Source organism: Streptomyces sp. NPDC043996, assembly GCF_056435225.1.
The window spans coordinates 223,873-337,541 of sequence record NZ_JBWKEY010000007.1 but is presented as its reverse complement, the minus strand read 5'-3'; the positions used below and the strand labels follow the sequence as shown (position 1 = coordinate 337,541).

99 protein-coding genes, 1 tRNA gene and 2 pseudogenes (2 of these 102 only partly in view) are annotated in these 113,669 nt (G+C 72.5%); 52 read left to right on the top strand and 50 right to left on the bottom strand.

What is annotated here, in order from left to right:
* Positions 1-2,014, bottom strand: partial view of a penicillin acylase family protein gene (locus AC07A4_RS20790; protein WP_478600659.1) — the 5' portion only. Its footprint begins 836 nt before the window's first position; only the first 2,014 of its 2,850 coding nucleotides appear in the window; its start codon is at positions 2,012-2,014; its stop codon lies beyond the left edge, outside the window.
* Between the two features lie 256 nt (positions 2,015-2,270).
* Here AC07A4_RS20790 and AC07A4_RS20785 point away from each other — a divergent pair, with 256 nt between their 5' ends.
* From AC07A4_RS20785 to mscL, 6 genes are all read left to right on the top strand, one after another.
* Positions 2,271-3,743, top strand: a complete 1,473-nt coding sequence (locus AC07A4_RS20785) for a potassium/proton antiporter (protein ID WP_478601059.1) — start codon at positions 2,271-2,273, stop codon at positions 3,741-3,743.
* Between the two features lie 690 nt (positions 3,744-4,433).
* Complete coding sequence (locus AC07A4_RS20780; protein ID WP_478600656.1) at positions 4,434-5,699, top strand: MFS transporter; 1,266 nt, start codon at positions 4,434-4,436, stop codon at positions 5,697-5,699.
* A 67-nt stretch (positions 5,700-5,766) separates the two neighbouring features.
* Positions 5,767-6,129, top strand: coding sequence for an FmdB family zinc ribbon protein (locus AC07A4_RS20775; RefSeq protein ID WP_478600654.1), 363 nt, complete (start codon positions 5,767-5,769; stop codon positions 6,127-6,129).
* Between the two features lie 217 nt (positions 6,130-6,346).
* Positions 6,347-7,198, top strand: a complete 852-nt coding sequence (locus AC07A4_RS20770; RefSeq protein ID WP_478600652.1) for an S-methyl-5'-thioadenosine phosphorylase — start codon at positions 6,347-6,349, stop codon at positions 7,196-7,198.
* Between the two features lie 164 nt (positions 7,199-7,362).
* Positions 7,363-8,013: a hypothetical protein gene (locus AC07A4_RS20765; protein WP_478600649.1), complete on the top strand. Its 651-nt coding sequence runs from the start codon at positions 7,363-7,365 to the stop codon at positions 8,011-8,013.
* A 135-nt stretch (positions 8,014-8,148) separates the two neighbouring features.
* Entirely contained in the window at positions 8,149-8,679 is a 531-nt protein-coding gene (gene mscL, locus AC07A4_RS20760) for a large conductance mechanosensitive channel protein MscL (protein ID WP_478600647.1), read from the top strand.
* 49 nt (positions 8,680-8,728) lie between these two features.
* Here mscL and AC07A4_RS20755 read toward each other — a convergent pair whose 3' ends face one another.
* A complete protein-coding gene (locus tag AC07A4_RS20755; RefSeq protein ID WP_478600645.1) occupies positions 8,729-8,944 on the bottom strand; it encodes a hypothetical protein in 216 nt (71 codons plus the stop codon).
* Positions 8,945-8,993: 49 nt separating this feature from the next.
* Entirely contained in the window at positions 8,994-9,140 is a 147-nt protein-coding gene (locus AC07A4_RS20750) for a hypothetical protein (RefSeq protein ID WP_478600642.1), read from the bottom strand.
* Between the two features lie 76 nt (positions 9,141-9,216).
* Between AC07A4_RS20750 and AC07A4_RS20745 the strand changes: the two genes are divergently transcribed.
* The 4 genes from AC07A4_RS20745 (at position 9,217) to AC07A4_RS20730 (ending at position 14,182) form a co-directional block, all read left to right on the top strand.
* A complete protein-coding gene (locus AC07A4_RS20745; protein ID WP_478601057.1) occupies positions 9,217-10,425 on the top strand; it encodes a low temperature requirement protein A in 1,209 nt (402 codons plus the stop codon).
* A gap of 50 nt (positions 10,426-10,475) precedes the next feature.
* Positions 10,476-11,543, top strand: a complete 1,068-nt coding sequence (locus tag AC07A4_RS20740; protein WP_478600640.1) for a P1 family peptidase — start codon at positions 10,476-10,478, stop codon at positions 11,541-11,543.
* Between the two features lie 441 nt (positions 11,544-11,984).
* The gene (locus AC07A4_RS20735; protein WP_478600637.1) at positions 11,985-13,217 is read left to right on the top strand and encodes a L,D-transpeptidase; all 1,233 of its coding nucleotides are present in this window, start codon (positions 11,985-11,987) and stop codon (positions 13,215-13,217) included.
* 191 nt (positions 13,218-13,408) lie between these two features.
* The gene (locus AC07A4_RS20730; RefSeq protein WP_478600635.1) at positions 13,409-14,182 is read left to right on the top strand and encodes a DUF6227 family protein; all 774 of its coding nucleotides are present in this window, start codon (positions 13,409-13,411) and stop codon (positions 14,180-14,182) included.
* 66 nt (positions 14,183-14,248) lie between these two features.
* On the opposite strand, the gene AC07A4_RS20725 is transcribed toward AC07A4_RS20730, so the two are convergent.
* The 6 genes from AC07A4_RS20725 to AC07A4_RS20700 form a co-directional block, all read right to left on the bottom strand.
* On the bottom strand, positions 14,249-14,497 hold the full coding sequence (locus tag AC07A4_RS20725) for a hypothetical protein (protein WP_478600632.1): 249 nt from the start codon (positions 14,495-14,497) through the stop codon (positions 14,249-14,251).
* Positions 14,498-14,637: 140 nt separating this feature from the next.
* Positions 14,638-15,264 (bottom strand): hypothetical protein, encoded by a 627-nt coding sequence (locus AC07A4_RS20720; RefSeq protein ID WP_478600630.1) that lies wholly within the window; start codon positions 15,262-15,264, stop codon positions 14,638-14,640.
* Between the two features lie 90 nt (positions 15,265-15,354).
* Positions 15,355-17,376: a PTS fructose transporter subunit IIABC gene (locus AC07A4_RS20715; RefSeq protein WP_478600628.1), complete on the bottom strand. Its 2,022-nt coding sequence runs from the start codon at positions 17,374-17,376 to the stop codon at positions 15,355-15,357.
* Positions 17,377-17,400: 24 nt separating this feature from the next.
* A complete protein-coding gene (gene pfkB, locus AC07A4_RS20710; RefSeq protein ID WP_478600625.1) occupies positions 17,401-18,351 on the bottom strand; it encodes a 1-phosphofructokinase in 951 nt (316 codons plus the stop codon).
* A complete protein-coding gene (locus AC07A4_RS20705; protein WP_478600623.1) occupies positions 18,348-19,109 on the bottom strand; it encodes a DeoR/GlpR family DNA-binding transcription regulator in 762 nt (253 codons plus the stop codon). Before AC07A4_RS20705 ends, pfkB begins: the two co-directional genes overlap by 4 nt.
* Positions 19,110-19,365: 256 nt before the next feature.
* Positions 19,366-20,925 (bottom strand): MFS transporter, encoded by a 1,560-nt coding sequence (locus AC07A4_RS20700; RefSeq protein WP_478600620.1) that lies wholly within the window; start codon positions 20,923-20,925, stop codon positions 19,366-19,368.
* Between the two features lie 106 nt (positions 20,926-21,031).
* Between AC07A4_RS20700 and AC07A4_RS20695 the strand changes: the two genes are divergently transcribed.
* Entirely contained in the window at positions 21,032-22,009 is a 978-nt protein-coding gene (locus AC07A4_RS20695) for a helix-turn-helix transcriptional regulator (protein ID WP_478600617.1), read from the top strand.
* A 383-nt stretch (positions 22,010-22,392) separates the two neighbouring features.
* Here the strand turns inward: AC07A4_RS20695 and AC07A4_RS20690 are convergent, their stop codons facing one another.
* On the bottom strand, positions 22,393-23,400 hold the full coding sequence (locus AC07A4_RS20690; RefSeq protein WP_478600614.1) for a sigma-70 family RNA polymerase sigma factor: 1,008 nt from the start codon (positions 23,398-23,400) through the stop codon (positions 22,393-22,395).
* Between the two features lie 551 nt (positions 23,401-23,951).
* Here AC07A4_RS20690 and AC07A4_RS20685 point away from each other — a divergent pair.
* Both AC07A4_RS20685 and AC07A4_RS20680 read left to right on the top strand, forming a co-directional pair.
* Positions 23,952-25,067 (top strand): questin oxidase family protein, encoded by a 1,116-nt coding sequence (locus tag AC07A4_RS20685; protein WP_478600612.1) that lies wholly within the window; start codon positions 23,952-23,954, stop codon positions 25,065-25,067.
* Positions 25,068-25,108: 41 nt separating this feature from the next.
* Complete coding sequence (locus tag AC07A4_RS20680) at positions 25,109-25,630, top strand: MarR family winged helix-turn-helix transcriptional regulator (RefSeq protein ID WP_478600610.1); 522 nt, start codon at positions 25,109-25,111, stop codon at positions 25,628-25,630.
* Positions 25,631-25,679: 49 nt separating this feature from the next.
* Here the strand turns inward: AC07A4_RS20680 and AC07A4_RS20675 are convergent, their stop codons facing one another.
* Both AC07A4_RS20675 and AC07A4_RS20670 read right to left on the bottom strand, forming a co-directional pair.
* Positions 25,680-27,218 (bottom strand): MFS transporter, encoded by a 1,539-nt coding sequence (locus AC07A4_RS20675; protein WP_478600608.1) that lies wholly within the window; start codon positions 27,216-27,218, stop codon positions 25,680-25,682.
* 216 nt (positions 27,219-27,434) lie between these two features.
* Positions 27,435-28,103 (bottom strand): TetR/AcrR family transcriptional regulator, encoded by a 669-nt coding sequence (locus tag AC07A4_RS20670; RefSeq protein ID WP_478600605.1) that lies wholly within the window; start codon positions 28,101-28,103, stop codon positions 27,435-27,437.
* Between the two features lie 411 nt (positions 28,104-28,514).
* Between AC07A4_RS20670 and AC07A4_RS20665 the strand changes: the two genes are divergently transcribed.
* A complete protein-coding gene (locus AC07A4_RS20665; protein WP_478600603.1) occupies positions 28,515-29,855 on the top strand; it encodes a M6 family metalloprotease domain-containing protein in 1,341 nt (446 codons plus the stop codon).
* A 225-nt stretch (positions 29,856-30,080) separates the two neighbouring features.
* Here AC07A4_RS20665 and rho read toward each other — a convergent pair whose 3' ends face one another.
* Entirely contained in the window at positions 30,081-31,172 is a 1,092-nt protein-coding gene (gene rho, locus AC07A4_RS20660) for a transcription termination factor Rho (RefSeq protein WP_478600600.1), read from the bottom strand.
* Between the two features lie 435 nt (positions 31,173-31,607).
* On the opposite strand from rho, the gene AC07A4_RS20655 reads away from it, so the two are divergent.
* The 3 genes from AC07A4_RS20655 to AC07A4_RS20645 all read left to right on the top strand — a co-directional run bounded on the left by AC07A4_RS20655 (position 31,608) and on the right by AC07A4_RS20645 (position 33,435).
* On the top strand, positions 31,608-31,898 hold the full coding sequence (locus tag AC07A4_RS20655) for a hypothetical protein (protein ID WP_478600597.1): 291 nt from the start codon (positions 31,608-31,610) through the stop codon (positions 31,896-31,898).
* 122 nt (positions 31,899-32,020) lie between these two features.
* Positions 32,021-32,836, top strand: a complete 816-nt coding sequence (locus AC07A4_RS20650; RefSeq protein ID WP_478600595.1) for an SDR family NAD(P)-dependent oxidoreductase — start codon at positions 32,021-32,023, stop codon at positions 32,834-32,836.
* An 89-nt stretch (positions 32,837-32,925) separates the two neighbouring features.
* Positions 32,926-33,435, top strand: a complete 510-nt coding sequence (locus tag AC07A4_RS20645; protein WP_478600592.1) for a GNAT family N-acetyltransferase — start codon at positions 32,926-32,928, stop codon at positions 33,433-33,435.
* Positions 33,436-33,447: 12 nt separating this feature from the next.
* On the opposite strand, the gene amaB is transcribed toward AC07A4_RS20645, so the two are convergent.
* The 3 genes from amaB to AC07A4_RS20630 form a co-directional block, all read right to left on the bottom strand.
* Positions 33,448-34,983: an L-piperidine-6-carboxylate dehydrogenase gene (gene amaB / locus AC07A4_RS20640; protein ID WP_478600589.1), complete on the bottom strand. Its 1,536-nt coding sequence runs from the start codon at positions 34,981-34,983 to the stop codon at positions 33,448-33,450.
* Positions 34,984-35,084: 101 nt separating this feature from the next.
* Positions 35,085-36,506 (bottom strand): 2-oxoadipate dioxygenase/decarboxylase, encoded by a 1,422-nt coding sequence (gene hglS, locus AC07A4_RS20635; protein ID WP_478600586.1) that lies wholly within the window; start codon positions 36,504-36,506, stop codon positions 35,085-35,087.
* Between the two features lie 43 nt (positions 36,507-36,549).
* The gene (locus AC07A4_RS20630) at positions 36,550-37,707 is read right to left on the bottom strand and encodes an NAD(P)/FAD-dependent oxidoreductase (protein ID WP_478600584.1); all 1,158 of its coding nucleotides are present in this window, start codon (positions 37,705-37,707) and stop codon (positions 36,550-36,552) included.
* 123 nt (positions 37,708-37,830) lie between these two features.
* Here AC07A4_RS20630 and AC07A4_RS20625 point away from each other — a divergent pair, with 123 nt between their 5' ends.
* Together AC07A4_RS20625 and AC07A4_RS20620 are read left to right on the top strand one after the other, a co-directional pair.
* Positions 37,831-38,925 carry a LysR family transcriptional regulator gene (locus AC07A4_RS20625; protein WP_478600581.1) on the top strand — a complete coding sequence of 365 codons (1,095 nt, stop codon included), beginning with the start codon at positions 37,831-37,833 and terminating at the stop codon, positions 38,923-38,925.
* Positions 38,926-38,936: 11 nt separating this feature from the next.
* A tRNA-Arg gene (locus AC07A4_RS20620) sits at positions 38,937-39,009 on the top strand.
* A gap of 137 nt (positions 39,010-39,146) precedes the next feature.
* On the opposite strand, the gene AC07A4_RS20615 is transcribed toward AC07A4_RS20620, so the two are convergent.
* The 4 genes and pseudogenes from AC07A4_RS20615 to AC07A4_RS20600 form a co-directional block, all read right to left on the bottom strand.
* Complete coding sequence (locus tag AC07A4_RS20615; protein ID WP_478600579.1) at positions 39,147-39,713, bottom strand: flavoprotein; 567 nt, start codon at positions 39,711-39,713, stop codon at positions 39,147-39,149.
* Positions 39,710-40,066: pseudogene (locus tag AC07A4_RS20610) on the bottom strand (helix-turn-helix domain-containing protein); the annotation flags it as partial. The pseudogene AC07A4_RS20610 and the gene AC07A4_RS20615, both read right to left, overlap by 4 nt.
* Before the next feature lie 672 nt (positions 40,067-40,738).
* On the bottom strand, positions 40,739-41,458 hold the full coding sequence (locus AC07A4_RS20605; RefSeq protein WP_478600577.1) for a hypothetical protein: 720 nt from the start codon (positions 41,456-41,458) through the stop codon (positions 40,739-40,741).
* 403 nt (positions 41,459-41,861) lie between these two features.
* Positions 41,862-45,386, bottom strand: a complete 3,525-nt coding sequence (locus AC07A4_RS20600; RefSeq protein WP_478600574.1) for an AfsR/SARP family transcriptional regulator — start codon at positions 45,384-45,386, stop codon at positions 41,862-41,864.
* 313 nt (positions 45,387-45,699) lie between these two features.
* On the opposite strand from AC07A4_RS20600, the gene AC07A4_RS20595 reads away from it, so the two are divergent.
* Positions 45,700-46,461 (top strand): SDR family oxidoreductase, encoded by a 762-nt coding sequence (locus AC07A4_RS20595; protein ID WP_478600571.1) that lies wholly within the window; start codon positions 45,700-45,702, stop codon positions 46,459-46,461.
* Positions 46,462-46,500: 39 nt separating this feature from the next.
* Here AC07A4_RS20595 and AC07A4_RS20590 read toward each other — a convergent pair whose 3' ends face one another.
* Entirely contained in the window at positions 46,501-47,121 is a 621-nt protein-coding gene (locus AC07A4_RS20590; RefSeq protein ID WP_478600568.1) for a FadR/GntR family transcriptional regulator, read from the bottom strand.
* Positions 47,122-47,240: 119 nt separating this feature from the next.
* Between AC07A4_RS20590 and AC07A4_RS20585 the strand changes: the two genes are divergently transcribed.
* Both AC07A4_RS20585 and AC07A4_RS20580 read left to right on the top strand, forming a co-directional pair.
* On the top strand, positions 47,241-47,696 hold the full coding sequence (locus AC07A4_RS20585; RefSeq protein WP_478600565.1) for a flavin reductase family protein: 456 nt from the start codon (positions 47,241-47,243) through the stop codon (positions 47,694-47,696).
* 43 nt (positions 47,697-47,739) lie between these two features.
* Complete coding sequence (locus AC07A4_RS20580) at positions 47,740-48,942, top strand: acyl-CoA dehydrogenase family protein (RefSeq protein WP_478600562.1); 1,203 nt, start codon at positions 47,740-47,742, stop codon at positions 48,940-48,942.
* 57 nt (positions 48,943-48,999) lie between these two features.
* Here AC07A4_RS20580 and rox read toward each other — a convergent pair whose 3' ends face one another.
* From rox to AC07A4_RS20560, 4 genes are all read right to left on the bottom strand, one after another.
* The gene (gene rox, locus AC07A4_RS20575) at positions 49,000-50,427 is read right to left on the bottom strand and encodes a rifampin monooxygenase (protein ID WP_478600559.1); all 1,428 of its coding nucleotides are present in this window, start codon (positions 50,425-50,427) and stop codon (positions 49,000-49,002) included.
* 115 nt (positions 50,428-50,542) lie between these two features.
* The gene (locus AC07A4_RS20570; RefSeq protein WP_478600556.1) at positions 50,543-51,433 is read right to left on the bottom strand and encodes a GNAT family N-acetyltransferase; all 891 of its coding nucleotides are present in this window, start codon (positions 51,431-51,433) and stop codon (positions 50,543-50,545) included.
* Positions 51,434-51,492: 59 nt separating this feature from the next.
* Positions 51,493-52,251 (bottom strand): VOC family protein, encoded by a 759-nt coding sequence (locus tag AC07A4_RS20565; protein WP_478601055.1) that lies wholly within the window; start codon positions 52,249-52,251, stop codon positions 51,493-51,495.
* 77 nt (positions 52,252-52,328) lie between these two features.
* Positions 52,329-52,949, bottom strand: coding sequence for a dihydrofolate reductase family protein (locus AC07A4_RS20560; protein ID WP_478600553.1), 621 nt, complete (start codon positions 52,947-52,949; stop codon positions 52,329-52,331).
* Between the two features lie 112 nt (positions 52,950-53,061).
* Between AC07A4_RS20560 and AC07A4_RS20555 the strand changes: the two genes are divergently transcribed.
* Complete coding sequence (locus tag AC07A4_RS20555) at positions 53,062-53,700, top strand: TetR/AcrR family transcriptional regulator (protein WP_478601053.1); 639 nt, start codon at positions 53,062-53,064, stop codon at positions 53,698-53,700.
* Between the two features lie 51 nt (positions 53,701-53,751).
* Positions 53,752-54,459 (top strand): DUF6585 family protein, encoded by a 708-nt coding sequence (locus AC07A4_RS20550; RefSeq protein WP_478600550.1) that lies wholly within the window; start codon positions 53,752-53,754, stop codon positions 54,457-54,459.
* On the opposite strand, the gene AC07A4_RS20545 is transcribed toward AC07A4_RS20550, so the two are convergent.
* The 4 genes from AC07A4_RS20545 to AC07A4_RS20530 form a co-directional block, all read right to left on the bottom strand.
* Positions 54,447-54,920 (bottom strand): carboxymuconolactone decarboxylase family protein, encoded by a 474-nt coding sequence (locus AC07A4_RS20545; protein WP_478600547.1) that lies wholly within the window; start codon positions 54,918-54,920, stop codon positions 54,447-54,449. The genes AC07A4_RS20550 and AC07A4_RS20545 overlap by 13 nt on opposite strands.
* 152 nt (positions 54,921-55,072) lie before the next feature.
* Entirely contained in the window at positions 55,073-55,363 is a 291-nt protein-coding gene (locus AC07A4_RS20540) for a hypothetical protein (protein WP_478600544.1), read from the bottom strand.
* Positions 55,364-55,472: 109 nt separating this feature from the next.
* The gene (locus AC07A4_RS20535) at positions 55,473-56,747 is read right to left on the bottom strand and encodes a DegT/DnrJ/EryC1/StrS family aminotransferase (protein WP_478600541.1); all 1,275 of its coding nucleotides are present in this window, start codon (positions 56,745-56,747) and stop codon (positions 55,473-55,475) included.
* 77 nt (positions 56,748-56,824) lie between these two features.
* Positions 56,825-57,940 carry a GNAT family N-acetyltransferase gene (locus tag AC07A4_RS20530; protein WP_478600538.1) on the bottom strand — a complete coding sequence of 372 codons (1,116 nt, stop codon included), beginning with the start codon at positions 57,938-57,940 and terminating at the stop codon, positions 56,825-56,827.
* A 387-nt stretch (positions 57,941-58,327) separates the two neighbouring features.
* On the opposite strand from AC07A4_RS20530, the gene AC07A4_RS20525 reads away from it, so the two are divergent.
* Positions 58,328-58,645: a hypothetical protein gene (locus tag AC07A4_RS20525; protein ID WP_478600535.1), complete on the top strand. Its 318-nt coding sequence runs from the start codon at positions 58,328-58,330 to the stop codon at positions 58,643-58,645.
* A gap of 56 nt (positions 58,646-58,701) precedes the next feature.
* On the opposite strand, the gene AC07A4_RS20520 is transcribed toward AC07A4_RS20525, so the two are convergent.
* Complete coding sequence (locus AC07A4_RS20520) at positions 58,702-59,670, bottom strand: DUF1648 domain-containing protein (protein ID WP_478600532.1); 969 nt, start codon at positions 59,668-59,670, stop codon at positions 58,702-58,704.
* Positions 59,667-60,014 (bottom strand): GntR family transcriptional regulator, encoded by a 348-nt coding sequence (locus tag AC07A4_RS20515; protein WP_478600530.1) that lies wholly within the window; start codon positions 60,012-60,014, stop codon positions 59,667-59,669. Before AC07A4_RS20515 ends, AC07A4_RS20520 begins: the two co-directional genes overlap by 4 nt.
* Before the next feature lie 185 nt (positions 60,015-60,199).
* Between AC07A4_RS20515 and AC07A4_RS20510 the strand changes: the two genes are divergently transcribed.
* The 3 genes from AC07A4_RS20510 (at position 60,200) to AC07A4_RS20500 (ending at position 65,067) form a co-directional block, all read left to right on the top strand.
* Positions 60,200-62,134, top strand: coding sequence for a transglycosylase domain-containing protein (locus tag AC07A4_RS20510; protein ID WP_478600527.1), 1,935 nt, complete (start codon positions 60,200-60,202; stop codon positions 62,132-62,134).
* A gap of 115 nt (positions 62,135-62,249) precedes the next feature.
* Positions 62,250-63,083 carry a MerR family transcriptional regulator gene (locus tag AC07A4_RS20505; protein ID WP_478601051.1) on the top strand — a complete coding sequence of 278 codons (834 nt, stop codon included), beginning with the start codon at positions 62,250-62,252 and terminating at the stop codon, positions 63,081-63,083.
* Positions 63,084-63,429: 346 nt separating this feature from the next.
* A complete protein-coding gene (locus AC07A4_RS20500) occupies positions 63,430-65,067 on the top strand; it encodes a hypothetical protein (protein WP_478600524.1) in 1,638 nt (545 codons plus the stop codon).
* A gap of 92 nt (positions 65,068-65,159) precedes the next feature.
* Here AC07A4_RS20500 and AC07A4_RS20495 read toward each other — a convergent pair whose 3' ends face one another.
* Entirely contained in the window at positions 65,160-67,568 is a 2,409-nt protein-coding gene (locus AC07A4_RS20495; RefSeq protein ID WP_478600521.1) for a D-alanyl-D-alanine carboxypeptidase, read from the bottom strand.
* Between the two features lie 240 nt (positions 67,569-67,808).
* Between AC07A4_RS20495 and AC07A4_RS20490 the strand changes: the two genes are divergently transcribed.
* The 3 genes from AC07A4_RS20490 (at position 67,809) to AC07A4_RS20480 (ending at position 70,318) form a co-directional block, all read left to right on the top strand.
* The gene (locus tag AC07A4_RS20490; protein WP_478600518.1) at positions 67,809-68,582 is read left to right on the top strand and encodes a GOLPH3/VPS74 family protein; all 774 of its coding nucleotides are present in this window, start codon (positions 67,809-67,811) and stop codon (positions 68,580-68,582) included.
* A gap of 416 nt (positions 68,583-68,998) precedes the next feature.
* The gene (locus AC07A4_RS20485; protein ID WP_478600516.1) at positions 68,999-69,856 is read left to right on the top strand and encodes a helix-turn-helix domain-containing protein; all 858 of its coding nucleotides are present in this window, start codon (positions 68,999-69,001) and stop codon (positions 69,854-69,856) included.
* Between the two features lie 252 nt (positions 69,857-70,108).
* Positions 70,109-70,318, top strand: coding sequence for a DUF397 domain-containing protein (locus AC07A4_RS20480; protein WP_478600514.1), 210 nt, complete (start codon positions 70,109-70,111; stop codon positions 70,316-70,318).
* A gap of 161 nt (positions 70,319-70,479) precedes the next feature.
* On the opposite strand, the gene AC07A4_RS20475 is transcribed toward AC07A4_RS20480, so the two are convergent.
* A complete protein-coding gene (locus AC07A4_RS20475; RefSeq protein WP_478600511.1) occupies positions 70,480-71,343 on the bottom strand; it encodes a hypothetical protein in 864 nt (287 codons plus the stop codon).
* 74 nt (positions 71,344-71,417) lie between these two features.
* Here AC07A4_RS20475 and AC07A4_RS20470 point away from each other — a divergent pair, with 74 nt between their 5' ends.
* The 3 genes from AC07A4_RS20470 to AC07A4_RS20460 all read left to right on the top strand — a co-directional run bounded on the left by AC07A4_RS20470 (position 71,418) and on the right by AC07A4_RS20460 (position 74,316).
* Positions 71,418-72,203 (top strand): SDR family oxidoreductase, encoded by a 786-nt coding sequence (locus tag AC07A4_RS20470; RefSeq protein WP_478600508.1) that lies wholly within the window; start codon positions 71,418-71,420, stop codon positions 72,201-72,203.
* 252 nt (positions 72,204-72,455) lie between these two features.
* A complete protein-coding gene (locus AC07A4_RS20465) occupies positions 72,456-74,021 on the top strand; it encodes a sodium:solute symporter family protein (RefSeq protein ID WP_478600505.1) in 1,566 nt (521 codons plus the stop codon).
* 10 nt (positions 74,022-74,031) lie between these two features.
* A complete protein-coding gene (locus AC07A4_RS20460; RefSeq protein WP_478600502.1) occupies positions 74,032-74,316 on the top strand; it encodes a hypothetical protein in 285 nt (94 codons plus the stop codon).
* 10 nt (positions 74,317-74,326) lie between these two features.
* Here the strand turns inward: AC07A4_RS20460 and AC07A4_RS20455 are convergent, their stop codons facing one another.
* Both AC07A4_RS20455 and AC07A4_RS20450 read right to left on the bottom strand, forming a co-directional pair.
* On the bottom strand, positions 74,327-75,445 hold the full coding sequence (locus AC07A4_RS20455; RefSeq protein ID WP_478600500.1) for an ADP-ribosylglycohydrolase family protein: 1,119 nt from the start codon (positions 75,443-75,445) through the stop codon (positions 74,327-74,329).
* A gap of 104 nt (positions 75,446-75,549) precedes the next feature.
* Complete coding sequence (locus tag AC07A4_RS20450; RefSeq protein WP_478600497.1) at positions 75,550-75,984, bottom strand: hypothetical protein; 435 nt, start codon at positions 75,982-75,984, stop codon at positions 75,550-75,552.
* 69 nt (positions 75,985-76,053) lie between these two features.
* On the opposite strand from AC07A4_RS20450, the gene AC07A4_RS20445 reads away from it, so the two are divergent.
* On the top strand, positions 76,054-76,845 hold the full coding sequence (locus AC07A4_RS20445; protein WP_478600494.1) for a helix-turn-helix domain-containing protein: 792 nt from the start codon (positions 76,054-76,056) through the stop codon (positions 76,843-76,845).
* On the opposite strand, the gene AC07A4_RS20440 is transcribed toward AC07A4_RS20445, so the two are convergent.
* Positions 76,793-80,182, bottom strand: coding sequence for a tetratricopeptide repeat protein (locus tag AC07A4_RS20440; RefSeq protein WP_478600491.1), 3,390 nt, complete (start codon positions 80,180-80,182; stop codon positions 76,793-76,795). The two genes, AC07A4_RS20445 and AC07A4_RS20440, sit on opposite strands and share 53 nt — an antisense overlap.
* 170 nt (positions 80,183-80,352) lie before the next feature.
* Between AC07A4_RS20440 and AC07A4_RS20435 the strand changes: the two genes are divergently transcribed.
* Entirely contained in the window at positions 80,353-81,792 is a 1,440-nt protein-coding gene (locus tag AC07A4_RS20435; RefSeq protein WP_478600488.1) for an FG-GAP-like repeat-containing protein, read from the top strand.
* Here AC07A4_RS20435 and AC07A4_RS20430 read toward each other — a convergent pair.
* Entirely contained in the window at positions 81,789-82,427 is a 639-nt protein-coding gene (locus AC07A4_RS20430; protein ID WP_478600485.1) for a helix-turn-helix domain-containing protein, read from the bottom strand. The two genes, AC07A4_RS20435 and AC07A4_RS20430, sit on opposite strands and share 4 nt — an antisense overlap.
* A gap of 423 nt (positions 82,428-82,850) precedes the next feature.
* On the opposite strand from AC07A4_RS20430, the gene AC07A4_RS20425 reads away from it, so the two are divergent.
* The 7 genes and pseudogenes from AC07A4_RS20425 to AC07A4_RS20395 all read left to right on the top strand — a co-directional run bounded on the left by AC07A4_RS20425 (position 82,851) and on the right by AC07A4_RS20395 (position 88,897).
* On the top strand, positions 82,851-83,663 hold the full coding sequence (locus AC07A4_RS20425; RefSeq protein WP_478600482.1) for a helix-turn-helix domain-containing protein: 813 nt from the start codon (positions 82,851-82,853) through the stop codon (positions 83,661-83,663).
* Positions 83,660-83,977, top strand: coding sequence for a DUF397 domain-containing protein (locus tag AC07A4_RS20420; protein WP_478600479.1), 318 nt, complete (start codon positions 83,660-83,662; stop codon positions 83,975-83,977). The genes AC07A4_RS20425 and AC07A4_RS20420 overlap by 4 nt, the downstream gene beginning before the upstream one ends.
* Positions 83,978-83,981: 4 nt before the next feature.
* Positions 83,982-84,602: a DUF1707 SHOCT-like domain-containing protein gene (locus AC07A4_RS20415; protein WP_478600476.1), complete on the top strand. Its 621-nt coding sequence runs from the start codon at positions 83,982-83,984 to the stop codon at positions 84,600-84,602.
* A 100-nt stretch (positions 84,603-84,702) separates the two neighbouring features.
* Positions 84,703-85,163 (top strand): annotated as a pseudogene (locus AC07A4_RS20410) (DUF6879 family protein).
* Positions 85,164-85,193: 30 nt separating this feature from the next.
* Positions 85,194-85,724: a DUF6879 family protein gene (locus tag AC07A4_RS20405; protein ID WP_478600474.1), complete on the top strand. Its 531-nt coding sequence runs from the start codon at positions 85,194-85,196 to the stop codon at positions 85,722-85,724.
* Positions 85,725-85,883: 159 nt separating this feature from the next.
* Positions 85,884-87,350, top strand: coding sequence for an FG-GAP-like repeat-containing protein (locus tag AC07A4_RS20400; protein ID WP_478600471.1), 1,467 nt, complete (start codon positions 85,884-85,886; stop codon positions 87,348-87,350).
* An 86-nt stretch (positions 87,351-87,436) separates the two neighbouring features.
* Positions 87,437-88,897, top strand: coding sequence for an FG-GAP-like repeat-containing protein (locus AC07A4_RS20395; protein WP_478600469.1), 1,461 nt, complete (start codon positions 87,437-87,439; stop codon positions 88,895-88,897).
* A 27-nt stretch (positions 88,898-88,924) separates the two neighbouring features.
* Here AC07A4_RS20395 and AC07A4_RS20390 read toward each other — a convergent pair whose 3' ends face one another.
* Positions 88,925-89,602 carry a TetR/AcrR family transcriptional regulator gene (locus tag AC07A4_RS20390; protein ID WP_478600467.1) on the bottom strand — a complete coding sequence of 226 codons (678 nt, stop codon included), beginning with the start codon at positions 89,600-89,602 and terminating at the stop codon, positions 88,925-88,927.
* Between the two features lie 97 nt (positions 89,603-89,699).
* Between AC07A4_RS20390 and AC07A4_RS20385 the strand changes: the two genes are divergently transcribed.
* Positions 89,700-90,545 (top strand): NAD(P)H-binding protein, encoded by an 846-nt coding sequence (locus tag AC07A4_RS20385; RefSeq protein WP_478600465.1) that lies wholly within the window; start codon positions 89,700-89,702, stop codon positions 90,543-90,545.
* A 13-nt stretch (positions 90,546-90,558) separates the two neighbouring features.
* Here AC07A4_RS20385 and AC07A4_RS20380 read toward each other — a convergent pair whose 3' ends face one another.
* Both AC07A4_RS20380 and AC07A4_RS20375 read right to left on the bottom strand, forming a co-directional pair.
* Complete coding sequence (locus tag AC07A4_RS20380) at positions 90,559-90,957, bottom strand: VOC family protein (protein WP_478600463.1); 399 nt, start codon at positions 90,955-90,957, stop codon at positions 90,559-90,561.
* Positions 90,954-91,496 carry a cupin domain-containing protein gene (locus AC07A4_RS20375; protein ID WP_478600462.1) on the bottom strand — a complete coding sequence of 181 codons (543 nt, stop codon included), beginning with the start codon at positions 91,494-91,496 and terminating at the stop codon, positions 90,954-90,956. The genes AC07A4_RS20380 and AC07A4_RS20375 overlap by 4 nt, the downstream gene beginning before the upstream one ends.
* A gap of 166 nt (positions 91,497-91,662) precedes the next feature.
* On the opposite strand from AC07A4_RS20375, the gene AC07A4_RS20370 reads away from it, so the two are divergent.
* Positions 91,663-93,078, top strand: coding sequence for an FG-GAP-like repeat-containing protein (locus AC07A4_RS20370; RefSeq protein WP_478600461.1), 1,416 nt, complete (start codon positions 91,663-91,665; stop codon positions 93,076-93,078).
* A 208-nt stretch (positions 93,079-93,286) separates the two neighbouring features.
* Here the strand turns inward: AC07A4_RS20370 and AC07A4_RS20365 are convergent, their stop codons facing one another.
* Positions 93,287-95,881 (bottom strand): bifunctional FO biosynthesis protein CofGH, encoded by a 2,595-nt coding sequence (locus AC07A4_RS20365; protein WP_478600458.1) that lies wholly within the window; start codon positions 95,879-95,881, stop codon positions 93,287-93,289.
* A gap of 217 nt (positions 95,882-96,098) precedes the next feature.
* On the opposite strand from AC07A4_RS20365, the gene AC07A4_RS20360 reads away from it, so the two are divergent.
* A complete protein-coding gene (locus tag AC07A4_RS20360; protein ID WP_478600456.1) occupies positions 96,099-97,634 on the top strand; it encodes a CehA/McbA family metallohydrolase in 1,536 nt (511 codons plus the stop codon).
* A 196-nt stretch (positions 97,635-97,830) separates the two neighbouring features.
* On the opposite strand, the gene AC07A4_RS20355 is transcribed toward AC07A4_RS20360, so the two are convergent.
* From AC07A4_RS20355 to AC07A4_RS20330, 6 genes are all read right to left on the bottom strand, one after another.
* Positions 97,831-99,300, bottom strand: coding sequence for an aldehyde dehydrogenase family protein (locus AC07A4_RS20355; RefSeq protein WP_478600454.1), 1,470 nt, complete (start codon positions 99,298-99,300; stop codon positions 97,831-97,833).
* Entirely contained in the window at positions 99,297-101,030 is a 1,734-nt protein-coding gene (locus tag AC07A4_RS20350) for an N-acyl-D-amino-acid deacylase family protein (protein WP_478600451.1), read from the bottom strand. The genes AC07A4_RS20355 and AC07A4_RS20350 overlap by 4 nt, the downstream gene beginning before the upstream one ends.
* A 218-nt stretch (positions 101,031-101,248) precedes the next feature.
* Entirely contained in the window at positions 101,249-102,364 is a 1,116-nt protein-coding gene (locus AC07A4_RS20345; protein ID WP_478600449.1) for an LLM class flavin-dependent oxidoreductase, read from the bottom strand.
* Positions 102,365-102,494: 130 nt separating this feature from the next.
* Positions 102,495-103,280: an SDR family NAD(P)-dependent oxidoreductase gene (locus tag AC07A4_RS20340; protein WP_478600446.1), complete on the bottom strand. Its 786-nt coding sequence runs from the start codon at positions 103,278-103,280 to the stop codon at positions 102,495-102,497.
* 59 nt (positions 103,281-103,339) lie between these two features.
* Positions 103,340-104,293 carry a TIGR03619 family F420-dependent LLM class oxidoreductase gene (locus tag AC07A4_RS20335; protein WP_478600443.1) on the bottom strand — a complete coding sequence of 318 codons (954 nt, stop codon included), beginning with the start codon at positions 104,291-104,293 and terminating at the stop codon, positions 103,340-103,342.
* Between the two features lie 150 nt (positions 104,294-104,443).
* Positions 104,444-105,085 carry a pentapeptide repeat-containing protein gene (locus AC07A4_RS20330; RefSeq protein ID WP_478600441.1) on the bottom strand — a complete coding sequence of 214 codons (642 nt, stop codon included), beginning with the start codon at positions 105,083-105,085 and terminating at the stop codon, positions 104,444-104,446.
* Positions 105,086-105,196: 111 nt separating this feature from the next.
* On the opposite strand from AC07A4_RS20330, the gene AC07A4_RS20325 reads away from it, so the two are divergent.
* Positions 105,197-105,739, top strand: coding sequence for a Uma2 family endonuclease (locus tag AC07A4_RS20325; protein ID WP_478600438.1), 543 nt, complete (start codon positions 105,197-105,199; stop codon positions 105,737-105,739).
* An 8-nt stretch (positions 105,740-105,747) separates the two neighbouring features.
* Here the strand turns inward: AC07A4_RS20325 and AC07A4_RS20320 are convergent, their stop codons facing one another.
* Positions 105,748-107,025, bottom strand: coding sequence for an amidohydrolase family protein (locus tag AC07A4_RS20320; RefSeq protein ID WP_478600436.1), 1,278 nt, complete (start codon positions 107,023-107,025; stop codon positions 105,748-105,750).
* Positions 107,026-107,863: 838 nt separating this feature from the next.
* Here AC07A4_RS20320 and afsR point away from each other — a divergent pair.
* From afsR to AC07A4_RS20300, 4 genes are all read left to right on the top strand, one after another.
* Entirely contained in the window at positions 107,864-110,833 is a 2,970-nt protein-coding gene (gene afsR / locus AC07A4_RS20315) for an SARP-family global regulator AfsR (protein ID WP_478601049.1), read from the top strand.
* Positions 110,834-111,039: 206 nt separating this feature from the next.
* Positions 111,040-111,219 carry a sigma-like protein gene (locus tag AC07A4_RS20310; RefSeq protein WP_478600433.1) on the top strand — a complete coding sequence of 60 codons (180 nt, stop codon included), beginning with the start codon at positions 111,040-111,042 and terminating at the stop codon, positions 111,217-111,219.
* Between the two features lie 185 nt (positions 111,220-111,404).
* The gene (locus AC07A4_RS20305) at positions 111,405-111,632 is read left to right on the top strand and encodes a hypothetical protein (protein WP_478600430.1); all 228 of its coding nucleotides are present in this window, start codon (positions 111,405-111,407) and stop codon (positions 111,630-111,632) included.
* Positions 111,633-111,782: 150 nt separating this feature from the next.
* Positions 111,783-111,986 carry a hypothetical protein gene (locus AC07A4_RS20300; protein ID WP_478600428.1) on the top strand — a complete coding sequence of 68 codons (204 nt, stop codon included), beginning with the start codon at positions 111,783-111,785 and terminating at the stop codon, positions 111,984-111,986.
* Between the two features lie 82 nt (positions 111,987-112,068).
* On the opposite strand, the gene AC07A4_RS20295 is transcribed toward AC07A4_RS20300, so the two are convergent.
* Positions 112,069-112,896 carry a hypothetical protein gene (locus AC07A4_RS20295; protein ID WP_478600426.1) on the bottom strand — a complete coding sequence of 276 codons (828 nt, stop codon included), beginning with the start codon at positions 112,894-112,896 and terminating at the stop codon, positions 112,069-112,071.
* A gap of 73 nt (positions 112,897-112,969) precedes the next feature.
* A complete protein-coding gene (locus tag AC07A4_RS20290) occupies positions 112,970-113,473 on the bottom strand; it encodes a hypothetical protein (RefSeq protein WP_478600424.1) in 504 nt (167 codons plus the stop codon).
* A gap of 193 nt (positions 113,474-113,666) precedes the next feature.
* On the opposite strand from AC07A4_RS20290, the gene AC07A4_RS20285 reads away from it, so the two are divergent.
* Positions 113,667-113,669 carry the beginning of a VOC family protein gene (locus tag AC07A4_RS20285; protein WP_478600422.1) on the top strand. It continues 384 nt past the right edge of the window, so the window shows 3 of its 387 coding nt (coding positions 1-3); the start codon lies at positions 113,667-113,669; its stop codon lies off the right edge, out of view.

The following is a 113,669-nucleotide window of genomic DNA, read 5'->3' as shown; positions in this document are numbered from 1 at the left end:
TGGGCACGAGCAGGCGTGCGATCTCGCTGCTGTTGTCGGTCTGCATCAGCCGCATGTCCTCGGTGGAGATCTTGCCGCCGTTCTTGGTCTTGGCCTTGATCAGGTCCTCGATGCGCTGGCTGCGCGCGCCGTAGCCCCAGTCCTCGGTGAGCTTGTACGGGTACTTCTCGCCGATCACGGCCTGGTTGGCGGTGACGATGTAGCCCCGCTTGGGGTTGTACTCGTACGGCAGCTCGTCCTGCGGGATGTAGCCGTTCCAGCGGTAGCGCGGGTCCCAGCCGGGCGCGGGCAGGGAGCCGTCACCCTTCCCGCGCGTGGGGATCTTGCCGGGCGCCTGGTAGCCGATGTTGCCCTCGGTGTCGGCGTAGATCAGGTTCTGCGAAGGCACCTCGAAGGAGGCGGCCGCCTCGCGGAAGTCCTTGAAGTCCTTGGCCTGGTTGAGCGCGAAGACGGCGTCCATGGACTTGCCGGGCGTGAGGGCGGTCCAGCGCAGCGCGATGCCGTAGCCCTCGCCGCGGTCCGGGGCCGCCGAGTCGACCTGGGCCTTCTTGCCGACCTTGACCAGCTCGTCGTCGCGGTCGGAGATCAGCGGGCCGTTGTTGGTCTCCCGGACGGTGATCGTCTTGGACTTGCCGCCCGCGACCTCGATCTTCTCCTCGCGGGTGGTGAAGGGCTTCACCTTGCCGTCGAACTGGTACCCGTCGGCGGTGAACTTCTCCAGGTAGAGGTCGGTGACGTCGGCACCGAGGTTCGTCATGCCCCAGGCGATGTCCTGGTTGTGGCCGATGACCACGCCCGGCATCCCGGAGAACGTGTAGCCGCTGACGTCGAAGGAGCACTTCGCGGACACCGAGCGGCAGTGCAGGCCCATCTGGTACCAGACGGAGGGCAGCTGCGGCGCCAGGTGCGGGTCGTTGGCCAGCAGCGGCTTGCCGGTGATGGTGTGGGCCCCGGAGACGACCCAGGAGTTCGAGCCGATGCCGTTGCCGTTCGAGCCGAGGCCCGCGTTCGGCACCTTGTCCAGGATGTCGGACAGGCCGGTGAGCTGCGACTGGAGGCCGCTGGGGGGCTGGCCGCCGCCCGCGATGCCGGTGCCCGTGGCGCCGGTCCCCGTACCCGTACCCGTGCCGGTACCCGTACCCGTACCCGTGCCGGTACCCGTACCCGTACCCGTACCCGTGCCGGTACCCGTACCCGTACCCGTGCCGGTACCCGTCTGGGATCCGACCGAGTCGTCGCCGCGGAACTTCTTGTTGATCTCGTCGTACGTACCCTCTTGGACGATCGGCTTGTTCCGGTCGTAGGGATAGTCCGGATACAGGTCCTTGATCTGGGACGGGCCGAGGCGGCTCGTCATCAAGGAGCGGTCGATCTCGTCCTGCATGTTGCCGCGCAGGTCCCAGGCCATGGCCTTGAGCCAGGCCACGGAGTCGACGGGCGTCCACTTCTCGGGCTTGTAGTCGTTCTCGAACTCGAGAGCGGCGTACTCGACGGAGAGCTCCTTGCCCGCCTTGCCGTCGAGGTAGGCGTTGACTCCCTTGGCGTACGCCTGGAGGTACTTCTTGGTCTCCGGCGAGAGCTTGGAGTCGTACTCCTTCTTCGCCACCCGGTGCCAGCCGAGCGTGCGCAGGAATTCATCGGTCTTGACCTGGCTCTTGCCGAACATCTCGGAGAGCCGCCCGGAGGTCACATGGCGACGGACGTCCATCTCCCAGAAACGGTCCTGTGCCTGCACGAAGCCCTGTGCCATGAACAGGTCTTCGGAGGTCTCGGCGTAGATCTGCGGGATGCCGTTGCCGTCCCGCTTCACGTCGACCGGGCCCGACAGGCCCTTGATGTCGATCGTGCCCTTGGTCTGCGGGAAGGAGGCACGGACGGTGCTGATGCTCCAGTACGCGCCGAAGCCGATGCCTCCAACGACGGCGAGGACCAGGACGATCACGATCAGTCGGGCTCGGCGCCCCTTCTTCCTGCCGGACTTACGGCCAGAAGAGGCGGTGGTGTTGGAGGGCATCGCTGTCCTTGCTGTCCTTCGCGAGCGGCAGGGCGGGGCTTGTGCGGGTCCTGGAGTGCTGGAGCAACCATAGGCGCAGGGCGATACGGCCCCGGACGCGGAGTCGGAAACCGACATCGAACGAAGGTTCGACAATGCTAGACGGGGCGCAGGGGCGCGCGTCAAGAGCGCGTTAAAGCTTAGGTAAGGTAACGAAGCATCATGGTCCGCACGACGGAAGGAACGGCCCCTGTCTGTCCACGACCTCAACCAGCTCCTGCTCATCAGTTCGCTCGTCCTGCTCGTCGCGGTGGTCGCCGTGCGCATCTCCTCGCGCAGCGGTCTGCCCAGCCTGTTGCTCTACCTCGGCATCGGGGTGGCCATGGGCCAGGACGGCATAGGCAACGTCACCTTCAACAACGCGCAACTCACTCAGGTGATCGGCTACGCGGCACTCGTCGTGATCCTGGCCGAGGGCGGCCTCGGCACCAAGTGGAGTGAGATCAAACCCGCCCTTCCAGCCGCGGCGTCCCTGGCGCTCGTGGGCGTCGCGGTGAGCGTCGGCGTGACCGCCGCCGCCGCGCACTACCTGGTCGGGCTCGAATGGCGGCAGGCGCTGATCATCGGCGCCGTGGTGTCCTCGACGGACGCCGCCGCGGTGTTCTCGGTACTGCGGAAGGTTCCGCTCCCTTCCCGGGTCACCGGTGTCCTGGAGGCGGAGTCCGGGTTCAACGACGCCCCCGTGGTGATCCTGGTCGTGGCGTTCTCCACGGCGGGCCCCGTGGAGCACTGGTACGTCCTGCTCGGCGAGATCACCCTGGAGCTGGCCATCGGCGCGGCCATCGGCCTCTCCGTGGGCTGGCTCGGCTCCTACGGCCTTCGGCACGTGGCGCTGCCCGCGTCCGGCCTCTACCCGATCGCGGTGATGGCCATCGCGGTCTCCGCGTACGCGGCCGGGGCCATCGCCCACGGCAGCGGCTTCCTCGCGGTGTACCTCGCCTCGATGGTCCTCGGCAACGCGAAGCTGCCGCACTGGCCCGCGACGCGGGGCTTCGCCGAGGGGGTCGGCTGGATCGCGCAGATCGGCATGTTCGTCCTGCTCGGTCTGCTCGTCACGCCGCACAAGCTGATCGACGACGTCTGGCCCGCGGTGGTCATCGGCCTCGTCCTGACGGTGGTCGCCAGACCCGTCGAGGTCTTCGTGAGCCTGCTGCCCTTCAAGATGCCCTGGCAGGAGAAGGCGCTGATGTCGTGGGCGGGCCTACGCGGCGCCGTGCCCATCATCCTCGCCACCATCCCCATGGTGAACGGAGTCGACAACAGCGAGGAGATCTTCAACATCGTCTTCGTCCTGGTCGTCGTCTACACCCTGGTGCAGGGCCCCACGCTGCCGGGTCTCGCCCGGCTGCTCGGCCTCGCCAAGGGCGGGGAGGCATCCGACCTCGGCATCGAATCCGCTCCCCTGGAGCGGCTGCGCGGCCATCTCCTCTCGGTACCCGTACCGGAGGGCTCGCGGCTGCACGGTGTCGAGATCAACGAGCTGCGCCTGCCCGCGGGCTCGGCCGTCACGCTCGTCGTACGGGACGGCGCCTCGTTCGTGCCGCTCCCGACCACCGTGCTGCGGCACGGCGACGAGCTCCTGGTGGTGGCGACCGAACCGGCGCGCGACGCCGCCGAGCAGCGGCTGCGCGCGGTCGCGCAAGGCGGCAAGCTCGTCGGCTGGCTGGGGGTGTCAGGCGCCCCGCGGTAGCCGCTCCGCGATGATCGACAAGCACGGATTCGGCGCGCGGGGGCGCGCGGGGACCGTGCGGGGGTTCCGCGGGGACGAGTGAAGTTCCGCCGGCGGCGATGGGGAGCCGGGCCGTGCGGGTTCAGGGGAACAGAAGGCTTCGAAGGAACTTCGAAGGATTCGAAGGGCTCGAAGGGCTCGAAGGGCTCGAAGGGCTCGAAGGGCTCGAAGGGCTCGAAGGGCTCGAAGGGCTCGAAGGGCTCGAAGGAACGGGGATACCGGGATCAGGGGATACCGGTATCCGGCATGACGGAAGACGTGGTGGGGTGCGGGGATTCAGGCCCCCGCATCCCACCGGGCACGGAGCTCACCCAGGGGCACAAGGCCCTCGTGGGCGGAGCGAGGCTCCGCAGGCGGGGCAATCAGAGGTGGCGCGGGTCTCACTTCTCGTAATCACAGGTTTCACTTGCTTCGCACCTGTACGATGAAGGCTGGCTCGGGGCCTATCGAGATCGCGCCCCGGGATCCACGCACCGACACAGACTGACACTGATCGAACCAACTCTGTCTGACGCAGAGCTGGCGCGACCGTATGGCGGCCGCGGCGCCCTCGCAGTGGGCACGCCCGGTATCTACCGCAGTTCTGCGCTAGAGGACAGCTCTCGGCGCCCCCGCACGGGCGCGCTACCAGGCAGCAGAAAGGCATGGGCCGTGGCATCCACGGTCACCGACTCCCGCCCGGGCTACGGGCAGTTGCTGCGCACCCCCCGCGCCTGGACGTTCCTGCTCCCCGGCTTCGCCGCGCGGCAGCCGTTCGCGATGCTCACCATCTCCATCGTGCTGCTCGTGCAGCACACCACCGGGTCGTACGGGGCCGCGGGCGCCGTCTCGGCCGCCACCGGCGTCTCCATGGCGCTGTTCGCCCCCTTCAGCGGCAAGCTCGCCGACCGGTTCGGGCAGCGCGCCGTGCTCGTGCCCGGCGTCCTGGTGCACACGGCGTCCGGCATCACCCTCACCGTGCTCGCACTGTCCGACGCCCCCCTGTGGGCCCTTTTCGTCGCGGCGGTCCCCACGGGCGCCTCGACACCGCAGATCGGCCCCATGGTGCGGGCCCGCTGGGGCGTCACGCTCCAGGGGTCGCCGCTCGCGCAGACCGCGGCCGCCTTCGAGTCCGTCACGGACGAGCTGACGTTCGTACTGGGCCCGCTGTTCGCGACCGCCCTGTGCACGGGCGTCGACCCGGCCGCCGGACTCCTCACGGAGGCGGGCCTGACCCTCGTCGGCGGCCTGCTCTTCGCCGCCCAGAAGAGCACCCAGCCGAAGCCCGCCGACAGCGGGCACGCGCGCGTGAAGCACGATTCGGCACTCCGGGTCCCCGGAGTGCGCGTCCTGATCGTCACGTTCCTCGGCATCGGCACGGTCTTCGGCGGCATGCAGGTCTCGCTGGCCGCCTTCACGGAGTCCATCGGCGAGCCCGGCCTGAACGGCGTCCTGTACGGCACGTTCGCCGCGGGCAACATGCTCTCCGGAATCGTCTGCGGCGCCCTCGCCTGGAAGGTCTCCCCGCAGCGGCGGCTCGTCGTCGGGTACGCGGCGCTGACCCTGATGGCCTCGGGCCTGTGGGCCGCGCAGTCGGTGCTCCTGCTCGCCGGGCTCGGCCTGCTCGTCGGCGTCTGCATCGCCCCCGCCCTGATCACCGGCTACACCCTGGTCGACAGCCTCGTCGCGCCGACCGCGCGCACGGAGGCCTTCACCTGGCTCACCGGCGCGGTCGCGCTCGGCCAGGCGGCCGCCGTCACGGTCGCCGGACAGCTGGAGGACCGCTTCTGGGACGGCGCCGGATTCCTGGTTCCGCTCGGCGGCACCGTGCTCGCCCTGGCCGTACTGCTGACCCTGCGCTCACGGCTCACCCCCAAGTCGCAGGGCCGGACCGTCGCACGTGGCGTGGGTCACCGCGAACCGGTGGCGGTGGACTGAACCCGCGGAATACGTCACTATGGACCGTCGTTAGCACTCATCGAGTGAGAGTGCCAGGAGGAAGCAAGTGCCGACGTACCAGTACCAGTGCACCGAGTGCGGCGAAGGCCTCGAGGCGGTGCAGAAGTTCACCGATGACGCCCTGACCGTGTGCCCGAACTGCGACGGACGCCTCAAGAAGGTGTTCTCGGCGGTCGGCATCGTCTTCAAGGGCTCCGGCTTCTACCGCAACGACAGCCGCGGTTCGTCGTCCAGCAGCTCGCCGGCGTCGTCCTCGACGTCCTCCTCGTCGGGCTCGTCGAGCTCCGCGTCGTCCTCGGCTTCCTCGTCGTCCTCGTCGTCCGGCTCGGGTTCGTCCTCCGCTTCGTCGTCGTCCTCGGGCTCCAAGGCGTCCAGCGGCACCGCGTCCTCGGGCTCCTCGGCCGCCTGAGTCCCGGGCAGCGGCGCGCAGCCGCCCGCCCGCGCTCTCCAGAAGTTCCCGGAAGGCCCCGCCGTCACGTGACGGCGGGGCCTTCCGCATGTCTGGCCGGGCCTGGCGGAGCCTTCCGCGAACCCGGCGGAGCCCTTTCCTCAGGCCCTGCGGAGTCCGCCCGCGCCGTGCCGTGGTGCCCTCCCCGCCGTGTTTTCGCCCGGCTAGGGTGCGGGCCATGGTGAACACGGCGAACGCGTCCCGGGCCGAGATCGGCGTCATCGGCGGATCGGGCTTCTACTCCTTCCTCGACGACGTGACCGAGGTCCACGTAGACACCCCCTACGGCTCCCCCAGCGACTCCCTCTTCCTCGGCGACATAGCGGGGCGGCGCGTGGCCTTCCTGCCCCGCCACGGCCGCGGCCACCACCTGCCGCCGCACCGCATCAACTACCGCGCCAACCTGTGGGCCCTGCGCTCCCTGGGCGTGCGCCAGGTGCTCGGCCCGTGCGCCGTCGGCGGACTCCGGCCCGAGTACGGGCCCGGCACGCTGCTCGTCCCTGACCAGTTCGTGGACCGCACGCAGAGCCGTCAGCAGACGTACTTCGACGGCCTGCCGCTGCCCGACGGCACCGTGCCGAACGTCGTCCACGTGTCGCTCGCCGACCCGTACTGCCCCGCCGGGCGGGCCGCCGCCCTGAAGGCCGCGCGCGGGCGGGACTGGGAGCCGGTGGACGGCGGGACGCTCGTCGTGATCGAAGGGCCGCGGTTCTCGACCCGGTCCGAGTCGCGCTGGTACGCCGGGCAGGGCTGGTCCGTGATCGGCATGACCGGCCACCCCGAAGCCGCGCTCGCCCGGGAACTGGAGCTCTGCTACACGTCGTTGACGCTGGTCACCGACCTGGACGCGGGTGCCGAGTCCGGCGAGGGGGTCTCCCACGACGAGGTGCTTCGGGTGTTCTCCGCGAACGTGGACCGGCTGCGGACGGTGCTGTTCGACGCGGTCGCGGGGCTCCCGGCCGCCGAGAAGCGGGACTGCTCGTGCGCGGGGGCGCTGGGCGGGATGGACGCGGGGATTCGGCTGCCGTGACGACAGCCGCGCCCGAGGGGCGGAACTTCCCCTTCGGGTGAGGGAGTTATCCACAACCGGCGGGTAGCGCACGGGGCTCAGCGGGACCGGCGGCGGACCCCGCATCGTGGGATCGGAATCCGAACCGAACTCGATCCGACTCCTCACGACGGGCGGTGGCCGCCATGACGCGGGACCCTTCGCACACTCCCTCCTCTCCTGCTCCGTCACACACTCCCTCTCCGTCACACACTCCCTCCGCACGTCATCCGTCACGGCCGGAGCCCGGCGAAGGCGGCGGGGGCGGCGGCACCCCGCCGCCCCCGTGCCAGGTCCCGCACTTCTCACCGCTGCACGTGCGCGGCGGTCGGCAGCGGCTGCGGCGGCTCGCGCGGCACCGCAGGCGGGCGATGGCCGCGGGGCTCGCGATGACCGCCGCCGCGCTCGCGGCCTCCGGCCCTCAGGGCGCCGAGCGCGCACGCCCCCAGGACTCCCCGACGTCCGTCGCCGCCAAGGGCACGGGCGGCGGCGGAGAGCGCGTGCGGCGGCCTCCGCGCCGGGTGACGGCGCCGGTCCGGATCGCCGACGCGGCGATGGCCCGGCTCCTGCGCCCCGGCGACCGCGTGGACGTCGTCGCGGCGGAGGACCCCGCCATGGGCGCGGGCGGGGCGCCGCGCGTGGTGGCCTCCGGAGCCCGGGTCTCCGAAGTGCCGGAGGCCACGGAGGGGGCGTCCGCCGAGGGCGGGGCGCTGATCGTCCTCTCCGTGCCGAGCGGGACGGCGACGCGCCTCGCCGGTGCGAGCGCCACGGCCCGCCTGGCGGTGACACTGCGATGAGCGGCGAACCGAAGCGGAATACTGAAACGCCGTCAAGTCCCTCGTTCGCGTTACGGAAGTGGACAGGGCGGCCACGCACTGACTTAGGTTGCGACGCGGTTTGCCGCACAACCCGCAGTTGCAACGAAAGGCCCAGTGGTGAGCGAGAAGAAGAAACCGAGCGTCTGGCAGGGCTTCAAGGCCTTCCTGACGCGCGGGAACGTCGTCGACCTGGCGGTCGCCGTCGTCATCGGAGCCGCGTTCACGAACATCGTGAACTCCGTGGTGAAGGGCGTCATCAACCCCTTGGTCGGCGCCCTGGGGACGAAGGACCTCGACCAGTACAGCTCGTGCCTGAAGGCTCCGTGCGTGGTGAAGAACGGCGAGGCCGTGCGCGGCATCCCGATCATGTGGGGCACGGTCCTCAGCGCCACGCTCACCTTCGTGATCACCGCGGCCGTCGTCTACTTCCTGATGGTCCTGCCGATGTCGAAGTACCTCGCCAAGCAGGCCGCACGGCAGGCGGCGAAGGAAGGCACGCAGGAGGTCATCGAGGTGACGGAACTGGAGGTGCTCAAGGAGATCCGCGACGCGCTGGTCGCGCAGCGCACCGCGGGCCAGAGCGGCGCGGACCAGGGCGGGCGGCCCGGTCCGGACACCGGGCAACCGGGGGGCGACACGCGCTAGCGGGGCCAGCGGCCCTCACCACCCTCCTCGGGCGGGGGGCCGCGCGGGCTCAGAGGTGGTGGGGCGGCTTCTCGTCCAGGAAGCGGGCGAGGTCGGCGGCGCTGTCGCCGCCCGTCGGCCGCTCGCCCCACCCGCGATCCGTATCGTCCGAGGACTGCTGCGCCAGGGGGTCGTCGAAGATCAGGGCGCTGGCCGGCTTCTTCGCGGCCTGCCGGGGCTTCGCGGCCTTCGGATCGCGCGGTTCGGGGGCGGGGGCGGTGCTCATGTCTCCAGCGTACGTCCGTCCCGCACCCCCGGGGGCGGGAGGCGGCCGGTCAGACGGCCAGGGGGCAGCGCCTGGGGAAGGTGAAGCGGCGGGTGCCGGGCCCGAAGCGGGTGCCGGGCCCGTCGACACCGGTGGACGCGTCCCAGGAGTGCCCGGCCCCGGCTCCGGTGGCGGGCCTGCGGGTGGCGGCGGCCACCCAGGCGGGTGCTCCCGTCCCGACACGGCCTGGACCGGGCCGCCGGACCGCCCGGCTCTGCTGTTCTTGCCCCATGATGTCCGCGATTCCCGATTCGAGCCCGGCCCCCGTCTCCCCTCCCCCGCCGCTGCGGCCCATGGTCGCCCGCGGGCGGGAGGAGGAGCACCGCGCGGCGACACCGCTGGAGCTCTTCTTCGACCTCTGTTTCGTGGTGGCGGTCGCCCAGGCCGGTGTCGAGCTGGTGCACGCCGTCGCCGAGGGACACCCGGGCGAAGGGGTCCTCAACTACGCGATGGTCTTCTTCGCGATGTGGTGGGCCTGGATGAACTTCACCTGGTTCGCCTCGGCGTACGACAACGACGACACGCTCTACCGCGTCGTGACGCTCGTCCAGATCGCCGGTGTCCTGGTGCTCGCGGCAGGGGTGTCGAAGGCCTTCCAGGACCACCAGTTCCTCGTCGTCTGGCTCGGCTACCTGATCATGCGGCTCGCGCTGGTCGCACAGTGGCTGCGGGCGGCGGCGTCCACGACGGGCGAGGAGCGGCGCACGGCCCTGCGGTACGCGGGCGGGGTGGCGCTGTGCCAGGTGGGCTGGCTGGGGCTGCTGTTCCTGCCGGAGGGGGCACGGGCGTGGACGTTCCTGGTGATGGCGATCGCCGAGATGGCGGTGCCGGTGTTCGCGGAGCGGATGTGGACGACGCCCTGGCATCCGCACCACATCTCCGAGCGGTACGGGCTGTTCACGATCATCGTGCTCGGCGAGACGATCGCCGCGGCGACGGTCGCGGTGAAGTCGGGCATCGACGAGAACGACGCGCTCGGCGAGCTGCTGCCCATCGCGATCGGCGGCCTCCTGCTGGTGTTCGCCGCCTGGTGGATCTACTTCGTGGTGCCGATCCACGGGCATCTGCGCTCCAACAGCCAGGCGTTCCTGTGGGGTTACGGACACTATGTGATCTTCGGTTCGGCGGCGGCGATCGGCGCGGGCATCGAGGTCGCGGTGGAGCAGGCCGTGGGCAAGGCGCACATCTCGGAGACGGCGGCGTCGGCGGCGGTGACGATTCCGGCGGCGGTGTATCTGTTCGCGGTGTGGGCGCTGCACTCGCGGCACTTCAAGGTGGGGCTCGCGCAGCAGCTGGTGCTTCCGGTGACGGCGCTCGCGATCCTGGCGTGCACGTTCGCGGGCCGGTGGGCGGTGCTCGCGGCGGGGATCGTGGCGGCGCTCGCGGTGGTGACCGGGGTGACGCTCACGTCACGGATGGTGCGGTCCGAGCGGCGCGCCTGACGGCCCGACTGGCGCTCCGCCCCCGGCAACTCCCGTGGTACGTATGCCGTATGACGACATCTGACACCACTGGGACGGGCATGGAAGCCGGACGGTCCGGGGCGCTGACCGACGTCGCGGGGCTGCGCGTCGGGCATGCGGGGCGTGTGGGCGGGGGCTGGCTCAGCGGGACCACCGTGGTGCTCGCGCCGCCCGGCGGGGCCGTGGCGGCCGTGGACGTGCGCGGGGGCGGGCCCGGCACCAGGGAGACGGACGCCCTTGACCCGCGGAACCTGGTCCAGCGGGTGGAGGCGGTGGTGCTTTCGGGCGGCAGCGCCTACGGCCTGGACGCGGCGGGCGGGGTGATGGCGTGGCTGGAGGAGCGGGGCCGCGGGGTGCGGGTCGGGGCGGATCCGGCGCAGGTGGTGCCGGTGGTGCCCGCGGCGTGCGTGTTCGACCTGGGGCGCGGCGGGGAGTTCCGGGCGCGCCCTGATGCCGCGATGGGGCGGGCGGCGGTGGCGGACGCGGCGTCGCGGGCCAGCGGGCACGCCATGGTCGAGGGCAGTGTGGGCGCGGGCACGGGCGCGGTGGTCGGGCAGCTCAAGGGCGGCGTCGGCACGGCGAGCACCGTGCTCGGCTCGGGGATCACCGTGGCGGCCCTCGCGGTGGCGAACGCGGCGGGGTCGGGGGTGGACCCGCGGACGGGCGCGTTGTACGGGAGCTTCTTCGAGGACGCGTCCGCCGCGCTGCCCCCGGCGGAGGTGCACGAGGCGGCGCGGCGGCGCCTGGCCGAGGTCGCGGAGCGCAATGGGCGGCAGCCGTTGAACACCACGCTCGCCGTCGTCGCCACCGACGCCGACCTCACCAAGGCGCAGGCCCAGAAGCTCGCGGGCACCTCGCACGACGGCATGGCGCGCGCCGTGCGCCCGGTGCACCTGCTGAACGACGGCGACACCGTCTTCGCCCTGGCCACCGGGCACCACCAGCTGGACGGGGCCAACCCACTGGCCCTGAACGAGATCCTGGCAGCGGGCGCGGACATGGTGACGCGAGCGATCGTCAGGGCCCTGCTGGCAGCCGACTCCGTGGAAACCCCCGGGGGAACGTTCCCTTCGTACAGCGACCTGTATCTGAAGTAGCACCTCCCCGGCGGGCCGGAAACGGAGGACCAAGCCCGCCCCGGGCCTCCCGACGGACAGGAAACGCAACATCAAGCCCGCCCCGGGCCTCCCGGCGGGCAGGAACGCAGTATCGAGCCCGTCCGGCGTTTGAGGACGAGGCCCGGAGGGCCAAGCAGGCCCGCAGGGGCGACGAGCTGGGGGGCAACCGAGCCGGGGGGGGGTGACGAGGCTCCGGGGGGGAGCCGGCAAGGCGGGGAGGGGGGCGCCGCCCCGTGGTCCGGTTTGCCCTATAAGTGCCGCATGGCGAGGGCCTATTGATCAGCCGCGGGCGCAGCCATGTGTGGACACTCACACGGGCCCCCGGAACCATCCCGCCGCGAGCCCGCTCTTAACCCGTACCGGATCAGACCCCCTACATCCCAAGAACACAGCTGAACGCCGACCGAATGGGAGCAACCCGTGACAACGCCGGACAATGCAGCGCAGCCTCAGTACCGTCGCCGCCGGCGGGTCCTGCTGGCCACCGCCGCGCTCGCGGCGGTCGGCGCGCTGACCCTGACGGCCTGCGGCGGTGACGCCGACGCCAAGGACGACAAGAAGTCCGGGGCCGCCAAGGACGGGTCCGGGGCGCAGATATCCATCTCGTCCAAGGACGGCGCGACCGACGCCTCGATCAACGGCACCGGCGTGAAGGTCAAGGACGGCAAGCTGACCAGCGTGAAGATGACGCAGGTGACCTCGGGTGCCGCGGTCGAGGGCTCGCTCTCCGCCGACGGCTCCACCTGGAAGCCCAAGTCCCAGCTGGAGCGCGGCACGAAGTACAAGGTCACGGCCAACGCCAAGGACGGCGAGGGCCGCCCGGCGACGGAGAACGCGACGTTCACGACGGTGACGTCCGCGAACAGCTTCATCGGCTCGTACACGCCCGACGGCGGCACCACGGTCGGTGTCGGCATGCCGGTGTCGTTCAACTTCGACAAGGCGATCAGCAACAAGAAGGACGTGCAGTCGCACATCTCGGTCACGTCCAGCAGCGGGCAGAAGGTCGTCGGCCACTGGTTCGGCAACCAGCGTCTGGACTTCAGGCCGCAGGAGTACTGGAAGGCCGGTTCCAAGGTCACGATGAAGATCGACCTGGACGGCGTGAAGGGCGGCAACGGCATCACCGGCGTGCAGGACAAGACGGTCACCTTCACCATCGGCCGCAAGCAGGTCTCCACCGTCGACGTGGGCGCCAAGAAGATGACGGTCGAGCGGGACGGCAAGGTCCTCAAGACCGTCCCGATCTCCGCGGGCAGCCCGCAGAACCCCACGTACAACGGGCAGATGGTGATCTCCGAGAAGTTCGTCCAGACGCGGATGAACGGCTCGACGGTGGGCTTCGGCGGCGAGTACGACATCAAGGACGTACCGCACGCGATGCGTCTCTCGACGTCCGGCACGTTCATCCACGGCAACTACTGGAGCTCGCCGTCCATCTTCGGCAGCGCCAATACCAGCCACGGCTGTGTGGGCCTGCAGGACGCCCGCGGCGCCCAGGGCGACACCATGGGCAAGTGGTTCTACGACAACTCGCTGATCGGTGACATCGTCACGGTGAAGGGTTCGCCGGACAAGACGATCTCCCCGGACAACGGCCTGAACGGCTGGAACATGGCGTGGAGCCAGTGGACGGCGGGCAGCGCCGTCTGATCGACCGCCGTTCGCGGGGCGCACGGGGCGCCCCGCACAGGGCGCGCGGAACGCCAACGGAACGAGCCGCACGGGAACTTGCCGTGCGGCTCGATCGTTTTCCTGTTCCCGGACATGATGTCCGACCCAGGGGCTACGGTATGCACGCACAAGGTGACATGCAGCAACGCCGGAAGCATCCGGGAGTATCCGTGAGCGTTCCGTACGAGAAGACGTGCGAACCATCAGAGCCGCCCGAGGCACTGTCTCCGCAGGAGCACCTCGAGCGGCTGCTCAGCCGCGCCCTGAACTCCTTCGACCTGCCGGACGAGACGATCCGGCACCTGGAGCGGGCCCTGGCCTACGACAGCTCGCTGCACTCCGCGCACCACAGCGCGGGCCTGCACCGCGAGACCTACCGCCACACCTGGCTGCTGTGCGACGGCAGCGCGCTCACGCTGTGGGAGCTCGCGCACAACACCGGCCCCGGCAGCCAGGCCCAGTACGAGCTGTATCTGGACGAGGAGGAGGCCGGGGTCGCCACGGCGCGGCTGCCGCTGCCGCCCGACACCCCCGCCACGGAGCTGCCCGTCGTCCTCCAGCTGACGACGGCGAACGAACCGCGGCACACCTACGTCCCGGACGACTCGGCCGATCACGCGCGCAGGCTCCTCCGCCGCGCGGAGAACCCCGCGGGCGGGGACCGGCCGGGCGAGGACATGGCACGGCTGCTGCGCTCGGCCTTCGCCCACCAGATCACGCAGGCCTTCGGCCGTTCCGGGCTCACCGGCGAGGCCCGGCTCGGCTTCTCCCTGTACGAGCACGCGTTCCTGCTCTTCGACGGCTCGGAAGTCAGCCTGTGGGAGGTCGAGCACACGGCGACGGCCGACGGCCGCCACATGTGCGAGGTGTATGTGAGCGAGCGCGCGGCGCGCAAGGCGATGGAGCGCCGGGCCCGCGCGTTCCCCATGACGCGCACCCGCTGACGGCGCCCACGGCGGCCGCCCTACGGCCCGCGCCGCCCGCACCGCCCTCTTGGCCTGGCCCCGCTCCTAGCCCCGGCCCCTGCCGAACTGCCGTACCAGACCGGCGAAAGCGGCCCGTTCGGCCGCCGTCAGTTCCACGGACTCCGCGCGCGGTGGTCCGGACTGGACGGGCAGGGAGCGCAGTGAGGGGCCGCCCCGTGCCTGTGGTTCCGCCTCGCGGCGGCGTAGGTGCAGGAAGGTCAGGGCCCAGATGACGGTCACCGCGGCGAGCAGGGCCACACCTGTCTGCTGAACGATCGAAGCGCCTTCGGCCATGGCGCTCAGTAGACAACAGACGCCAGTCCTGCAACAGGGGTGTTAAGGGGACTTTGTCCCTCAAGTGACGCATCTCGCACGGGCCCGCGCGCGGCGGGTCGCGTACGGGGCGCACGTGGAGCAGGGGGGCGCGTTCGGCGTCAGGCGTCCGCCTCGTATTCGGTCTCGTACTCGGGTTCACACTCGGGTTCGTACTCGGTCTCGCACTCGGGTTCGTACTCGGTCTCGCACTCGGGTTCGTACTCGGTCTCGTACTCGGGTTCGCGTTCGCCCGTGACGAGGCCAGCGATCCGGACGCAGATCGCGGGGAGTTCGGGCGCCTCGCGGCCCCAGTCCTCCGTGTCGACGCCCGCGAGGACGCAGGACGCCCACAGCGTCGCGAGCAGCCGGGCGGCGAGTTCGGCGCGGGCGGGCCCGGCGGTGGGGGCCTCGCGGCGGACGGCGTCGGCGGCCCGCTCGATCAGGGCGGGTTCGAGGAGCCAGCGGATGCCCGCGCCGGTCTCGATGAGGAAGCCCGAGTACACCGCGAGGAAGATCCGGGCGGCTTCGGCCTCCCCGCCGCCCCCGCCGCCCCCGTCGGCCCCGTCAGCCCCGTCAGCCCCGTCAGCCCCGTCAGCCCCGGAGCCCTCGCCGTGCGGCTCCCGGTCCCCGCCGTCGTCCCCGCCGTCGCCCCCGGCGCGGGCCGCGAGCTGGGTGCGGGCCTGTTCGGTGAGGTGCGTGACCATGTCGAGCAGGCTGCTCAGGTGGCTCTGCTGTAGCTGGCTCACGGTGGCCCCCACGGGTGCTGCCCGTGCCCGGGCGCCCATGCCGCAGTACCTGCAGTATGCCCATGCCGCGGGGGTCGGGGAACGGTCCGCTCAGGCGGCGACCGGAACCCGGGGTTCGCCGCCCGCGGCGCCCGTGTCCCGCTCCCCCGTACCGGCGCCGCCGCGGGCGCCCTTGAGCAGCACCACCACGGCCGCCGACACGCACACACCAGCGGCGATCGCGAGCAGGTAGAGCAGCGGCTCGCCGATCAGGGGGACGACGAAGGCGCCGCCGTGCGGGGCGCGCAGGGTGCAGCCGAACGCCATCGACAGGGCGCCGGTGACCGCGCCGCCCGCCATGGACGCGGGGATGACGCGCAGCGGGTCGGCGGCGGCGAAGGGGATCGCGCCCTCGGTGATGAAGGAGGCGCCGAGCAGCCAGGCCGCCTTGCCGTTCTCCCGCTCGGTCTTGGTGAACAGGCCGCCCCGCACGGTCGTCGCGAGGGCCATCGCGAGGGGCGGCACCATGCCCGCCGCCATCACCGCGGCCATCACCTTCAGGGAGCCGTCCGTGGGGTGGGTGAGGCCGCCGACGGCGAAGGCGTACGCGACCTTGTTGAGCGGGCCGCCGAGGTCGAAGCACATCATCAGGCCGAGGATGACGCCGAGGATGACGGCGTTGGTGCCGGTCAGGCCCTCCAGCCAGTCCGTCAGGGCCCGTTGCAGCGAGGCGATGGGCTTGCCGACGACCAGGAACATCAGGAAGCCGACGACCGCCGCGGAGATCAGCGGGATCACCACCACCGGCATGATGCCGCGCAGGGCCGCCGGGATGCGGACGCGCTGGACGCCCATGACCACGGCACCCGCGAGCAGACCCGCCGCGAGGCCGCCGAGGAAGCCCGCCTCGATGGTGACCGCGACCGAGCCGCCGACGAAGCCGGGCACGAGGCCGGGGCGGTCGGCCATGCCGTACGCGATGTAGCCGGCGAGGACCGGGATGAGGAAGGCGAAGGCCAGGCCGCCGGTCTGGAACAGCAGCGCCGCCCAGCTGGTGTGGTCGGTCCAGGCGAAGTGCTCCGCCACGGAAGGAGCCTTGTCTATCTTCCAGCCGCCGATGGCGAAGCCGAGCGCGATGAGGAGGCCGCCGGCCGCGACGAAGGGGACCATGTAACTGACGCCCGACATCAGCCATTTGCGGAGCTTCGTACCGTATCCGTCGCCGCTCTCGCCGGTGTGGTCGACGGGGCTCGCGGGCGCCGTGGTCTCGCCGCGGGCCGCCTTCTCCCGTACTTCATCGATGAGTGCGGCGGGGCGGTTGACGGCGGCCTTGACGCCCACGTCGACGGTGGGCTTGCCCGCGAAGCGGGGCTTGTCCCTGACGGGCACGTCATGGGCGAGGATCACGGCGTCGGCGGCCTCGATGGTCTCCGGCGGCAGGGGGGTGAAACCGGCGGAGCCCTGGGTTTCGACGGTGAGCTCCACGCCCGCCGCGCGGGCCGCGTTCTCCAGGGCCTCGGCCGCCATGTATGTGTGGGCGATGCCGGTGGGGCAGGAGGTGACGGCGACCACGCGGAACCGGGGGGCGCCCTGCCGCGGCTCGACTTTTGGCCGGTCCGTGGTCGGCTCGGCTTCCGTCCGGCCCGTGGTCGGCTCGGCTTCCGGCCGGTCCGTGGTCGGCTCGGCGGCCTCCCCCCGGATCAGTGCCGCCGCGTCCTCCGCCGAGCCCGCCGCGCGCAGCGCGCTCGTGAAGTCCGCGTCCATCAGCTGCCTGGCCAGGGACGACAGGATCGTCAGATGGGCGTCGTCCGCGCCGGTGGGGGCCGCGATCAGGAAGATCAGGTCGGCGGGTCCGTCCGGGGCGCCGAAGTCGATGCCGCGGGCGCTGCGGCCGAACGCCAGGGTGGGTTCGGTGACATGGGCGCTGCGGCAGTGCGGGATGCCGATGCCGCCGTCGAGGCCGGTGGGCATCTGGGCCTCGCGGGCGGCCACGTCGGCGAGGAAGCCGTCCAGGTCCGTGACCCGGCCGAGGGCCACCATGCGGGTGGCCAGGGCGCGGGCGGCCGCTTCCTTCGTGTCGGCGGACCGGTCGAGCGCGAGGTCGACCAGTGCCGCGGTGATCATGTCGCTCATCGCGGGCTCCTTAGGCGGGGGGACTCAGGCCGCGGCGGGTGCGGTCAGGGCGAGGTCGAGCGGGACCGCGTCGGTGACGGTGACGGCGTCCGGTACGAGGTCGGACGGGGTCGGCAGCTGGCTGCCGGGGAGCTGGACGGCGGCGGCGCCGTGGGCCACGGCCGAGGCGAGGGCGCGCGGCCCGGTGCCGCCCGCGACGAGGAGACCGGCGAGGGAGGCGTCGCCCGCGCCGACGTCGCTGCGGACGGTGGCGACGCGGGCGTGCCCGAAGTACGCGCCCGTGTCGTCGACGAGGAGCTGTCCGTCCGCGCCGAGGCTGGCGAGGACGGCGCGGGCGCCGCGCGAGCGCAGTTCGTCGGCGGCCTTGAGGACGTCGCCGAGGGTGGCGAGGGGGCGGCCGACGGCCTCCGCGAGCTCGGCGGCGTTCGGCTTGACGACGTCCGGGCGGCCGGGGAGGGCGGCGAGGAGGGCCGGGCCCGAGGTGTCCAGGGCGACCCTGGCCCCGGCGGCGTGGCCGCGCACCGCGAGGTCGGCGTACCAGGACGGGGCGAGGCCGCGCGGGAGGCTGCCGCAGCAGGCGATCCAGTCGGCGCGGGCGCAGTGCGCGGAGACCGTGTCGAGCAGGCACTGGCTCTCGGCGGCCGTGAGCTCGGGGCCGGGGGCGTTGATCTTCGTGAGGGTGCCGTCGGGTTCGGCGACGGAGATGTTCGAGCGGGTGGGGCCGGTGACGGGGACCGGGGCGACCCGGATGCCCTGCTCGTCGAGGAGTTGGGCGACGAGGGCGCCGGGGGCGCCGCCGAGCGGCAGGACCGCGAGGGTGTCGACGCCCGCGGCGGCGACGGCCCGGGAGACGTTGACGCCCTTGCCACCGGGGTCCATGCGCTCGCCGCTGGCGCGGATGACGGCGCCTCGGGTGAGGGCGGGGACCTCGTAGGAGCGGTCGAGGGAGGGGTTGGGGGTGACGGTGAGGATCATGCGCGCACCACTTCCGTGCCCGCGGCCTCGATGGCGGCGGCGTCTTCGGGGCTGAGGCCGGTGTCCGTGATCAGCAGGTCTACGTCGGTCAGGGCGCCGAAGCGAGCGAAGTGCTCCTGGCCGAGCTTGCCGCTGTCGGCGAGCAGCACGACGCGGCGTGCGGCGGCGATCGCGGCGCGTTTCACGGCCGCCTCGGCGAGGTCGGGGGTGGTCAGGCCGTGCGCGGCGGAGAAGCCGTTCGCCGCGAGGAAGAGGACGTCGGCGCGGATCTCGGCGTAGGCGCGCAGGGACCAGGCGTCGACGGCGGCCCGGGTGCGGTGCCGGACGCGGCCGCCGACCAGGTGGAGCTGGATGCCGGGGTGGTCGGCGAGGCGGGCGGCGATGGGGAGGCTGTGGGTGACCGCCGTGAGGGCGGACTCCAGGGGGAGCCCGGCGGCCAGGCGGGCGACGGTCGAGCCCGCGTCCAGGATGACGCTGCCGTCCGCCGGGAGTTCGGCGAGGGCGGCGCGGGCGATGCGGTCCTTCTCGTCGGCGGCGGTGCCCTCGCGCTCCGCGAGGTCCGGCTCGAAGTCCAGGCGCCCAGCCGGGAGGGCGCCGCCGTGCACGCGGCGGAGCAGGCCCGCGCGGTCCAGGGCCTTCAGGTCGCGGCGGATGGTCTCGGCGGTGACCTGGAACTCGGCGGCGAGCGAGAGCACGTCTACGCGGCCGCCCTCTCGGGCCAGCCGGAGGATCTCCTGCTGGCGCTCTGGGCCGTACATGGCTGGGGCCTCCTGGCGTTTGCCCGATTGGGTGGGTTCGCCCGCAGCGTACGCCCGGGAAGCCGCGAAGTAAACACACTCGGGCATAGAACAGACACATTCGGGCTTTGAGCCCCGCGCGGGCGGGCCTTGGCCTCCGGCAGGCAGGGCGAGTGCCGGACAGCGGGACAGCCCCACGCCGTTGCCGGACAACGGGACAGCCCCACCCCGTGACGGGGTGGGGCTGTGGCGCCGCGGAGCGGCGGGGGGCAGCCGGTCAGCGGGTCAGCGCCGGCTCGTGGGACTTGACCACGCCCTCCGCCGGGGCAGCCGCCTCCTCGCCGGAGTCACCGGAGTCATCCGCGCCCTCGATGTGCTGCTTGGGCTTCTTCGGCAGGGTCAGCATCAGCAGGAAGATGGCGACGAGGACCGCCACGACCCACCACAGCGCGTGCTGGAAGCCGTTGATGAACTCGGCCGGGATGCGGTCCGGAGTCACCTTCTCGTCGATGACGCCGTAGAAGACGACGGACACCAGGCCGAGGCCGAACGCGTTGCCCATCTGCTGGACGGTGTTGAGGAGGCCGGACGCCGAACCGGCGTGCTCGCGCGGCACCTCGGAGAGGATCGCGTCGGTGAGGGGCGCCACGATCAGGCCCATGCCGAGGCCCATGACGACCAGCGGAAGCGCCATCTGCCAGGACGCGATCCCGGCGCCGTACCGGTCGGCCTCCCAGATGTAGATGAGGACGCCCGCGGCCATGGTCAGCGCACCGGCCTGCAGGACCTTGCGGCCGAAGCGGGGCACGAGCACCTGCACGGAGAGTCCGGCAGCGGCGGACACCGCGATGGAGAAGGGCACGCCCGTGACACCGGCGCGCAGCGCGCTCCAGCCGAGGCCGACCTGCATGTACATCGTCCAGACCAGGAAGAAGATGCCGAGCGAGACGCCGAACACGGTCTGCACGGCGATGCCTCCGGCGAAGCTCTTCACCTTGAACAGCGAGAGCTCGATGAGCGGCGAACCGTCCTTCTTGGCCTTGTGCTTCTCGTACGCCACGAGGGCGCCGAAGACGACGAGCGCGCCCGCCATCATCACGTACCCCCACACCGGCCAGTCCAGCTCGCGCCCGCGCGTCAGCGGGTAGAGCAGCATCAGCGCGCCCGCCGTGACCAGGACGACGCCGACCAGGTCCAGCTTGAGGGCCTTCGGGGCCTTGGACTCCTCGATGAACTTGCGGCCGAGGATCAGGCCCGCGATGCCGACGGGGAGGTTGATGAGGAAGATCGGGCGCCATTCGAGGCCGAAGAGGTTCCACTCCGTCAGGAGCGCGCCGAGCAGCGGACCGGAGACCGCGCCGAGGCCGACGACCATGCCGAACAGACCGAAGACCTTGCCGCGCTCGTGCGCCGGGAAGGTGGCGTGCACGATCGAGAGGACCTGCGGCACCATCAGCGCGGCCATCGCGCCCTGCAGGATCCGGGAGGCGACCAGCATGTCCGGGTTGGCGGCGAAGCCGCAGAGCGCGGAGGCGATGGTGAAGCCGGTGATGCCGACGAGGAATATCTTCCTGCGGCCGTAGATGTCGCCGAGGCGACCGCCGGTGATCAGGCCCGCACCGAGCGCCAGCGCGTACCCCGCGGTGATCCACTGGATGTGGCTGAACGAGGCCCCCTCGTCCCGCTGGATGGACGGGATCGCGATGTTCACGATCGTCACGTCGACCAGGTCCATGAAGGCGGCCGTCATCACGATCGCCAGGGCGAACCACCGGCGACGATCGCCCGGTGACGCCGGGGACGGCACAGCCGTACTGGGGGTGCTGGGAGAAGTCATGCCGTCAGGCTAGGAGCCGTATAGGTCAGGTTGTGACCTAGTTGTACGGGATGCTGGGGTCACGTTCGGACAACGGTTGCCGGACCCCGGCGGCGGGAGGCCCCTGATGACGACGGACACACCGGCACGGCTGCTCCAGCTCCTCTCCCTGCTGCAGACGCCGCGCGAGTGGCCGGGCGGTGAGCTCGCCGACCGGCTGAGCGTCAGCAGGCGCACGGTGCGGCGGGACGTCGACCGGCTGCGGGAGCTGGGGTATCCGGTGCAGGCGACGCACGGCGCGAGCGGGGGCTACCGCCTGGTGGCGGGCAAGGCGATGCCGCCGCTCGTGCTCGACGACGAGGAGGCCGTGGCCATCGCGGTGGGGCTGCGGGCCGGGGCCGGGCACGCCGTCGAGGGCGTGGAGGAGGCGTCGGTGCGGGCGCTCGCCAAGCTGGAGCAGGTCCTTCCGTCCCGGCTGCGCCACCGGGTGTCCGCCCTGGGGGCCGCGACGATGTCGCTGACCAGCGGGGACGGGGCGCGGATCGCGCCGGAGACGCTGACGGTGATGGCGTCGGCTACGGCCGCCCACGAGCAGCTGCGGTTCGCCTACGAGGCGAAGGACGGCACGCCGTCGAAGCGCCTGACCGAGCCGCACCGCCTGGTGTCCACGGGGCGGCGCTGGTATCTGGTCGCCTACGACCTGGAGCGGCAGGACTGGCGCACGTTCCGCGTTGACCGGGTGGCGGAGCCGTTCGCCACGGGGGTGCGGTTCGCGCCGCGGATGCTGCCGGGCGGCAGCGCGGACGCGTATGTGCGGCGGAGCGTGCTCGCGCGGCGGCCGGAGTCCGCGGCGTACGAGGTGGACGTGGAGTTCCACGCGCCCCGCGACCGGGTGGGCGGGCGGCTGCCCGCCTCCCTCGGCGATCTTGTCGCGGTCGGCGCCGACCGCTGCCGGCTGCGCGGCGCGGTGACCGAGCCGGTGGAGTGGGTGGCGGCGCGGCTCATCTGGGTCGAGACCGACTTCGTGGTCCGGGGCCCGGCGGAGCTGGTGGACCGCGTGCGGGAGCTGGGGCAGCGCCTTTCCCGTGCCGGGGGCATCCATTAGGTCGACGGCGCCCGGTGCCAGGGCGCACCCCGCTCATCGGCGCACCCCGCAAATCGGCGCTCCGCGCCTCGTCCTCAAACGCCGGACGGGCTAAAACCTGCCGGTCCACTGCTCGCCCTCGAGCGCCGGACAGGCTGAAAGCTTGCCGCTCCGCGGCTCGTCCTCAAACGCCGGACGGGCTAGAACCTGCCGGTCCGCTGCTCGCCAGCCAAGCTTCGGACGGGCTGCAACCTGCCGGCCCCGGCGCCCCTTCCAGCCCGTCCGGCGATTGAGGACGAGCCGCGAAGCGGCGATCTCAAGCCCGTCCGGCGATTGAGGACGAGGCGCGGAGCGGCGACAGCGGGGCAGCCGGGGGCGCGCCCCCGGCCTGGTCCGCCGGCCGCCTAGGCCGCCGCGTCGAAGCCGGTGTCGCGCGCCAGCTTCTTCAGCTCGAGGAGCGCGTGCTTCTCTATCTGGCGGATCCGCTCACGCGTGAGACCGTGCTCCTTGCCGACCTCGGTGAGCGTGCGCTCGCGGCCGTCCACGATGCCGTACCGCATCTTGATGATGGAGGCCGTGCGCTGGTCGAGGCGGCCGATCAGGTCGTCGAGCTCCTCGCTGCGCAGCAGCGTGAGGACGGACTGCTCGGGGGAGACCGCCGAGGTGTCCTCGAGGAGGTCGCCGAACTGGGTGTCGCCCTCGTCGTCCACCGCCATGTTCAGCGAGACCGGGTCGCGAGCCCAGTCAAGGACGTCGCCGACGCGCTCGGGCGTCGAGGACAGCTCGGCGGCGATCTCCGCGTGCTCCGGCTCGCGGCCGTGCTCGCGGTTGAACTCGCGCTGGACGCGGCGGATGCGGCCGAGCTCCTCCACCAGGTGCACGGGCAGCCGGATGGTGCGCGACTGGTCGGCTATGGAGCGGGTGATGGCCTGGCGGATCCACCAGGTCGCGTACGTGGAGAACTTGAAGCCCTTGGCGTAGTCGAACTTCTCGACCGCGCGGACCAGGCCCGCGTTGCCCTCCTGGATCAGGTCGAGGAGGGGCAGGCCGCTGCGCGGATAGCGGCGGGCGACGGCGACGACCAGGCGGAGGTTCGACCGGATGAAGACGTCCTTCGCCCGCTCCCCGTCGGCGACGAGGGCCTCGAGCTCCTCGCGGCTCGCGGCGGGAGACTTCTTGTCGCGCTCGACCTCCCCGCCCAGGATCTGGCGGGCATAGACCCCGGCCTCGATGATCTGGGAGAGCTCGACTTCCTTCGCCGCGTCGAGCAGGGGCGTGCGCGCTATCTCGTCCAGATACATGCCGACCAGGTCGCGGTCGGCGATCTCGCCGCCTGAAGCGCGAACACTGCGTGCCGCGTCGGCACCGCCGGTGCGGGCGGTCGTACGACGGGCGACGGCACGGGTTGCCATGCGTGCTCCCTTGCGTGGTTGTCACTGGTCGGTCCGGCGTCGGCCCGGCCGTGGGGCCGGTGATCCGGGCGGTCCTGGGGTGGACCTGTGGTGGACGGCACACCTTCCCAGGTGCCCCGCTTCCGATGGAAACAACGACTGGAATCCGGACAGAATTCCCAAGCCGCGCATCCGTTTTCGTGATCATGCAGTACCCTGTGCGGCCACAGAGGGCGGACGAGTCCCGCAGGAACGTAAAGACGTGCAGGTCAGACCCGGAACCGAGGGGGACGTCGGCGCGCTCGCAGAGATCCGCGAGCACGGCGCCCATGAGACCGCCGTCACATTCGGCACCGTCCCGTTTCTGCCGGAAGAGCGCCGCCGTTGGCTGCCCTCCCACCCCAAAGACGGCCCGCGCCGCCTGATGGTTGCTCAGGCGGTCAAATCACCGGAATCCGGGCGTTCCGGGGAAGGTGCGGACACCGGAGCCGGGTGGATACGGGCGCGTCGGGCCAGGGGACTAGGCCCGCAGACCGTTACGGTCCCGGCACCGCGCTGCCTACCGTGCCGCCATGGACGAGACACGCGCCGCAACGCGCACCGCGACCGGGACAGACGACGGCGTCCTCGACGAGGCCCTCCAGCGGCTGCACGCCAGCGGCCCCGAGCGTCTTGGGCGGCTGACCAACCACGGCCCGATGGCCGTGGAGGCCCTGGTCCGCGGCGGCCAGGCCAGCGCCGTGCACCGGTGGCTCGACTACTACCGCCACAAGCTGGAGGACATGCCCGCCCGGGTGTCCCCCGTCACCGGCGCCGACTGGCGCGAGGCGCTCGGCGACCCGCGTCGCGCCGCCGACTGGATCGACTTCTTCTCGCGGGCCATCGCCGAGCGGCCCTGGCGCGAGGTGCTCGCCGCCTGGTGGCCGGTGCTGCTTCCCGGCATCGCGGGCGGCTCCACGCACCCGGTGATCCGCGTCGGCCACGCCGTGCGGGCCCTCATCGGCCCGGGCGGCGGCGAGAGCGCCCCGCGCCTGGCCGAGCTGGCCCACGGCCTCGGCTACTGGGCCGCGCGCCACACCCCGCTGCCGCCGCGCGCGCCGGTCGCGCTCGCGCCCGCCGCCGGGGCCGCCGACGCGCTCGCCGCCGTCGAGCTCATCGCGCACCAGGACGGCTCGCTGCCGGCGCGGTTCGCCCAGCTGGCCTCGGTCCCGGTGTGGCCCGCGGGCCCGGCGGCGGGGCCCGCCACGGACGCACCGGCCGCGGGGCTCGGCCCCGAAGCCGCCCGCGACCGCCTCGCCGAGCTTGTGGGCGCCGCCGTGCACCGCTTCGCCGACCACGGCCACGGCGAGCCGATCATGCTGGTGCACGCCGCGACCGCCCCGAACGCGGTGCTCCGCGCCCTGCCCGCGCTCCCCCGCGAGCTGTGGCCCGCCTCGCTCGACGCGGCCTGGGCGGCGAGCGCCGCGGTCACCGCCGCCTACGCCCCCGCGGCCCCGGCGCCGCCCGAGCAGACCCGTACCGCCCGCGCGGACGCCGCCACCAGTACCTTCGACGAGGTCTTCGCGCGGGCCGCCGCGCACGGCGACGACCACACGATCAAGTTCGCGGACACCGCCCTCGACGTCGGCGACGAGCGGGCGCGGGCCGCGGCGCTGCGGGGCGTGGAGCTCAACCCGCCCGCGCTGTAGCGCGGGCCGACCGCACAGGAAGGCCTCGTACAGTGGGATGCATGGACACGCCATCCACCTCGGAACGGGACGCCGCCGTCGATCCGCGCTGGCTCGACGACGAGGAACAGCGCACATGGCTGGCGTACGTGCACGCCTCCACGCTCCTGGAGGACTATCTCGACCGGCAGCTCCAGCGGGACGCGGGCATGCCGCACGTCTACTACGGGCTGCTCGTGCAGCTCTCCGCGGCGCCGCGCCGCCGCCTGCGGATGACCGAGCTCGCGCGCGGCTCCAAGATCACCCGGTCCCGGCTCTCACACGCCGTCGCGCGCCTGGAGAAGAGCGGCTGGGTGCGGCGCGAGGACTGTCCGACGGACAAGCGCGGGCAGTTCGCGATCCTCACCGAGGACGGCTTCGAGGTCCTGCGCCAGACCGCGCCCGGCCATGTGCGGGCCGTCCGGCAGGCCCTCTTCGACCGGCTCAGCCCCGCACAGCAGAAGTCCCTCGGCGAGATCATGCGGATCGTCGCCGAGGGACTTCAGCCGAATCAGGCGGGGGCGGACCTGCCCTGGCTCCGCTAGGAGCGGCGGGCGGGCCCGCCCCGCCGTGCCCTGAGGGGCGGGTGTGGCGTCAGTGCGCCACCACCGGGATCTTCACCTCGTTCTCGGCGCCCTCACCGTCGCCGGAGGCCGGGCCGGTCTTGGGGGCACCGGTGTTCACCAGGACGAAGGCGATGGCCGAGGACACCACGAGGATGCCGACCGCCCACCAGATGGCCGCCGTGTAGCCCTCCACCATGGCCTTGGCCGCGACCAGCTTCTGCGCCGCCGGAGTGGTGGCGGAGGCCGCGTGGTCGGTGAGGTAGGCGGTGGTCGCGGACGCCGCGATGGTGTTCAGGAGGGCGGTGCCGATGGCGCCGCCGACCTGCTGCGAGGTGTTGACCATCGCGGAGGCGACACCGGCGTCACGCGGCTCGACACCGTGGGTGGCGAGCGACATGGCGGGCATGAACGCCGTACCCATGCCGAGGCCGAGCATCAGCTGCGCGGGCAGGATCAGACCGGCGTACGAGGTGTCGATGTCCAGCTGCGTCAGGAGCAGCATGCCGAGGGCGGCGAGCAGGAAGCCCGGAGCCATCAGGAAGCGCGGCGGGACGCGGAGCATGAGCCGGGTGCCGATCTGCGTGGAACCCGTGATCATGCCGACGATCATCGGCAGGAACGCGAAGCCGGTCTTGACCGGCGAGTAGCCCTTCACGATCTGCAGGTAGTACGTGAGGAACAGGAACAGGCCGAACATCGAGATGATCGCGAGGCCGAGCGACAGGTAGACGCCGCCGCGGTTGCGCTCGGTCAGGACGCGCAGCGGGAGCAGCGGGTGGCGGACCTTGGCCTCGGTGAGGACGAACGCGAGCAGGAGCACGGCCGACGCGACGAACATGGAGACCGTCACGGTGTCCGACCAGCCGTCGGACTCGGCGCGCGTGAAGCCGTAGACGAGCGCCACCAGACCGAGGGTGGAGAGGACCACGCCGGGGATGTCGAGCGGCGAGCGGTTGCGGCCCTCGGCGGGCTCGCGGATCACGAAGTAGGCACCGGCGGCGGCGATGATCGCGAACGGGATGTTCACGAAGAACGTCCAGCGCCAGTTCAGGTACTCGGTGAGGAAGCCGCCGAGGATCAGGCCGACGGCACCGCCACCACCGGCGATGGCGCCGTAGATGCCGAACGCCTTGGCGCGCTCCTTGGCCTCGGTGAACATCACCGCGAGCAGGGAGAGGGCGGCGGGCGCGAGCAGGGCGCCGAAGACGCCCTGGAGGGCGCGGGCGCCGAGCATCATGGCCTCGCCGGTGGCGGCGCCGCCGAGGGCGGAGGCCGCGGCGAAGCCGATGAGTCCGGTGACGAAGGTCTGCTTGCGGCCCCAGAGGTCGGCGATGCGGCCGCCGAACAGCAGCAGACCGCCGAAGGCGAGGGCGTAGGCGGTGATGACCCACTGCTTGTTGCCCTCGGATATGCCGAGGTCCTCCTGGGCGGAGGGCAGCGCGATGTTCACGATGGTGGCGTCGAGGACGACCATCAGCTGGGCGAGCGCGATGAAGACAAGCGCGTTCCAGCGCTTTGGATCGGGAGCGGGTGACGTGACGGGTGACGTGACGGCTGACTGTGACATGGGTGGAGCCACCTAGAGAGACGCAGGAATAGACAGGCAGAACAGCAAGAACAGGAAGAACAGGAAGAACAGGAAGAGCGGAAAGAACAAAGAGGCAAAGACAGGCAAACGTGGTGACTGTTGAACGAGACACCAGAAGGACGGGCGGGCGCATGGGTCCCGGGTAGGGAGGTCAGATCCTCCTTCCGACCCAGGTCCCAGGTCGGCCGACGCTGGTCAGTGCGCCTTGTTGCGTAGGTCCTCCAAGGTCGCGGGGTGTCCCGGAAGCGTGGAGCGGGCCGGTGCCATCAGGCCGTCCAGGAACAGCTGGAGATGGCGGTGGACGAACCGGTCGAAGTCCATGAGGCAGCCGCTGGAGCCCGGCAGCGGCCGGGTCAGCTGCGACAGGGCGACCATCAGGTCACCGACGCCGATGTCGGTGCGCAGCTGGCCCGCGTCGCGGACGCGCGCCATGAGCCCCTCCACCGCGCCTTCGAGGCGGAGCCGGGCGGCGTGCAGGTCCGGGTGCTCGGGGTCGAGCGCTTCGGAGATGATCGGGCACAGCGCGCCGATGCGCTCCTCCACCGCGGCGTGCGCGAAGCGGCGCAGCGCCTCGAAGGCGGCCGCCGGGTCGGCGTCGGCGGCCTCGACCGCCTCGTCGGCCTGGGCCGTGACGCGGTCGGTGACGAAGAGCAGGACGTGGTGCACCAGTTCGGCGCGGTCGGCGAAGTGGCGGTACACCGTGGCGTTGCCGACGCCCGCGCGGCGGGCGATCTCGTCGAGCGGCACGTCCGCCCCGAACTCGACGAAGGACTCCCGTGCGGCGGTGACGATCCGCTCCCGGTTGCGCAGCGCGTCCGCCCTGGGGCGGGGTGCACGGCGCTGCGCGGCGGTGGCGGTTTCCACGGCGAACAACTCCTCGAAGCGCAGGCGGCCTCAGGTTCGCAGGGCCCCATGGGGCGGGTCCAACGAATTTCCCGGCGGGACCTGAGGGGTGCGACGGGACCTGAGGGGTGCGACGGGACCTGAGGGGTGCGATGCGGGGAGTCGTTCCCCGTTTCGCGCGGACACCGGTCTAAACGGGGAGACGCTCCCCGCTTATTTCCCCGTCCGGGAGTGACCTACATCACATCTCCGATCCCCTTCCTACCGACCCGCCCATGACCCGATTCGCCCAACCGCCGCGCCCTTTCCCACGATCCCCCGAGAAACCCACGATCGGTCCCGCTCAGCGCGCGCCCGCGCACCCTCCGGCACAGGGTGATCGCACAGGGCGCAGCCGGACCGGGCGGCTGCCGCGGAGCGGAGGGCCCACGCATGCAGCAGCCGACGTGGAAGGGCATAGGCCGGGGCCGCGGCGCCGGGTCCAAGGCGTCGCCGGTCCTGCGGCGGCGCAAGGCCGCCCGGGCCCTGGCCCTCGGCTCCGCCGCCGCGGTCGTGCTCGCCGTCACCACGTCCGCGAGCACCGGCCGCCTCCTGGCGGACACCCCCTCGGCGGCGGGCCCCGTCGCACAGGCCCGCTCCACGGCGCTCGGCCCCTGCATGATCAGCGGCGAGCTCGGCGTCCAGATGTCGGAGGGCGTCCCGACCGGACCCGGCTACGCGCGCTCCACCGGCACCGTGCGCGCCCTGAACCTGATGGTCGACTTCTCCGACGCCCCCGGCGAGGGCTCCGCCCTCGACCGCCTCGGGGAGTTCTTCCCCCAGACCTCCGACTGGTTTCGCACCAGTTCCTACGGCCGCCTCGACTACCGCGCCGAGGTCCCGGTCAGCGACTGGCTGCGGATGCCCAAGCCCTTCAAGAAGTACGGGATACAGCGGGGCGCCCCCTTCGACCCCGGCTACCGCGACCTGGTCCAGGACATCGTGGCCGCGGCCGATCCGGACGTCGACTTCCGCGCGTACGACCTCCTCAACGTCCTCATCACCCCGAACGCGGGCCCCTCCGCCCTGGACACCGTCCTGTCGGTGACGTTCGCGGGCAACCACGAGGCGCCGGTGGCCGACGGGGTCCCGGTCGCCAACGCGTCCTTCGTCTACAGCCGCCAGGACGACGGCTCCGGCAGCTACGACCGGACCGGCTACCGCGTCCTGCCCCACGAGAACGGCCACGTCTTCGGGCTGCCCGACCTGTACACGCAGGACGGCGGGGGCGCGGTCGGCCACTGGGACATCATGAGCGAGGACTGGGGCGCCAACAACGACCTGCTCGGCTGGCACAAGTGGAAGCTGGGCTGGCTGGATGACACCCAGGTCGCCTGCGCGGCCGCCCCCGGCACCACGGAGCACCTGCTGACGCCGCTGGCCGAGCGGGGCCGCGGCACGAAGCTGGCGTTCGTGCCGCTGACGCCGAGGACCGGGTACGCCGTCGAGCTGCGCACCCGCGCGGGCAACGACGAGGCCGTGTGCCGTCCCGGTGTGCTCGTCTACCGGGTGGACGCGGACGTCGACACCGGGCGCGGTCCCGTCAGCGTGTCCGACGCCACCCGGGACAGCGGGGGGTGCACCCGCAGCCCCAACGTGCACGCGGAGCTTTCGGACGCGCCGTACGTCCTGGGCGAGACCTTCACCGACCGCGAGACCGGCGTGAAGGTCAAGGTCACGGGGGTGGACCTGGCCGGCAACCACCGCATCCACATCACCCGCACCGCCCGCTGACCCTCGCGGGGCGCCCCAGACCCGCCCCTTCCCGATCCGGGTGCTGCCGCCCCCGTTCCCCCGCTCACAGACAATCGGCGCTTCGCGCCTCGTCCTCAAACGCCGGACGGGCTGGATCTCCCGGCCGTGGCTGCGACAGTTTTCGCCCCTCCGGCGTTTGAGGAGCGGGGTCTGGGGCGGAGCCCCAGTTCGGGAAGGGGCGGGCCTGGGGCGCCCCGCGAGGGCCTACGCGCCGCGCAGGAACGCCGCGTTGTCGGGTGCCCGCCGCAACCGCTCCAGCAGGGCCTCCACGGCCTCCCGCCGCCCAAGCGCCCGCCGCAACCCCCGCAGGGCCGCCAACTCGCCTTCCGGAACCAGCAGTTCCTCCCGCCGGGTCCCGGAGGGCTCGACGTCCACGGCGGGGAACACGCGCCGGTCAGCGAGGCCCCGGTCGAGCCGCAGCTCCATGTTCCCGGTGGACTTGAGCTCTTCGAAGTAGTACTCGTCGGCCCGCGACCCGGTCTCCACGAGGACGGTCGCGAGCATGGTCAGGGACCCGCCCTCCTCGGCGCACCGCGCGGCCCCGAAGAGCCGCTTGGGCCCCTGCACGGAGCCCGCGTCGACGCCCCCGCTGAGCGTGCGCCCGCCGCTCGCGGCGGAGTTGTTGTAGGCGCGGCACAGCCGGGTGAGCGAGTCGAAGAGCATCACCACGTCGCGCCCCTCCTCGACGAGCCGCTTGGCGCGCTCCACGGCGAGTTCGGCGAGCGCGATGTGCGCCTTGGGGGCGCGGTCGAAGGTGGAGGCGAGCACCTCGCCCCGTACGGAGCGGCGCATCTCGGTGACCTCCTCGGGCCGCTCGTCGAGCAGGACGACCATGAGGTGGCACTCGGGGTGGTGGGCGGCGACGGCGGTGGCGATGTCCTTGAGGAGGACGGTCTTGCCGGTGCGCGGCGGCGCGACGATCAGGCCGCGCTGGCCCTTGCCGATGGGCGCCACCAGGTCGACGACGCGCGGCGCGAGCGCGCCGCCCCGCGTCCCCAGGCGCAGCCGCTCGTGCGGGTGCAGCGGTGTGAGGTCGCCGAACCGGGGCCGCTCGCGCAGCCCTCGGGGCACCCGGCCGTTGACGCGGGTGACCTCGGTGAGCACGCGCGGCCGTTCGCCGCAGGTGCCCTCGACGACATCGCCCGCGCGCAGGCCGGACCGGCGGGCGAGGGCGGCGGGCACGAGGACGTCGCCGGGGCCTGGCACGCAGCCTTCGGCGCGCAGGTGCCCGTCGCTCTTGGCGATGTCCAGGACACCGCTGTGGATACGTAGTACGTCGGTTGTTGTGGAGTTCATGAGTGGGTGGGGTCCTTTCGCGACAACGCGAGACTTGCGCGGACTGCGCGGACTGCGCGGGAGAGGGCCGGGCCGGTCCCGTGAGGCGGAGAGAACACGCCGTCGCAGACGTCGCGGAGCGTTGCAGAACGTCGCAGGACTTCGCAGGACGTGCAGGACGTCTGAGGGGACGCGGGGACCGTCGGCCGGAAGACAGAGATCCGAGAAGGAATCCGAACCCGGTGCGGAACGCCCAGGCTCGGAGAGGGGAAGCACGGCACCCAGAAGGGGCGTACGCACGTGCTGTTCGCAAGGTAACACACGACCTGGCGTGCGGGAACCCCCGCACTCGGGATCTTGAGCCCCCGCGCGCCGGTGACGGTACGTGCCTGATCGCGTACGTTCGGTTCTCGCGTGGGCCGCGTTCGGCGGCCCCGATCGTCAGGAGGACCGCTCATGCGTCGTATCGCCCTCGCCCTCGGATCCGTCGTCGCGGCCGGAACGCTCGCGCTCGCGCTGCCGGGCTCCGCGCTCGCCGCGGAAGGGGTACTGGTCGTCGGCGGCGTCGAGTACGCGGACCCCAGCGGCTGTTACGACACGGACAGCCGGCCGCTCACCGTCGACAACCACACCGACGAGGCCGCTCTCGTCTTCTCGGGGCCGGACTGCACCGGCGCCCTCCTCGCACTCGTCGCTCCCGGCGAGTCGTCGGTCTCCGAGTTCGGAACCAGCGTGTACGTCGACTGAGGGACGGCCGCCCGTAACGCGGGCGGCCGGTGGGGCCGGTGGGCGGGGATGACAGAGTGGTGGGGCACGCGCCATCAGGACCAGCGCCATCAGGGCGAGCCCTTCAGGGAGGCTGAACGACCATGGCTGACAGCCGCGTTGTCCTCGTCACCGGTGGCGGTACCGGCATCGGTGCCGCCACCGCCCGCCAACTGCGCGCCGCCGGGCACCAGGTGGTCGTCTCCGGGCGGCGCCCCGAACCGCTGCGCCGCCTCGCGGAGGAGACCGGCGCGCTCGCCCACCCGTCCGACGCGGGCGACCCCGATGCGGTGGCCGCCCTCGTCGCGGCGGCCGTGGACGCGTACGGGCGGCTCGACGGCGTCGTCCTGAACGCCGGGGTCGGCCGCCCGGGCGCCGTCGGCGAGCTGTCGCCCGAGGACTGGGAGACCGTCCTCACCACCAATCTGACCGGCCCCTTCCACCTGCTGCGGGCCGCGCTGCCGCACCTCCTTGAGACCCGCGGCTCGGTCGTCGCCGTCGCCTCGGTGTCCGCGCTGCGCAACGGCGTCGGCAACGCCGCCTACGCCACCTCCAAGGCCGCGCTGCTCCAGCTGTGCCGCTCCCTCGCCGTCGACTACGGCGCCCGCGGCCTGCGCGCCAACACCGTCTGCCCGAGCTGGGTGCGCACGGAGATGGCCGACCGGCGCATGGCCGTGTTCGCCCAGGCCGCGGGCCTCGGCGACGGCATGGCGGGCATCGACACCGCGTACGAGGAGGCCACGCGGCTGATCCCGGCGGGCCGCACCGGCACGCCCGAAGAGGTCGCCGAGGCCATCGCGTGGCTGCTCTCGCCCGCCGCGTCCTTCGTGAACGGCGCGACGCTCACCGTCGACGGCGGCGTCACGGCCGTCGACCCGGGGACGGTCCCCTTCGGGTTCTCCCTGACGCCGCGCGACTAGCGGGGGCCGGGGCCGGAACGGGAAGGGCCGCCTGCTCAGAGGGCGTTAATCACTGCCGGTGGCGGCCCCGGCCGACGTACCGTGAGGCCATGCCCGAACTCCAGCGCCTGCGCGCCGACCACGCCCCGGCCCTGCTCGCCTTCGAACGCGAGAACCGCGCCTACTTCGCCGCGTCGGTCCCGGACCGCGGTGATGACTACTTCACGGCGTTCGACGCGCGCCACCGCGCCCTGCTCGCCGAACAGGAGGCCGGGACCTGCCACTTCCACGTCCTGGTGGGCGGCGACGGCGAGATCCTCGGGCGGGTGAACCTGGTGGACGTGGCGGACGGCGCGGCCGATCTCGGCTACCGCGTCGCCAAGAAGGCCTCCTCCCAGGGGCTCGCCACGTCCGCCGTGCGCCAGGTGTGCGTGCTCGCCCTCGCGGAGTACGGCCTGACGTCGCTGCGGGCCGCGACGACCCTCGACAACCCCGGCTCCCAGGCCGTGCTCGCCCGCACCGGCTTCGTCCCCGGCGGCGACACCGTCCTCGACGGGCAGCCCGGCGTCACGTACACCCTCGACCTGACCCGCGTCACGGCCGCGGACGGCCGGGGGTAGAACCCTAGGGCCTTAGAGGAAGCTGACGTTCTGCGCCAGGGCGAGCTCGCCCGAGTAGTTGACGGTGTTCGTGGCGGGCCGCATGTACGCGCGCCACGCGTCCGATCCGGACTCGCGCCCGCCGCCGGTCTCCTTCTCGCCGCCGAAGGCCCCGCCGATCTCCGCGCCCGACGTGCCGATGTTGACGTTGACGATGCCGCAGTCGGAGCCCTCGGCGGACAGGAACAGCTCGGCCTCGCGCTGGTCGCGCGTGAACACGCTGGACGAGAGCCCCTGCGGCACGTCGTTGTGCAGCGCGACGGCCTCCTCGAACCGGTCGTACGTCAGCACGTACAGGACCGGCGCGAAGGTCTCCTCGCGCACCACGCCCCGCTGCCCGTCGACGCGCATCAGGACGGGCTCGACGTACGCGGCGTCCGGCGCGAGGCCGGCGAGGCGCCGCTGGCCGCCCGCGAGGAGCTTGCCGCCCTCGGCCTGGGCGCGGGCGAGCGCGTCCTGCATGCGGTCGAGCGCGGCCACCGAGATCAGCGGCCCCACCAGGGTGCCCTCGTCGAAGGGGTCGCCGATGGGCAGCTTCCGGTACGCGGCCGCGAGCCGGGCGACGAGCGCGTCCACGACGCTCTCGTGCGCGATGAGGCGGCGCAGCGTCGTGCACCGCTGCCCGGCGGTGCCCGCCGCCGCGAACACGACGCTGCGCACGGCGAGGTCCAGATCGGCGGACGGCGCGACCACGGCGGCGTTGTTCCCGCCCAGTTCGAGCAGTGAGCGCCCGAAGCGCGCGGCGACGCGCGGGCCCACCTCGCGGCCCATCCGCGTGGACCCGGTGGCGCTGACGAGCGCCACCCGCGGGTCGTCCACAAGCCGCTCCCCCACGGCCCGGTCGCCGAGCAGCAGCTGGTGCACCCCCGCGGGCGCGCCCACGTCCTCGGCGGCGCGGGCGAGGAGCCGGTCGCAGGCGAGCGAGACCAGCGGCGTCAGCTCGGACGGCTTCCACACCACGGTGTCGCCGCAGACCAGGGCGACGGCCGTGTTCCAGGACCAGACGGCCGCCGGGAAGTTGAACGCGGAGATGACGCCGACGACGCCGAGCGGGTGCCAGGTCTCGGCGAGGCGGTGTCCGGGCCGCTCGGAGGCGATGGTCCGCCCGTAGAGCTGCCTCGAAAGGCCGACCGCGAAGTCGCAGATGTCGATCATCTCCCGCACCTCGCCGAGCGCCTCCGAGCGGATCTTGCCCGCCTCGATGGTGATCAGGTCGGCGAGGTCGCCCTGGTGGACGCGGAGCAGTTCCCCGAGCCGCCGCACCAGTTCCCCGCGCCGCGGCGCGGGCACCGCCCGCCACACCCGGAACGCCTCGGCCGCGGCCCCGACCGCCTCCCCGGCCCGCTCCGCCGTGGCCGCGCCCACCGGGAAGAGGTCCTCCCCCGTGAGGGGCGTACGAGCGACGAGCCCGCCCCCTTCCGGAACGCGCGCCCCGACCTCACCGAGAGCGGAACGGGCGCGGTCGCGCAGGGAGTCGGTGGTGGGCAGGGTGGGGGTCGCAGAGGTCATGGGGTCTCCTTGTGTAGTCAGCCGGTCCGGACGTATTCAGCCCGTCCGGCGTTTGAGGACGAGCGCGCAGCGCGATGAAGGGCGGACGGGGGGCCGAGCCCTCAGGCGGGACCTTCGGTGAGCCCGCCGGGGAGCCCGCCGGGGAGCCCAAGTTCCCCGGCGACCCGCTCCAGGGACCCCCGCTCACGCGCCTCGTACAGCGCGAACGGATCCGCCACCTCCCGCCCGAGCACCCCGGACATCCAGTCCAGGTCGTAGGCGACACCGGCCCGCCCGTCGTCCCGTACGCCCGCGTCGCGCAGGTTGGACTGGAAGATCCCGGCGGCCGAGCGGGGCAGGAAGTCCTCGTACACGAGGGGTTCGGCCCGCACCCACCCCTGGTCGACGAGGTCCTGGAGGCGGGCGGGCGGCGGGCTCCCGGCGCGCGGCGGGTCCGCCACGACGTGGTACGTGAAGTGGCCGAGCCCGCGCGAGGCGAGCTCCCGTTCGGTGCGGGGGAAGCGGGCGCGCCACAGCTCCCGGGCGGCGTCCGCGCGCTCGGCGGGCCCGGCGGGAGCCCGTTCGTCGACGCGGGTGAGCAGGTCGTCGTAGAGGGCGCGCCCCGCCCGCGTGAGCGCGATCCCGCGCGCCTCCACCTCTCCGAACCGCACCCGCAGCGTCCCGGTGACGACCCGGCCGTCGGCGAGCCGCAGCGCGCGGGGCTCGTCGAGAGCCCTGAAGGAGGTCTGCCGCAGCAGCACGTCGGGGCCCTCCCAGGCGGGCGGCCCCTGCACGGTGTCGATCATCTCGACGCCGCGCGCGGTCATGCGCCGGTACAGCTCGTCGATGTCGAGGACGCGGGGCGTGAGGTGGTTGAGGTGCGTGCCGCGCACGCCCCCGATGTCGGCGGCGACGGCGGAGACCCGCTCCAGCTCCTCGTACCAGCCCTTGTCGAGGGGTTCGGCGGACAACTCGAAGGCGGCCACGGCGAGTTCCAGGAACCGTTCGGCGTCCGAGCCGCCGAGGCCGCCGTCGCGCTCGGCCCGGTCGGCGAGGGCGAGCAGCTCGGCGGGGAACAGCTCGCGCGCGGCGAGGAACCCTTCGAGGCGCCGCCGCAGGCCGTCGTCGAAGAACCGGGGGTCGGCGGGGGTGAGCAGGGAGGTGAACACGCGGAAGGGGTTGCGGGCGAGCTCGTCGGCGGCGACGGGCCTGAAGGCGGTGGACACGACGGGCACGGCGCTGGCGGCGGCCTCGCGCAAGTCGTAGAAGCCGACGGGCCGCATCCCGAGCGCCCCGAAGATCCGGGCCACCTGGCCGAGTTCGGCCGGGGTGCCCACGCGGATCGCGCCGTGCCGCTCGGCGGTGACCCGGCCGATGGAGCCGAGCCGCTCGGCGTCGGCGCCGCGGGCGCGCAGGACGTCCTCGTTCACCTCGCGGGAGACGTCGACGAGGGTGGCGTACGCGGGGACTTCGCGCCCGTACATCGCGGAGAGCCGGACGGCGAAGGCGGCGCGCAGCTGCCAGGGGGCGTGGTGGGGGGTCATGGGGGCTCCTCTCCTCTACGGGTCCGGCGGTGGCCGGGGGCCGTCACACGACGTGGGCCTCGGGCCTGCCGCCCGCGCCCACCCGGAACCGGTCGGCGCTCAGGGACGACACGTCCACGGGCGGCTCGCGCTCCAGGAACAGATCGCGCACGACCTCCCCGACGGCCGGGGCCTGGAGGAATCCATGCCCGGAGAACCCGGTGGCGTACAGGAAGTTGGAGACGTCGCCGTCCCGGCCCACGAGGGCGTTGTGGTCGGGGGTGACCTCGTAGAGTCCGGCCCAGCCGCCGAGGACGTCGAGGTCGGCGAGCGCGGGCGCCCGTACGCGCATGGCGTCCCGGAACAGACCGACCCAGTCCTTAGTCCACGTCGTATCAAAGCCGTCCTCCTGCCGCGGGTCGGCGAGGCCGATCAGGAGCCCGTCGTCGCGGCCGTGGAAGTACGCCGTCGACGAGAAGTCGATGGTGAACGGGATGCGGGACGGGGCGGGGGCGGGCGGCGCGGGCCGCGCGGTGAACGCGATCTGCCGCCGCACGGGCCGCACCGGCAGCGTGACGCCCGCCATCTCGCCGACCCCCGCCGACCAGGCGCCCGCGGCGCACACCACGGCGGCGCAGGGGAGCACGCCGCGGTCGGTGCGCACGGCGGTGACGCGCCCGCCGCGCACGTCCATCCCGGTCACGGCGGTCTCGGTGAGGAAGGAGACCCCGGCCGCGGCGGCGGCCCGCGCGTACCCGTCGACGACGGCGCCGGGCCGGGCGTGCCCGTCGTCGGGCGAGTGGGCGGCGGCGATCAGCCCCTCCGTCCGCACCCACGGACACAGCTCCCGCGCCTCGTCGGGCCCCACCATCCGGCAGCGCACGCCCATGCCGACCTGCTCCGCGACGCTCCGCTCGAAGGCCGCCACGGCCCCGGCGTCGTCGAGCAGGAACAGATAGCCGACGCGTTGCAGCCCGATGTCGCCGCCGGGCCGTTCGGCGAACGCGCCGAAGGCCCGCAGGCTGCGCTGGCCGAGGGCGATGTTCACCGGGTCGGAGAACTGGGCCCGCACCCCGCCGATGGGCTTCCCCGAGCTGCCGCACCCGAGCGCGCCCCGCTCCACGACGACCACGTCCCTGGCTCCGGCCTCGGCGAGATGGAAGGCGATGGACGCCCCCATGACGCCCCCACCGACGATCACGACACGCGACGACGCGACCATGGCGACCCACTCCTCCCACGCTGTCCGGCGGCGCCATCGTGACGCAGACGGACAGTTCGGGTCCATGAACAGTCCGTGCGCATGACCGTTTACGTCGCCTATACGGTCGCCTAAGGTCACGGGATGAACTGGACGAGCGCCCAGCTGCGCTCCCTGGTGGAGCTGAGCAGACGTGGCACGATCACGGCGGTGGCGGCCGCCCTCGGCTACACCCCGGGCGGGGTCTCCCAGCAGATCGCCGCCCTGGAACGGGCCACCGGCGCCCAGCTCCTGCGCAAGGCCGGCCGCAGGGTCGAACTCACCGACGCGGGCCGCACCCTGGCCCAGCACGCGGCCCGCATCCTCGCCGCGGAGACGGAGGCCCTGGCGGCCCTGGAGCGCACCCGCACCGAGATCACCGGCGTGCTCCGCGTCGCCCTCTTCGCGACCGCCGCGGCCGACCTGCTCCCCCAGGCCCTGCGCCGCGCCCGCGAGGCGTACCCCGGCCTGGAGATCCACACCCGGGACATGCCGGACGTGGACGACGTCTACGACGCGGTGACGTCCGCCCACGTGGACCTGGCCCTCGGCCTGGACTACCCCGACGCCCCCATCACCCGCGACCCCGCCCTCACCGTCCTCCCCCTCCACACGGAACACTTCTCCCTGGCGACACCGCCGGGCCTCCTCCCCCAGACCCCGCCCTCCGGCTTCCCACCCCAGGCCACGCCCCCCGGCTTCCCTCCTGAGGCCACACCCACCGGCCTCCCTCCTCAGGCCACACCGCCGGGCCTCCTCCCCCAGACCACACTCCCCGGCTTCCCCGCTCAGGCCACACCCCCCGGCCTCCTCCCCCAGACCCCGCTCCCGCTCCCGCTCCCCGCCACCCAGCCCCTCCCCTGGATCCTGCCGCCCGCCGCCACCTTCTACGGCCGCGCCATCCGCACCGCCTGCCGCAGGGCCGGTGTGGAACCCCGCGTCGACCACGAGGTCACGGACACGGCGGCGGCCCTCGCCCTGGTCGAGGCGGGCATCGGGGTCACCCCCGTCACCCCCCTGATGCTCCACCTGCGCCCCTCCCGGGTGGACGTCATCCCCCTGGCCGACCCCCCGCTCCGCCACATCGTCGCCGTCCACCGCACCACCCCGGCCCCGCCCCCGACCCTGACGGCCCTCCTCACGGTCCTCCACCCCACCCCCACGCCCCCATCGGATACCCTGTCCAAAGCCGCCCTCTAGGACGGCGCCACGCCTTCGTAGCTCAGGGGATAGAGCACCGCTCTCCTAAAGCGGGTGTCGCAGGTTCGAATCCTGCCGGGGGCACAACGCGTTACCGCTCTGACCTGGGCTTTATCCCCCAGGGAGGGCCCCTACTCGGCCTCGGACTCCTCGTCCGGGGCCGTTTGCGTGAGCCGCAGCTGTCCCGCTCCCGCAACCGCCGCAGGTACGGGCACCACTGATCACGACCGCTCGGACAACCTGGGCGTGAGCAACTCCAGGGCTTCTTCCCAGCGGAAGCGATCGGCCCCGCCGCCGGCCTTCGGCCGGTGCGGCTCGTACGAGCCGATCAGGACGCCCATCTCGCGCAACCGGTCCAGACTCTTCCGGTAGGCAGGGTGGGCGGCCTGCGCGGAGTTGAGGTACGGAAGCACGGCGGTCGGGATGCCGAAGCCGTAGGCCTCGCACAGGATGCCCAGCGCCAGGGTGTCGGAGATGCCCGCGGCCCACTTGTTGATCGTGTTGAAGGTGGCGGGCGCAACCGCGATGGCATCGGAGGGCGGCAGCGGGCGAGGGTCACCGGGCGAGCGCCACGCTGAGCGGATCGGGTAGCCGGTCTGATCCTCGATCGCCTCGGCGTCGATGAAGCCGAGCCCCTGCGGAGTGGCGACGACGCCGACGTCCCAGTTCTCCTCCTGCGCCGCGGTGATCAGCTTGCCGACGTCGCCAGCGATGCCGGACGCACAGACGACGACGTACAGGAAGGGCTTCTTGGTCTGCTGCACGGACTGGTCTGGCTGATCACTCACGCGGGGACTCCCAGTTGACGGCTGAAGCGGTGCAGTTCGGGCAGCGTACGGTGCCGGTCGCGAGCGGCCATGTCGGCGACCAGCTCGCGGACGGCCGGACGGCGGATGTCCTGTGCCGCGCAGCTCTCGGCGATGCGCAGAGCCTGGTAGCCGTCGGCGAGGCGGCCCTGTTGGCTGTAGGCGCGGGCGGCTTCGACCCACAGGGCGGCACGGCGCTCGGGGACGGGAATGTGCCGGCGCATGAGAGGGCGGGCAGTCTCCAGGGCGACGCCCGCATCGCCGAAGGCGACGGCCGCACTGAGTGCGTGCAGGGAGACGTTGGCCGGGCTGAAGTTGGCCCAGGCGTCAGGAGCAGTCGAACTGCTGCTACGCGCTGAACGGGCACTCGACGCCCTCTCATGGCTCAGGTCTATAAGCGATCCCGATGCTTCCCATGAGCGCGTCGAGTGCGCCGAGAGGGTTCTGGAATCGATGGGTCGGCATGAGGAAGCTAAGAGGGTAAGAAACGACGGCTGGGAGCCGGATGGCAGCGTCAGCGCACCTTGGTCCGTTACACCTTCCCAGTCTAAGGAAGGTTGATCTCCACCGGACAAGCGAACGGACGACTCATCACCACGGCGACTTGGCGGCAGCACGGTGCCTACGACGATGGCCAGTTCGAGGGCTACAAGATCCTCGCCAGAAGGGTCGTCCGCAGTGACGATACGCGCGATGCGGAAGGTACTGCGAGCGTCTACCTCGCCCCGCTATGTCCAGGAGAGGTCAAGCCTCGGGCCTTGGGCTCCAGCGGGAGAAGTCCCCCAAGATCGGAGCACTGGCACGTCTGAGGCTGCGTACCAATCTGACAGGTTCAGGAGGATGCAGTCTTTGTCAGGAAGCGACCGCGGTCAGCGTCAGGCTGTGGGCCACCGCCAATATGGTGGCCCACAGCCTGACGCTGAACCTTTGCCCTAAGGCCGGCGACTGCGCCGGTCGTACTCACAGTCGCCCAGTAGCCACGGCCTTGGGGCAACAGTAGGGCCGACCTACTCGCCCAAGCTCTGCGGCGGGATCGGCGCATCGAAGACGTCGACGACGAACTCTGATGTTCCGCTGCCCTCGAAGTCGACATCGCGGTGGCTGTGTAGCAGCGTATGGATCCTCGTCCAACGCCCCTGAGCGCTTGCGTCCTCCGCCAGACTGAGTGCGCTACGGACAGGTCCGATACCTTCAGCCAGCCGCTTACTCGTCCAGGTCCGCAGGAGCTTCGCCTCTCCGGGCAGGGCCCAAGTGCGAGGCTCGGAGCTGGCTGGCACGGAGACCTCGTCGCTGAGCAATTGGATGACCCAGCCGACGTCACCGTCACTGTCGCGCTCGTTTGACATACGGATGCCGAGCCCGATCATGTAGGCGCCCTCAAGGTACTCCTCGAGCTCATCGTCAATCTCGCCAAAGTAGACAGCATCACGAACCACGTCGATTGGCCCGAACCCGGTGAAGGCTCCGAGCGGCGGTGCGCATTTGTTCTTGAGGTACTGCTGCGCGGCCATGCGCACAGGCTTCGGGACTCGATCCAGCACCACTCCGAGGGCAGTCGCGTCCCGGTCGGCCAGGAAACCGTTGAGCGCATCGACCAGTTCCCCGGTCAGATGGACATCGCCCGCTCCAAGCGTGGTGACTGCCTCCAATTCGTCGCGAGGGCCCTTAACAAGAGCGAACACTCTGCTCCGCCCTGGGCTCGTGTGGGCGATGAACGAATGAATCATTTTCTGCCTCGTATCACGTCTCAGAAGCTGCACCGGTACGTACGCGCGCCGATACAGCCGCAGGTAATGGGGAATCCCGCCAATCGACGTGTCGTTCGAGCTACATGCTCATCCGCATAGTCAAGGCTGGTTGCTGTCAGGCCCAGCACTCCAGCCCGGGCCTGCATAACAGCAAGAGGCTACCCGGGCGCATACGCCGCGACAAGGCACACGAGCTTCGTGCGTGCGCGCTGCGTGAGCGGATCGTGCGGCATGGGGTGTCACGAGCGGGATGAGGTACGACACCGCGTGGCTCTGATCAGGCGAAACAGCAACCTGCGGCAGCATCGAGCACCCCCCGGCAAGGATCCAATCCCACTCCTAAAGCGGGTGTCGCAGGTTCGAATCCTGCCGGGGGCACCACTCATTGCACCGCTGGCCTGGGGATCTTCCCCAGGCCAGGGTTTTGCTCGGCGTCGATGTCCTCGCTCGCGAACGCCTCGGCGAAGCCCGGTTCGCCCAGGGTGGTCCGGACTGCGGTGGTGATGCGGTCGACGTCGCCGCGTTCGGCCGGGGGCAGGGGTGCCCGCACGGCGGTGCGGGAGCGGGAGGCGGTGCCGAGGAGGCGGGCGGCGAGTTCGCTGTGGCCGGTCAGGTGGTGGGCGCCCGCCAGGCCCTCGAGGGCGAGGGCGACGGCTCGGGGGTCCCCGGTGGCGCGGGCGGCCGCGAGGCCCTCGGTGTGGAGGGTCAGGGCGGCCTCGTGGTCGCCCCGGAGTTCGGCGATGAAGCCGAGTTCGGCGAGGATGAGGGCGGTGCCGTTCTCGGCCTCGAAGCGGCGATTCCACTTCAACCAGGTGCGCAGGTACGGCTCGGCGTCCGCCAGGCGTCCCGAGCGCCGGGCGCCGAGCGCGAGTCCCACCTCGGCGGACTCCTGGGCGCGGCGATCGGCGTGCTGGACGGCGAGGCGCCTGCCGTTGTGGTGGAGGCGGTCGGCTCGCGCGTGGTCACCCTGGAGCAGAGCGATACGGCCCAGTTCCGACCAGCGGACGGATGCCTCGGTCCACAGGCCCAGGTCCTCGGCGATGCGCAGGCCCGTCTGATGCTCGGCCTCCGCGGACCCGTAGTCGCCCTCGATCTCCGCCAACCTGCCGAGCACACCCGTGGCCTGCAACTGGCCCCATTTGTCACCTAGTTCACGGAAGAGGGCCAGGCTTTCCTCGGCGTCGGAGCGGGAGGCCGCCAGCTCACCGCGTACGTACCGCTGCACGCCTCGTACGCTCAGCGTCGCCGCCACGCCCCAGCGGTCGCTCCCCGTCCGGGCGTCGGCCAGTGTCCGGCGTACCAGCTCCTCTCCCACCTCCAGCGCGCCGAACATCGTCGCGGCGTGGGCGAGGAACCAGCCCGGGCCGACCCGGTCGATCCCGCCGACGTCGGTCAACTCCTCGTACAGGCGCAGCGGTACGCGGCTCGCTCGGCCGGAACCCAGTGGGTCGCCCGACAGCAGGGTCATTCCCGCGTGCCACGCGGCCACGTGGGCGCGGTCACCACCCGGTGTCCCGGTCGCCTGGCCCGTCTCGGGCAGCTCCGCGACGGCCAGCGCGGTGACCAGGCAGCGCTTCGCTTCGGTGAGCCGGCCGCGCAGGAACCAGTACCAGGACATGGCCCGTACGAGGCGCCGGGCGAGCGCGGCCTCGCCCGTGGCGGCCGCGGTGTCGAGTGCGGTGCGCATGTTGGCCGCCTCGGCGTCGAGGCGGCGCAGCCAGCGCTGCTGGTCGCCGCCGCGCAGGTGGTTCTCGGCCCGCTCGGCGAGCTCGGTGTAGTGGCGGAGGTGGGCGTGCCGCAGGTGGTCGTACTCGGTCGCGGGTTCGCTCCGGTGCGTCTGGGTGCCTCCGTGGTGCGGGTCCGCCCGTGTCGTGCGCAGCTGTTCCAGGCAGTACGCCGCCACCGACTCCAGCAGCCGGTAGCGGCGCGGCCCTTCGGATGCGGCGGGGTCCTGTGTGCTGTCGGCGACGACCACCAGTGACCGGTCCACGAGTCGGGCCAGCAGCCCGACGACCTCGTCCGGCTTCACCCCGCCCCCTGAGCAGAGGGCCTCGGCGGCGTCCAGGGTGCAGCCGTCGGGGTGGACCGCCAGGCGGCGCAGCACCGCGCGCTCGGCGGCGGTCAGCAGGTCCCAGCTCCAGTCGATCACCGCGCGCAGGGTCCGCTGCCGCGCCGGGGCGTCCCGCCGCCCGCTCGTCAGGAGGCCGAACCGGTCGTCGAGCCGCTCGGCGAGCGCGTCCACGCCCAGGACGCGGAGCCGGGTGGCCGCCAGCTCGACGGCGAGCGGAATGCCGTCCATACGGCGGCAGATGGTGGCGACCGCCTCGGCGTCGCCCTCGGAGAGGGTGAAGCCGGGCGACACGGCTGCGGCGCGCGCGACGAAGAGCTGGACCGCGCTCGACCGCAGCACGTCGGACGGTGCGGCTCCGGGCGCCGGTACGTCCAACGGTTCGACCGGCCACAGCTGTTCACCCGAGATGTCCAGAGGTTCGCGGCTCGTGGCGAGGACGCGTATCTCCGGCGCGGCCTGCAGCAGCAGCCGTGCCAGGGCCGCCACCGCCTCGATGACGTGCTCACAGTTGTCCAGTACGAGCAGGAGCCGCCGGTCGCGCAGCGCGTCGGCGAGGCGGTCGGCCAGGGGGTGCGGGCTTCCGGCCGCCGACGAGGGCGCTGGGCCGGGGCGGGCGTCGTCCCTGACGCCCAGCGCCACGGCGGCCAGCTCGGCCAGCTCGTCCACCGCCGTGCCCGATGATCCGGCCGAACGTGCCGCGCCGGAGAGTTCCACCAGGCATGCTCCGTCCGGGAACTGCGGCGCGGCCTCCTCGCGGCCGGTGGGGTTCGCCCCGGTGCGGTGGTCTGTCTGCGACCCGGCGCCGTGGCCTGTCTCCAGCCCGCCGCCGTGGCCTGTCTCTGCCTCGTCGCCGTGACCTGTCTTCGACCCGCCGCCGTGACCTGTCTCCGCAGCGCCCGCGACTTCCAGGGCAAGGCGGGTCTTCCCGACGCCGCCCGGTCCGGTCAGCGTCACCAGCCGCTCCGTCATGAGCAACGCCCGTACGTCGGCCACTGATCGCGACCGCCCGATCAGGCCGGAGAGCGGAACGGGAAGCTTCGCCGCCACCGCGGGAGGACGGGCCTCCTCCGTCGGCACAGCGTGCGCGATGGGAGGGGACTGGACCTCCTGGTTGAGGATCTGCCGTTGCAGCGACGCCAGTTCGGGCCCGGGCTCAAGACCCAGCTCCTCGGCGAGCAGTCCGCGTACCTCCTGGTAGACCTCAAGGGCCTCGCTGGTCCTGCCGCTGCCGTACAGGGCGCGCATATGGGCGGCGCGCAGCCGCTCGCGCAGCGGGTGCCGCTCCGTCAGCTCCCTGAGCTCACCGGCCAACGGGCCGTGTTCACCCAGCTGGAGCCGGGCCTCGGCCAGCTCCTCACGGACCAGGAGCCGCTGTTCCTCAAGGTGGGCCGCCGCCGCCCGGGCGAACGGCTCGTCCGCGAAACCGGCGAAGGCGGGCCCCCGCCACTGGGCCAGCGCCTCGGCGAACCCCGTGGCCCGCGCGCGGGGTGCGGCGGCCCGCCGGGCCCGGTCGGCCAGCACGAGGAAGCGCGCCGAGTCCACCGCGCCGTCGGCGACCCGCAGCCGGTAGCCCGGCGGGCTGTGCACCACCTCGCCGTCTCCCCCGGCGGCCGCCAGCGCCTTGCGCAGCCGGGACACCAGGGTCTGCAGGGCCGCGGCCGGGCGGGCGGGCGGCGTCCCGCCCCACAGGTCTTCGGCCAGCCGATCGGTCGAGACGACCTGTCCGGGCGTGACCAGCAGGCCGGCCAGCAGGGCGCGCACCTTCGGCTCGGGCACCGACGCGCGTTCGCCGTCCGTCGCCCACACCGCAAGTGGTCCCAGCACCCCGAAGCGCATCAGCCCAGCGTACGGGCAGCACACAGGCCGCGAGCGGGCACCCGGCGGCGGACCGGCAGCGGACCGGCAGCGGACCGGCAGCGGACCGGGAGCGGTACCCGGCAGCGGTACCCGGCAGCGGTACCCGGCAGCGGACCGAAAGCGGCACCCGACAGCCAGCCGAAAGCGGACCGCGGGCAGTCCGAAAGCGCCCTCCAGAAGAGTCGTTCCGGCAACGACAACCAGCGGCACAGCACCGACACAGCACCCGCCACAGCACCCGACACAGCACCGACACAGCACCGACACAGCACCGACAACTCAAGGAGTCACCATGAGCAGGTTCACGGACAAGAAGGCCGTCGTCACCGGTGGGACGCACGGCATGGGCCTGGCGATCGTCAAGGCGCTGCTCGCCGAAGGAGCCGAGGTGGTCCTGACGGGCCGCAGCGAGAGCACGCTCGAAAAGGCACGGTCGGAGCTCAAGGGCGAGGCGGCACACGTCGTGCGTTCCGACGCCGCCAGCATGGCGGACATCGCCGCCCTCGCCGACCTCGCCCGGGACAGGCTCGGCCGGGTCGACCATCTCTTCGTCAACCACGGCATCGCGGAGTTCGCCGAGCTCGCGGAGGTCACCGAGGCGTCCTGGGACCGCCAGTTCGCCATCAACACGAAGGGCGTCTTCTTCACCGTCCAAGCGCTGGCCCCGCTGATCGAGGACGGCGGGTCGATCGTGTTCACCACGGTCGCCAACGACGTCGTCTTCCCCGGCCTGAGCGCGTACTCCGCTTCGAAGGAGGCCGCGCGTGCCCTCGCCCACGTACTGGCGGCCGAGATGCTGCCCCGGCGCATCCGGGTCAACTCGGTCGCCCCCGGGTTCATCAAGACGCCGACGATGGGAGTGCCCGGCCTGACGGAGGAGCAGCGCAGGGAGTTCGAGCGGCAGGGCGACGAGACCACGCCGCTCAAGCGCAACGGCACGGTCGAGGAGGTCGCCAAGGCCTCGCTCTTCCTGGCCGCCGACGCGACCTTCACCACCAACGTCGAGCTGGCCGTCGACGGCGGCTTCGCCCAGGGCCTCGTCGCCGCCCACTGAACCGGTCTGGCCCCTGGCCGGGCTCCCCCCTTCGCCCGGTCACGGACGAGGCGGGTCCTCGGCCACCGGCCAGTCGGCGCGCGTCAGTTCCAGTGCCCTGGCGCGGTCGCGGGTTTCCAGGGCGTCGATCAGGGCCGCGTGGCGCTCGTAGCGGTGCTGGAGCTGGCCGGTGGGGTCGGGGTCGGTCAGGGGGAGGAGTGTCGCGTAGAGCGAGCGCAGCAGTGTGTTGGGGCTGATGGCCGCCAGGCGCGTACGGAGGCGGTGGTCGGCGGCGGCGAAGGCGGCCGGGTCGGAGTGCTGGGCCGCCTCGGCCAGGGTCGTCAACTCGCGTCGGAGCGCCGCTACATCGGCGGGTGAGGCGTGCCAGAGGGCGTCCTCGACCAGGAGGGGGCCCAGGGCGTCGCGGATGCGCCGGGCCTCCTCGGCGCGGGCGCCGTCCGCGTGGTGGGCGTCGAGCGCGAGGACGGAGTTGCCCAGGCGCCGCATGGGTGACTGCTCGGCGGCGAAGAGGCCGCAGCCCGGGCCGGGGCGCACGGTGACGAGGCCGCGGGACTGGAGCAGCCGCAGGGTCTCGTTGAACGTGCCGACGGATACCGCGCACGCGGCCCGGAGTTCCTCCTTGGTGCCCAGGCGCTGGCCCGGTTCCGCCGCCGCCACCATGGCCGCGACGCGCTCCGCGGCGACCTCGGCGCGGGAGGCCGCGGCGCGTTCCCAGTCGCCGCGCCGCCGAGCAGGGCTTCCGGGAGCTGATGGCCGGGGTCTGCGCCCCGGTGACCGTCGTGACCACTACCGCTACCGCTACCTCGGACCGGACCGCCGCCGCGGACCGGACGCCGCACGGGGCGACCGTCAGCGCGTTCGCGTCGCTGTCCCTGCGGCCGCCGATGGTCTCGGTCGCGCTCGACCGCGCATCGGGGCTCCTTGCCCGCGTCCTCGCGACGGGGCGCTTCGGGGTGAACGTGCTCGGCGCGCGGCAGGAAGCGCTGGCACTGCGCTTCGCCCGCCGTTCGGCCGACCGCTTCTCCGGGCTCCGGTGGGAGTACGACCATGGGCTGCCGCGACTGCCGGAGGCGCCCGGCTGGCTCGTGTGCGAGCTGACCTCGCGGGTCGAGGGCGGCGACCACCTTCTGCTCCTCGGGACGGTCACCCACGCCCGTACGTCCACGGCGGCGGCGCCGCTGGTCTACGGCCACCGGACCTTCGGCACGCACTCCGCGTTCGCGCCGGTCGCGTAACCCCCGTCATTCCACTACGTGTTCAAGGCTAGGGAGACAGAGCATGACGACCACCACCGACGCTTCCGCCCCGACCACCGCCGAGCTGGTGGCACGGGCCACCGCGCTGCGGCCGCTGCTGCGCGAGCACGCCACCAGGATCGAGGCGGACCGCAGGATCACCGACGAGGTCATCGACGCGCTGACGGACGCGGGGCTCTTCAAGCTGACCGTGGCCCGCCGCTTCGGCGGGTACGAGGTCGACATGCGCACCCTGCTGGACGTACCGGCCGCGATCGCGGAGGGCGACGGTTCCACGGGGTGGGTGGTGGCGGTGGTCAACACCTGCAACCTGCTGGCCGGGCTCTTCCCGCTCGAGGCCCAGGAGGAGGTCTTCGGCGCCGACCCCGACGCGCGGGTCACCGGCGTCTTCACCCCCGCCACCGCCACCAGCGGCAAGGCCGAGGGCGGCTGGCGGATCTCCGGCCGCTGGTACTACAACTCCGGCTCCTGGCACTCCACCTGGGCCGTCCTCGGCATACCGCTGACCGACGACAGCGGCGAGGTGGTCGACCAGGCGATGGTCCTGGTGCCGCGCGCGGACCTGGACATGGAGGACGTCTGGCACGTCGCCGGGATGCGCGGCACCGGCAGCAACTGCCTGATCGCCGAGGACGTCTTCGTCCCCGGGCACCGCGTCATCTCCGTACCCGGCGCGATCGAGGGCGAGCTGCCCGCCGTGCACGGGCCGACCGGCCTGTTCCGCTCGCCGCTCGCGCCGCTCCTCGCCCTGGGCCTGGCCGGGCCCCAGATGGGTATGGCGCGCGCGGCGCTGAAGCTGGTCACCGAGAAGGCCGCGACCAAGCCGGCGGTCTCGTACACCTACTACGAGACGCAGTCCGAGTCGGTGGCCGTACAGCTCCAGATCGCCGAGGCCGCGATGCGCGTCGACACCGCGCAGCTGCATCTGCACCGGGCCGCGGCCGACATCGACGAGGCCGCCGCCCGCGGCGGCGACCTCGACAAGGAGGCCCGCGTCCGGGTCCGGGCGGACAGCGGCTACGCCATCCAGAACGTCCTCGAAGCCCTCAGCACCCTGCTCAACGTGCACGGCGGCGGCGCCTTCGCCGACGTCAACCCGCTGCAGCGGATCTGGCGCGACGCGAGCACTGCGGGACGGCACGCGGTCGCCACGCCCGCGGTGGGCCTGGAGATGTACGGCAAGGTGCTGCTGGGTGTCGAGGAGCAGATCACGCCCTTCGTCTGAGACCTCGGCCCGCCGGGTGGCCAGCACGCCGAACCCGGCGGGTCCGCCCCGGCCCCGTCAGGACTCCGCGGCCCCGAACCACCGGGCCAGGTGGGCGTCCAGGTCCCGCTGGTCGTCGCCGGTCCACGCCACGTGGCCGTCGGGGCGCAGCAGTACCGCGGGCACGTCCACTTCCTCGCTGACGTCGACGACGTGGTCCACGCGGTCCGCCCAGCCCGCCGCCGAGAGGCGGCCGGTCTGGTCGAGCAGCAGGCCACGGCCGTCGTGCGTCAGGTCGTAGAGACGGCCCCGCTTCAGCGCCACGTCGCGCAGCCGCCGGCCGAGCAGGGCGTGGCCCTCACCGAGGTCGTAGCGGACGTCGACCGCCGTGATCATGCCGGTCACGTACGCGTTGACCTCCTCGATGTCCAGCAGCTTCGAGAACAGCTCCCGCAGCGCCTTCGCCCCGGCACCGCCCTCCAGGAGCACCCCCTGCGCCTGGGTGCTCGCCAGCACGCGGGCGCCCTCCGGGTGCCGTTCGGCGTGGTAGGTGTCGAGGAGGCCCTCCGGCGCCCGGCCGCCCACCTCGGCGGCCAGTTTCCAGCCGAGGTTGAACGCGTCCTGGATGCCGAGGTTGAGGCCCTGCCCGGCGGTTGGCGGATGGATGTGCGCCGCGTCCCCGGCGAGCAGCACCCGGCCGACCCGGTAGCGCTCGGCCTGCCTGCTGGCGTCGCCGACCCGGGAGATCCAGCGCGGCGAGTGCGCCCCGAAGTCGGTCCCGGCGAACGCCCGCAGCCGCGCGGTGAACTCCTCGAAGGTCGGCGCGACCGTACGGTCATCGGCGAGCCCTTCGGCGGGCACGATGAGGCGGAACACCCCGTCCCCCATGGGGACGGCCCCGAACCGTACGTGCTCCTTGCGGATTTCGGCGATCACCGCGGCCATGGCCGCCGGGTCCTCGGCCACCTCGACGTCGCCGAGCAGCGTCTCGACCGTGGCGGGCTCGCCGGGGAAGCCGACGCCCAGCAGCTTGCGCACTGTGCTGCGGCCGCCGTCGCAGCCCACCAGGTAGCGAGCGCGCAGCCGCGTGCCGTCGGCCAGGTCGACGTCCACCCCGTCCTCGTCCTGGCTCAGCCCGGCCACCTCGCAGCCGCGCCGTATCTCCACGCCGAGTTCCTCGGCCCGCTCGGTCAGCAGCCGCTCGGTGACGGTCTGCTGGATGGCGAGTCCGTACGGGTGCCCGGTGTCCAGGCCCTGAGGCCACGACTTGATGATCGCGGCGAAGAAGCCACCGGCCTGGAACCGCTCGCCGACCTCGAGGAACCGGTCGAGGAGGCCGCGCTGGGCGAGCACTTCGACGCTGCGTACGTGCAGTCCCCGCGCGCGGGACTGGCCTGCGGGCTCGGTCAGCTTCTCCAGGACCACGACCCGCACGCCGTGCAGCCGCAGCTCGGCGGCCAGCGTCAGGCCGGTCGGCCCACCACCGGCGACGATCACGTCGATCACACAATCCCCCACATGAAACTCTGATATCCGATATGCCGACGTTGAAGGCATTGAAGGCATTGAAGGTAACGGGTGCGCGGTACGGCCGTACGCGGGCCTCCGCCGTGCGGCCGGTCTACAGATCGAGTTGGTACTCATGCGCCGCGTGCGTCGGCAGATAGCCGAGTTCGTCGTTGACGCGCCGCATGTGCGGGTTGTTGTCGGCGGTGTCGGTCAGGAGGCCGCCGAGGCGGGGGTGGCGTGCGCGGGCCCCGACGATCGCGGCGGCCTTCATCCAGCGGGCCAGGCCGTGGCCCCGGTGCTCGGGCAGCACCGCCGTGCCGTAGTGCTGGGCGTCGCCCGTACCGTCGCCCGGGACGACCAGTTCGGTGAAGCCGGTGATGGTGCCGTCGGCCCGGTCGACGGCCGCCACGGTGTGGAGGATGTCGCCGCGCGCGGCCACGGCGGCGGCCGCCGCCCGTACCCGGTCGAGGTCCCAGACCACCGTGCCGTAGTCGACGGTGCCCATCGGCATGTCGTCCATGGCCCGGCGCGATGCCACATAGGTGGCGGCGAGTTCGTCGGGCACCGTTCCCTCCCACGCCGTCAGGCGGTAGCCGGGGTGCGGCTTCTCGGCGAGGGCGGTGAGGGCGGCGAGCGCGGGCAGGTCGGCGTCGGCCAGCGGCAGGCGGGCGTACGTGAGGGTGAGCGCGACGCGGAAACCGGCGGCGGCGAGGAAGGCCGCGCCGGGCGATCCGGCCTCGGCCTGGGCGACGACGGCGCTCCGGCCGTCGTCACGGGCCGCGGCGAGGGCCGCGTCGAGCAGCAGGGTGCCCACGCGCCCGCGCCGTTCGGCGCGGTGGACCTGGACGTCGAGGTCGGCGAGGTGGCGCTGGCCCGCGCCGGTGAACAGGCGCAGGAACGCGTACCCGGCGGGGCCCCCGTCGGGCCCTGAGGCCAGCCAGGCCAGACGGCGGGCCGCGGCGGTCTCCTCGGGGTCGGTCAGGGCGGTGATGCGCAGGGTCAAGCTGTCTCCGTCAGGGGAAGGGGAAGGGGAAGGGGAAGGGGCCGTGCGTGGTACGGGGGTTACTGGGCCCAAGGCAGGGTGCGGGTGCCCTCCGCGCCGGGCACAGAGGCCACGCCGTCCGCGCGCATCGCGACATGCGCCTCGGCGGCCTTCGGGGCGTGGACCTGGCGGAGCACGTCCGGCGGGAGCACGAGGGTCTGCCCGGCCTCGACCGTCTCGGTGCGGCCCACGCAGGTGACGTCGAGGGCTCCGGCGGTCACCGTCCAGACCTGTTCGCGGCTGATGACGTGCTCGGGTCCGGTCTGGCCCGCCGCCATCGCGACCGTCCAGGTGCTGAGCTCCGCGCTGCCCCGGCTGGGGGCGGCCAGGCCGGTCATGCGGGCGTTCGGGGACTCCGTGACGTTCTCGGCGGTGGGGGTGATCACGACCGCGGCGGGCGCCTCGGGCTCCGGGGACTCCTCCGGCGTCGCCCATTCGACGAACTGGACGACGACCCCGTTCGGATCGGTCAGCTGGAACAGCCGCTCGCCCCACGGCTCTTCGCGCAGCGGCATGGTGATCGGGGCGCCCGCCTCGCGCAGGCGCCGCTCCTCGGCCTCGATGCCGGTGACGGTGAGCGCGAAGATCAGGCCCGTGGCCCGCTGGTCGCGCTGCTCGGGCGGGAGCACCTCGCTGCCGCTCCGCAGCAGCACGACGTCGGCGGCCGCGTCGTCGCGCGTCAGGGACGCGAAGCCGTCGGCGGCCATGGCGACCTGGTAGCCGAGGTGGGTGCGGAAGAACTCGGTCGAGGCTTCCACGTCGGCGACGGTGAGGGACAGGGTGGAGGCGGTGACGTTCAGGGGAACTCCTGAGGGTTGCGGGGTGGGTTCAGCGCGTACGGGCGGGCGGGGCGGCCCTATGCGGACTCGGGCTCGGCCCCGGACTCAGACGCGGGCTCGGGCGCCTTGGCGTAGGTAAGAACGACGTTGCCGCGCTCGAACACGCGGCTCCCCGTGAGCTGGAACTGGCACGGTGAGAAGCCGGCGCGGAAGAGCGGGATGCCGGTGCCGGCCACGAACGGGTACTGCTTGACGATCAGCTCGTCGATCTCGGGCAGCAGCTGACCGGCGAGATCGGCGCCGCCGCAGAGCCAGATGCCGAGGCCGTCCTCCTGCTTGAGCCCCCGCACCAAGGCGACGGGGTCCTCGTCGGTGACCTCGACGGCCGGGTCCGGGCTCGTGGTGAGCGTGCGGGAGAGCACGATCTGCCGCAGGTGGGCGTACGGGCTCGTGAGCCCCGCGGCCAGGCCCGGGGCGTAGGTGCCGCGGCCCATGAGCACGGTGTCGAAGCGGGTGTTGGGTGCCTCCGCGACTCCGAGGGCGGCGCGGGCCGGGGCCGGGAGGGTGTCCGCGTACTCGGCGATCAGGTGCGGCAGGAAGTCCTCGGTGACGTACGGCATGAAGAAGTCGAAGTCACCGTCGGGGGCGGCGATGCAGCCGTCGATGGAGGCGCCGACGAAGTACGTGAGCTTGCGCAATGCGGTCCGTTCATCCAGGGGATTTTTACGACGGACGCAACTTTAGCCATGACCACCCAGTCGGTCAAGCATATTTTTATGTCGGATGTAAGATTGCTCCATGACTGCTGAGATGGGGCTCCGTGAGTCCAAGAAGCTGGAGACCAGGCAGCTGATCTCCGACCGCGCCACCAGCCTCTTCATCGACCAGGGCTTCGAGCGCACCACCATCGCCGAGATCGCCGCCGCGGCCCGCGTCTCCAAGAAGACGGTCACCAACTACTTCCCCCGCAAGGAAGACCTGGCCCTCGACCACCACGAGGCGTTCACCGAGGGCCTGGCCAGGACCGTCGCCGAGCGCGGGCCCGACGAGGAGCCGCTCACCGCCCTGGGCCGCACGTTCCGCGCGGCCCTCCTCGAGCACAGCCCCGTCGTCGGCTTCACCGGCCTGGCGTTCGCCCGCATGGTCGCCGACAGCCCCACCCTCACCGCCCGGCTGCGCGAACTCCACGACCAGCGCGAGGAGTCCCTCGCCACGGCCCTGGCCGCCACCGCCCCGGACGCCGCCCCGGCCATCGCGCCCCGCGCCGCCGCGGCCCTGATCGCCGCCGCCGACCGGCTCCTTTTCCGGCGCATCCAGGAGCTCACCCTGGCGGGCAGGACCGACGACGAGATCGAAGCCACCCTGCTCCCGGAGGCCGACCACCTCCGCGCCCTCCTGGGCGCCGCCCTCGGCACCCACCCGATCGGGCAACCGACGGCCCCGCGTTGATCGTCGTAGTCGCCGTGACCGACGACGGACGACTCACCACGGAGGCATGGCATGGCTGATCGCGAACCGATACCCGCACCGGGCGTGCCGGTGTCCCAGTTAGCGGAGCGAGCGCGGCTTGGCCAGTGGCGGATGGGGGCCGGGGACCTGAAGGGGTTCAGGAGGAAGCGGTGGGGGGAAGGGCGGCTCCATCTGTACGAGGAGGGAGTGGTCGTCACCGCCGGGGCCGACGGCGGCACGTGGGTGTACCGCTGGGACACGACCAACGTGTTCCAGCACCTGTCCACCCTCAACGGCGCGCTCCAGGACTCCACCTACACGCTCGTCAGCCCGGACGGGGCCGCCCTGTCGGTCGGGCGCGGCGACCACGGCAGCTTCAAGCGGCAGCTGACCCGCATGGGCGTGACCTCGCACACGCGCGGCCCCTTCGTCGTGTACGAGGGCCAGTGGGGCCCCGAGATCCAGCAGGGCGTGCTGCGCGCCCAGGGGGACACGGCACTCGAACGGCTGCGCCGGGGCGAGAGGCTGACGTACGGCTACGTCTCCTTCGACCGGGACACCGTGTCCGTGAAGTCGAAGTCCATGCGGTGGGCGGACGTCGCCGCCGCCCGAGTCGTGCACGGAGGCCTGCGCTTCGAGAACGCGCGCGGTCACATCGCACTGAACTGTGCCGTCCCCCAGGTCGCGAACCTGTATCTGCTCCTCGCCCTCGCGGATCGGCTGCGGGGCCGCCCCAGCGCCCGCGCTCAGCCGAACTGACCGGGCTGGTAGTCGCCCGCGGGCGTCTGGAGCATGACGTTGCCCCGGTTGAAGGCGTTGATGACGGCGATGACGCCCACGAGGGCGGCGAGCTGGTCCTCGTCGTAGTACTTGGCGGCGTTCGCCCAGACCGCGTCCGGGACGCCGCCCGCCGCGTCGGCGATGCGGGTGGCCTCCTCCGTCAGTTCGAGGGCCGCGCGCTCGGCGTCGGTGAACACGGTGGCCTCCCGCCAGACCGCGACCAGGTTGAGGCGCTCTGCGGACTCCCCGGCGTGCACGGCGTCCTTGAAGTGCATGTCCGTGCAGAAGCCGCAGCTGTTGATCTGGCTGGCCCGCAGCCTCACCAGCTCCTGCGTCGTGGCGGGCAGGGTGGTGTCCGCGAGGACCTTGCCCGCGGCGATGAGGTGCTTGAAGACCTTGCCGAGGACCGGGTTGGTGAAGGGGTTGAGGCGCGCTTCCATGATGGTGCTCCTTTTGCTGCCGTGTTGCTCGCTGCCGTTTCGCTGCCGCTGTGTCGCGGCTACACCCCTTTGACGAGTCGGCTCGGCCAGCTGTGACATGGATCGATGTGACGCGCCTCACCTGCGGGGATTCCGGTCGGCGAGCCAGGCGGCTACGGCAGCGCGTCCGGGTTCTCGTCCTCCTCGAAGCGCCCGCTCTCGTCCACGCCCCCGCGCCCCTCGCGCTCGGCCTCGGTGACCAGCTCGGCGTAGTCGTCGGCCTTCACCCCGTCGCAGGCGTCGGGGGGCTCCGCCGGGGCCCTCGTGTGCTGGCTCCTGAGCGCGTGGGCGCAGTCCTGGACCCGGTCGGCGTACGACGGCTGGGTGAGCCAGAGGGCGAGGCCCGTGAGCGTGCCGGCGACCGCGAGGACGCCGGTGGGGATGAGGACGGTGGAGCGGCGCATGGGTCCCCCCGAGGACGTGTGAGAGCCCTGGAGCGTAGCGCCGTGGGGTGGGTGATCGGGTGGGGATGGGGAAAGCCCACCCCCGCCCCGTCCGGAGGGGGGCGGCAGATCAGGGGGCGGGCGCGTGCCGGGCGTGGTCCCGGCCCCGGCCCCGCTCACCCTCACGCCCCTGGCCCCCGTGGCCCGGCGCGCCCCCGGCCGTCCCGTAGCGCGCCGGGTTCGCCGCCTCGCGGGCCAGGGCCCTGATGACCTGGGGGGCCAGGAGCGGGTCCGCGGGCAGGACGTGGGCGGCGAACCAGCGGGCGGCCGCCGGGTCGGGGGACGGTTCGACGAACTCCGCGCCCGCGTAGTCGTCGAGCGGCGGGTCGTAGATGTAGCCGCACACCATGCCGTGCCGCACGAGGCGGTCCACGAGGGTGTCGCGGTCCCGCACCAGGAGCGGGGTCCTGAAGAGGGCGGGCGGCCCGTACGTGCCCGCGGTGCGCAGCGCCGGTGAGGCCCACGCGGTGGCGGCGAGCAGGCCGACCCCGGCCCGGCGCCGGGTGAGGTCCTCGTCGAGGCGGGCCAGGCGCACCCCGACCTGGCCGCGCACCAGGGTGCCCTGCCGCGCGCGGTAGTCGTGCAGGTCGACGCGGACCCAGGGCTCGTACGCCGCCAGGCTCGGCGCCTGGAGCGCGGAGCGGGCCAGGCGCGGGGCGTGCAGGTCCATGCGGTAGTCGTAGGCCACGCGCTCCAGGAGGCCGAGGCGCTGCAGGGTGCGCCACACCGGGCGGACCAGCTTCAGGGAGCGCACGGTCGAACGGGCCAGCGGGCGCAGCGTCGTGACCAGGTCGTGGCGGAGGCGCCCTGGCACGAGGAGGTCGTCGCGGAGCTGCTCCAGCTCCCGCCGGGTGCGCGCGTCCTCGACGACGAGGAAGCCGCCCGCCATCGCCGCCACGTGCTTGGACAGGCTGAAGGCCGCCGCCTTGCCGAAGGTGCCGATCGGCTGCCCGTCCACGTGCGTGCCGATCGCGTGCGCCGCGTCCTCGATGAGGGGGATGCCCAGCGCGGCGCAGCGGTCGCGCAGTTCGACGACGCGGTCCGGCATCCCGTACAGGCTCGTGGTGAGGACGGCGTCCACGTCGCGCCAGGTGGCCTCCGGCACGGCGGCCACGTCGATGTTGCCGTCCCACGGCGACACGGGGGCCTGGACCGGGCGGAGACCGGCCGCGAGGACGACGAAGAGGATCACGTCGTCGTTCACCGGTGACATCAGCACGCGGCCGCCCGGACGGCACCATCGGCGCAGGGCCAGGTACAGGGCGAGGCGGGCCGATGGCGTGTAGACGCACTCGCGTCCGATGCGCCGCGTCATGGTCGCGGCGAGCCGTGATCCGTAGGGCATCGTCACCTCTTCCGTTGTCGTCGAGTTGTCGAACGGCCATCGCTGCGAAGGGAGCGACCCTCGGGTGCGAGGCCTCGCTACGGGTTCCCGTGGGGCCCCGGGGCGGCGCGGCCCGAGGTGCGCAGGCCGCCGACCGCCTTCAGGAGCCGGTCGGCGGGCTCGCGCAGCCGGGGGTGGGCGAGGACCGTGTTCCGCAGGCCGCGCACGGGTCTGCGCCACAGGCGGTGCGCCGTGGCCACCGGGTGCGGGCGGCTCGCGAAGCCCTCGCCCACGCGTAACTCCCGGGTCTTGAGCCAGTCCTTGTACTCCTTGTCGCCGCGCCCCAGGTCCATCAGGCGGATGCCGTCCCGCCGCGCCTCCTCGGCCAGGCGCAGATGCATGATCAGGCCGGGCGAGTAGTAGCGCAGTTCGGGGTCGTACGCGGTGAACCAGCACGCGAAGACCGTGCGCGATCGCGGCCCGAAGTGCGCGGCCACCGGGCGGTCGCCCGCGTACAGGACGGAGAGGACCCCGGTGAAGTGGCGGTCGCGGACCTGGAAGAGGTGGTTCACCAGGTCGACGATCCAGGGCCGCGCGAACCGGTCCATGCGGCCCGTCCTGCGGTACTGGGCGGACTTCCACCGCATGAGCCGCGCCAGCGGTTCGGGGTCGCGCTCGTCGACGACGAAGCGGACCTCGCCGAGGTCGCGCGCCAGGCGGCGCTCCTTCTTCAGGGTCGTCTTGGCGATGCCGGGGTAGGAGCCGCGCAGCCACTCCGCGTAGCCGCCGTCGCTGTCGTCGTCCTTCAGGTCGATGACCGGGGAGTCGAACATGCCGGTCACGTACGGTCCGAAGGAGTGCTGTTCCTCGACGAGGTGGTCGAACTCGAAGACGGACAGGCCGCAGGCCCGCAGGAGTTCGGGGGTGTCCCAGGTGACTCCGGGGCGGTGCACGAGGGCCTGGCAGTCGGAGAGCCCGAGGCCGATGGCGCGGCCGACGCCGAAGGCGTTGCGCTCGTACGGGAAGAAGCCGACGGCCTCGCCGTCCTGGCGCAGGACCGCCACGTGCGCCCCGCCGCGGTGGGTGCCGATCCCGGCCGCGAACTGCGGGGCCAGGAAGGGGTTGGCGTAGTCCGGGGACGCGTCCATCGTGCGGTGCCAGTCCGCGCGCAGCGCGGGGCTCAGCCGCTCGGGTCTGTGGATCGATATGTCCACTTCAGATCAACCGCCTTCCACCGGAGCCGCGGCGCCCATGGCCGTACGAGCACAAGGGCAAGTACGAACACAAGGGTGCAAGCAAGTACGAGCACAAGGGCAAGTACGGGCGCGGGCGCGGGTGTTCGCCACGCGTGGAACGTTTTCGCTGGATCGCATGGGCGACCGCTCCCCCCAAATCCCCCGTCGCGCCGTCCGCGCCCTGCGAGCCGGACCGAGCGGCGGGGCTCAAACGTGGCGAAGTGGCACGCACGCTGTCAAGAGTGCCTACAGCGGCGGAGGTAGGCGGCCCGCACGGGTGTCTTCGCCCGCTCCCCCTCGACCTGCGGCTCCTGGCACACCGGCACCTACGGCACCGTGGTGGGCGCCGGGTTAGGCTCCGGCCGCATGACACGTCTGAAGATCGAGATCGCCGTGCCGGAGACCCACACGAAGGCGGTGATCGACGCCCTGCACGCGGCGGGCGCGGGCCGCGTCGGCTGCTACGAGCGGTGCGCCAGCCTGTGGCCGGTCACGGGGGCGTGGACGCCGGGGCCCGGTGCCGACCCGTACGAGGGGACCGTCGGCGTGGAGCAGCGGGGCCGGGAGTACCGGGTGGATTCGGTCTGCGAGGCCTCCCAGGCCCGCGCCGTGCGCGACGCCGTGCGCGCGGCCCACCCCTACGAGGAGCCGGTCATCCACTTCCTGCCGCTGTACGAGGTCTGAGCGGCGGCAAGGACCTCACTCCCCGACCCGCGCTCCCGCGCCCGGCCCCGCGCCTGTCAACCGCCCGGCGTGCGCGCCGGGTTGAGGGCGTTCAGGAGCGCCGCCCCGCGCTCCGCGTCGTCCACGGACACCGCGAAGTCCTTGCCCTTGGCCCGGATCACCAGGCACTGGCCGCCGCGCAGCATCACCGTCGTGCCGAGGCCGCTCAGGCGGTAGCCCCAGCCGCCGACCTGTGCGGGGGTGCGGTGTTCGGCGTACGCCGTCTCGATGGCGGCGGGCGCCCAGCGGCGCACCGGCCACCCGAGCGGCCCGAACGCCACCTCAAGGCCCTGCTCCGTCACGGTCGCCTGGACCGAGGCGAAGGCCCCGCAGGCGAGGGTCACCACGGCGAGCGGGGCGGCCAGCGGCCACAGCGGGGCCGTGAGCCCGGCCACGGTGACCACGGCCGCGGCGAGGGCCGCGGCGCCGGTGAGCGCGGCGAGCGCCCGCATCCAGGGGCTGGTGGCGCGCGACAGCCACACGACGCGTTCGCCGGGCGGAATGTCCAGGCGCGGGGCGGCGGCGGGCGCCGGGGCGGCGGGCCTGAGGCGGCGGCCGAGCAGGATGCCGAGGCCCGCGGCGGCCAGGGAAGCCACCGCGACGGCCACGGCCCACAGCGTCACGCCGTCCGCGTCGCGCCAGTGCGCGTGGTCCAGGTTGGCCCGCACGATCGAGGCCTGCGCGCCGACGAGGCAGACCCCGGTGGACAGGAGCGTCGCCGGGCTCCACGCGTCCGCGCGGCGGCCCGCGAGCAGCACGCCGATGACGAGGGCCGCCCAGAGCAGCGCGGGCAGCAGCGCCGCCGCCCACAGCGGCATCGAGTCGTCGGGTCGGTCGGCGCCCGCGCTCCAGTGGGTGGCCAGGCGGTCGGGGAGCCGGTGGCCCGCCGCGAGCGGCAGCGCGAGCAGCACCGCCAGGACCGCCGCGCCGCCCGCGGCCACGCCCGCGCGCCAGCGGCTCACCCGTATCGTCCCCGCGTCGCTCACGGCACCCCCTTGATCAGTTCGATGAGGTCGGTCCTGCCGTACCCGAGGCGTCCGGCCTCGGCGACGAGATCGCGGACCCGGTCGACGAGCGCGGACCGCTGCCGCGCCCCCTCGGCGACCGTCACGCCCCGGCCGCGGCGGAATTCGAGCAGGCCCTCGTCGCGCAGCGTCCGCAGGCCGCGCAGCACGGTGTTGGTGTTCACACCGAGCGCCTGGGACAGCTCACGGGCCGAGGGCAGCCGGTCGCCGGGCGCGCACTCGCCCTCGGCGATGGCGCGCCGGACGGCGCCCGCCACCTGCTCGTGCAGGGGCGCGCTGTCGGTGGTGTTCAGCCTCAGCAGCATGGTGCTAATGAAGCTAGCACCATTCATGTGCGCAAAACAGGGTGCTCACCACGGGGCGACGCCCGAACCGCACCCTCGAACAGGTTTCGTCCGATACGGTCCAACACGCCCTGACCTGCACGTTGTTACGAAGAGCTGACAGCTTCCCGATCAACCCCGCGCAAGGTCCTCACCTCTCCTCCAGCATGGGGACACACACGACGCGCACCGCCAGGACCCGCAGGCGCCGCCGCCTGATCGACTACCCGCGGCGCGGGCGGCGCGGGGTGCGGAGGTGGCTGCCGTCGTGGCGGCAGTGGCTCAGCACGTTCCTCCTGGGCTTCGGCGCCATCGGCGGGCTGCTCGCCTACGTGTACGCCACCGTGGACATCCCCGACGAGAACGCCGCCGCCCAGCAGGAGGCCAACGTCTACCTCTGGGCCGACGGCACCCAGATGGTCAGCACCGGGGACGTGAACCGGCAGAGCATCGACCTCGACGACGTGCCCGAGCCGGTGCGCGACGCCGTCATCGCCGCCGAGAACGCCACCTTCTACAGCGACTCCGGCGTCTCCCCGCAGGGCCTCGGCCGCGCCCTGATGAACATGGCGAAGGGGCAGGAGACCCAGGGCGGTTCGACCATCACGCAGCAGTACGTGAAGAACACCTACCTGTCGCAGGACCAGACCGTCACGCGCAAGGTCAGGGAGTTCGTCATCTCCCTGAAGGTGGACCGGCGCAAGTCCAAGGACGAGATCCTCCAGGGCTATCTGAACAGCAGCTGGTTCGGGCGCGGCGCGTACGGCATCGAGGCGGCCGCCCACGCCTACTACGGCATCCCGGCCCGCAAGCTCAACCCCAGCCAGGGCGCCCTGCTCGCCGCGCTCCTGAAGGGCGCGGAGCAGTACGACCCGTCGGCGAGCCCCGCCAACCACCGCAGGGCCACCGGGCGCTGGGCCTGGATCCTCGACCGGCAGGTCGCCACCGGACGCATGAGCAAGGCCGAGCGCGCGCGCTACACCACGTTCCCCGAGCCCCTGAAGCAGTCGCGCGCCACCAGCCTCAACGGCCACTACGGCCAGACCGGCTACCTCGTCGACATCGCCAACAAATACGTCCGCCAGCGCACCGGCCTCACCGACAAGGACCTCGCCCGCGGCGGCTACCGCATCCACACCACCTTCGACAAGAACCGGGTGTACCGGCTCGCCAAGGCCGCGCGCCGCGCGCTCGACCGGGACCTCGACCCGGCCGCGCGCAAGGAGGACCGGGGCGTGCAGCTCGGCGCCGCCTCGGTGCGCACCCGCGACGGGGCCGTCCTCGCCCTGTACGGCGGGGCCGACGCCACCCGGCACTTCTCCAACAACGCCGACACCTCGGGGGTCCCCGCGGGTTCGGCGTTCAAGCCGTTCGTGCTCGCCGCCGCACTCCAAGACGACGTGGCCGACGTGGCCGGGGACGAGGGCCCGGCCGGGATGAGCCCGCGCGAGGCCCTCATCAAGGGCGGCAACGCCACCTACCTCCACCTCGGCAAGGAGGTCGGCGAGGACCGGGTGCGCGACGTCGCCGTCGACACCGGGATGCTGCGCGCCAGCCTGGGCCCCAAGGACGACCGGTTCGCGATCGGCTCCCCCTCGCCGAGCGCGATCCGGCTCGCCAGCGCCTACGGCACCTTCGCCAAGGGCGGCCTCCAGCACGACCCGTACTCCGTGACCAGGGTGACCAAGGACGGCGAGGACCTGGAGGGCCTGGAGCGGCCGCGCACCCGCAGGGCCCTGGACTCCCGGGTCGCCCAGGAGGTCGCCGGGGCGCTGCGGGGCGCCGCCGCCGACAGCCTCGGCCGGGTGCGGAGCACCGGCGGCGCCCCCGTGGCGGCGGGCCGCACCAACGACCGGGACCGGTTCCGCTCCGCCTGGTTCGCCGGGTACACCCCGGAGGTGTCCACGGCCGTGACGGTGTTCCGGCTGCGCAAGGGCGACCCGCTGCTCCAGCCGCTGTCCGGCACCGGCGGCAAGGGCTCCCGGCACGGCAACGCCCTGGCCGAGCGGGTGTGGACCGACGCGCTGCGCGGCGTTGACCTTGCCCCTGGGGCAGGGTCCAAGGTCAAGGGGTCCGGAGCGAAGGCCCCGGACTCCCCCTGAACCGCCTCCGGTCACGGAGGATGGTCCCGTGGACAGCGCACCCGGTGCGGACGCACCCGACCAGGAGCAGGAGCACGACCCGCCGCGCCTCGGCGAAAGCACGGCCACCGGCCGGCTGAGCATCGGCGCCTTCGCCCGCCTCACCCGGCTCTCGGCGAAGGCACTGCGGCTCTACGACCGGCAGGGCCTGCTCCCCCCGGCGCACGTGGACGAGGCGACCGGCTACCGCTACTACCTGCCCGAGCAGGTCGAGCGGGCCCGGACCGTCGCGCTGCTGCGCCGCCTGGACATGCCGCTCGCGCGGATCTCGGACCTCGTACGCCTGGACGGCGAGCGGGCGGCCGACGAGCTCAGCGGCTACTGGACGGGCGTCGAGGAACGGCACGCCGGGCAGCGCACCCTCGTGGACTACCTTCGCGGCCGGCTCTCCGGAAGGAGCTCCACCGTGTACGGATCGTTCGAGGTCAAGACGGTCGAGGTGCCCGGCACCGCCGTCCTGTGCGAGACGCGGCACCTGTTCAACGAGGACCTGCCGCCGTGGATCGACGACGCCGTCGGCCGTCTGGAACGGGCCGCCGAGCTCTGCGGCGGGGCCACCGCCGCGCCGTTCGTGATCTACCACGCCGAGGTCACCGAGGAGAGCGACGGCCCCGCCGAGGCCTGTGTGCCCGTCGCCGACCTGGACGCGGCCCGCGCCTGGGTCGCGGCCCAGGGGCGCGGCCGGGACCTGAGGGCCCGCGCGGAGCCCGGCTACCGGATGGCCTACGTCCGCATCACCAAGGCGCAGGTGGCCTACCCGCAGATCGTGGCCGCGTTCGACGCCGTCGAGGAGTGGATCGCCCGCGAGGGCCTGAGCCAGGCGGGACCGTGCCGCGAGGTGTACTTCACGGACTGGGACGCGGCCGGGCCCGACGACCAGGTGTGCGACGTGGCGTACCCGGTGCGCTGAGGCCGCCACCGCCCCCGCGCACCCGGGCGTGCGCACATGTGCGGTCGCGAATTTCGTCACATCCGACGGCCCGGGAAGCGGCGTCCCGGGCCCCCGCACACCCGACATCACCGCGCTGACGTGGTCGTACTGCACTGTTTCGCATTCCGTCGCATACTGACCGATATCTGGGCCCGGGGTCGCGGTCTGCCAACCATTCCGCAGCGGTTAGCGTCTACTCCGAAGGAGTTGACCCCGCCAGCCGAACGGATCGCCGCCCGTGGCCTCTGCCGAACTGTCCCCGCCGAGACTCTCCCGAGCCCATCCGGGGAGTGACATGCGGGAACCCTGGTACGTGCGTCACCGCATGCCACTGATGATCACGCTGGGTCTCCTCCCGCTCTACGCACTGTGGTGGACGGTGTTCGCGACGGGCGGCGGAGACCTCGCGGCGCAGGAGGCCTGGGCCAACTTCGTCAGGAAGTACCCGGGCTCGGCCTACGGCCTCTTCTGGTACGGCGGCGTGCACACCGCCAACTACAGCGTGATCTCGCCGTACCTCATGGCGGCCTTCGGCGTGCGGACCGTGGCCCTCGCCTCGGGCCTCGCCTCGACCTGGATGGCCGTCGCGCTCATCAACCGCAGCGCCATCCGCAAGCCCCTGTGGCCCGCCATCATCGTGGGCTTCTCGCTCTGGTGCCAGGTGGTGTGCGGGCGCGCCACCTTCATGCTGGGCGTGGCCTTCGGCGTCGGGGCCGTCCTCGCCGCCTCCGGCAAGGCCGGCCGCGGGCGGCTCGCGGCCGCCGTGGCCTGCGCGGCCCTCGCGGCCATGGGCAGCCCGGTGGCGGGCCTGTTCATCGTCGTGGTGGGCGCCGCCTATCTGCTGATGCGCCAGTGGGGCAAGGCGCTCGCCCTGATCCTGCCGCCGTTCGCCGTCGTCGGGCTCACCACCTGGCTGTTCCCCTTCGAGGGCGAGCAGCCGATGGCGTTCGTCCGGATCTTCCCGCCGGTGCTCCTGTGCCTGGTCGTCATCCTGGCCGCGCCCCCGGCCTGGCGCCTGCTGAAGATCGGCTCCGCGGTGTACGCGGTGGGCGTCGTCCTCACCTGGACCATCCCCACGCCGATCGGCACGAACGTCGAGCGGCTCGCGGAGCTCGCCGCGCCCGCCATACTCCTCGCCGCCGTCCTGAACCGCGACTTCCCCTCCCTGCGCCTGCCGGGGGCCGCCGCCCGCAAGACGGCCCACTTCTGGCAGCGCACGCTGCTGATCTGCGCCGTGGCGCTCTCGTTGATCTGGGTGTCGATCAAGACGACCAGCGACATAGTGGCGTACACGAAGGTGCCGACCTGGGCCGTGGAGACCGACGGCGTGGTCAAGGAGCTGAAGCGGCTCGGCGCCGACCGCACCCGCGTCGAGGTCGTCCCGGCCCGCGACCACCGCGAGGCCGCCGTCCTCTCGCCGTACATCAACATGGCGCGCGGCTGGAACCGGCAGGCCGACGTGGAGCGCGGCCGCCTGTTCTACGAGGGCCGCCCGGTCTCCGAGGTGAAGCCGGGCGCCTTCACCTCCGCCTCCTACCGGGCCTGGCTGAACCAGTGGGCCGTCGGCTTCGTGGTCCTCTACAAGGGCGACAGCGTGCCGGACGGCGCCGCCGAGCGCGAGCACAACCTCGTGACCAGCGGCCCCAGCTACCTCAAGGAGGTCTGGCACGACGACAACTGGCGGATCTACCGGGTCAAGGACCCGGTGCCGCTCGTCGACAAGCCCGGCTCCCTGATCACCGCCGACGGCGCCAACATGACCGTGCGGATGCCCGAGGCGGGATCGGTCATCGTGCGCGTCGCCTACTCGCCGTGGCTGTGGGCCGAGGGCGCCTGCCTGCGCAAGGACGGCGACTTCACGCGCCTGACCGTCACCAAGCCCGGCGACGTGCGGATCGGCTCCAACTACTCGGGCCCCTCGGGCCCGCAGCCGCGCTGCGCGCCGGAGAACGAGAAGGACTAGCCGGGTCCGCGCCGTACGGCGAAGGGGTGGGGGCGAGCCTTCCGGCTCGCCCCCACCCCTTCGTGTGTCCGCGCTCCCGCTGTCCCCGGGGCTCAGCCGACCCGGGTCAGCTTGGTGCCGAGGCCCGGCTCGGACAGGTCCTTCTGCAGCGCCACCGGCACCTTGATGGCCTGGTTGGTGCCGTCGCCCACGGCGAGGACGCCGACCTTCGTGCCCTTCTTCGCGGTGTGCGGGACGTCCTTGCCGCCGCTGCTGAGCTCCAGCTTCGCGGTCAGGCCCGACCAGCCGACGGCGGTGACGTCCTTGGTGGTGACCACCGGCGTCGTGCCGCCGAGGCCGTCGTCGACGTGGCCGACGACCGTGCCCTTCTTCACCACCGTCTTCGCCTTGAGCGCGTCCTGACCGGCGCCGATCAGCTCCTTCACGACGTTCGTGACCAGGTCGATGTTGGCGACGCCGTTCGTGCCGAACTGGGCCAGGGCCGCACCGATGATCACCTGGGTCTTGCCGCCGACGCGCTTCTCCGCGGCGAACAGGATGTTGCCGCCCGCGGCGCTCGTGGTGCCGGTCTTGATGCCGATGGCGACCGTCGGGACGAGGCCGAAGTAGTTCTTCTGCTCGTCGCCGTTGAGGTCGTCGTACTTGGGCTGGCGGGCGATCTCCTTGAACATCGGGTTCTCCATCGCCACCCGGCCGAGCTTCACCAGGTCCTCGGCGGTCGACACGGTGGTCTTGTCGAGGCCGCTCGGGTCCGTGTAGTGGGTGTTCTTCATGCCGAGTTCCTTGGCCGTCTTGTTCATCTTGGCCACGAACTTCTTCTCGTCGCCGCCGCTGTCCCAGCGCGCGAGCATCCGCGCGACGTTGTTGGCGGACGGCAGCATGACGGCCTGCAGGGCCTCGTACTGCTTGATCTTCTGGCCCTCGGTCACCTTGACCACGGACTCGTTCTCCGGCTTGCCCTTCTCGTAGTGGCGCTGCGCCTGGGCGTCGACGGTGAGCGTCGCGCCCTTGGTCCCCTTCTTGATGGGGTGGTCGCGCAGGATCAGATACGTCGTCATCACCTTCGCGATGCTCGCGATCGGTACGGGCTTGGCCTTGCCCGAGGTGCCGAAGGTGCCGATGCCGTCCACGTCCATGGCCGCCTGGCCGTCGCTCGGCCACGGGATCGAGGGCTTGCCGCCGCCGAAGGAGAACGTGTCCTTGGCGGTCAGGTTCAGCTTCGCCTCGGGCAGCGGGCGCACGGCCTGTACGACTGCAAACACGATCGCCAGGAGCAGCACCAGCGGCGTCCAGATCTTGACCCGGCGCACCAGGGTGCGGGTCGGGGTCTCCGGGGGCGGCGGGGTGTTGGTCAGCTCGGCGAGCAGGTCAAGGGGCGGCTTCGGCGGGAGCGGCTGCTGCGTGGTGCGCTCGGGGGCCTCCGGCACGGGCCCTCGGGCGGGCGCGGGGGCCTGGGGCGCGGCGGCCTCGGGCTTGGGCGCGCCCTGCGTCGGCGCCTTGGGCGCGGGCGTGGCACGCGGCTCGTCGAGCGGCTTCAGGGCGACGAACTTGCTGGTGCGCTCGGACTCGGACTCCGGCGCGGTCCTGGGATCGGCCTTGGACTTGGCCTCGGCCTTGGGCTTGGGCTTGGCCTTGGCGTCGCCCTCCGCCTTGTCGCCGCCGAGCTTGAGCATGGTGGTGGGCTGGTCGACGGCACCGGCGGGCCGCACGGCCTTGAACACGGCGGTGGCCTGGTCGAGACCGGCCTCCTCGTCAGCGGGGGCGTCCTTCTTGTCCGGGTCCCGGCGTACGGTCTTGAAGACGGCGGTGGCCCGGTCGACGGGGCCATCCCCGGCACCGGAATCAGAATCGGAGCCGCTGTCGGAGTCGCTGTCGGCCTCAGTAGCGGGCTCGGCCTCGGCCTCGGCTCTGGAGTCGGCCTCAGGCTTGGACTCAGGCTCCGGCTTGGACTCCGGCTCGGGCTTGGGCTTGGAGTCAGCCCCCGCGTCGGCCTCAGCGCCCTCGGCACCCTTGGCGTCACCGGCGTCGCCGACATCCTCGGCGTCATCGGTCTTCGCCCAGGAAGGCACCGCCTTGAACACCTGAGTCGCCTGGTCGACGCGGCGCTCACCGGCGTCGGAGGCGGCGTCGGAGGCGGCCTCGGAACCGGCGTCAGCGGTGAGCCGGTCCGTCCGGAACACGGCCGTGGCCTTGTCCGGCTTCGGCTCCCCGGCGGGCTCGCCGTCCCCCTCGGCGCGCTCAGGCGAAACGTCACCGCCAGCCGAATCCCCGCTCACGCCCTCGGCGCCACCGGCTTCATCGGCGTCGCTGGTGCCACTCGTGTCATCGGCGTCATCGGCGCCGTCCGCCGACGCGACCCACGCCGCCACCGCGTTCCGCAGGCGCGCGTCCCCGTTGGCCTCCCCGGCCGAGGAACGCGTGGGGGGCGAGGCGGCCGCGTCGTCATCAGAGGCGCCCCCGCCAGAAACCGTCTTCGACATGTCGGGGAACTCGCCCGCCACCGATGCCTCCTCGTTACTCGCCGTGCTCGCCGTACTTCGCCGTACTCGCCGTGCTTCACCGCACCGGACGCGGCCCGGACCCACTGTCCGAACCATGTACCAGTGTCCTGTGTGAGGGCTTAACCCCCGTGGTAGACGAGAACGACATACCTACTGGTTCCCGTACTTACCGGTCACGCACTCTCGACAGACCAATGTGAGAGGGGTCACCCTGTCATTCATCCACGCGGGGAGGCATGGATGGGCAGGAGCCGCAGAACAATTCCGGAGGAGCTTCTGCTGCTCGCTTTGGACCCGGCCACGGGTACCACAGCGCAGCCGCAGTCGCTCGACCTCGGTCTGGCCGGAGCGCAGCTAGTAGAGCTGGCACTGGCGGGACGGATAGCCCCTGACGGGGATCGTATCGCCGTGGTGATGCCACGGCCGACGGGAGATCCGACTCTGGACTCCGCACTGGAACTGCTGCGCAGGCGCGGCAGTCCGGTCCGGGCAGTCCACTGGATCGGCGGGCCCCGCCTGGGGCTGCGTCAGATCTACCTCTCGCATCTGGAGCGGTGCGGCATGGTGCATGCCGTGGCGGGCCAGATGTGCGGAGTGCTGCCGACGACTCGCTACCAGGCGACGGACACGGCCATCAGCCGGGACATCAGGGCCAGGCTGGACTCGGCGATCCGCACCGGCGTACCGCCGGACCCGCGGACCGCGGCGCTCGCCGCGCTGGCCCACGCGGTCGGCCTCGGCAAGCACCTGTATCCGGGCAACGAGGGACGCTCGTCCCGCTCCCGGCTGCGGGATCTGATCCGGCACGACCCGATGGGCGGCCTCGTGGCGCACGCCGTGATGGACGTCCAGAACGGTGTGGCGGCACAGCCGCGCCGGGGTCCGGCGACCACCGCCGCGGGCCAGAGCGGGCGCCCGCCCGCGCGGACGGCGAGGGCGGCCGCGGAAACCGGCACGGTTCCGATGCAGCCGCGCCGGGGTGCGGGGGCCATGGCCCGCGCCGTGGCCCACTGACACGACGGCCACACGCCGCGCACGATCCCGTACGAGCACCACCAGCCACACCAAGCGACACCAGCCACACCAGTGGCAGCACGGCGCCACCCGCACCGGGTGACGCACCCCGCGCCTCGGGCTCCGTGAGGCGCGCCGCACCACCGCGGAGCACCGCGCCGCAGTCCCCCAGACCCGGTTCGGGAGCCGCTCGGCCGTGCGGGGCCGGTGCCGGACGTACCGGCACCGTGGTCCCGCACGGCCGCAACCACCTCACCCAGCACGTCCGTTGAGAAGCACACGCGGCGCCACCGGGCGTCGGCACCCCCACATGCCCGTCGTTCTGCTGTTTCCTAGCGGCATGTTGTCGCTTGGTGGCACTCTGCTCCACAGCAGACACGCAAAGTAGAGGCATATTCGCCGGAGGTGCACTTCCCGTGGCGTCCAACGTCAATCCCACCGTCAGGCGGCGTCGGCTCGGTCAGGAGCTGCGTCGGCTCCGTGAGCTGAAAGGCATGACGGCGGAGGAGGTGGCGGAACGGCTGCTGGTGTCGCAGTCGAAGATCAGCCGCCTCGAGAACGGCCGCCGCTCCATCAGCCAGCGTGACGTCCGCGATCTGTGCGGGGTGTACGAGGTCGAGGACCACCGCATCGTCGACTCGCTGATGCAGATGGCCAAGGACTCCCGCCAGCAGGGCTGGTGGCATTCCTTCGGCGACATCCCGTACAGCGTCTACATCGGTCTGGAGACCGACGCGGCGTCGCTGCGCGTCTACGATCCGCAGGTCGTCCCCGGACTGCTCCAGACCAGGGCGTACGCCGAGGCGCTGATCACCGGCGCGCTCCCGGAGACCACCCAGACGGACATCGAGAAACGGGTCCAGGTGCGCATGCGCCGCCAGGAGCGCGTCGCGGCGCCGGAGAACCCGCTGCGGCTGTGGACCGTGCTCGACGAGTCGGCGCTGCGCCGCGTCGTCGGCACCCCCGCGCTGATGCGCGAGCAGCTGGAGCACCTGATCGAGCAGTCGCAGCTGCCGCACGTGACGGTCCAGGTGATCCCCTTCGAGATGGGCGCGCACCCCGGTCTGAACGGGCAGTACGCGATTCTGGAGTTCCCGGACGCGTCGGACTCCAGCGTCGTCTACATCGAGGGCGTCACCAGCGACCTGTATCTGGAAAAGTCGAATGACGTGCAGCAGTACAGCGTCATGTACGAGCATCTGCGGGCACAGGCGCTGAATGTGGACCAATCAAGGCAGCTGATCGCGGACATCGCCAAGCACTACGCCCGCTGAGATTCGGAATTAGGTCTTCCAGTTGCGGGGGAAGGCTGGACCGGGGCGGCTGGGCCAGAAAAGCGCCGCACGGTACACCTTCGCCAGGCCGGGGCGGAAGACCCCACTGGAATATGCCATCCGGTTGAGTGAACGACCCATCCGTCCCTCGAGATTGGCGAGTAGCGTCATTCACGCCAACAGCAAGAGCCTTGGCGTATACCGCCTCTCGGCGGATACAGCAATTCCTCAACTGCGCAAAACGGAGCAACCATGGCAATCCAGCAAGGCGCGTCGCCCTCGTGGACCAAGTCTTCCTACTCCACCGGTAACGGCGCGTGCGTCGAGGTCAAGTCGCCGGTCGTGCACGCGATCTCCGTGCGCGACTCGAAGGTCACGGACGGCCCCGTCCTCGCCTTCCCCGCCCACTCGTGGAACGCCTTCGTGACCGAGGTGTGCGAGGGGTCTCACGACCTCGGGTGATACGTGCAAGCTCGCGGTGCGCCGCAGGCACCACCACGGCGCACACCACCCTCGAAGACAACCGCAGGCACAACCGCATAGCACCAACCGCATGAGCCCTCTCGACTGGTCCGCCGTCCCGGCCGAGGGGGCTCGGCCCTGTCAGGGACGGCCCGGCGGCGCTAGCGGAGCCGGTCGACGTAGCGGTCCGTGCCCGGCACCGTCGGCAGGAACGGGGCGAGCAACTCCACCCGCCCCGCCCCCGATTCGGCCACCTCGGCCTCGCGCCCGGCGAAGCGCTCCTGCCAGCAGTCGCGCGGATCGCACTCCAGGAACCACAGCAGCGTGAGCCGGGTGTCCACGCCCTCGACCTGCTTCACATACGTCATCCGGTCCCCCGGCAGCGGCGTCGGCCGGAACACCACGGCCATCGCGGCGGGCGAGCCCGCGAGCGCCCGGGGCAGGTGCCGGGCGCGCAGCCACTCCACGAGCCGGGCGCGCTCCTCGCGCCCCTCGGTGTCGATCACCTCAAGGACGAGGCCCTGGTAGGGGTGGTCGAGCGCGTGAACGTCGCGCGGTCCTGCGGCGCCGTCGCGGTAGACCGTCGCCTCGTGGTCCTGGAAGGCGGTAAAGACATGGGTGCGCGCCTGGTGAACGCGGCCGTCGCGGTTGAGGCGCTTGTTGATGGCGACGGTCCACTTCATGTGCGCGTCGTAGCGGCCCTCGGTGATCCAGTACGTCGACAGATAGCAGCCCGCCGTCACCGGCTCGGCGACCGCCGACTTCTCCGGGCGCCGCAGCAGTTGGAGCTCCCGGGTCGCCACCCAGCGCCGCCCGGCGAACATCCACGGCATCGCCATGGCGCCCGCGTAGTAGTGGTCGTCCTCGTACCAGCGGTTGTACGCGTACTCGTGCCCCGGGTGCGGCTCCACCATGGTGATCAGCGCGTGCCCCGGGCGCACGCCGTACGGCCCCGCGGCCGCGAGCCGGCCGTACGCCTCGACGTCGCCCTCGCCCTGCTCCCGGCCCTGGGTGTCCTCGCCCATGACTCTCCCCTTCTTCCGCGCGGGCCCATACTCTGACGCCCCGTCAGACAGAAGGCCAGAGCCGGGAGGCCCGTATGCCGTTGCTCCAGGGAAAGACCGTGATCGTCTCGGGTGTCGGCGCCGGGCTCGGCCACCAGGTGGCCGTGGCCGTGGTGCGCGAGGGCGGCAACGCCGTGCTGGGGGCGCGCACGGAGGCCAGCCTCGCCAAGTCCGCCGCCGACGCCGACCCCTCCGGCGCCCGCGTCGCGTACCGCACGACGGACATCACCGACGAGGACCAGTGCGCGGCGCTCGCCGCCCTCGCCGTGGAGCGGTTCAGCCGGATCGACGCGCTCGTCCAGGTCGCGGCCTGGGACAGCCTCTTCGGCGGCCTTGAAGAGGCCGACTTCGCCACCTGGGCGGGCGTCCTCGACGTGAACCTGCTCGGTTCGCTGCGCATGACCCGGGCCTGTCTGCCCGCGCTCAAGGAGCGCGGCGGCTCGGTCGTCCTGATCGGTACGCAGTCGTCGGTGGCCGCGCCCTCGCAGGTGCGCCAGGCGGCGTACGCGGCGTCGAAGGGGGCGCTGGTGTCCGCGATGTACTCGCTGGCGCGCGAGCTCGGACCGCACCGCATCCGGGTCAACACCGTGCAGCCCGGCTGGATGTGGGGCCCTCCGGTGGAGGCGTACGTGACGTTCACCGCGCAGGCCGAGGGCGTGTCCGAGGACGAGGTCAAGCGCCGCCTCACCGAGCGGATGGCCCTGCCGGAGCTGGCCACGGACGGGGACGTGGCCGACGCGTGCGCCTTCCTCGCCTCGGACCGCGCGCGGGCGATCACGGGGCAGTCGCTGCTGGTGAACGCGGGGGAGCTGATGCGCTGACCTCGCATCGCTCCTCATGGCCCCCGGTGGCGACCGGGGGCTTTTCCCGACCCCCGCGAGTCACATACATGAACCAAGGTCGTCAACTCGAACGATTTTACTTCCTCTTGACCGTGCGGGCGGTTGTCCGTGCCGCGCCGCCGAACCGACGATGAGCGGGCCCTTCCCGGCCGCCACCGTGCCGCGCGGGCGAAGTTCCCACCAGATCAGCGGAGTTGACCGAGTTCACAAGGCGGACCCCGGGAGGGGGATATGAACGGTCTCGACTGGGCCGTGCTCATCGGCTACTTCGGCGTGATGGTCGCGATCGGCGTCTGGTCCCACAAGCGCGTGGACAACGTCAGCGACTTCTTCACCGCCGGGGGCAAGATGCCCTGGTGGCTGTCCGGCATCTCGCACCACATGTCCGGCTACAGCGCGGTGATGTTCACCGGCTACGCGGGCATCGCCTACACCTACGGCGTCACGTCCTTCGTCACCTGGTCCTTCCCCATCGCCCTCGGCATCGCGATCGGCTCCCGCCTGTTCGCGCCGCGCATCAACCGGCTGCGCTCACGGCTGCACGTGGCGTCCCCCCTTGAGTACCTGAAGAACCGCTACAACCTGCCCACCCAGCAGGCGCTCGCCTGGTCCGGAATGCTCCTGAAGATCGTGGACGTGGGCGCCAAGTGGGCCGCCATCGCCACCCTGCTCTCCGTGTTCACCGGCGTCTCCCTCAACCAGGGCATCCTCATCACCGGCGCCGTCACCGCCGTCTACTGCACCATCGGCGGCCTGTGGGCGGACGCCCTCACCGAGCTCGGCCAGTTCGTGATCCAGCTCCTCGCGGGCATCGCCATGTTCGTGGCCGTGGTCGTGGAACTCGGCGACTACGGCGGCTTCTTCGGCGTCTGGGACCGGCCCGAGCTCGACGGCCACGAGAAGCCGCTGGTCGGCCCCTATGGCACGGTCTTCCTGCTCGCGTTCCTGTTCATCAAGCTCTTCGAGTACAACGGCGGCATGCTCAACCAGGCCCAGCGGTACATGGCCACCGCCAACGCCCGCGAGGCCTCGCGCTCCGCGAAGCTGTCGGCGATCCTGTGGCTGGTGTGGCCGCTGGTCCTGTTCTTCCCCATGTGGATGTCGCCGCTGCTCGTCGACGCGAAGAAGCCCGACGGCTCCGACTCCTACGCCCTGATGACGGAACAGCTGCTCCCGCACGGCCTGTTGGGCCTGGTCATCGTCGGCTTCTTCTCCCACACGATGGCCATGTGCTCCTCCGACGCCAACGCCATCGCGGCCGTCTTCACCCGCGACGTGGCACCCGTCCTGTCCCGGCGCGCCCGGCAGTGGACGGACCACGTCGGGCTCATCGCCGCCCGCGTGACCACCGTCGTCTTCCTTGGCCTGTCCATGGCGGTCGCCACCCAGGTCAACTCCCCCACCTTCAACGACATCATCACCGTCGTCATCAAGTGGGTCGCCGGACTCATGGGCCCCATCGCCATCCCGATGATGCTCGGCCTGCTGCGCACGTTCCGCCGCTGCGGGCCCACGGCGGCGCTCACCAGCTGGGCCGCCGGGCTGCTCGCCTTCTGGCTGGTCAACTACCCCATCCACTGGAACGTCGACGGGGGCGTGCCCCTGCAGTACCAGGTGTCGATTCCGCTGGCGGTCTCGCTGGTGCTGTACGTCCTGATCGGGTACGTGAAGCCGGAGGACACGCCTGAGCGGGACGCGCTCATCGAGCGCATCAACACCGACGATGACGGCTCCGCCGCCGGGGCCCTGCCGCTGCCGTCGCAGGCGGAGCCCGCGCCCCCTAAGGCGGTTTCGTAGCCTCCGCCGGATGTCGTCCGCGGGTGGCTTCGCGCTAACGCGCTCGCGTTCCCCGCCCGCCCGCCCCAAATTGGGGCGGGCGGGGAAAATCCGCCGCGAAGCGGCGGAGCACCACGACGGCGCCGCACCCGGCCGCACACCCGCACCGGATTTCGAGCCCCGCCTGGTCGCCCAAGTGCGGCGGCACGCGGTGGAGTACGACCCGAGGCCGCCCTTCGACGCGGGGAACGCGCAGCAGGCGAGCCCCGAGCTGAAGAAGCGGGCCCTGGAGATCCTCGCGGACTCCCAGGTGTAAGAAGCCTCGGTCAACCCCTCGGATACCGCGCCAGCCAGCCCGGCGCGGCTCCGGCCGGAGTGTGCAGGGCGGGCCCTTGCGTCATCTCCATGGCGAAGTCATCGGCGAGCTCCAGGACGGTGGCCCGGCCCTCCAGCTCGGTCAGCCAGCCCGGCGGCAGCGCGGTCTCGCCGTGCAGCGCGCCGAGCAGCGCCCCGCACAGCGCGCCCGCCGCCGCCGACGGGCCGCCGTGGTTGACGGCGAGCCGCAGCCCGTGCCGGATGTCCTCGCCGACCAGCGCGCAGTACACGGCGGCGGAAAGGACACCCTCCGCCGTGCCGTCGCCGATCAGCTCCTCGACGCGCGCGGCGGTCGGCATGCCCTGCCGGACGGCGCCGAGCGCGTGCCGCAGGCCGTCGACGACGGGCTGGTGCCCCGGCCGCGCGGCGAGCAGCGCCAGGGACCGCTGGATGGCCCCGTCGAGGGACTCGCCACGGGCCAGGCCGTGCACGAGCACGGCCTGCGCGCCCGCCGCGAGATAGGCGGTCGCGTGGCCGTGCGTCTGCACCGCGCACTCCACGGCGAGCTGAAGGACCAGCTGCGGCTCCCACCCCACGAGCAGCCCGAACGGCGCGGACCGCGTCGCGGCCTCCGGCCCCTGCTCGCCCGGGTTCTTCGGCACGTCGAGGGTGCCCATGCGGTCGTCGGCGAGCCCGGTGAGGCAGGCGCGGGCGGGCGAGCGCCGCGCGTACAGCCACTCCTCGCGGGCCAGCCAGCCGTCCTCCTCGCGCCGCTCGTCGGGCCCCCAGTCGCGCTGGGTGGCCGCCCAGCGCCGGTAGGCCCGGTGCACATCGGTCGGCGGGTGCCAGGCCCCGGTGTCGCGGCGCACCTGCGCCCGTATCAGCCCGTCCACGCTGAACAGCGACAGCTGCGTGGCGGCGGTGACCGCGCCGCGTCTGCCGTGCGCGGGGGCGGGTTCGGTCAGGCCTTCGGCGCCGTGCTCGGCACGGAGGTCGGCCAGGCTCAGGGGGTCCACGGGCGCGCCGAGCGCGTCCCCGACGGCGGCCCCGAGCAGCGCGCCGCGCACCCGGCTGCGGAAGTCCTGCTGCTCGGCGCGGCCCCACACCCCGGTGGCTGCTGCGGCACTCACCGAACCCCCTTTCCCGTGCCTCGGCGTCCGACTCGGCAGCACTGTAATCGAACGGGAACGGTGGGTTCAGGGGGCAATCGCTTTGTACGGAAGGTGCGTTTTCCCTAGTTACCGTCGGGAGTTGGCCGGTGTTCTACGTATTCGACGACCGTGCCGTCCCGGTGCCGCGCGGTGAACCCGGTGCCGGTCGGAACGCGGTGCGGCGGTACGAGGAGCTCGGCACCCTCGGCGGCCAGGCGCTCCACGTACCGCTCGGCGGAGTCCACGACCAGCGTCCCGTCCGTGCTCCTAAACGGCGCCAGGACGTCCTCCGAGCCCTCCACGATCAGGAAGCTCCCCACGACGGCGAGCCGCAGCCGCGCCTCGGGATAGGTGAACCACATGTCCTTCTCCACGCCGAGCAGCCGCTCGTAGGAGGCGGTGACGTCTTCCAGGGTGCCGGTCGGGGTGTAGACGCGCAGGAGGGTACGGGGCGTGGTGAGGCCGGTGGAGTCGTTGCGGCGGCGCCAGACGGTGGCCTGTGTGGTGTTGTCGGTCATGCGCCCAGCGTCGCGCCGGGAATGGGCTCCAGCCAGGCGGGCGTTCATGGGGTGAGCGGAGGTAACAGGTTGAGCGGGTCGACGGGCACGGACGCGCCCCGGCGTGAGCTCGGGGGTTTCCTGCGGGCGCACCGCGAGCGGCTCTCCCCGGCCGACGTGGGGCTGCCCGGCACGCCCCGCCGCCGCGCGCCCGGCCTGCGCCGCGAGGAGGTGGCAGCGCTCTCGGGGGTGTCCGTGGCCTGGTACACGTGGCTGGAGCAGGGCCGGGTGGACACCTCCCGGCAGGTCCTGGACGCGGTGTCCCGCGCCCTGCGCCTGGACGGGGCATCCCACCGCCACGCACTCGCCCTGGCGGGCTACGCCCCCGCGCCCCAGGCCGCCCCGACGCCCCCGCCACCCGACTTCGCGCACCTGCTGGACAGCTGGCCCACCGCCCCGGCCCTCCTCCTCTCCCCCGCCTTCGACATCCTCGCCTGGAACGCGGCGTACGCGGCCGTGTGGCCCGACCCGGCCCTCGCGCGGCCCGCCCGCCGCAACCTCCTGCTGCTCCTGGCCACCGACCCCGCCCACCACCGCGTCCTGCCCGCCTGGCAGCCCCTGCTCCTGGACCTGTACCGGCACTTCCGCACCCGCGCCGACCGCGAGCCCCCGGGCGCGCGCGGCCACGCCGTCACGGCCCTGCTGAGCGCTGAACGCCCCGAGCTGGACGCCTGGTGGGCTTGCCGGTCGGTGGGCGACTTCACGCCCCGCACGGTGGAACTCGCCGTCGGCGACGGCACCTCCGCCTCGTACGCGATGACGCTGCTGCTCACCCCGGAGCCGTCGGGCGCGGCGATCCTGGTGCAGACGCGTCAGGGTTAGCGGGCGGCTCCGCGTACCGCGCCTGGAAGGCGTCGCGGGCTTCCGCCACGCGGGCCGCGCGTGGGGCGAGGAGGACGGGGTCGGCGCCGGGGGCGGCGAGCAGCTCCGTGAGGAGGTCGGCGAGTTCGGCGCGATCCACCCAGCTCACGTGGGACGCGGCGAGCGGGACGCAGCGGGCCAGGCGCGCGTCGAGCGCGGGCCAGTCGCCGAGGGCGGCGGCGATCACCGCGTGCAGGTAGTCGTCCTCGGCTGGTGGCCACGCGTCGGACCGCAGCAGCCGGTGCGCGTCGCGCCAGGCCGGGCGGGCCACGGCCAGGCCCTGGGAGCCGCTCACCGTCAGGGCGAGGGCGATCGCACCGAGGGCCTCGTCGTGCGCGCGCAGGTCCCACGCCGCCGCGCGGGCCCGCTGCCACCGACCGGTCCTGCGGCACGCGTGGGCCAGCACGATGGCGCCGTGCGCGGTGGCGCTCGCGGCGGCCCCGCCGTCGACGTCGAGGATCTCGTACGCCCGCTCGGCGCGGCCCTGCCAGAGGTGGACGGCCGCCCGCGTGCGGCGCACCCATTCGGCGGAGTCGCCTGCGGCCGTGAGGTAGTCGAGGTCTTCAGCGGCCGCGAGCAGGCGGCCCGCCTGCATGCGCATGATGCAGCGGTCCTGGCGGCGCCCGACGGAGCCCTCGTCGAGGGCCACGGCACGGTCCAGGTCCGCCAGAGCCCGCTCGCGCGCGCCCAGTTTGGAGTGCACCTGGCTGCGCAAGGACAGCGCGGGCCCGTAGTCCGGGTCGAGGTCGAGGGCCCGGTCCAGGTACGCGCGGGCGTCCTCGTACCGCTGCGTCCGCTTCAGGACCACCGCCAGCAAGTACCAAGTCCACGGGGACTCCGGCCACAGCTCGGTGGCCCGGCGGGAGTCGGGGAGGGCCCGCTCGTGGTCGCCGAGTACGAGGTGGGCGCAGGCGCGCTGGCCCAGAAACCAGGCCCGGTCCGGGTCGAGTTCGAGCGCGCGGCCGAGGGCCACGAGGGCCTCCCGCGCGCGGCCGAGGCCGACGAGGGCGGCGCCACGGCCCCCGTGGCCCGAGGCGTAGCCGTCGTCGAGGCCGATCGCGCGGTCGTAGTCCGCGACGGCGTCCTCCAGGCGGCCCATGACGCGCAGCGCGTCGCCGCGCGCGCCCCACACCAACGGCCAGTCGGCGGCCAGGTCGACCGCCCGGTCCAGGTCCGCGAGCTGCGGCTCGCGCCGCCCGAGGACCCCATGGACCCGTGAGCGCCGCACGAGCACCCAGGCGTAATCCGGCTTCAGTTCCAGGGCGCGGTCGAGGTCAGCGAGGGCCTCGTCGTGCCGTCCGAGGCTGTGCCGTACGACGCCTCGCGAAGCCCAGGCGAACGCGTAAGCGGGGTCCAGGTCGAGGGCGCGGTCGAGGTCGGCGAGCGCCGGGTCGTGGTGACCCAAGACCCGGTGGTACTCGCCCCGGGTGCTGAGGGTCAGCACCTGGTCGGGGGCGAGCGCGTCGGCGCGGTCCAGGTCGGCGATCCCGGCGGCGTAGTCGCCGCGCTTGGCGTGCGTGCTGGCCCGGCCCCGGTAGGCGCGCACCAGCTCCGGGTCGAGCGCGAGCGCCCGGCCGTAGTCGGCGAGCGAGGCGTCGTACGCGCCGCTGTCGCGGCGGACCCGGCCGCGCACGGCGTGGGCGAGGGCCCGCTGCCGGGTGTCGAGACCGGCCCGGTCGAGCAGCAGGCCGAGCGGTATCGCGAGGTCGTCGCGGTCGAGCGCGGCCAGCAGGTCGCGCCCCCACTCACCCGCCGCGCGCCCCCCGGTGTCGGCGCCCGCGTCGGCGAGGGCCCTGGACCACTGCCGGGCGACGGCCTCACCCCGGGCGCAGGCCATGACCGTGTCGCCGAGGACGGCGGGCAGCGCGGCCCGCTCGTCGGCGCACAGCAGGTGGTAGGACTCGGCGAGCCGCAGCCCCCGCCACCGCTCGTCGCCCCACGGGGTGTCCGCGCCGAGGCCCGCCTCGGCCTCCGCGCGCCAGCGGCCGAGGGTCGCGGCAAGCCTGCCGTGCCGCTCGGCCCAGCCGCGCGGCGAGCGGCACCGCTGGAGGCGCAGCATCGGGGCGCGCACCACGTCGTGGTAGGCGAGCCAGCGCCCCCGGTCGCTGACGAAGGGCAGCCCTCGCAGCCAGGTGAACAGACCGGGCACGTCGGCGTCGGCGCACACGCCGTCCACGGCCGCGCGGAACACGTCCTCGTCGAGTCGGCGCGGCAGCGCGCAGGCCAGGGCCACGGCCTGCCGTACGGGGTCCTGCTCCCACTTCAGGAAGCGTTCCACGGCGGTGGCGCACGGGTCGCCGACGTCGTCCGGGTCGGCGGGGCGGCTCTCGGCGAGCGTGGACACCAGGACGGGCAGGCCGCCGGAGAGCCGCAGCACCTCCGCCACGACCGGCTCGGCGGTCACGCCCTTCCCGGCGAGCAGGCCGCGCGCCTCCAGGTCCGTGAACGGCTCCAGCGGGACGTCCGCCATGAAGTCCAGGTAGCCGTCCCAGCGGGCGGCGTCGAAGGGCTGCTGCCCGGCGGTCACCACGACGAGGTTCGCGGGCAGCGCCCCGTACCGGTCCGTCGTCATCACGTCGCACAGCCAGCCGTCGAGGAACGGCCCGGTGCGTTCGTACGTGTCCAGGAACAGCACGACCCAGGGGAAGGCGCGGGCGGCTTCGGTCAGTTCGCTGAGGAACACCGGGGTCAGGACCCGCTCCGGGGACAGGACGAGCTGGACGTCCTCCTGATTGCGGAAGCGCGCGCTCAGCCCGGCGCGCAGCCGGTCGGCGCCCTGCGCGAGCCGCTCGGGGTCGACGGCGCCCGCGAACGCCCCCATACCGGGCAGCAGCCCGAGCCCGGCCAGGCCCGCGCGGGCCGCCGTGACGCTGCCGGTCGACGGGGGCGGGGCGGCGCCCCCGTCCTGGCCGGGGTCGGCGGCCGCCACGAGGGCCGCCATCTCCGCCTCGTGCCGCCGCTCGCGGTGCGTGGCCAGCATCCGGTCGAGCTCCTTGCACCGGCGGCCCGCGCGGGCGAACTCGGCGCTGACCGCCGCCATGGCCTCCGGCACGCTGCCGACGGATTCGTCGAGGTACGCGGTGAGGGCGCCCCGCCGCCCCGCCAGCTGCTCCAGCTCACGCACCAGCGAGGTCTTGCCCACCCCCGCATTACCGTGCACATGAAAGAGAAATCGATGGCGCTCATCGGCGACCGGGATCTCGAAGTTCTCCCGGAACGCGGCGAGTTCGGCCCTCCGCCCCACGAACCCGGCCCGCCTGCGGCTCCGGATCAGCTCCTGCATCGACGGCTCGGTCATCGGCCTCCCCTGCCCCGCGCCTGTGGCGGACCAGTGTTCCACCCAGGCGCCGCGCACGGCGCGGACCACGGGCCGTACAACCGTCACCGCCTCTCACCGGTCTTGCGTACGACGGCTTCTGCCCAGGTCAGGCACCGTCCGCAGGATCTCGTACACCTTCAGGAGGAACAGTGCGCCGCTCCCTCATCGCCGCGTCGGCGGCCGCCGCGCTCGCCGCGCCGCTCGTGCTCGCCGCGGGAGGAACCGCGTCGGCGGCACCGGTGAAGCCGCGCCAGCCGGTCACGGACTTCAACAAGGACGGCTACGCCGACCTCGTGCTCGGCGCCCCGCGTGCCACCGTCGACGGCAAGCAGGAGTCGGGGTACGTCGCCGTGGTGTACGGCTCGAAGAAGGGGCCCGACCGCGCGCACCCCCGGCTGATCGACGGCTCTGCCGTGGGCGGCGCGATCGAGTACGGCTACTTCGGCGACCAGCTGACGACGGGCGACTTCGACGGCGACGGCTACAGCGACCTGCTGGTCTCGGTGAACCCGCGCACCACCCTGGCCCTGTGGGGCTCCCCCAAGGGCCTGTCGGAGTCGGCGACCAGGTTCGCGACGTCACTCGGCCCCGGTGTCGGCGACTTCAACGGCGACGGCCGCCTGGACCTGGTGAACGGGGACTACGGCGACGACGACGAGAGCGACCACGACTCCGGGATGACCGTCGCGTACGGCCCGTTCACGCGCGCCGGTGAGGCGGCCAGGAAGGACGCGATAGCGATCCCCAACGGCCATCAGACCGACGACTACGTGGTCGGCGACATGACCGGCGACGGCGTCGACGACCTGGTCACCAACCACGGCTTCGAGGAGAACGCCTACGCGAGCCGCTTCTGGAAGGGCTCCAAGAGCGGCCTCAGCCACCGGCCGAAGTCCCTCAAGACGTCCACCGGCGGCACGGTCGGCGATGTCGACGGCGACGGCTACGGCGACTTCGTGACCCGCGACAACGGCGGCACCAACGACGACAACACCTCCGACGCGGGCACGGTCCGCGTCGACTACGGCAGCGCGTCCGGCCCCGCCGCCACCCGCACCAAGAAGATCACCCAGGACACCCCGGGCGTCCCCGGGACCAGCGCCAAGGGCGGGTACGTCGGCGACGCGTACGACAACGGCGACCAGTTCGGCGCCGCGCTCAGCGCCCGCGACGTCAACGCCGACGGCTACGCGGACGTCGCCGTCGGCGTGCCCGGCAAGAACGTCAAGGCGGGCGGCAAGAACGTCCGCGACGCGGGCGCGGTGGTCCTCCTCAAGGGCGCCAAGCGGGGCCTGACCGGCACCGGCGCCCAGGCCTTCACCCAGTCCACCGCCGGTGTCCCCGGCGCCTCGGAGCAGCGCGACCGCTTCGGCTCCCGCGTCCTGCTCTCCGACGTCAACGGCGACAAGAAGGCCGACCTGACCGTCGCCGCGCCCCTGGAGGCGGCCGCCCACAAGTACAGCGGCGCCGTCTGGGTCTTCCGGGGCACGCCCTCCGGCCTGACCACCACCGGCATCACCTCCTTCGGCCCGGCCGCGCTCGGCGCCCCCGAGAAGCAGGCGAGCCTCGGCGACCGCCTCAACCGCTAGGCGACCGCCCCGTATGGGCGGCAGTCCCGGCACCGACCGGGTCTCGCCGCCCGGAAGCCGCGGTCGCAGCCGTCGCAGTTCTGGACGGGGTCGGGCGGCGGGGCCTTCGTCTGGACGGGCAGCGCCGGTGGCAGCAGGGCGGTGAGCCGGTGGGCCACGAGGGCGCCCGGACACCGGATCACCCCCTCAGGCAGCCCGTTCGTCAGCGCCTGCCGCACGAGATCGGGTGGTACGCCCCGCGCCAACCAGGCCTCGACGCCCGGCTCAAGCCGCCGTACGTCCCGTTCGGACAGCAGCAGCCGGGGGTCGTGCGCCCGCAGCCCGAGCAGCAGCTCGGTACTGGCCCGCACCCGTGCGGGGCCCGGCTCGCGTGCCGCCGCGCGCCGTGGCTTGTTGTACGACACCGTCCGCGTCACGATCCGCCCCGACGGCAGCCGCGTCTTCTCGCGGGCGAGGTACCCGTGGTCCACCAACTCCCGTAACGCGGCGGCGATCCGGATCTCCCCCTCGGGGAACCGCCGCGCCAGCGCCTTGATCCCGATCCGGGAACCGGAGGGAAGCGACTGGATGTGCAGCGCCAACCCGATGGCGGTCAGTGACAGTTCTGTGTGCTGGGCGAGATCGTTTCCGACCACTGTGAAGCGTTCGGTGTGTGGTTCGGTTACGTGGTGGAGTCCGGGGCCAGAGGGCCCGGACTCCAGGCGCGGGGGCGCGCTAGGCTGTTGCTCAGTCATCGGGAAGGGTCTACTTCCTCGGTGAACAGGTCCTCGCCTGGGGGTGCCAGCCCCTGGCGAGGACCGTTTCATGTCTACGGCTGTCGGCGCCGACGCTGCACCATCAACTACCGGATATGCCAGCCAAATTGGCCATGTTCACCCCTGAGGGTGAGCCGAAAGCCGGTGGGGTGGGGTGGGTACTCCCTACGTTTCTTTGTCTTTGGCGTCGGGCGCCACCGGGTCCTGGATTCACACGACGCGGTCAACTCGTCACGCCGGGTCACTCCTGTCTACTCTGGTCGCCGCAGAGCCCAAGTACGCGCAAGCGGAGGGTGGAGCCGCATGGAAGACGAGGAAGCGACGGCGGTACTCAAGGCGGTGGGCCGCCAGATCAAGGTGTGGCGCGAGGCGGCGGGAATGCGCCAGGCGCAGCTTGGGGCGGCCATCGGGTACGGCGCGGACATGGTGGCGTCGGTGGAACGGGGGCGCCGGATTCCGAAGCCGGAGTTCTTGGACGCGGCGGATGAGGTCCTGGGGGCGAACGGCAAGATTTCGTCAATGAAGAAGGACGTGGAGGAGGCCCGGTATCCGAAGAACGTTCGGGATCTGAAGAAGCTGGAGGACGAGGCGGTCGATCTCGGCTCCTACGCCAGCCTGCACGTCCATGGGTTGCTACAAACGCCGGAATACGCCCAGGCGTTGTACGCGATGCGACGACCGGCCTACACGGAAGACGAGGTGGAACGACACGTAGCCGCTCGCATGGCGCGGAAGGTCCTCTTCGAACGCACACCTCGTCCAGAGGTCACCTTTGTCCAGGAAGAAGCGACGCTGCGACGGCCCATCGGGGGCAGAATGGTGCTGCGACAGCAACTCGAACATCTGTTGGAGATGGGCAAGTTGCGGCACGTCTCCATCCAGGTCATGCCTACACGCCAAGAGGACCACGCAGCCATGATGGGCTCGTTCCGGCTGCTGAAGCTCCGGGGCGGCAAGACCATCGGGCACGTCGCAGCTCAGCTGCACGACCGACTGATCACCGAGCCCCGGGACGTCCAAGTCCTGGAAATGCGCTATGGCATGATCCGGGCGCAGGCACTCTCGCCCCGGGAGTCACTGGCCTTCATCGAGAAAGTGAGGGAAGAAGAGACATGACCCCCAGCACCCCCACGCTGAACTGGTTCAAGAGCAGCTACAGCAGCAATGAGGGGCCCAATTGCGTCGAAGTCGCCCTGGAGTGGCGTAAAAGCAGCTACAGCGGCAATGACGACGCCGACTGCGTAGAAGTCGCCCTGCAATGGCACAAGAGCAGCCATAGCGGCAACGACGGCCCCGACTGCGTAGAAGTCGCCATATCCACCCCCACCGCCACGGTGCACGTACGCGACTCCAAGAACAAGAACAGCCCACATCTCACCGTCGAAAGCGCGACCTGGGCTGAGTTCGTCTCCTTCGCGACGGCACACTGAAGGCATGACGGGCGAAATCTCTAGGGCAGACGACTCCTCACGCCGACGCAACCAGGCGCCCGAGATACGGGTGTCGCACCAGGACCGGGACCGGGTGGTGGAGCTGCTCCGGGTCGCGGCGGGCGACGGCCGGCTGACGGTCGCCGAGCTGGACGAGCGCGTCGAGGCGGCGATGGCGGCCAAGACGTACGCCGACCTGTCGGCGCTGACCGTGGACCTCCCCCAGGAGGGCATCGCGCCGCAGGCGCGCGAGGTGCTCAGGATCGACCAGCGGTTCGGGGAGAGGGAGCGTACGGGTCGGTGGCAGGTGCCGCGCCGGATGGAGGTGCGGCTGATGTTCACCGACCTCAAGCTGGACTTCACCGAGGCGGTGATCACGTACAGCGTGCTTGACATGGCGGTGGACCTGCGGATGGGCGGGAACCTGACGCTGGTGACGCCGCCGGGGGTGGTGGTGAACGCGGACGGGATCACGCACAGCAGGGGCGAGATCAAGATCCCGCCGCCCCCGGGACCGGAGACGCCGGTGCGCCTGCGCATCATGCTGACCGGCAGGTCAAAGGGCGGCGACATCGTGGCCAAGGCCCCGCGCCGCCGACTGTGGCAGCGGCGCGGCAAGGCGTGACCGTACGAGCCGTACTCCTGAGAGGTGAGCGGTGACGCAGGAAGAACCGACGTTTGAGGACCTGTTCCGTCAGGCCAAGCACTCGGCGGTGCACCTGGAGATGCGGACGGGTACATGCGGTCCGACCCGGTCTTCGTGTCCTGGTCGCAGGACCCTGGCAGCGTGGCCGCGTGGCGCGACCCGGCGTCGCGCCCGTGGCTGTCGCTGATGAAGCAGATCACGGACCGTGGCGTCGCCGTCCGGCGGGCCCGGATCTTCTCGGAACCGATGAGTGACTACCTCCGGTTCGAGCACGACTTCACGCCGGGCAACGTGTCGGCGGGTGAACAGGTCCGCTGGCTGCCAAGGCGCCGCGCCTCGGACCTGGCGCTGCCCGGCAACGACTTCTGGCTCATCGACGACACGCTCGTGGTGTTCCTGCACTTCACCGGGGACGGCGAGCTGTCCCCCGAGGGCGACGAGGAACGTACGACGGACCCGACGCTTGCGCGCCTCTGCTCCACGGCCTTCGAGGCCGTTTGGGAACGCGCCGTCCCGCACGAGGAGTACCAGCCAGTCTGAGCAACGGAACCTGATCGCGGAGGGCATGCGATGGCGCGGAGCGAGCCGGGCTTCGGCGAACTGCTGGCGGCTGCCCGGCACTCGGCCGTCCACCTGGAGATGCGGGACGCCTACGGCGTGGGCGACGAGGCGGACGACTTCGAGGCGTGGAAGCGGACCGGGCAACGGGACGTGGACCCCGGCTCGGCCTACTGGACGCCCTGGGTGGAGCTGATCCAGCGCACGGTCGCCCGAGGCGTCGCCGTGCGCCGTGCCCGCGTCGTATCGGAGCCGGTGACCGACTACATCCGGTACGAGCACGCGGGCACCGTCGTCAACGTCCACGCGGGGGAAGACGTCCGCTGGCTGCCGAGGCGCCGCGCGTCGGACATCGCGCTGCCCGGAAACGACTGCTGGGTGTTCGACGGCGAGGCCGTGCTCTTCAACCACTTCTCGGGGGACGGCGACTGGTCGGAACCGGGCTGGGAAGTGCGGACGGAACCGGCCGTGGCCCAACTCGCGTCGGCCGCCTTCGAGGCCGTATGGAAGCGGGGCGTACCGCACGAGCGGTACCGCGTCTGAGCCCGCCCCGAAGGGCGGTGGCGCCCGGGGCCAAGTCCGCCGACCGGCAGGCGTCTTCCGGGCCTCGTCAAGATTTCCCCCCGGTGTACAACCGTCACGCCCCCTGAGCGGTCTTGTGTGCGTCATTCACGCACGTCATCGCACGTCACAGGAGGAACAGTGCGTCGTTCCCTCATCGCCGCCGTCGCGACGGCGGCGCTCGCCGCGCCGCTCGCGCTCGTCGCGACCGGCAGCGCGACCGCCGCGCCGCAGGCCCCCAGGGCGGCCAAGGCCCCCGTGGCCGACTTCAACAAGGACGGCTACGCCGACCTCGCGGTCTCCGCGCCGGAGGGGACCGTGGGCGGCAAGGAGGGCGCGGGGTACGTCGCCGTCGTGTACGGGTCGGCGAGCGGGCCCGACAAGGCGCACCCGCGTCTCATCCACCGGGGGACGGCCGGTGTGCCCGGGGACGTGGCCGAGGGGCAGGCCTTCGGGCAGGAGACGACCGTCGGGGACTTCGACGGGGACGGGTACACCGACCTCGTCGTCTCGGACTACGGGTTCGCGACCAAGTCCGTCGCGCTGTGGGGCTCCAAGGACGGCCTGACCGGCGCCGCCAGCGAGTTCCCCATGACCCGGGGGCGTCTTTCGTCCGGCGACTTCAACGGCGACGGGCACCGCGACCTGGTGACGAGCGAGTTCCAGGCCGGGCCCGAGAGCGACGAGTCGGGCATGACCGTCTCGTACGGGCCGTTCACGCGCGGCGGCGAGGCCGCGGGGAAGGCCGCCGTGAGCGCCGGGGCGTTCCGCGAGGTCCACGAGCTCGTCGCCGGTGACCTGAACGGCGACGGCGTCGACGACCTCGTCTCCAGCCACGGCTTCGAGGACAGGGCGTACGGAAGCCAGTTCTGGAAGGGCACCAAGGACGGGATCAGCCCCACGTCCACGCCGCTGAAGTCGTCCATCGGCGGCGCCGTCGCGGACGTCGACGGCGACGGCTTCGGGGACTTCGTCACCCGCGACAACGGCACCTCCCAGGAGGACAACGACAGCGAGGCGGGCACCGTCCGCGTCGACTACGGCAGCGCGGCCGGGCCCGCCGCCACCCGCACCGCGAAGATCACCCAGGACTCACCGGGCGTGCCGGGCGTCGGCGAGGGCGGCGGCGAGACCTCGCCGGACGACTTCAACGACGGCGACATGTTCGGCTACGACATCAGCGCGGGCGACATCAACGGCGACGGCTACGCGGACGTCGCCGTCGGCGTCCCCGGCGAGGACGTCAAGGCGGGCACCAAGAACGTCGAGGACGCGGGCAGCGTCGTGGTCCTCAAGGGCGCGAAGAGCGGCCTCAGCGGGACCGGCGCGCAGGCCTTCACCCAGTCCACCGCCGGTGTCCCCGGCGCCTCCGAGAAGGACGACCGCTTCGGCATGCGCGTCCTGCTCTCCGACCTCAACGGCGACAAGAAGGCCGACCTCACCGTGGCCGCCCCCTGGGAGGACGGCACCGTCCTGAACTCGGGCGCCGTCTGGGCGTTCAAGGGCGCGGCAAGCGGCGTGACGACCTCCGGCACCACGTCCTTCGGCCCGGCCGCGCTCGGCGCGCCGCAGAAGGGCGCCCGCCTGGGCGAGCGCCTCGCGCGCTGACGCCCGTACCGAACCACCCTCATCGCAACGGCCCCGGCGCGCGTCCAGCCGCCGGGGCCCCCGCACGCACACCTCAGGAGAAACAAGTGCGCCGATCCCTCATAGCCGCCGTCGCGGCGGCCGCGCTCGCCGCGCCGCTCACGCTCGCCGCGACCGGCACCGCGTCCGCAGCGCCCAGGCCCCCCAAGGCCCCGGTGGCCGACTTCAACGGCGACGGCTACGCCGACCTCGCGATCGGCGCCGCGTACGGCTCCGCCGGTGGCACGAAGAGCGCCGGGTACGTGGCCGTCGTACCCGGGTCCAAGAACGGGCCCGACACGGCGCACCCGCGCCTCATCCACCGCGACACCCCCGGCGTTCCCGGCGACGCCACCGAGGGCGAGACCTTCGGCCAGGAACTGGTCGTCGGCGACTTCAACGGGGACCGCTACTCCGACCTCGTCGTCAGCGGCGACCTCCAGGCCAAGGCCGTCCTGCTGTGGGGGTCCGCCAACGGCCTGACCGGGGCCTCCGCCGAGGTCCCGAACGGCGCCTACGGGAACATCACGGCCGGGGACTTCAACGGTGACGGGCACCGCGACCTGATCACCGAGGCGTACCCGGTGCACGGCAACGACCAGGCGACCATGACCGTCTCCTACGGCCCGTTCACGGGCCAGGGCCACCCGGCCAGGAAGCAGGGCGTGCGCGTCCCCGCTGAGCCCGGAGTCCTCGACCTGGTGGCCGGGGACATGAACGGCGACGGCGCCGACGACCTCGTCATCAACAACGGCGACGAGGACGGACCGCTCGCGAGCCGGTTCTGGAAGGGCACCGGGAACGGTCTCAGCGGCACCTCCAGCAGGACCCTCAAGCCGTCCCGGGGCGGCGTCGTCGCGGACGTCGACGGCGACGGCTACGGCGACTTCGTGACCCGCGCGGTCAGCGGCGACGGCGAGGCGCAGTCCGACGACCCGGGCACCGTCCGGGTCGACTACGGCAGCAAGAACGGGCCGGGCGCCACCCGCAGCGTGAAGATCACCCAGGACAGCCCGGGCGTGCCCGGCACGGGCGAGCGGGGCGGGCCCATCCCCGGCGAGGGCGAGTACCACCGCGGTGACGGCTTCGGTGCCGGACTGAGCGCGGGCGACGTCAACGGCGACGGCTACGCCGACATCGCCGTCGGCGCCCCCGGCGAGGACATCAAGGTGGGCGACAAGCAGGCCTACGACACCGGCAGCGTCACCCTCCTGAAGGGCGCCAAGACCGGCCTCAGCGGCAAGGGCGCCCAGCTGTTCACCCAGTCCACCGCCGGTGTCCCCGGCGTCTCCGAGACCGGCGACGGCTTCGGCGCCGCGGGCACGCTCTCCGACGTCAACGGCGACAAGAAGGCCGACCTGACCATCACCGCGCCCGGGGAGGACACCACCGTCAACGAGGTCGGCGCGGCCTGGTTCCTCAAGGGCGCCAAGTCCGGCCTGACGACGTCCGGCGCCGCGTCCTTCGGCCCGGCCGCCCTCGGCGCGCCGACCGAGCGCGGCTACTTCGGCGCGTGGGTCGGCCGCTGACCCTCGCCTCCGGAACCGGCCGGGTTCTCACCCGGCCGGTTCCCCGAGGCCGTCGAGCCACGCCGTGAGCCGCGCCCCCTCCCGGGTCATGATCTCCGGGTCCCGCAACGCGTTGGCCAGGAGCGACATGCCCTGGTAGCCGGAGACGAAGGTGACGGCGAGCGCCTCCGGGTCCGCGCCCGGCAGGGCCAGGGCGCGGAACTGGTCGGCGGCCCAGTCGAGCAGGCGGCGGACCACGGCGGCGGCCTCGGCGTCGAGGCCGCCGCCGTCGTCGCGCTTGTCGAGTTCCACGGCCAGGGTGCCGGTGGGGCAGCCGTGGCGGGCGGCCGTCTCGCGCTGCCCGACCCAGGCCGCGACCAGGGCCTTGAGGCGCTCGCGCGGGTCCGGCAGCTCCGCCAGGCCCGCCGTGATCTCGTCCAGGCGCGCGGTGTGTTCGGACAGCGCGGCCCGGACCAGGTCGTCCTTGGTCTTGAAGTAGTAGTAGACGTTGCCCACGGGCACGTCCGCCGCGCGCGCGATGTCGGCGAGGGTGGTGCGCTCGACGCCCCGCTCGTGCAGGACCCGGGCCGCCGCGGCCGCGAGCCGCCGCCGCTTGTCGGCGCCGCGCGCCCTGGGCTTCGCGCCCTGTTCCGCGCCTTGTTCCGGCTTCGGCCCGGACTTCGGCCCGGACTTCGGCTGCGGCCCGGGATTCACTGAGTTGGTCACCCAACTCACTATAGGCAAGCACCGAACGCCCGTGCTACGTTCTCGCCTGGCGAGTGAGTCAGCCAACTAACTTACTAATCAACTCATGGAGATCGCGATGATCGTTGTGACGGGTGCGACGGGCAACATCGGCCGGACGCTGGTTCCCCTGCTGGCCGACGCGGGCGAGGACGTCGTCGCGGCGTCCCGGCGGGAGGCGCCCGCGGACCTTCCCGCCGGAGTCCGGCACGCGCGGGCCGACGTCGGGGACGCGGCGTCCATGCGGCCGGTCCTGGACGGCGCGGACGCGCTCTTCCTGCTGCTCGGCGGCGAGCTGAACAGCCACGGCGAACACCCGGACGCCCTGCTCGACGCGGCCGCGCGGGCCGGCGTCAAGCGGGTCGTCCTGGTGTCGTCGCAGCTCAACTCGACCCGGCCCGAGGCCCCTTCGCACGCCCGGCTGCGGGAGTTCGAGGCGGCCGTGCGCGACTCAGGACTCGGCTTCACGGTCCTGCGCCCCAGCGGCTTCGCCTCCAACGCCTTCGCCTGGGCCGACGCGGTCCGGGCCGAGCGCACGGTCCTGGCCCCGTTCGGGGACGTGGCGCTGCCCGTCGTCGACCCGGCGGACATCGCCGAGGTCGCGGCGGCCGCACTGCTTGAGGACGGACACCTCGGGCGTACGTACGAACTGACTGGCCCTCAGGTCATCAGCCCGCGCCAGCAGGCCGCGGCGATCACCGAAGCGCTTGGCGAGGAGGTGGCGTTCGTGGAGCTGTCCCGCGCGCAGGCCCACGCCCAGCTGGCGCGGTTCATGCCGGAGGAGGCCATCGGCGGGACCCTGGACGTCCTCGGCGTCCCGCTGCCCGCCGAGCGGGAGGTCAGCGGGGACGTGGAGCGGGTCACCGGGCGTCCGGCCCGCCCCTTCGCGGACTGGGTGGCGCGCAATCTGCCCGCCTTCCGCTAAGGCAGTGCGGCGTCTAGCCCCACGTCCGCGAGCAGAGCACCAGCTGGTAGCCGTCCGGGTCGGCGACGGTCACGCCGAACTCGTCCCAGTACGGATTGTGCGCGGAAACCCGGATGCCGCCCGCCTCCGTGAGCCGGGCGACCAGGGACTCGTCCACCGGCTCGCCCAGGTAGACCACGAACAGGTCGTCCACCGTCGGAGTCGGCTCCACCGGGCGCTCGGGGTCGTGCGTCAGCTCGAAGTGCCAGGCGCCGCCCTTCGGGCCGACCATCAGCAGGTCGTGCTTGCCGGGTTCGCGCGCGGTGGACCGCCACAGGACGTCGAGGCCGAGGGCGTCCACGTAGAAGCGCTCGGCGGCGGCGAGGTCCCGCGAGGGGCGGGCCACGCGCACATGCGTCGTCGCGTCGATCACTTCGCGGCCTCCTTCGCGGCTTCCAGGGCGGCGGCCCACACCGGGCTGTCGACGTAGTGGTTGTCGAAGCGCTCGCCGGACTCGGCGATCTCCTTGAAGTCGGCCTCGCCGCGCAGCACGCGGCTCAGCAGGCGCAGGTAGTCGAAGCGGCCCATGCCCGGCGTGAAGACGAACATGACGTCGGCCTCGCAGCCCGGGGCCGCGGCGAAGGCGTGCGGGGTGTGCGGCGGCACCGCCAGGAAGTCACCCGCGTTCAGGATGGTGATCTCCTCGCCCACGAGGACCTGGAGGGAGCCGCTGACCACGAAGAACAGCTCGCTGGCCCTGGTGTGGAAGTGGGCCGGGGCGCCGACCGCGCCCTTGGCGAAGGTCGAGCGGTAGCTGGTGAAGCCCGCGGCCCCGCCCGTCTCGCCCAGGAGGGTCATGACGCTGCTCGGGTCGGCGCAGGTCTCGGCGTCGGCGTGGCGGGTCAGGACCGGCTGGGCGGCGGTGGTGATGGTGTCGGTGTCGGTGTTCGCGGTGGCTGCGTTCTCGTTCATGATCAGAACTCTATGGCTGAAATGACTCCCTGAACAGGTCACTTGGGCACGCAATTCATGGGTCAATTTCGCCGGGGGCGCACCGTCACCGCCGTGCAACCATCCCGTCTTCTCGCAGGTCTCCCCACTGCACAGGCGTTGCCCCACAGCAGTCTCAGGAGGACCAGTGCGACGCTCCGTCATCGCAGCCATTTCAGCCATCGCGGTCGCCGTGCCGCTCACCGCCACCACCGGCACCGCGTCCGCCGCCCCCAGGCCCCCCAAGGCGCCGGTGGCCGACTTCAACCGCGACGGCTACGCCGACCTCGCCATCACCGCCCCCTACGCCACGCTCCGCGGCGAGCGCGACGCCGGTTACGTCACCGTCATCTACGGCTCGGCGAGGGGAGCGGACAGCTCGCACCCCCAGATCATCGACCGGGCCACGGACGGCATCCCCGGCGAGATCGAGGAGGACGGCCTCTTCGGGTCCCGGGCGACCGTCGGGGACCTGGACGGCGACGGGTTCACCGACCTCGTCGTCGGCGGCCGGTACGGCGACAAGCTCGTCGCCCTGTGGGGTTCGGAAACCGGCCTGACCGCCGGCGCCACCGAACTGCCCGCCACTTCCCCCGGGTTCAGCGCCGGTGACTTCAACGGCGACGGCCACCGGGACCTGGTCAGCAACGACTACCCGGACGACGACGTGGACGAGAAGGGGATGACCGTCTCGTACGGGCCCTTCACGCGCGACGGCAAGCCCCAGCGGCAGCAGACCCTCCACACCAGCCAGACCTTCGGACCCATCGACTACGTCCCCGGCGACCTGAACGGCGACGGCGTCGACGACCTCGTCACCAGCCACGGCTTCGAGGAGACCACGTACGCGAGCCGCTTCTGGAAGGGCACGAAGAACGGCCTCACCAGCACCACGCGCGGGCTCAAGGCGTCCCTCGGCGGCGCGGTCGCGGACGTCGACGGCGACGGCTACGGCGACTTCGTCACCCGCGACAACGGCTCCAACAACGACGACAACGAGATCGACGAGGGCACCGTCCGCGTCGACTACGGCAGCGCGGCGGGGCCCGCCGCCACCCGCACCAAGAAGATCACCCAGGACACGGCGGGCGTCCCCGGCGTCGGCGAGACCGGCGACCAGTTCGGCTCCGACATCAGCGCGGGGGACGTCAACGGCGACGGCTACGCCGACATCGCCGTCGGCGTGCGCGGCGAGGACATCGGCACCGGCTCCGCCAAGGTCGCCGACGCCGGGTCCTTCGTCCTGCTCAAGGGCGCGCGGGCCGGGCTCGGCGGGCGCGGGGCGCAGGCCTTCGACCAGTCCAAGCCGGGGGTGCCCGGGGTCTCGGAGAAGCGGGACTTGTTCGGGCACCGGGTGTTGCTGTCCGACGTCAACGGCGACAAGCGGGCGGACCTGGCCGTGACCGCCTACGGCGAGGACGGGGCGTACCGCGACTCGGGCGCGGCCTGGGTCTTCCCCGGCACCCGCGCCGGCCTCACCACCACCGGCGTCACCTCCTTCGGCCCCAAGTCCCTGGGGGCCCCGGAGCCGGGCGCGCGCTTCGGCCAGGACGTGGGCCGCTGACGCCTGACCCTCGCGGGGCGCCCCAGACCCGCCCCTTCCCGATCCTGGGGCTCCGCCCCAGACCCCGCTCCTCAAACGCCGGAGGGGCTGGAAATCCAGCCCGTCCGGCGTTTGAGGACGAGGCGCGAAGCGCCGATGCTTTTCGGGGGTGTCAGGGGGCGGAGCCCCATGGTTCGGGAAGGGGCGGGTCTGGGGCGTCCCACGCGGGCTACGCCTCCACCACCGGCAGCAGTTCCGGCAGATGCCCGTCCGACGCCGCCGCCGCGTGGACGCGCTCCGCGGGGACCTCGCCGTACAAAGTGGTGCGCGGCTTCGCGGGGCGGCCCGCCGCCTCGGCGATGGCGATGAGGTCCTTGACCGAGCGGTAGGAGCCGTAACTGGAGCCCGCCATCCGGGAGATGGTCTCCTCCATCAGCGTGCCGCCCAGGTCATTGGCGCCGGAGCGCAGCATCTCGGCGGCCCCCTCCGCGCCGAGCTTGACCCAGCTGGTCTGGATGTTGGGGATGTGGGGGTGAAGGAGCAGGCGGGCCATGGCCGTGACGGCGCGGTTGTCGCGGGTGGTGGGGCCGGGGCGGGCGATGCCCGCCAGGTAGACGGGCGCGTTGGTGTGGATGAAGGGCAGCGTCACGAACTCCGTGAAGCCGCCGGTCTCCCGCTGGATCGCGGCCAGCGTGCGGAAGTGGCCGAGCCAGTGCCGGGGCTGGTCGACGTGGCCGTACATCATCGTGGACGAGGAGCGCAGGCCTACCTCGTGGGCGGTCTTGATGACCTCGATCCACGTGGCCGCCGGGAGCTTGCCCTTGGTCAGGATCCAGCGGACCTCGTCGTCGAGGATCTCGGCGGCCGTGCCGGGGATGGAGTCAAGGCCTGACTCCTTGGCGCGCTGGAGCCACTCGCGGATGGAGAGGCCGGTGCGGGTGGCGCCGTTGACGACCTCCATCGGCGAGAAGGCGTGCACGTGCATGCCGGGCACGCGCTCCTTCACGGCCTCGGCGATGTCGAAGTACGCTGTGCCGGGCAGGTCGGGGTGGATGCCGCCCTGCATGCACACCTCGACGGCGCCCACGTCCCAGGCCTGGGCGGCGCGGTCGGCGACCTGGGAGAGGGACAGGGTGTACGCGTCGGCGTCCGTGCGGCGCTGCGCGAAGGCGCAGAAGCGGCAGCCGGTGTAGCAGACGTTCGTGAAGTTGATGTTCCGCGTGACGATGTACGTGACGTCGTCGCCGACCACGGACTTGCGGACGTCGTCGGCGACGGAGCAGAGCGCGTCCAGGGCCGGTCCGTCCGCGTGCAGCAGGGCCAGGGCCTCGTCGTCGGTGAGGCGGGTGGGGTCGTCGGCGGCCGTGGCGAGGGCGGCGCGGACGTCGCCGTCCAGGCGGGACGGGACCATGCCCGGCGCCGCCTGCTCGCGCAGGGCCTCCCAGTCGCCGTACACCTCGTCGAAGTCGTCGCGCCGGTCGCCGGTGCGGCCCTCCGTGTCGATGGTGCGGTGCAGGTCGGTGCGGCCGGAGGAGGCCACGTAGCCCTCGTCGGGCTCCTGCCAGGGCAGGCCGCGCACCGGTGCGTCCGGGTTCGCGAGGCCCGACTCCAGGGCGAGCGCGTCCACGTGCGGGCGCAGGCGCGGGTCCAGCCAGGGCTCGCCGCGCCGCACGAACTCGGGGTACACGCAGAGGCGTTCGCGCAGCTCGAAGCCCTCCGCGGCGGACTGCTCGGCGAGCGCCTCGATCTGCGGCCAGGGCTTCTCGGGGTTGACGTGGTCGATGGTGAGCGGCGAGACGCCGCCCCAGTCGTCGATCCCGGCGCGGATGAGGCGGCCGTACTCGCCGTCGACCAGGTTCGGCGGTGCCTGGATGCAGCCGGAGGGGCCCATGACGTGCCGGGCGACGGCGACCGTCGCGACCAGCTCGTCGATCTCGGCGTCCGGCATGCCGCGCATCGCCGTGTCCGGCTTGGCGCGGAAGTTCTGGATGATCAGCTCCTGGACGCCGTGGTAGGAGCGCGCCACGCGGCGCAGCGCGAACAGCGAGTCCGCGCGCTCCTCGTACGTCTCGCCGATGCCGATGAGCAGCCCGCTGGTGAAGGGGACGGAGGAGCGGCCCGCGTCCTCCAGGACGCGCAGGCGCACGGCCGGTTCCTTGTCCGGCGAACCGTAGTGGGGGCCGCCGGGCTCGGACCACAGGCGCTCGGCGGTGGTCTCCAGCATCATGCCCATGGAGGGCGCGACCGGCTTGAGCCGCTGGAAGTCCGTCCACGACATCACGCCCGGGTTGAGGTGGGGCAGCAGGCCCGTCTCCTCCAGGATGCGGATGGATATGGCCCGTACGTACGCGATGGTGTCGTCGTAGCCGTGCGCGTCCAGCCACTCGCGGGCCTCGGGCCAGCGGTCCTCCGGCTTGTCGCCGAGGGTGATGAGGGCTTCCTTGCAGCCTAGGGCCGCGCCCTTGCGGGCGATGTCCAGGACCTCGTCCGGGGACATGAACATCCCGTGCCCGGCCCGGCGCAGCTTGCCCGGCACGGTCACGAACGTGCAGTAGTGGCATTTGTCCCGACACAGCCGGGTGAGCGGGATGAACACGCTCTTCGAGTACGTGATGACGCCCGCGCGCCCCGCCGCCTGAAGGCCCGCGTCGCGCACCCGGGCCGCCGACGCCGCCAGGTCCTCCAGGTCGTCGCCGCGCGCCTGGAGCAGCACGGCGGCCTCGGTCACGTCCAGCGCAACGCCGTCCCTGGCCCGCCGCAGGGCGCGGCGCATGGCGTTGGCGGTGGGACGTCCGGCCTCGGGGGGCTGCGCGCTGTTGGTCATGTCCTTGAGCATACGAGCGACAACACACGACACCCACAGGCACTTCCGCCAGCTGAGAGCGGCCTCCGGGCCCGTCCCGGGCGGCTCCCCGCCTCCCCCAGAAGGAAACCTGTCGATTCCCTTCCCTTACAGGGGAGTTCACGGCTCAATACCAGAGTTGCCCGCATCACTCACGTCTCGTCGTCACCGTCGCCACCGACCTCTGGGGAGCCGCAGCATGTGCGAGGACGAAAGCCACCTGAACAGACGGGCGCTGTTCGTGACGGGGGCGGCCGCCGCCCTTACGCTCGGAACCGTGAGCTTCGCGGAGGACGCTAACGCCGCCGAGGGCGCCAAGGGCACCGGGCGGCGCTCCGGCAAGGAGACGAAGACCGTCAGGGGCACGCTGCCCACCGGCTCGCCGGACTTCGTGTACCTGCCGGTGGAGGTGCCGCGCGGCGTCAGCCAGATCCACGTCGCCTACACGTACGAGAAGCCGCCCGTCCCCGCGGGGACCGCGGGCAACGCCCTCGACATCGGCGTCTTCGACGAGCGCGGCACCGCGCTCGGCGGCCGCGGCTTCCGCGGCTGGTCGGGCGGCGCCCGCACGGAGTTCTTCGTCCGCGCCGACGACGCGACGCCCGGCTATATCCCCGGCCCGGTCCGCGCGGGCACCTGGAACATCGCCCTCGGCCCGTACACCGTCGCCCCGCAGGGACTGCCGTACGAGGTGACGATCACCCTCACCTACGGCGCCCCCGGCACCACGCCCAAGCCGGTGTACCCGCCGGAGCGCGCCAAGGGCCGCGGCCGTGCCTGGTACCGCGGCGACTGCCATCTGCACACCTGGTACTCGGACGGCCGCCGCACCCCCGCCGAGATCGGCGCCCTCGCCCGCGCGGCGGGCCTCGACTTCATCAACACCTCGGAGCACAACACCCACTCCGCGCACGCCCACTGGTCCGACGTCGCCGGTGACGACCTGCTCGTCCTGCTCGGCGAAGAGGTCACCACCCGCAACGGCCACGTCCTCGCGCTCGGCACCGAGCCCGGCACGTTCGTCGACTGGCGCTACCGCGCCCGCGACAACCGCTTCGGCCACTACGCCCGCGCCATCCACCGCGCCGGGGGCCTGGTCGTGCCCGCCCACCCGCACGCCACCTGCGTCGGCTGCAACTGGAAGTTCGGCTTCGGCGAGGCGGACGCGGTCGAGGTGTGGAACGGCGCGTACTCCCCGGAGGACGAGGTGGCGCTCGCCGAGTGGGACAACGCCCTGGTCGCCGCCGCGCGCGGGGGCCGCGCCTGGACGCCCGCGATGGGCAACAGCGACGCCCACCGCGACCCCGACCCCGTGGGCCGCCCGCAGACCGTCGTCCTGGCCGACGACCTCACCCGCGAGGCGGTCCTGGAGGGCATCCGCGCGGGCCGCTCCTACCTCGCCGAGGCCAAGGACGTCGAGCTGTCCTTCTCCGCGTCCGGCGGCAAGGGCCTGCACGCGGGCATCGGCGGACGCCTGCGCGTCGACCGGGACGACCCCGTGACCGTGCGCCTGGACGTCAAGGGCGCGCCCGGCTGCGTCATCCGCTTCGTCACCGACCAGGGCACCCTGTTCACGAGCCCGGCCATCGGCGATTCGGGCACGGGCACCGCCGAGTGGCGGACCACGGCGTCGTACGCCGCGTACGTACGCGCCGAGGTCCGCAAGCCCCCGGTGACACCGGGCCTCCCGGGCCCGATGCGCGCCCTGACGAACCCGATCTTCTTGGGCCGCTAGCCCTGCCGGGGGCACCTCCCCCACCCCGCCCCTTCCCGAAACCGGGGCTCCGCCCCGGACCCCGTATCGGCGCTCCGCGCCTCGTCCTCAAACGCCGGACGGGCTGGATTTCCAGCCCCTCCGGCGTTTGAGGAGCGGGGTCTGGGGCGGAGCCCCAGTTCGGGAAGGGGTGGGTCTGGGGCGTCCCACGCGGGCATCAGCCCGGCCAGACCACCGCCTGGGGTTCGCTGTAGGCCGCCAGTGCGTACGACCCGCAGTCGCGCCCCACGCCGCTGGACTTGAACCCCCCGAAGGGCGCCTCCATGTTGCGGCCGATGGTGTTGACGCCGACGCCCCCGGCCCGCAGACGGCGCGCGACGCGAAAGGCGCGGGCGACGTCGCCGGACCAGACGTAACTCAGCAGCCCGTACTCGCTGTCGTCCGCCAGGGCGACCACCGCGTCCTCGTCGCCGTCGAAGTCGAAGGGCACGACCACGACCACAGGGCCGAAGATCTCCTCCCGGACCACCCGCATGTCGGGGGTGCAGTCGGCGAGCAGCGCGGGGGCCACGTAGAAGCCCCGGTCGAGGCCGGGCGGGCGGGGGCCGCCGGTGAGCAGGCGGGCGCCCTCCTTGCGGCCGAGGTCCACGTACGACTCGACGCGGTCGCGGTGCACCGCCGAGATGACGGGGCCGACGACGGTCGCCGGGTCGCGCGGGTCGCCCACCTTCAGGCGGGAGGCGTACGCCGTCAGCTTTTCCAGGAGCGGCTCGTAGGCGGCCCGTTCGACCAGGACCCGCGTGGGCGCCGTGCAGATCTGGCCGCTGTAGAAGGAGAACGTGGTGCCGATCCCGGCGGTCGCCGCGTCCAGGTCCGCGTCCGCGAAGACGACGGCCGCGCCCTTGCCGCCCAGCTCCATCAGCTGCCGCTTCAGGCCCCGCCCGCACACCTCGCCGATGCGCCGCCCGACGGCCGTGGAGCCGGTGAAGCTGACCATGTCGACGTCCCCGGCGGCCACGGCCGCCTCGCCGACCTCCACGGACGTGCCGCTGACCACGTTCACCACGCCGGGCGGCGCCCCCGCCTCCGCCAGGGCGGCCGCCATCCGGTAGACGGACAGGGGGTCCTGCGGCGCCGGTTTCACGAGCACCGTGTTGCCCATCGCCAGGGCCGGGGCGACCTTGCCCGCCGGGTTGGCCCAGGGGTTGTTGTAGGAGGTGACGCAGGTGACGACGCCGACGGGCCTGCGGATCTCCAGGGCGCCGAGCACCGCCGCGCGCCCCAAGGGGCCCGCCTCGTTGACCTGCGGCACCAGGCCCGTCTCGACGGGTTCCAGGGCGCCCTTCGCGTACCGCCTGAAGCGGGACACCGCCACCGCGACCTGCATGCCGCGCGCGGTCGCGGTGGTCGCCCCGGTCTCGGCCTGGGCCAGGGCGGCGTGCGCGGCGAAGTCCCGCTGGATGAGGTCGGCGGCCCGGGACAGGACCCGCGCCCGCTCCTCGGGCGTCGTGCGCGACCACGTCCCAAAGGCCTCCCGGGCCGCCGAAGCCGCCCGCTCCACCTGCGCGCGGCTCGCCTCCGGGGCCAGGCCCACGACGTCCTCGGACGCCGGGTCGATGACCTCGTAGTGGCCGCCGTCGGGTTCGACCCACGCGCCGCCGATGAACAGGCGCTGCGGGGCGCTCACTTGGTGGCCACCGTGCGCGTGTCCCGGCCCGACCGGAGCACCCTGCCCGGCACGGCGCCGGTGATCACGTCGTCGCGGATCGCCTCGGTGCCGTTGACCCACACGGCGCGCACGCCGATCGCCTTGGAGTCCAGGCGCGGGCTGTCCCCGGGCAGGTCGTGCACCAGCGTGGCCTTGCCCGCGTCGATCCGCTCGGGGTCGAAGAGGACGAGGTCGGCGTGGTAGCCCTCCGCGATCCGCCCCCGTTCGCGCAGGCCGAACAGGCGGGCCGGGTCGTCGGTGAGCATCTTCACGGCCTGTTCGAGGCCGACGAGCCTCCGTCCGCGCAGACAGTCGCCGAGGAAGCGCGTGGTGTACGGCGCCCCGCACATGCGGTCCAGGTGCGCCCCGGCGTCGGAGCCGCCGAGCAGGACGTCCTCGTGGCGCCAGGTCTCGGCGCGCAGGGCCCACGAGTCGGGGTCGTTGTCGGTCGGCATGGGCCACAGGACCGTACGCAGCCGGTCGCTCGCGCAGATCTCGACGAGGCAGGCGAAGGGGTCGAGGCCCCGCTCGGCGGCGATGTCCGCCACCACGCGTCCGGTCAGGCCCGCGTTCGCCTCGGAGTACGTGTCCCCGATGACGTACCGGTCGAAGCGCGCGAGCCGCCGGAAGACCCCGGCCTCCGGGCTCGTGGCGCGCCGCAGGAGCTCCGCCCGCACCCCGGGGTCCCGCAGCCGCGCGATCCGCTCGGGCACCGGCAGGGCGAGCACGTCCCCCCATCCGGGGATGAGGTTCAGGGCGCAGAACGTCCCGAGGCTCATGTTCATCGGCGTCAGGATCGGCATCGTCAGGGCGACGATCCGGCCGCCCGCCTTCCGGGCGCGCTCGCTCGGCTCCAGCTGGCGCGGCACCCGGTCGGGGACGGCGGCGTCGATGGTGAGGACGTTCCAGTTCAGCGGCCGCCCGGCCGCCGCGCTCAGCTCGACGAGCAGGTCGATCTCGGCGTCGTCGAACCGGTCCAGGCACCCGGCGACGATCGCCTCCAGCTGCGTCCCCTCGTGCTCCCCGACGGCCCGCGCGAGCGCGAGGAGCTCCCCGGGGCGCGCGTGCCGGGACGCGACGGGCTGTCCGTCGCCGTCGGAGTGCGTGGCCGACTGCGTGGTGGACAGGCCCCACGCGCCCGCCTCCATCGCCTCGTGCAGCAGCGCCACCATCCGCTCCAGCTGCGCCGCCGAGGGCTGCCCGCCCACGGCGTCCGCCCCCATCACGTACCGCCGCAGCGCGCAGTGCCCCACCATGAACCCGGCGTTGACGGCGATGCGCCCCTCCAGGGCGTCCAGATACTCCCCGAAGGAGTGCCACGACCACGGCGCGCCCTCCTCAAGGGCCACCAGGGACATCCCCTCGACCTTGGACATCATCCGCCGCGTGTAGTCGGCGTCCTCGGGCCGCGCCGGGTGCAGCGGCGCCAGCGTGAACCCGCAGTTGCCGCCCGCGACGGTGGTCACGCCGTGGTTCAGCGACGGCGTCGCGTAGGGGTCCCAGAACAGCTGCGCGTCGTAGTGCGTGTGCGGATCGACGAACCCGGGCGCGAGCACGAGGCCGTGCGCGTCTTCCCGGGTACGGGACTCCTCCGTGACGGCGGGGGCCACGACGGCCACGCGGCCGTCCCGTATCCCGACGTCGGCGACGCGGCCGGGCACCCCGGTCCCGTCGACGACGGTCGCGCCCCTGATGAGATGGTCCAGCATGACGACACACCCTCCATGGCTGTGATGTCGGCCCTCGCGGGGCGCCCCAGGCCCGCCCCTTCCCGATCCGGGGGCTGCCGCCCCCGGGCCCCCGCTTTTCGGCGCTTCGCGCCTCGTCCTCAATCGCCGGACGGGCTAGAACCTGCCGGTTTCAGCCCGTCCGGCGTTTGAGGACGAGGCGCGAAGCGCCAATGGCAGTTGAGCGGGGCCCGGGGGGCCTAGGCCCCCCGGAACCGCCGCGTCCGGTGCACGGGATCCGTATCGATCTTGGGGATCACGTGCTCGCCGATCAACCGAATGGTTGCCATCGTGTCGGCGTACGAGACCCCGATCGGCAGCCCGAACGACAGCTGATCCGCCCCGGCCCGCTCCCAGCGCTCGCACTGGCGCAGCACCTCATCCGGGTCCCCGCAGATCATCAGCTCCTCGGCGATGAGCATCTCGATGATCTCCTCGGTGTAGTCGGGCAGGACCTGGGGCCACTGGGGGATGCCCTCGGGCCGCGGGAACGTGTCGTGGTAGCGGAAGACCAGCGACTGGAGGTAGTTGAGCCCGCCGTTTACGGCGATCTCGACGGCCTTGGCGTGGGTCTCGGCGCAGATGGCCGTCGACGTCACCATCACGTTGTCGTTGACGAAGTCACCGACGGGCTCCGCGTCCGCGATCGCGGTCTTGTACTGCTCAAGGACCCACTCCATGTCGGAGACCTTCTGCACGCTGAAGCCGAGCACCCCGAGGCCCTTCTTGGCGGCCATGGCGTACGACGAGGGGGACCCGGCCGCGTACCACATGGCCGGGTGCGAGGCGCCGTACGGCTTGGGGAACACCTTGCGCGGCGGCAGCGACCAGTGCTTGCCCTGGAAGCCCTGGTACTCGTCCTGGAGCCACATCTTGGGGAACTCGGCGATGGTCTCCTCCCAGATCTCCTTGGTGTCGTTCATGTCGGTGATGCCGGGCAGGAAGCCGAGGATCTCGTGCGATCCGGCGCCGCGCCCGCTGCCGAACTCGAAGCGCCCTTCGGAGAGGTGGTCGAGCATCGCGACCTTCTCGGCGACCTTGACCGGGTGGTTGACCGGGGCCAGCGGGTTGAAGATGCCCGAGCCGAGGTGGATGCGGTCGGTGGCGTGGGCGAGGTAGCCGAGGAAGACGTCGTTGGCGGAGAGGTGCGAGTACTCCTCCAGGAAGTGGTGTTCCGAGGCCCAGGCGTACTTGAAGCCCGCCCGGTCCGCCGCGATGACGTACTCGGTCTCCTCCATCAGCGCCCGGTGCTCGGCGAGCGGGTCGGTCAGCGCGCTCTTGCCCACGTATCCCTGTACAAAGAGCCCGAATTCCAAGGCGGTTCACCGTCCTCGTCATGTGCGTCCTCGGCCTGCGGGTCCCCGTCACCGCCCCACCTGACGCACCGTCAGATCACTGCTCCGACTGTTCCATCCGGCCCCTGGAGCGTCAATAGCTGACGAGCCGTCAGATCGCCCTTACCCCGGCCAGCCAGCCGCCGTCGATCACGAACGGCTGCCCGGTGATGTACGACGAGTCCTCCTCGGCGGTCAGGAACAGCGCGAGCCGCGCCACCTCCTCGGACCTGCCCGCCCGGCCGAGCGGCACCAGCCTGCGGTACAGCCGGTCCAGGCCCCGCGACGCCTGCTCGGCATCCGCCGTCGGGTCCAGGTGGGCCGGGTTGCTCATGGGGGTGTCGATGGCGCCGGGGCAGATGGCGTTCACGCGGATGCCCCGGTCGGCGAGCTCCAGGGCGGCCACCCGGGTCAGACCGATGACGGCGTGCTTGGTCGCGCTGTACGCCCCGACGTACGCCATGCCCGTGAGCCCCGCGTACGAGGCGGTGTTCACGATCGTGCCGCCGCCCGCCTCCTCGATGTGCGGGGCGACCGTCTTGATGCCGAGGAACACCCCGGTCTGGTTGACCTCGACGATCCGCTGGTACTCCTCCAGCGGGGTCTTCACCAGCTCGTTGAAGCGCAGGATGCCCGCGTTGTTGACCAGGCCGTCGACCGCGCCGAAGGCGTCGCGCGCGGCGGCCACGCCCGCCTGCCAGTCGGCCTCGCTGGCGACGTCCAGGTGCACGTACCGCGCCCGGTCCCCCAGCTCCTTGGCCAGCGCCTCGCCCTGTTCGTCGAGTACGTCGCCGATGACGACCCCGGCGCCCTCGGCGACGAAGAGCCGCGCCTCCTGCTCCCCCTGGCCGCGCGCCCCACCGGTGACGATGACGACGCGCCCGTCGAGCTTGCCCATGCGGGTCCCCTTCTCTTGGGTTCAGCCGGTTCGGCGGGTTCGGCCGGTTCAGCCGGTTCTCAGCCGAGCAGCGGCGCGACCTGGGCGCCGAACGCCGCCATCTGATCGGTCAGTTCGGCGCGGCTCCGGCTGCGGAACCGCACCTGGATCTGGTGCACGCCCATCGCCGCGTACGCCCGCAGCGACTCGGCGAGCTCGTCCGGCTTCCCGGTGAGCGTGCGCCGCCCCACGGGCCAGGAGGGCTCGCCCACGTACAGCGGCTCGGCGATGGCGCCGATGGTGACCGGGGCGGTGACCCCGGCCCGCTCGCGCAGCCGCCGCAGCCTCTCGATCTTGGCGGGGAGCTCGGCGCGCGGGTCGCCCTGCGGCAGCCAGCCGTCCCCGCGCGTGGCGGCGCGGCGCACGGCGGCGGGCGAGGAGCCGCCCACCCACAGCGGCACCCGCTCCTGCGCGGGCCGGGGCCGCTGGCCGAGGTCGGCGAAGTCGTGGGCGTGGCCGTGGTGTTCGGGGAACTCCTCGGGGCCGAGCGCGGCCCGCAGCGCGTCGATGGTCTCGTCGAGCAGGGGCCCGCGCCCGGCGAAGTCGGTGCCGAGCGCGGCGAACTCCTCCGGTACGTGGCCCGCGCCGACGCCGAGGATCAGGCGGCCGCCGCTGAGGTGGTCGAGGGTCGCGTACTGCTTGGCCGTGAGCAGCGGGTGGCGCAGGGCGACGACGGCGACGTGGCTGAGCAGCCGGACGCGCTCCGTGGCGGCGGCGAGGTAGGCGAGCGTGGCGACCGGGTCGTACCAGGTGGTGCCCATCGCGGCCGCGAGGCGGCGGGGGATCGCGACGTGATCGCAGACGGCGATGTACGCGAAGCCGGAGCGGTCCGCCTCGCGGGCGATCTCCACCAGGTCGGCGACGGCGGCCCCCGCCTCCCAGGCCTCCGCGAAGACGGCGCTCTGCGCCTGGACGGGCAGCTGCGTCCCGTACGCGAGCCGCCCGGCGGGAAGGGTCTGCGCACTGCTCGGCATCGACGACACGAGAACTCCACCCCTCGCCCTGACCCGGCGGCACGCCCTCGACGCCGGCGGTCCGCCCCGACGGCCCACATCGTCGTACCTGACGGTCCATCAGACAAGGGGCACGCACACCGGGCCGCCCCGCCGGGCCGGACCGCCCCCTCAGGTCACCTCGAAGCCCAGGGCCCCGGCGATCACCCCCGCCTGGTCCAGGTCGACCTTCGTGCGGCCGATGCCCACGGTCAGCGGGTCGAGGGCGGACAGCTCGCTGCCGCGCAGGTCGGCGCCCATGAGCTGGCTGCTGTGCAGCATCGCGCCCGACAGGTCGCAGCAGGTCACCGTCGCCTCCTCCAGGCGGGCGGCGGTGAGGTCCGCCTCCCGCATCCGCACCCCGTCGAAGACGGACTTGCGCAGATCGGCACCGGGCAGCGCGACGAACGACCAGTCTCCGCCCCGCACCTCGAAGACCGTGAACGCGCACTGCTGGAACAGCGCGCCCACCGCCTTGCACCGCTCGAACCGGGTGTCGAAGAACACGCAGCGCTTGAACACGCAGTTGGTGAAGGCCGTCGCGGTGAACCGCGCGGCGTTGAACTTCACCCCGGCGAAGGTGCACCCGTCGAAGGTGGCGCCCTCCGCGACGGCCTCCGTCAGATCCGTGTCGTAGAACGTGAAGCGCTCGAACACCTCGCCCGACAGATCCCTGCCGTACCAGTCCCCGCCCCGCACCACCCGCCCCTCGTCCGGCACGGGCGGCTCATGGGAGAAGGGGTCGACATTGGCCCGCTCACGTTTGATCGCCATGCCTTCGATTGAACCCCGGGCCACTGACAACCGCCGGACGCGGCGGCAACCGTGCGGCTACGCTCGGTAGCCGGATGCCTGAGCCGTGCGGTGAAGGGAAGGGCTGCGGCGATGACCGTACTGGACCGACTCTGGCGGGAAGTGGAAGCACGGATCAACGCCGAGGGCTACGTCGTCGAGATCATCGACGGAAAGGTGATCATGACTCCGCAGAGCCCCGTGCGGTCGAACACGATCTACGACGTCATGACGCAGACGCGCGGCGCCCTCGGCAAGGCGCCGACCGTCTTCGCCGTCGCCGTCGACTTCCCGGGCGAGACCTCATCGGCCCCTGCCGTCACCCTTCTCGACGAGGGTGCCCAGCCGCGCGGCAGGCGGTACGTCTTCGTGGACGTGCTCGCCGCCGTCGAGATCGCGTCCACGGAGTCCGACGACAGCGTCTACGTCACCAAGGTCGCCAAGTACAGCCGCTTCGGCATCGAGACGTACCTGATCCTCGACCCCTTCAAGAAGCTGTGCACGCTGTACGAGGGCTCCAGCGGCACCGGCTACCGCAAGAAGACCGAGTACCCGTACGGGGCGAGCATCGACCTGAAGCTCTCCGACGGCCGCGAGTTCACGCTGGACACCAGCGGATTCCCCGTGGAGGACTGAGCACCCCCTCAGGCCCCCGGCCCCGGCCACAGCCCGGCGGGGGTGAGGCCGAGCAGGTCGATCGCGTTGCCCCGGACGATCCGTTCCACCACGGCCGGGTCCAGGTGGCCCATCTGGGCCTCGCCGACCTCGCGGGACTTCGGCCAGGTGGAGTCCGAGTGCGGGTAGTCGGTCTCGTACAGGACGTTGCCGACGCCGATCGCGTCGAGGTTGCGCAGCCCGAAGGCGTCGTCGAAGAAGCAGCCGTACACGTGCCCGGCGAAGAGCTCGGACGGCGGCCGGTGGACCTTGTCGGCGACGCCGCCCCAGCCCCGGTTCTCCTCCCACACCACGTCCGCGCGCTCCAGGATGTACGGAATCCATCCGATCTGCCCCTCGGCGTACATCACGCGCAGGCGCGGGAAGCGCTCGAACTTGCCGCTCAGCAGCCAGTCGACCATCGAGAAGCAGCAGTTCGCGAACGTGATCGTGGAACCGACGGCGGGCGGCGCGTCGGCAGACGTGGAGGGCATCTTGCTGGAGGACCCGATGTGCATGGCGACGACCGTGCCGGTCTCGTCACAGGCGGCCAGGAAGGGGTCCCAGTAGTCGGTGTGGATCGAGGGAAGTCCGAGATGCGGCGGTATCTCCGAGAACGCGACCGCCCGCACGCCCCGCGCCGCATTGCGCCGCACCTCGGCGGCGGCGAGCTCCGCGTCCCACAGGGGGATCAGGGTGAGCGGTATCAGCCGACCTTGGGCGGCGGGTCCGCACCACTCCTCCACCATCCAGTCGTTATAGGCCCGTACGCAGAGAAGTGCCAGGTCCCGGTCCTTGGCCTCGGTGAAGGTCTGGCCGCAGAAGCGCGGGAAGGTCGGGAAGCAGAGCCCGGACTGGACGTGGTTGACGTCCATGTCGGCGAGGCGCTCGGGGACGTCGTGGGAGCCGGGGCGCATCTGCTCGTAGGTGATGACCTCCAGGCGGATCTCGTCGCGGTCGTAGCCGACGGCCGTGTCGAGGCGGGTCAGGGGCCGGTGCAGGTCCTCGTACACCCACCAGTCGCCGATCGGTCCGTCCTCGCCCTGATTCCCCATGACAGGGGCGAACTTCCCGCCCAAAAACGTCATTTCCCTCAGGGGGGCGCGCACGATGCGCGGGCCCCGGTCGCGGTACCGCGCCGGAAGCCGGTCCCGCCACACGTGCGGCGGCTCCACCGTGTGGTCGTCCACCGAGATGATCCTCGGGAACGGCGGCGTGGCGGCGGCGGCTTCCTTGGCGCTCTCCACAGTGCTCTCCACGGTCTCCATGCGGACCACGGTAGCGCTGATCTGACGATCCGTCAGTTGTCCGAATCCAGTCACTGGTGCGGGAACCCTGTGAGAGCCGTCCCCCACGGCTGACGCATTCACCCTCGACAAGGCAAACTGTGCACCGCAGCACGTCGCGCGGGCCCGTCAGGTCAGGCGGCGTCCGCAGCGGGATAAAGCAGGCACGAACCGGGCACAGCCGGGCACAGTTGGGCGTATTTGATCAGACAGAGGCAACTGCGTGCGGCGGGCAGCAGGGGGAGCGATGGACGGTCTACCGCGAGTTCCGGAGCAGCGGCGTCCGGCGGCGGGGAGCGGCCCTGACGCGGTGGCTCAGACACCGGCCACGGCGCCCGGCCCCGGCGCGCCCGCGCCCGGGTCCGAGGTGGCACCCGGGTCCGCCGGGTCCGCCGGGGCACCCAAGGCCACGGGGCCGCGGGCGTCCGCGGCGAGGGAAACCGCGGCCAAGGACACGGGCTCCGCGAGGGGAGGCGGGGGCGGCGCGGCCAAGGGCGCGGGCGCTACGGGCAAGGGTGCGGGCGCTACCGGCAAGGGCGCCGACGTCGCGGCCAAGAGCACCGGCACCGTCGCCAAGAACGCGGCTGCCGTGGCCAAGAACACCGACGCCTCGGCCAAGAACGCGGGCAACACCGCCAAGAACCCGGGCACCGCGGCCAAGAACGCCGCCGCCGTCACGAGAGGCGTGGACGCCGCGGCCAAGCACGCGGCCACCGTGACCAAGAACGCCGCCACCGTGACCACCAGCGGCGACGCCTCGGCCGACAGTGGCGACGCCTCGGCCAACAGCGCTGGCGCCGTCGCCAACAGCGCTGGCGCCGTGGCCAAGCACGCGGCCCCCGCGGCCAAGCACGCCGACTCCTCCGCCAAGGGCGCGCCCAGCGCCCCGGCCGGAAGTGACGGGCACGCCCGGTTCAGCGTGCTCGGGCCCGTCCGGGCCTGGCTCGGCAGTGAGAAGCTGCCCACCGGGTCCCCGCAGCAGCAGGCCCTGCTCGCCGCGCTGCTGCTGCGCGGCGGCCGTACCGCCACGGCGTCCGAACTCATCGACTCCATCTGGGGCGACGAGCCGCCCTCCCAGGCCCTGGCCGCGATCCGCACGTACGCCTCGCGGCTGCGCAAGGCCCTGCCCGCGGGCACCCTCGTCAGCGAGTCCGGCGGCTACGCCGTCCGCGCCGCCGACGGCACCCTCGACCTCACCGAGGCCGAGACCCTGTGGTCGGCCGCCGAGCGGGCGCGCGCGGGCAGCGACGTGTGCCAGGCCCGCGCCCTCGTCAACAAGGCCCTGTCCCTGTGGGAGGGCGAGCCCCTCGCCAACGTCCCGGGACCGTACGCCGACGCCCAGCGCACCCGCCTGGAGGAGTGGCGCCTCCAGCTCCTCGAGTCGCGCCTCGACATGGACCTGGAGCAGGGCTGCCACGCGGAGTCCGTGTCCGAGCTCACCGCCCTGACCGCAGCCCACCCCCTGCGCGAGCGCCTGCGCGAGCTGCTCATGCTCGCCCTGTACCGCTCGGGGCGGCAGGCCGAGGCCCTCGCCGTCTACGCCGACACCCGCAGGCTGCTCGCCGACGAGCTGGGCGTCGACCCGCGCCCCGGCCTCCAGGAGCTCCAGCAGCGCATCCTCAACGCCGACCCGGCCCTCGCCGAGCCGTCGGCCCCCGCCGCCGAACCGGCGGCGGGCGTGGTGCGGCCCGCGCAGCTCCCGGCCACGGTCCAGGACTTCACCGGGCGCGCCTCCTTCGTCAAGGAGCTCAGCGACATCCTCTCCACCGCCGAGGGCCGCGTCATGGCGGTCTCCGCCCTCGCGGGCATCGGCGGCGTCGGCAAGACCACCCTCGCCGTGCACGTCTCGCACGCCGCGCGCTCCCACTTCCCCGACGGCCAGCTGTACGTCGACCTCCAGGGCGCGGGCCCCCGCGTCGCCGAGCCCGAGGCCGTGCTCGGCGCCTTCCTGCGCGCGCTCGGCACGGCGGACTCCGCGATCCCGGACACCCTGGCGGAGCGGGCCGCGCTGTACCGCTCCGTCCTGGACGGCCGCCGCGTCCTGGTCCTCCTGGACAACGCCCGCGACGCCGCCCAGGTCCGCCCCCTGCTGCCCGGCACGGAGGGCTGCGCCGCGCTCGTCACGTCCCGTACCCGCATGGTGGACCTGGCCGGGGCCCACCTCGTCGACCTGGACGTGATGTCCCCCGACGAGGCCCTCCAGCTCTTCACCAAGATCGTGGGCGAGGAGCGCGTGGCCTCCGAGCGCGAGGCCGCCCTCGACGTGGTGGCGGCCTGCGGCTTCCTCCCCCTCGCCATCCGCATCGCGGCGTCCCGCCTGGCGGCCCGCCGCACCTGGACCGTGTCCACGCTGGCCGCCAAGCTGGCCGACGAGCGCCGCCGCCTGGACGAGCTCCAGGCGGGCGACCTCGCCGTCGAGGCCACCTTCGAGCTCGGCTACGGCCAGCTGGAGCCCGCCCAGGCCCGCGCCTTCCGCCTGCTCGGCCTCGCCGACGGCCCCGACGTCTCCCTCACGGCCGCCGCCGCGATGCTCGACCTGCCGGTCGAGGACGCCGAGGACCTCCTGGAGTCCCTCGTCGACACCTCACTCCTGGAGTCCGCCGCCCCCGGCCGCTACCGCTACCACGACCTCGTACGCCTCTACGCCCGCGCCTGCGCCGAACGCGACGAACTCCCACCCAGCGAACGCGAGGCCGCGCTCTCCCGGCTCCTGGACTTCTACCTGGCCTCGGCGGCACGCGTGTACGCGATCAAGCGTCCTGGCGACCGGACGGTCGATCACCTGGAGTCCGTCGACCACACCGTGCGCGGCTTCGCCGACGACGACAGGGCTCTGGACTGGCTGCACGCGGAGGCGGGGTGCATCTTGGCGTGCGTACAGCAGTCGCTGAACGAGGGGAGCCTGCGGCGGGCAGTCGATCTGCTTCTCGCAGCGAAGGACTTGGCTGAGTCCGGCGCCAGCTCCCTCCGGTACGAACTGGTGACGCGGGCGGCACGGGATGCGTCCGTCACCATCGGGGACCCCTACGTGGAGGGTCGCGCACGGATCAGCCTCAGCCAAGTGCTCAACAAGCTCGGACACTTCGAGGAGGCAGCCTCCGAAGGGGCCCGCGGCGCCGAACTCGCCGCGCTGACCGGAGACCCTTGGACCTGCGGCAACGCCCCGAACGAGCTCGGGATCACGGCATATTGCATGAACCGCTATGAGGCCAGTGAGACCTACTTCCTCAGGGCCGCTGACGCGTTCCGCAGTGACGGGAACCGGCCTGGCGAGGCAAGCGCCCTCTGCAACCTTTCCCGCTCCCTTGTCATGCTGGGGCGTACGGACAGGGCAATCCAACTCGCCCGGCAAGGCATGGCCATCTACGACGAGCTAGGCCTCGCCTTCCGTCTGGCCAACGCGAAGAGCGCGCTCGGCATCAGCCTCAGCCACGCGGGTCGCCACACAGAGGCTCTGGACCAGCTCAACGGGGCACTACAGCTGTTCGTGGGGAACCGCCAGCGGCTGTGGGAGGGCACCACGCACTACCGCATCGCCCAGGTGCACTTCGCGGCGCAGCGCCCGGCGCAGGCCGCACAACATGCCGAGCAGGCACTCACCACGGGCGGTGTCGGCGGCGACTGGATGAGCGCCAACATCCTCACCCTTCTCGGGCGGTCCCTGAACGGCCTGGGGCAGCGCGACCGGGCCCGTGCGTGCTGGCACAAGGCTCTTGCCATCCATGAGGCCGCCGGGGCAACGGAAGCCGCCACGGTGCGGGAGCTCCTTCGCCCCGTCAACGCCGCCTGAGCCTGCTTGCTGAGGCGTTCATCGAACGTTTATGAGCGGCTGCCACTCTTATTCCATCGACCCGTCGCGTCGGGGGGCAGACGGGTCGCGTGGGCCCCACAGCTATCGTGAGCGGCCCTGGATCGCCCGCTCGGCGACCCTCGGGGGAGTTGCCGAGCGGGCGTTCTAGTCCCGGAGCCCCGCAACTTGTACAGGAGTTCTCAGCCGTGAGCGAAGCAAAGAAGCAGAAGAAGGACCTCACACCGATGGGCGACGGTCACGTCCCGGCACCGCCGCAGGACGGCCAGCCCAGCCCCACAGGTGATGGCCACGTCCCCGCCCCGCCCAAGGACGGCGGCATGACGACCAAGGGCGACGGCCACGTACCGGCCCCGCCCAAGGACTGAAGACCTTCATCCCGACGGGGATCGGCCGCGGCGGCGCGGAGGGGGAGCCGCCGCGGCCGATGTGCATTTCCGGAGCGGCTTGTGAGACACCAACTCGCGGCGATTTAGCTGGACTTATTCGAACATAAGGCCTTTTGTGCAGCTAGAGTCGGTTGTTGAACGTCAGCCCCCTCCAAGGAGTTGGAATGACTCGCACAAGAAGAATTCTCGTCACCCTGGCCGTGATGGCCGCGGCATCGGCGGGAGCGGCCGCTCCGGCGCTCGCCGATCAACACTCCCCGGCTCCGGCCGGTGACGGCCACCTGCCGTTCGTCGCGCAGGGAGACGGCCATCTGCCGCTCGGCCCACTGGGAGACGGCCACCTTCCGGCCCCGCCCAGCGACGGCCATCTGCCGTCCTCCCCGCAGGGCTGACCTACCCCGGGGCCGAGCCGTCGCTCGGCCCCGGGCCAAGGAAGAAATCAGGCCAATCGGTGACAGGAACCCTCATGCATATCGAACACACGACCACAACGCCACTAAGGTCATTGAGCGTTGGATGTTCGCCTACGCAAGGGAGTTGAAATGAACCGTGCCAAGAAGGTTCTCGTGACCCTGGCCGTCGTTGCCGCCGCCGGGGGAATAGCGACACCGGCCTTCGCCGGCGAAGGCCACATCCCGGTCACGCCTCAGGGCGAAGGCCACATCCCGGTCGCACCGCAGGGCGAAGGCCACATCCCGGTCGCACCGCAGGGCGAAGGCCACATCCCGGTCACGCCTCAGGGCTAACCCAAGCCCACCACGCGCCAACGCCCTCCGGCCCGCAACGCCTCATCGCGAACGCCGGGGGGTGTTTCCGTGCTCGCGCCAGCTACGCAGGCACGCGGGCCAGCGACACCGTCACCACCGTCGAAGCCCTTCGCCCCGTCTCGCGCAACGCCTCGGCGGTCAGTTCCACCAGCCATACCGCGACGTCCGGTGACCACTCCCGTACGGTGCAGGCGAAGCGGAATGCCTCGGTCATGCCCTGGGTGTGGACCGTGCGGTCGAGAGTGAGGGCTAGGCCCGTGAGGGCGTCCCGGGCCGGGGGTGCGGAGACCTCCACCGCGTCCCACGCCTTCTCGCGCACCGCCGTGCGCACGGCCTCGGCGTCGGCATCGGTGGCGCCGCCATCGCCGGGGCGGCAGGAGACCGTCACCAGGACCTCGTGCTGGGCATCCGGGTCCGCGAGGGCGAACCACGGGACCAGCTCGGTCTGGTGGAAGGCGGTGGAGCGCGCCGTCGCCCCGAGCGGCAGCAGGGCGTGCAGGCCGGTGAACGTCACCTCGCCCACGCGGCGCAGCGTCTCGGACAGGACCAGGGCGATCGGCCGCACGGGCAGACCGGGGCACGGCGGGTCGGTGAGCGCGCCCGCGCCGAGCCAGGCGAGGCAGCGCACCCCGCCGTCCGGCGTCCAGTCGCCGCCGACCTCCTCGTGGGCCCAGGCCGTGGGCTCGTGGGCGGCCGTGACCGCGCCGTTCTCGTGCAGCCAGCCGCTCACGGTCTGCCAGCCGTACGCACCGGCCCGGTCCACGGCGAGGAACAGGACGCCCTCCTCGACGGAGCCCTCGGCGTCGGCCTCGCGGGTCACCACCCGGTCGAACCACGGGTGTCGCCGCAGGATGCCGTGCAGGCCGACGATGACGGTAGGGGGGAACACAGGCACTCCCGGAAAACAGGCGGCGGGGCTGGAAGACTAACTTCCAGCCCCGCCGTCAGCCGTCAGCCGTCGGTCACAGACCGCAGCCGAGCCGCTGCGTGTCGGTGATCTTCCGGTAGTTGTCGTCCGGGTAGCCGATCAGGTCGACGTCGACGACGCTGCGGAAGTCGTACTGGCCCACGTTGTACGTGCACTTGTACGCCGCCGCGGCACGCTTGCCGCTGCCACCGCCGGAGTAGACGTTGCGCACGTCCGTGCTCAGCGTCTTCCACTCGCCGCCGCGCTTGACCTGGAGCCACACCGTGACCTTGGCCTTCACGCCGCGGGCAGGGCCGGTCAGGTTCTTCCACCAGCCGTGGGCGTTGATGTTGCCCTTCACCGTGTGCGAGAAGTGCACGTTGTCGGCGCCGGTCTGGAACGCCCCGATGCCGGAGCCGGCCTTGGCGAAGGCGGCCTGCGCGGTGGCGCCGCTGCGGTAGCGCGGCGCGTCGCTGTCGGCGGCCTGCGCGGGCACGGCCGCGCCGACGGCGAGCAGGGTGGCCAGGGCAGCGGACGCCGCCCCCGTACGGATACGCACGTGGAGTTCCCCCAAAAAAGAAGTCGTTCGGTCGCGTCGCGTTCGACGCGACGTTCATACGCGCCGCAGTCTAAACACCTGGTCGGGGGCCTGAAGGCGGCGGTACCCCGGCACGTCGGACCCCGCCCCCGGTCCCCTTCCCGCACGCAAATCCGTTGCACGCCCCCGCCCCGCTCCCCCATAGTGCGTGCCCATG

Bases quoted from the DNA above. Each gene is read 5' to 3' on its own strand.
- AC07A4_RS20770 (WP_478600652.1), top strand. From the start codon at position 6,347: ATGGTGAACACGGCGAACGCGTCCCGGGCCGAGATCGGCGTCATCGGC.
- AC07A4_RS20765 (WP_478600649.1), top strand. From the start codon at position 7,363: ATGACGCGGGACCCTTCGCACACTCCCTCCTCTCCTGCTCCGTCACAC.
- AC07A4_RS20755 (WP_478600645.1), bottom strand. From the start codon at position 8,944: ATGAGCACCGCCCCCGCCCCCGAACCGCGCGATCCGAAGGCCGCGAAG.
- AC07A4_RS20745 (WP_478601057.1), top strand. From the start codon at position 9,217: ATGTCCGCGATTCCCGATTCGAGCCCGGCCCCCGTCTCCCCTCCCCCG.
- AC07A4_RS20740 (WP_478600640.1), top strand. From the start codon at position 10,476: ATGACGACATCTGACACCACTGGGACGGGCATGGAAGCCGGACGGTCC.
- AC07A4_RS20725 (WP_478600632.1), bottom strand. From the start codon at position 14,497: ATGGCCGAAGGCGCTTCGATCGTTCAGCAGACAGGTGTGGCCCTGCTC.
- AC07A4_RS20715 (WP_478600628.1), bottom strand. From the start codon at position 17,376: ATGAGCGACATGATCACCGCGGCACTGGTCGACCTCGCGCTCGACCGG.
- pfkB (WP_478600625.1), bottom strand. From the start codon at position 18,351: ATGATCCTCACCGTCACCCCCAACCCCTCCCTCGACCGCTCCTACGAG.
- AC07A4_RS20705 (WP_478600623.1), bottom strand. From the start codon at position 19,109: ATGTACGGCCCAGAGCGCCAGCAGGAGATCCTCCGGCTGGCCCGAGAG.
- AC07A4_RS20700 (WP_478600620.1), bottom strand. From the start codon at position 20,925: ATGACTTCTCCCAGCACCCCCAGTACGGCTGTGCCGTCCCCGGCGTCA.
- AC07A4_RS20695 (WP_478600617.1), top strand. From the start codon at position 21,032: ATGACGACGGACACACCGGCACGGCTGCTCCAGCTCCTCTCCCTGCTG.
- AC07A4_RS20690 (WP_478600614.1), bottom strand. From the start codon at position 23,400: ATGGCAACCCGTGCCGTCGCCCGTCGTACGACCGCCCGCACCGGCGGT.
- AC07A4_RS20685 (WP_478600612.1), top strand. From the start codon at position 23,952: ATGGACGAGACACGCGCCGCAACGCGCACCGCGACCGGGACAGACGAC.
- AC07A4_RS20680 (WP_478600610.1), top strand. From the start codon at position 25,109: ATGGACACGCCATCCACCTCGGAACGGGACGCCGCCGTCGATCCGCGC.
- AC07A4_RS20675 (WP_478600608.1), bottom strand. From the start codon at position 27,218: ATGTCACAGTCAGCCGTCACGTCACCCGTCACGTCACCCGCTCCCGAT.
- AC07A4_RS20665 (WP_478600603.1), top strand. From the start codon at position 28,515: ATGCAGCAGCCGACGTGGAAGGGCATAGGCCGGGGCCGCGGCGCCGGG.
- rho (WP_478600600.1), bottom strand. From the start codon at position 31,172: ATGAACTCCACAACAACCGACGTACTACGTATCCACAGCGGTGTCCTG.
- AC07A4_RS20655 (WP_478600597.1), top strand. From the start codon at position 31,608: ATGCGTCGTATCGCCCTCGCCCTCGGATCCGTCGTCGCGGCCGGAACG.
- AC07A4_RS20650 (WP_478600595.1), top strand. From the start codon at position 32,021: ATGGCTGACAGCCGCGTTGTCCTCGTCACCGGTGGCGGTACCGGCATC.
- AC07A4_RS20645 (WP_478600592.1), top strand. From the start codon at position 32,926: ATGCCCGAACTCCAGCGCCTGCGCGCCGACCACGCCCCGGCCCTGCTC.
- amaB (WP_478600589.1), bottom strand. From the start codon at position 34,983: ATGACCTCTGCGACCCCCACCCTGCCCACCACCGACTCCCTGCGCGAC.
- hglS (WP_478600586.1), bottom strand. From the start codon at position 36,506: ATGACCCCCCACCACGCCCCCTGGCAGCTGCGCGCCGCCTTCGCCGTC.
- AC07A4_RS20630 (WP_478600584.1), bottom strand. From the start codon at position 37,707: ATGGTCGCGTCGTCGCGTGTCGTGATCGTCGGTGGGGGCGTCATGGGG.
- AC07A4_RS20625 (WP_478600581.1), top strand. From the start codon at position 37,831: ATGAACTGGACGAGCGCCCAGCTGCGCTCCCTGGTGGAGCTGAGCAGA.
- AC07A4_RS20605 (WP_478600577.1), bottom strand. From the start codon at position 41,458: ATGATTCATTCGTTCATCGCCCACACGAGCCCAGGGCGGAGCAGAGTG.
- AC07A4_RS20600 (WP_478600574.1), bottom strand. From the start codon at position 45,386: ATGCGCTTCGGGGTGCTGGGACCACTTGCGGTGTGGGCGACGGACGGC.
- AC07A4_RS20595 (WP_478600571.1), top strand. From the start codon at position 45,700: ATGAGCAGGTTCACGGACAAGAAGGCCGTCGTCACCGGTGGGACGCAC.
- AC07A4_RS20590 (WP_478600568.1), bottom strand. From the start codon at position 47,121: ATGGTGGCGGCGGCGGAACCGGGCCAGCGCCTGGGCACCAAGGAGGAA.
- AC07A4_RS20580 (WP_478600562.1), top strand. From the start codon at position 47,740: ATGACGACCACCACCGACGCTTCCGCCCCGACCACCGCCGAGCTGGTG.
- AC07A4_RS20555 (WP_478601053.1), top strand. From the start codon at position 53,062: ATGGGGCTCCGTGAGTCCAAGAAGCTGGAGACCAGGCAGCTGATCTCC.
- AC07A4_RS20550 (WP_478600550.1), top strand. From the start codon at position 53,752: ATGGCTGATCGCGAACCGATACCCGCACCGGGCGTGCCGGTGTCCCAG.
- AC07A4_RS20545 (WP_478600547.1), bottom strand. From the start codon at position 54,920: ATGGAAGCGCGCCTCAACCCCTTCACCAACCCGGTCCTCGGCAAGGTC.
- AC07A4_RS20540 (WP_478600544.1), bottom strand. From the start codon at position 55,363: ATGCGCCGCTCCACCGTCCTCATCCCCACCGGCGTCCTCGCGGTCGCC.
- AC07A4_RS20535 (WP_478600541.1), bottom strand. From the start codon at position 56,747: ATGCCCTACGGATCACGGCTCGCCGCGACCATGACGCGGCGCATCGGA.
- AC07A4_RS20525 (WP_478600535.1), top strand. From the start codon at position 58,328: ATGACACGTCTGAAGATCGAGATCGCCGTGCCGGAGACCCACACGAAG.
- AC07A4_RS20515 (WP_478600530.1), bottom strand. From the start codon at position 60,014: ATGCTGCTGAGGCTGAACACCACCGACAGCGCGCCCCTGCACGAGCAG.
- AC07A4_RS20510 (WP_478600527.1), top strand. From the start codon at position 60,200: ATGGGGACACACACGACGCGCACCGCCAGGACCCGCAGGCGCCGCCGC.
- AC07A4_RS20500 (WP_478600524.1), top strand. From the start codon at position 63,430: ATGCCACTGATGATCACGCTGGGTCTCCTCCCGCTCTACGCACTGTGG.
- AC07A4_RS20490 (WP_478600518.1), top strand. From the start codon at position 67,809: ATGGGCAGGAGCCGCAGAACAATTCCGGAGGAGCTTCTGCTGCTCGCT.
- AC07A4_RS20480 (WP_478600514.1), top strand. From the start codon at position 70,109: ATGGCAATCCAGCAAGGCGCGTCGCCCTCGTGGACCAAGTCTTCCTAC.
- AC07A4_RS20475 (WP_478600511.1), bottom strand. From the start codon at position 71,343: ATGGGCGAGGACACCCAGGGCCGGGAGCAGGGCGAGGGCGACGTCGAG.
- AC07A4_RS20470 (WP_478600508.1), top strand. From the start codon at position 71,418: ATGCCGTTGCTCCAGGGAAAGACCGTGATCGTCTCGGGTGTCGGCGCC.
- AC07A4_RS20465 (WP_478600505.1), top strand. From the start codon at position 72,456: ATGAACGGTCTCGACTGGGCCGTGCTCATCGGCTACTTCGGCGTGATG.
- AC07A4_RS20460 (WP_478600502.1), top strand. From the start codon at position 74,032: ATGTCGTCCGCGGGTGGCTTCGCGCTAACGCGCTCGCGTTCCCCGCCC.
- AC07A4_RS20450 (WP_478600497.1), bottom strand. From the start codon at position 75,984: ATGACCGACAACACCACACAGGCCACCGTCTGGCGCCGCCGCAACGAC.
- AC07A4_RS20440 (WP_478600491.1), bottom strand. From the start codon at position 80,182: ATGACCGAGCCGTCGATGCAGGAGCTGATCCGGAGCCGCAGGCGGGCC.
- AC07A4_RS20425 (WP_478600482.1), top strand. From the start codon at position 82,851: ATGGAAGACGAGGAAGCGACGGCGGTACTCAAGGCGGTGGGCCGCCAG.
- AC07A4_RS20420 (WP_478600479.1), top strand. From the start codon at position 83,660: ATGACCCCCAGCACCCCCACGCTGAACTGGTTCAAGAGCAGCTACAGC.
- AC07A4_RS20415 (WP_478600476.1), top strand. From the start codon at position 83,982: ATGACGGGCGAAATCTCTAGGGCAGACGACTCCTCACGCCGACGCAAC.
- AC07A4_RS20405 (WP_478600474.1), top strand. From the start codon at position 85,194: ATGGCGCGGAGCGAGCCGGGCTTCGGCGAACTGCTGGCGGCTGCCCGG.
- AC07A4_RS20385 (WP_478600465.1), top strand. From the start codon at position 89,700: ATGATCGTTGTGACGGGTGCGACGGGCAACATCGGCCGGACGCTGGTT.
- AC07A4_RS20375 (WP_478600462.1), bottom strand. From the start codon at position 91,496: ATGAACGAGAACGCAGCCACCGCGAACACCGACACCGACACCATCACC.
- AC07A4_RS20365 (WP_478600458.1), bottom strand. From the start codon at position 95,881: ATGACCAACAGCGCGCAGCCCCCCGAGGCCGGACGTCCCACCGCCAAC.
- AC07A4_RS20360 (WP_478600456.1), top strand. From the start codon at position 96,099: ATGTGCGAGGACGAAAGCCACCTGAACAGACGGGCGCTGTTCGTGACG.
- AC07A4_RS20350 (WP_478600451.1), bottom strand. From the start codon at position 101,030: ATGCTGGACCATCTCATCAGGGGCGCGACCGTCGTCGACGGGACCGGG.
- AC07A4_RS20340 (WP_478600446.1), bottom strand. From the start codon at position 103,280: ATGGGCAAGCTCGACGGGCGCGTCGTCATCGTCACCGGTGGGGCGCGC.
- AC07A4_RS20335 (WP_478600443.1), bottom strand. From the start codon at position 104,293: ATGCCGAGCAGTGCGCAGACCCTTCCCGCCGGGCGGCTCGCGTACGGG.
- AC07A4_RS20330 (WP_478600441.1), bottom strand. From the start codon at position 105,085: ATGGCGATCAAACGTGAGCGGGCCAATGTCGACCCCTTCTCCCATGAG.
- AC07A4_RS20325 (WP_478600438.1), top strand. From the start codon at position 105,197: ATGACCGTACTGGACCGACTCTGGCGGGAAGTGGAAGCACGGATCAAC.
- AC07A4_RS20320 (WP_478600436.1), bottom strand. From the start codon at position 107,025: ATGGAGACCGTGGAGAGCACTGTGGAGAGCGCCAAGGAAGCCGCCGCC.
- AC07A4_RS20305 (WP_478600430.1), top strand. From the start codon at position 111,405: ATGACTCGCACAAGAAGAATTCTCGTCACCCTGGCCGTGATGGCCGCG.
- AC07A4_RS20300 (WP_478600428.1), top strand. From the start codon at position 111,783: ATGAACCGTGCCAAGAAGGTTCTCGTGACCCTGGCCGTCGTTGCCGCC.